The following is a 115,343-nucleotide window of genomic DNA, read 5'->3' on the forward strand; positions in this document are numbered from 1 at the left end:
TCTAGGACGTTTCGGATCCCGATGCAAGTCGAACGCGGGCCGTAGGGTTCCGATGAGATGGCACCTCGCCCGCTGGCACCCGAGCCGTCCGGCGATGTTCGTCGGTGTCGGACGTCCATGACGGCGTTCAGATCGCGACAGCCTCGATGACGAACTGCGGAAGCCGAGTCGGCCGCACGGAGGTTCGGCGCAATCCGGCCGCGGCGAAGAGGGCGTCGAACTCGTCGAGCGTGCGTTCGTGGCCAGTCAAGAACAACATCATCGACACGTCGGACATCGCCGCCACCTGGCTTGGATTGGTTGCATCCCAGACGAAGTCAATGACCACCACTCGGCCGCCCGGCAGCATCGCCTCGCGGCACCGGCGCAGTACCTCGATGCAACGCTCATCGTCCCAATCGTGCAAGATGAACTTCAGCAAATACAGATCCCCGACGGGGGCGGTGTCGAAGAAATCACCCGCGAAGAAGTCGGTGCGACTCGGAAATCCCTCGGCCGCAGTCTCGCTACGCGCCATGTCGAGCACCTGTGGCTGATCGAAGACCACCCCCTTCAGCGCGGGGTTGGCAACCTGCAATCGTCGTAGCAACGCCCCCGTGGCGCCACCCACGTCGACAGCGCATTGAACGGAGCTGGTGTCGAGGACGTCGGTGATGTTGTCACTCCACACCGCGGTGGCACTCGACATGGCCGCACTGAAGTTCGCGCCGTGCTCTGGGTGACGCCCTAGATAGGTGAAGAAATCCTCGCCGAGTGCTAGGTGAGCCTGGGTGCTGCCGGTTCGAATCGTCGGGACGAACTGCGACCAGGCCTTCCACATGGGCTCACTCGTGAACGACAGCGCCTGCGCCCGCAACGAACGGGGGTGGTCCACACGCAACGTAGCCAAAACGTCTGTGCCCGCGTAGACGGCGTCGTCGACCGCCACGGTCAACCCCAGAGCGGTGCCGGCGCGCAGCAGACGACCGACGAAAATCGGGGATGCGTCCTCGCGGCTGGCGATGTCCTGCGCCGACACCGGGCCGCCGCCGAGATGGTCGGCGATGCGGAGCTCGGCGAACGCACGGATTGTCTGACTGACCGCGTAGCCGTAGATGAATTCGACCATCTGCGTGTAGGCGCCATCGCTTGCGGCTCCTACTTCTCCCGGCAGTGGTTCGGGGTTCATTTCGGACCTTTCTGAGTACGCAAGGGCGCCGAAGCGCAGGTCTCGACAGCGAGCCCGGCGGGACCGCCACCGACCATGTAAGGCGGTGCGGGCGACAACGGCATACACGGTGACATGAACGAAACGAATGCCATGACTTGCAGGGGTAGTTTCTCGCTCACGTCGCCATGACGGCCGCCGTCAAGAACTGTGCCGCCTTCGTGGCCGACGAAGCGCACGCTGGCACACCGATGCCGTCCAGGTAAGCGCCAGCCACCTCTATCTGTGGTGGCAGCCCGCTACGCAACTCGGCGACTAGGTCGCCATGATTGGGACCGTATTGGGGTAGGGCGTCGGTCCAGCGGTGAATACGACTGTCCAGCGGTCTCGCGTCGATCCCGAAGATCGTCGCCAAATCGTGCCTGGCCCATTCGAGCAGATCGGCATCGCTGGCTCCGATCGCCGCGCTCTCGCCGAATCGACCGAAGGACACGCGAACGAGCTCGACGTTCCCGGTCTTGGCCCATTTCCGTGAGGACAACGTGATCGCCTTCGTGCGCAGAGGCTCGTCACTGCCCACCAGGACGCCGGATTGGTCGGGCAGCGCGGTGCCCTCCGGCAGCGCCAGCGCAACGACCACCGCGGAGGCGACCTCGATTCGCGTGGCGGCCGCCGCGGTAATCGGAGCGATCGACTGAATCAACGAGGACAGGCGCGGCGCGGGAACAGCCAGGACGAGGCCGTCGAAACGGGACCGCTGGCCATCGCCGTGCCGCACCTCCCATCCGCCGGTCGCGGAGTCGATACGCGTAGCGGTCGCGCGCACCCACTGCACCTTCGAGGCGCGGACCAATTCGTCCACCAGCAGTTCGAAGCCACCCCGTATCGCCCCGAACATCGGGACATCGCCTCCAGCGGGCGCGGGCACGGACGCTTTGAGCGCGGCGGTGAGGTTGGCGGCGCCGCCGTCCAAGGCGGCGGCCACCGCGGGAATCACCGACCGCACACCGATCGTCGCGGCGGACCCGGCGTAAACCCCGCCGAGCAGTGGGTCGACCGAACGCGTGAGAACCTGCTGGCCGAATCGGTCTCCGACGAGTTCGGCGACACTGGGATCCGCACCCGTTATCCAGTGCATCGGCCGGGCGGGCTCTTCGTCAATTCGCGCGACGGTCTCGTCGTCGACCAGCCCGATCATCGACGAGGATTGCGTGGGAATCCCCATCACCGTGCCGACCGGCATCCGGTGGTGTCTACCTCCGCTGTACAGCGTGGGGCGCGCTGCTGATCTGCTGCCGATCGCCAGCTCGGACATGCCGAGCTCGGCCAACAAGCGTGGCACTTCGGGCCGCCGGGCCAGGAACGCCTCTGCGCCGATATCGAACGGCTGGTCGGCAATTCGTTCGGTCCGCAAGGCGCCGCCCAGCCGATCGGCGGGCTCGAACAGGGTGATCGACGCGAGCGGCCCGGCTGCGACTCGCAGGCGATAGGCGGCGACCAGACCGGAGATTCCACCGCCGATGATGCCGAAGTCAGGACTCATCGTCGTCGCAACGTCTCGAGGGCTGACGAACAGTCGCGATTCGGGTGGCGATCAGAGGACTGATCCGAGGCGGGCGGTTGCATGGTTGCGTTCCTACCAAGATCGGCTCCAAGTGCTGTTCATGACGGGGTGCGACACTTGACTATTGACATTCCACAGAGCTTCGGCGGCACGTCGTCACGAGCTACCACGGAACGGCGCGCGGTTGCGAACACGACGCCGGCAGCTCATCTCGACGGGATTCGGTGATGCTCATCCGCGTCGATCGATCTACGAATCACCGACGAGGACGGCAGCGTGCACCATCGCCGAGATGAACAGTCGTCGCGCTCTACCTGGTTCGCCGTACCTGGTTGCAGCCGCAGGTGGTAAGCCGACTCATATGCCGGTGTGGTTCATGAGGCAGGCTGGCCGCTCGCTGCCCGAGTATCGGCAGCTCCGTTCCGGCGGGGCCCCCATGATGGAGGTCTGCTTCGACTCGGACTCCGTCGTGGAGATCACCCTCCAACCGGTGCGGCGTCACGGTGTGGACGCCGCGATTCTGTTCTCCGACATCACCGTCCCCTTGCGCGCCGCCGGTGTCGACGTCGACATCGTCAACGAGGTCGGCCCGGTCGTGCAGCGTCCGGTTCGATGCCGTTCCGACGTCGACGCCATGACGCCGCCGAATCCACTGTCACTCACCGCAATCTCCGATGCGGTGCACTCCTTGACCGGGGAGCTCGGCGATGTGCCGCTGATCGGCTTCGCGGGCGCCCCGTTCACTTTGGCGACCTACTTGATCGAGGGCGGAGCCAGCCGCCATTTCGAGCGCACCAAGGCGATGATGCTCGGCGACCCCGACGCGTGGAGCGCGCTCATGTGGTGGCTGGCAGAGGTCACCATCACGTTCCTGAGGGTGCAAGTCGACGCCGGAGTGGACGCGATCCAGGTCTTCGACTCGTGGTCAGGGGCACTGTCGCTCAACGATTATCGCCGATACGCGCTTCCGTACACCACTCATGTTTTCGCCTCCCTGTCCGATGCGGGCGTGCCCATGACCCACTTCGGCGTGGGTACAACCCAACTTCTGAGCGCGATGTCCGACGCGCTCGGCAACGCGGCGGAACCCGTGCTCGGCGTGGATTGGCGAACGTCGATGGTCGACGCGGCATCTCGCGCTCGGCCGGGGACTGTGCTGCAGGGCAATCTCGATCCGGTCGCCTTGCTGGCAGGATTGCCGGTCGCCGAGCAGGCGGTACGGGCGGTCATCTCAGAGGGACGGCGCGCGGTCCAGGCGGGGGCTGCCGGACACATCTTCAACCTCGGCCACGGAGTTCTCCCCGCTACGGATCCGGGAATCCTGACCGAGGTGGTCAACCTCGTTCATTCGCTGTGAGACCCTGAGCCGAAAAGGTTGCACCCGAATCCGATTCACACCTGCGGGCGGATGCGCTGATAGTGACGCGCTGCACGCACCCTGTTGCCGCATGTCTGCGAGCACCATTCCCGGCGGGGGTGAGTCTTGACGAAGTAGAGCACGCATCGAGGGGCGCAGCAGGGACGCAGGGTTTGAGCCGCGGGTCCGGCGAAGAACTCGACCGCCTCGTGGGCCACGTCCCCGAGGGCGGCGCTCACCGGCGAGGTGTGAAAGACGACGTCGCCGAGGACCCGGCCCGCACGCAGCACCAGATTCGTCCGCGCCCGCCACGATGCGGTCTCGTTGACCACAGACAGAGCGTTCTCGACCTCGTCGGTCGGCCACGTCGAATCGCCGCGAGGATCGCCGGTGGACACAGCGGCCACCAGTCGCAGCGAGTCGCGCAGTCGCCGGGCGGCCACCAACTCCGCGGGCCGAGGAGCGGCGAAGGCTTCGCCGGTCATGCGAACGAGCCAATCGCGCAGCGCTGCGGGCGATGTCAGTTCGTCCCGGATTGCATGTCGATCCGCGCGGAGGGTGTTCATCAGATCGATCGGCGCCGGCTGATCGGTGACCGGCGGACCGGACGTGGGGCCCGACACATCTCGACGTTATCACGCGTAAAGGGGATTACATCCATGAGAAGTTGGTGTTATGTTTCCTAACGGCTAGAGAATACTTTATCCGTTAGCAATCATCCTCCTCTGAAAGGAACCTCCATGACGCACTTCGCACCCGTCGAGCCCGACACCGCCACCGGAGAGTCGGCAGATCTGCTGACACAGGTCAAGAAATCCCTGGGCGCAGTTCCGAACATGACCAAGGGCATGGCCAACAGTCCGACCCTCCTCAAGAGCTTCCTGGCGCTGTCGGGCGCCGTCGGCAGCGGCACCCTGCCCGCTGCGGTCCGGGAACGACTCGCCATCTCCACTGCGCAGCTCAACGGATGCGAATACTGCCTGTCGGCGCACACGATGATCGGTGCGAACGTGGCCAAGATCGATGGCGAGGAACTGGACGGCGCCCGGCGCGGCGAGTCCAGCGATGCGCATATCGCCGCCGTGCTCCAACTCTCCAACACGATCGCCGAGAACGCCGGCGACGTGGACGAAGCGGATATCGAGACGGCACTGGAAGCCGGTGTCACCGAGGAGGAGATAGGCGAGGTCGTCGCCAACCTGGCGCTCAACGTGATGACGAACTACTTCAACGTACTGGCCCGCACCGAGAACGAGTTCCCCGTGGTGTCGCTCTAGGCACTCGCGTGACATCAGCCGAACCTCGCCGTCGGCATGGACATACTGGGCCAAAAAACCCATAATTGGACGGGCGGCCCCCGCACACGTCGCGGGGGCCGCCCGGCAGGTCATCGGAGACCGCCGGCCACCGAGGAAGCAGGAGAGACATGAGCCAGGCCAGCTCGCCGCACGACGAACGCCCTGCGGGGGCACCGTCGGTGCTGGTGTTCGACGTCAATGAGACGCTCATCGACATCGACTCGTTGGCACCGCAGTTCGAGCGCATCTTTGGAGACCCCGCCGTCCTGCGCACGTGGTTCGGCGAACTGGTGATGTACTCGATGACGTTGACGTTATCGGGCTTTTACGCCGACTTCTTCGACCTGGGCCAGGCCGTCCTGCGGATGTTGGCCGAGATCCGCGGAGTCGAGCCCACCGAGGAGGAACGGCGCGGTCTCACCGAGGCGATGCGCACCATGCCGGCGCATCCCGACGCCGCACCGGGTTTGGAGCGCCTGCTCGCCGACGGTTACCGCCTGGTCACCTTGACGAATTCCCCGCATCGACCGAATTCCATTTCGCCACTGGAGAATGCGGGGCTCAGCCGGTACTTCGAACAGCAGTTCACCGTCGATGGTGCCGGCGTGTACAAGCCGTCGACGCATCTGTACCGTCGCGTCGCGTCCACCATGGGAACTCCGGTTGCGGAATGCATGATGGTCGCTGCGCACACCTGGGACACCATCGGAGCGCAGGGCGCCGGCATGCGCGGTGCGCTGATCACCCGACCGGGGAACGCGACACTCCCGATCGCCGGCGTACCGGGACCACACGTGATCGCGCCGGACATCGTCGAATTCGCGTCTGCGATGCGCACGTTCGACTGGACGAGCAACGCTTTCTGAATATCCACACCGCCCTGGACCATCCATCCACCGTGCACGCGTCTCGACACGTGCATCCCATCTAGCGAACCACGACGAGCGGAAACCTCGATGACCCAATCTCCGACACCCTTAACCGACTCCACCGCCACCGCCGGCCCCGCGCTCCCCACCGCCCCGGCGGTGGTTCGCGAGCAACCCGGCGGCGAGCAGATGCGGGCCATCGTGCTCGAGAAGTTCGGCGGCCTGGACAGTCTGGTGTACACCGACATCCCTAAGCCGTTACCGAGGGCAGGCGAAGTCGTCATCGCGGTCAAGGCGTTCGGGATCAACCACGCCGAGATGCACATGCGCCGCGGCGAGTGGGCGGAAGCCGCGGAGGTCAGCGGCATCGAATGCGTCGGGATCGTGGATTCGTGCCCCGGTGGCGAGTTCCCCGTGGGAACGCGCGTCGCGGCGCTGATGGGCGGGCTCGGACGGACGATCAACGGAAGCTACGCCCAGTACACCAGGGTGAGCGCCGCCAACGTCGCACCTATCGACGTGGACCTGCCGTGGTCCCAGCTCGCTGCACTGCCGGAGACCTACGCCACGGCGTGGACGTGTCTGTTCCGAAATCTCGAGCTGGAGGCCGGTCAAACCATCCTCATCCGGGGGGCGACGTCGTCCTTCGGACAGGCCGCGGTCAAGATGTCGGTGGCTGCGGGAGCCCGCGTCATCGCCACGACGCGCAGCCGGGATCACTTCGACATGCTCACCGCCATGGGAGCGCTGCGCGGCGAGATCGAGCGGCCGAACCTGGCCGAACACCTCCCGGAGACCAAGTCCGTCGACGCCGTCTTGGATCTGGTCGGCAACAGCACGATACTGGACTCGTTGGACCTGTTGCGGCGAGGCGGCCGCGCCTGCCTGGCCGGATGGCTCGGCGGACTGGCGCCGATACCGGATTTCAATCCACTCGCGCGAATGTCCAGCGGCGTGTACTTGACGTTCTTCGGAAGTTTCGTCTTCGGCACCCCCGGATTCCCGCTGTCGGACGTTCCACTGCGGGACATCGCCCAGCAGGTGAGCGACGGGCAACTCGACGCCACACCCGCCCACGTGTGGTCCTTCGACGAGATCAAGCAAGCCCATCACCTGATGGAGACCGGCCAGGCCAACGGCAAGATGGTGGTGGTGGTGGTGGAGTGAAATGCGCTGTGCGCCCCTGAATCACCGGGCACTCAGCCGTTTTCACGACCGCGCGTTGTCACGCCGGTGAGCGGCTGAACGAGGCAACGTAGTCGACCGCGGCGTCGAGCGCGAGCCGAAGGGGTTCCGCCGAGCCGATGACGTACGTGAGCATCGCGCCACCCTGGTGGGCGACCAGCAGCGTCACCGCGAGATGGCGCAGGTCGGCGCGCTGGTCCAACTCCCCACGGCGACGCATGGCCGACAGCCCGCGCTGCAATTCACGCAGCCATTCGTCGTATCCCGACGCGAGATCGTCGAGCACCTCGTCGTCGCCCTCGAGCAGTTCACCCACCAGCGAACCGTAAACGCATCCGCCTCGCGCATATTGCGTTTCGACCTCGGCCACGTAGGCATCGACCCATCTCCGCAAGTCGGCGACACCACTCGCACCGCCGAGCCCTGGCGGTGACTGAAACTCCAGCACGTCGTGGGCGCGTAGGGCGACCACCTCGCGAGTGAGATCTCGCTTGCCCTCGAAGTAATGCGACAGCTGCGATCCACTCACCGCGAGAGCCTTGCGCACGTCCTCCAGACTGGTTCGGTTCGCGCCACGTTCGAACATGAGGTCGGCGGCGCCGCTGACGATTCGCGCGCGTGTGGCGACACCCTTCCTGGTGTAGCGCGGCGGCTCTCCGTACGCCAGGTGGCCGTGCCGCCGATCTCGGTGAGGGCTGACGGGCGGGCGGGCCCGGCGCTCATCGGGATCACTGGCGAATGCTCGCACGTGGTTGACGACGAAGCGACACGCGTCGCTCAGCGGCCATTCCTGCCGCTGAGCGAACGCGACTGTGCCACCGCCCTGGTGGCCGGCGATCGCCACCAGCGCCAACTGCTGCGGGGTCGCCGTGCCGGTGAGGAGTCCGGCGGACCGCATCTCCTGAAGCGCGCCCTCCAGCAGGGAGACCCACCGCCAGTAGCCCGCCGCGAGTGTCTGACGAGTGACGCCATCGGATTTGGCCAATTGGCCCACCAGTTTGTGGTAGGTCGGCGTGCCTCGGTAGCCGACCCGGCGTAGATGGCTCGGGTTCAGTCCCGCCCACCTTTCGAAGTCGTCGAACGTCCGCAAGCCCGCCAACGCCGGCTGCCTATGAAACTCCAGGACCGTTTCGATCTGCCTCTCCACGACCGCGCGGATCAACGCCTGTCTGTCTGAGAAGTAGTGTGTGAGTTGCGAACCGCTGAACGAGCCGGCGCGACGGACTTTGTCGAGGCTGAAGCCCGAGACGCCCTCCGTCAATAACACCCGTGCGGCGGCCTGAAGAACATGCTCGCGCGTCGCACGTCCCTTCGGTGTGTACGACGATTGTTCGAAGGCGTCGCGACAAGCCATCTATTCGCACCGGCTCTCTGCAGCATCAGATGCGACACCTCACACTCACCGTCGACTCGAGACCGGCACGCGTGATGGGTGCCCGAGAACACTGATTCGGCGACGTCGCATTCCCGAAACACGTTGTCCATCAGTACCTACCGGCCTCGTACCGGCTGAAAGCGCCGTAGGTCGGCCGACGGAGGCCGTGGCGGCAACGACTGTCGCACGGCCTCCGTCGGAATTCACGTGATGGACCTCGTAGGCGCGAAACCATTCCGCCACCTGCCGACGGAAGGAGGCGGCCGAAGGCGATTCGCAAATCCTCGGGGAGGCATCGACGAAGAATGAACTGATTGGTCCATTTAACGTTTGCTGCAGGGGTGTCGTCAAGATCGATACGCGTTGAGAAAGTATCGTCGACGGAAACATCCGTGAATATTGGTTGGTAACTCCCATTTACCATCTATGAGGCGCCGCCGAGAATCCGCAGTGCTGATCGCCGTCTGGCCGCAGCGATCGTGCTCGATCAGCCGTTCCGCCGGTTGCCTCAGCTAGCCGGCGTCAGTGGGTGTGTCACGGTAGGCCTCGAGTAGGCGCAGCCACACCTCGCTAACCGTGGGAAAGCACGGCACCGCATGCCAGAGCCGCTCGATGGGCACTCGCGCCGCAACGGCGATCGTCGCCGAATGGAGCATCTCGGCGACGCCGGGGCCGACAAATGTCGCGCCGTGCAGATATCCGTGTTCTTCGTCGACCACCATGCGGGCGCGTCCGCTGTAGCCATCGGCGAAGAAGTTGGCTCCCGGAACGGCTTGTCCCATGTCGACGTCGATCGTCCGAATTCGGTGCCCGTCACGTTCCGCCTGAGCGGCGGTGAGACCGACCGAACCCGCTTCAGGGTCGGTGAAGAACGCCTGCGGCACCGCGAGTTCGTCCGCCGTCGCGACATGGGCGCTCCAGCGACGCGTATCCGGTGTGCGCCCGTGCGCTCGCGCACCGATGACGGCACCCGCGATGCGGGCCTGGTATTTACCCTGATGCGTCAGCAGTGCGCGGTGGTTGACGTCTCCGAGCGCATAAAGCCAGTCGCCGTCGACACCGCGCGCCAGACACGTGCCGTCGACGTCGATCCACCCACCGGGCACGAGACCGACTGTGTCCAGACCGATGTCGGCGGTGTTGGGAATGCGCCCGGTGGCGAAGAGGATCTCATCGACCTCGATCTTCTCTCCGCTGTCGAGTACCACGCCCACCGGGCCGCTGGTCGTCGGACGATGCAGTTCGGTAACCGCCACTCCGCACCGTACGTCCACGCCCAGATCGGACAAACCGCGGCTGACGTATTCACCGACGAACGGTTCCATCCGGGGCAGCAGTCCGCGATCCCGTGACAGCAGGGTGACCTTGGATCCCAAACCCTGCCAGGCGGTGGCCATCTCGACACCGACCCCGCCCGCACCGACGACGGCCAGCCGTGGCGGAACGACACTGCTGTCGGTCGCCTTGCGGTTCGTCCACGGCTTCGCCTCGGCGACACCGGGGAGGTCGGGTACCGCGGCGGTGCTACCCGTGCAGACGATCACCGCGTGCCGGGCAGTCAAAGCGACAACGCGGTCATCGGAGGTGGTCACCACGACGCGGCGCGGCCCGTCGAGCCTTGCATGCCCTCTCAGGAGGTCGACTCCCATGCCGCCGACCGCTTCGGCCACTGGGCTGTCATCCCAGTTCGTCACGTATCGGTCGCGCCGGCCGAACACGCCCGCTGGGGCGATCGCACCGGTGACGGCTTCGCGTGCGCCGTCGACACGGCGCGCGTCGGCTACGGCGAGCACCGGGCGCAGCAGCGACTTGCTGGGCACACACCCCCAGTAGTTGCATTCCCCGCCCACCAGCTCGCGCTCGACGAGGGCAACGGTCAGTCCTTCGGCGTGTGTTCGGTCCGCCGCGTTGATTCCCACCGGCCCTCCACCGACCACGACGACGTCGTAGTTACGAGCCGTCTCTTCGCCCGGCCCAGCGCCCTCAATGGATTCCGACACGCTCATTGTCGCGACTTCCTCTCTTAGTCAGAGCTTCTCGTTGTTCGTTTGTACATCAGTTTGGTGACCCCGCTCCTGAAGCACCCAGCCGTTGCCGTCGGGATCGTCGAAGCGCGCGAAGCTGGCGTAGTCGGTTCGGCTGGCGTCTATCCCCGGTAGGTAGCCGCCCCGCCACCCCCCGTCGGCGTCCTTGTGGCTGATGTCGCTCACCTCAACGCCTCGGTCGAGGAGTTCCCGCCGCGTGGCGACCAGGTCGGTGACAACCAGACACAGGCCGCGCAGTGGCCCGCGGGCGACATCCAGTCCCACACCGAACTGGACGGACGTGGACGATCCCGGCGGCGTCAGCTGCACCACGCGAAAAGTCGGCGACGGCGCGTAGTCGACATCGAGGTCGAATCCTACGGCGTCACGGTAGAAGCGAAGTGACGCATCCGGATCGGCCACGTCGAGCATCACGACTTCGAGGAGTGCTCGCATTCGATTGTTCCTATGCCAAGCTGTCGTGCAGGATCTCGTCCGCATCGAGCCCGCGATCGAGTCCGTGTGCGATGACGGTCTGACCGGGCTCGAGGTGCAACTGCTGATCGTCGAGGAAGACGTCGATCTTGTCCGGCTCGAACGACACCAGATTACGCACCCTGTCCGCCTCGGTCCACGCGTTGGTATACGACCATGCCGACCGTCGACGTTCGCCGATGGTGTAGTAGCTCGCCAGGCCCTTGTATGGGCAGAAGGTCTGTCCCTCTGCGGGTTCCAGCGCGGACTGGTCTACGTCTTGTCGGTGTACGTACCAGCGCGGCGCGAACCCGGACTCGTAGAGCACGACCGGGCGATGGGTGTCGGCGATCACTCGATTTCCGTCACGCACCACCAGATGCCTCGAGGTCGAGCGGACGTCGATTCGATGGTAGGCGTCGGCGGCATGCCCGACGATGCGCTCGTCCTCTTCGTAGAAGGCGTCCATCGCCCGCCAGGCGAAGGCCACGCATCCCGCGAGAACCGAGGCATGAGCCGGCAGGGACCCGAACTCCCACGCCGCTCTCTTGACGTCTCGTGCCGCAGTCCGTGCATCGAACCACTTCACCACCCCCAGGTCGGGGTGTTCGGTGACGCGGTCCTCGTCGACGAGGACGTGCTGGGCGATGTCACGACGTGGAAAATACGCGACGGGATAGCGGCCGGGCTCGTGCAGGAGGATCACGTCCTGACTGTCGGCGACCCAAAGGTCGCCCAGCCGTACGCGCATTCGACGGCGCAGCGGCTCGACGAACAGTAAGCGCGGCATAGGTTCCGGGGTGAGGAAGTGGCCGACCGACTTCGCCGATATCGGTCCCTGCTGCCAGGCCAAGCCCATGGTCTTTCCTTCCATCCGCACCTCAGACGCCCTGGATCACGGCCGCGTCTGCGCCAGCTGCGCTTCGCGACGGAGCCGCATCAATAATATGGGTCTATACGCCCATTATTCTGGGCCATGTCCCCCAAATTGTCTACACCCGACTTAACTATGCAGTGCCTGCAGGCTTTTACTCCGGTGAGAACGACTGCGGTGCTACACCTTTTTCGATCGCGAACCGGGGCGACGCCGCCTGCCGGCCGTCGGCGCGAGGGCTGCGACGTAGTCGACGGTCGCGCCGACCGCCGTGCGGAACGGATCACCGGACCCGGCCACGTGGGTCACCATGGTGCCACCCTGGTGCGCGGCGACCAGCGCGACCGCGAGACGGCGGGGGTCGGCCTCGGACACCAGATCGCCGCGCTCACGCATGACCGACAGGCCGTCCTCGAAGACCGCCAGCCAGCGGTCGTACCCGGCGGCCAGAACATTCAGGGTCGCATCGTCGGCTTCGAGCAGCTCGCCGGTCAGCGATCCGTAGACGCACCCCCTGCTTGAATATTCCGGACCTGCTTGGGCCCGACACGAGTCCGCCCATGCACGCAGCGACCGGAGGCTGTCCAACCCGCCCAACTCGGGTTGACGGTGGAAGGCGATGACGAACTCGGTGCGCGCCGCGATGACGTGCCGGGTGAGATCCCGCCTGTCTGCGAAGTAGTGCGACATCTGCGACCCGCTCACACCGGCCACCGTGCGTACGTCATCGAGGCTGGTGCCTGCGACCCCGCGTTCGAACATCAATTCCGCGGCTCCCTCCACGATGCGGGCACGGGTGGCAAGACCCTTCTCGGTGAACCGGGGCCCGCCATCGGCGACGACGACCGTGCCGGCGCCTCGCCTCCGCCGAGTCCGGCGGAGCGGACGAGGGGTGCGTTCGGCGGCATCGGTGGCGAACAGGCGCAGATAGTCGACCACGAAGCGAGTGACGTCGGCCAGGGGCCAATCGTCACGAAAGGCGTTGGCGAGCACTCCGGCGCCCTGGTGAAGGCTGACCACCGTCCAGGCGAGTTGTCGCGGTTCTGCCGACTTGACGATCACGCCGCGGCTCTTCATCCTCGCGAACGAATCCTCCAAGAGGGTGACCCAGCGCAGGTATCCACTGGCAAAGATCTCACGGGTGGCCTCGTCGTACCTGGCCAGCTGGCCGACGAGTACGTGATAGGTAGCAGTACCCCGGTGACCGATCCTGCGCAGATGCCGAACGTTGAGATCGCTCCAGCGCTCCCACTCCTCGAAGGTGTCGAGACCGCCCAGCTGTGGCTGCCGATGAAAATCCAGCACGCGCTCGATTCGTCGTTCCACCACAGCTCGAACCAGCTCCTGCCGATCCGCGAAGTAGTGCGACATCTGCGACCCGCTCACCGAGGCCTCCGCACGCACTCTGTCCACGCTGAATCCCATCAGACCTTCCGCAAGCAGGACAGCGGCCGCCGAATGCAGAATCCGCTCTCGCGTGGCGAGCCCCTTGGCGGTGAAGACTCGAGATTCAGACGCCTCCGCCGTCACCGTTTGCGCAAAGTTTGGCATGTGTGCAAAAGATACCCCGCTGGCGTGTTCTTGGGGCGAGAATCCCATTTCGAAGTGCGAATCAGATGAGAGGAGCTCGACAAGCGCCGGGTTCATCGCATGGACCTCGAACCGAAATCCACGAAGAGGGGTTCTTCGCTCACGGAACCATCCCGTGTTCCATGCACCCTCGGGGTTCGGTGAGCGGGTCGGTTGGCAGGCGTCGGTTTGATCGTGGTATCCGGCTTCGGCCTTCGGCGACTCCCCCAGTGGACGCTTCGAGGGCACCGTGAGACTCGAGCCTGGAACGTCCGCGCGACGATCAGAACACCGTGCTCGGTGAGCACGCGGCAGATCGGGGCGACCCCGAAGCGATCACCTGTTCTCGACAAATGAACGCGCACCTTCACCGGTCAGCGCCGGTAGCGCGGGAGCTCTCCCGCATAAACAAAAGCACGTTGCTGCGAGGCTGATTTCGACGTGGCTTCCCGTCGTCGTGCCCATTAGTCGGCCGGTTCGAGCACAAACACGGGGATCTGCCGCGCCGCCTTCTCCGCGTAATCCTCATATGGTCCGAAGGCTTGCACGGCTCGACCCCACCAAAGGCTTCGCTCCTCACCAACGATCTCGCGAGCCATGAAGTTGCCGATCGTCATCCCATCCTGCAGCTGCACAGCAGGATTAGCCTTGAAGTTGTGATACCACGCCGGCGGCGTTGCATATCCGCCCTTCGATGCGACGGCCGCATAATGACCGTTGTGTTCGACTCGCATCAGCGGAATACGTCTGGGCTGGCCAGTCTTCGCGCCCCGGACGGTCACGACGATGACTTGCTTTTCCTCCCCGTCGACAGTCAAAGCCAAGCTGTCCGTCGTCCCCGAACAATTCAACTTCTCGAGCTCCTGGTTTTGAGCGTAGATCCAGCCTTCGTCGGGCAACACCGTCAGGTCTACGCCGGCTGGCGATGCTTTCGACTGCGCTCCAGTCTCTTTCACGAAGAAGAGGATATGGACGCATCATCACGTGGTCGAGGGATAGCGCCCGGGGTTTCGATGTGAGAAACGTGAAGGCTTGTCGATCTAGATGTTTTCAGGCGACCTCCATTCCGGTTGATTCAGCCGGCTCGGGTGGTTGCCCTACGGGGTGATGTCGGTGGAGTGTTTGAGAGGTTTGCCTTTGCGGAAGATTGCCCGGCGCCAGATCGCCCCAGGGACGGTGCGCCCGCTTTCACTCCGATCGACTAAGGCTCATCCGTAAGTTCCGATCATTCGCCCAGACGGCTGGAGGGTGCCGTATATTTGGGTCGTATCACCCAGTGACTGACTCAATCATCTGCGAGTCAGTCCGATCAAGTAGAGACCGCTACATCCGAGGAGCCTCCATTGGGAACTGAGAATTCACTGCATGGCAACAGAGTCCTCGTCGTGGGACGCCCGAGCGGTATCGCCCGAGCTGTCGCCTTGCTCGCGCGCTCCGAGGGAGCCGAGGTGATCGTCGCCGGCCGCAACAAGGCCGCCCTCGAGCAGGCGTACGACGACCCTGGTATCACTGCCGACGTCGTGGACGTCAGCGATGACGAGTCGATTGCCGAGCTGGCGAGGCGGGTCGGAAGCCTCGACCACGTCGTATCGACGGTGTCGGCCCGCGCCCGTGGCACTCTCGCCGCTCTGGAACGGGCGAGTCTCGCACAATCCCTGGACACCAAGGTGCTGGGTCCGCTCATGCTCGCTAAAGCACTTGCACCTCGGATGAATTTGGGCGGCTCCCTGGTTCTGTTCTCGGGTGTCAACGCCTTCAAGGTCAACGTCGGATATCTCGGCGTGGCCATCACGAACGGTGCTGTGGACTACCTCACCCGCTCACTGGCGGTGGAACTGGCCCCCCTTCGCGTCAACGCGGTCTCGCCCGGTGTGATCGACACGGGAGCGTGGGACGCCCTGGGCGAGGAGGGCAAGCAGGAGTTCTTCGCCCACACCGGCTCCACCAATCCGGCCGGCCGGATCGGAACGGTCGACGACGTCGCGCACGCCGTGCTCTTCGCCATGACCAACAGCTTCATGACGGGCATGACGTTGAAGGTCGACGGCGGCGAACCGCTGGTCTAGTTGGCAAGCCCTGCCCGGCTCCACCGGTTACGCGAGTGCGATGAGCGCGTGTCCGAGCAGCATCCGCGCGAGTGCTGTGCGCTCCGACGATCGAGCAACGCCGCTCGACTCAGGTCGAGCTGGCGGCGTTGCGGCGTCGATCGGAGACGAGCATCTGCATCAGGAGCCGGCCCACCAGTCGATCCGGCACGAATCTGGCGATAATCGCCGCGGCGATTGCGTCACGGCCGACCAAGTAGCGTGTGCGGGGTCGCCGCACGGTCAACGCCGTGCCAATGATCTTCGCGACCGCACAGGGTTCCAAGCCGGTGTGCCGGACAATCCTGGTGGTGTGTGCGATCGCAGTCCTGAGCATTGCGCCGTAGCGCAACGCAACTTCCGGCGACCCATCACGGTAGACCTGCTCGAAGTCTGGGTGGTCTTGTACATCAGCGGCGTCTTGATGCCCCCTGGCTCGACCGTCACGACGCCGATTCCCTGCTGGTGCAGCTCACGCCGCAGGACGCCGTTCATCCCCTCCAATGCGAATTTCGACGTCACGTAGAGGCCGGTCATCGGTGTGGCGAGTAACCCCGAGATCGAGCCGACGTTGACGATGCGACCACGGCCCGCTCGCAATTCGCCAATGAACGCCTGCGTCACCGCCAATTTGACCGACCACGTTCACATCGAGCTGTTGGCGGACGTCCTGCGCCGACACGTACTCCAGCGGCCTGCTACGGGTGATTCCCGCGTTGTTCACCAGCCCGACCAACGGCTGATCGCCTACCTGGACGCTGGCTGCTTCGATCTGTTCTGGATCGGTGACGTCAAGACGCATCGTGGTGAGCCCACGCCCACGCAGGCGCTCGGCATCCTCCTCGCGGCGCACGCCCGCGAAGACCGCGAAGCCCAGATCATGCAAGTGCAAGGCTGTTGCTTCCCCAATCCGGGTGGAGGCACCCGTGATTACAACTCGCCCGCGCTTGCCGTTCGTCATAACGAGGTTAAGGAGCCGCATCCCCAAAAAGGTTCACGCGCTTGGGGTTACTGTGATCGAGCACTCTCGGTGCGGGGTTGGTAGCGTGTAGGACGCGGCCGCGCATAGTGGTATCTCGAAACAAGCTTTCCCCCAACGAGTTCGGAGAATAGATATCTTGAGTGAGCATCGCTTCGCTTCGGCCGACAGTGTTGACGCGCATGGCCAGATGAGGTCGATGATGTTCGGTCACATGGTCAGCCAGACGGTTCGGGCCGCGGCTGACCTATCCCTGGCTGATCACCTCGACACGGCGAGGCTCACGGCAAGAGAGGTTGCCGATCGGGAGAACAGCGCACCGCAAACCACGTTTCGTTTGATGCGCGCGTGTGTCGCGCTGGGTCTGCTCACAGCTGACGCCGATGGCCGGTTCGCGAGCACCCCGCTGTTGGCCACATTGAAGACGGATGAGCCGGACTCGATGAGGGGCCTGGCTTTGGCGACCACGCTGCCTGCTCAATGGCTTCCCTGGAGTGAATTCATCACTTCGGTCCGCACGGGTAAGAATCAGGCTGGCGCCGCTCTGGGCATGGACTTCTTCGAATACCTGGAGCAGCACCCGGATCAGGCACGCGATTTCTCCGCCGGATTAAGTAGCACAACGGCCCTGTGGGCAGCGGATGCCGCCAGGGCTATCGATACGACTAACACGGAGTTGGCGGTCGACGTCGGCGGTGCCACTGGCTCGTTGTTGTCGCTGTTGCAGGACGCGAACCCGACGTTGCGCGGAATCGTCTTCGACCGGCCGAACATCATCACAGACGCCGCGGCAGAGATAGCCCGCAGGGGTTTGAGTGAACGCACCGAAGTGATCGGTGGCGACTTCTTCGAATCGGTACCGCCGGCTGACTTATACCTGTTGAAGTTCATCCTGCACGACTGGGATGACGACTCATGCGTCACGATTCTCAACAGGTGCCGAGAAGCAATGGCTCCCGGCGGCAGGATCGCGATCGTGGAGATGGTCGTGGGTGAGGTCACCGACCCGGGCCTGGGCGCCGTGATCGACATGAACATGCTGGCGGCAACGACAGGCCAGGAACGTTCACTCGACGAGTACGACGCACTGCTAGCCGCGGCGGGCCTCAGTCGTATCGCCCTACACGTCACGCAATCGCCGCAAAGCGTGATCGAAGCAGCCGCCGCCTCGCGTTGATGACCAGCGCGGATGGTGGGTCCCCAGTAGTGAATCCACCCGGTCATGGAGTCGGGTTGGTGTGATCCGTTCTCAGTTGATGCTGCAGGCCACCGGGGTGTGGGTGCAGCTTCATGCGGCGGCGTACTCGGCCGGCGTAACACCGGATTCAGCAGCGACTCGCGGGTGTGCTCGTCGAGGCGGTCTCGACGGCGCAGCCGTCGACGGTGGAATTGAACTGGAAGTCGGTCGCCCACAACACCTTCGACGCATCGGCCATCACCGACGGCACCCAGGACACCCCGGCCCGCTTACGCGGCGACACGACCCTCACCCGTAGACCCTCTTCACGCCACAACCGGCGTATCGCTCGGGGTCCGCCCGTCGGGCAGACGACGGTAAGTGGAGCGGGCGAGCCCAACAGCTCTGCAGGCCAACCGTTCCGGCGGCGGCGAACCGCTGGTCTAGTCGGCAGGCCCTGCCCACCGGTCACGCGAGTGCGACGCGCGGGTCCGAGCAGCATCCGCGCGAGTGCTGTGTGCTCCGACGACAGAACAACGTCGCTCGACTCAGGTCGAGCGACGTTGCTCTATCGGCCTCACCGGCAAGCGGTCTCGCTACTCGTCGCCCTTCGATTGTGCGCTCGTAGCCGAGTTGTCGTTACCGGCCTTCGCCGAATCCCGCCCGGCCGACCGGGGGTGGCTGGGCGCGCCCTCGCCCGTACCGGTGGTCGCGTGACTGCCGGATTGCGCCTTCTCGCCGCCCTCCGTCTTCCCGCCGTGGCCCGGCTTCACACCGGTCCCCGCTTTCGTGTCGGTGCCGGCGTGGTCGGCCGTACCCGCGCTGCCGGCACCCGACTTGACGCTCGAGTCCGAAGCGCTGCCACTGGCGGGCTTGGTGTCGGTACCCGTCTGATCTGTTGCACCGGACTGGTCGCTCGGCTCGGCCTTCGTGCCGGGGCGGGTCTGCTCGTCGTCACCCGGCTTGGCGTCGGTCGGGCCGCTCGTCGATTCGGAGCTCGACGGACCCGCATCGGCGGCGTTGGGTGCATCTGCGGCGGGGGTGGTGGGGAGCGCGGCAGCCTGCTCCGATCCGCCGGCTGCGGTGCCGGTCGGCCCGGACGACGTCGGGTGCGTGTCGACGCTCGGCGGTGCATCACCCACGCTGCCGTCACGGGATGAGAGCGTCACCGTAATCGGGTTGGTCGAGGGCAGCTCGTTGACCGAGGTGGACGGCAACTCCCTACCCGACAGTTGTGTCAAGGCCTCGATCTTCGCGACAGCGGGTGGCTTCAGCGCGTCGGCGATCAGTTTCTGCAGGCTCTGTAGAGCGGGCACCGCGCCGGCCAGTGTCGCGACAATCTGACCTCCGTCCACCGCCAGCGAGAATGGCGTCAGCAATCCGCCTGCGAACAACGGAATCGACTGTCCGAGACCGGTGTCGATGACACTCGACAGGTCAGGACCGTACCCTCCGTTCAGCAGGCCGTCGACCACGACGCCGGGTGCCGCCACGATGGCATTCAGGACACCCTCCGGCGAACCGGCTTGGGCGGCGTCGATGATGTGTTGCGTTGCGGCTGCGCCCGCGGCGATCGTGGTGATGACGGGTCCGATTAGTCCGCCCAAGGCGACTGCCAGATTGGATGGGGCCAACCCGGAGTAACCCTGGTTGAGCACCTTGAGGACGTTGACGACGTTCTGCAGGGGGTTCGCCGCAATGGTCGCGAGCGGCCCGAGTTGGTCGATCGCGGTGACCAGGGTCTGCAGCGGATTCGCAACCCCTTCGATGGCCGAACCCAGCAGCCCGGTCAGCGGATAGATCGCGGCGAACCCTGTAAGCAGTAGGTTGTTCACGGCGGATTCGACATCGATGTCTCCGACTCCACTGGCCGCGTTCTGGAATACGGACACCGGCGATCCCACGCCGGCGCCGAGCCGGTCGAGTGCTCCCAGAGCCGCGGTGAACGGCGAGTCCGTCGGCACGCCAGCAGATATCGACGCCGACTGGGCCGCGGCGCCGTGCGCGAGGCGCGTCGAGATCAGCTTGAGGATGTCCTGTAGCGCGGCGATCTGGTTGTTCCGCACCGCTGTGAGGATGGGAGCCGGCCCGTTCGCAGCCGCCCTCTGTAGAACCTCCTGGAGATTCGCGGCCGTGTCATGGAAAAGTCGGGTGTAGACGTCGAGCGGCGCAACCGCGCTCGACAATTGGACGGATGCCTGTTCGATCGCGCTCTCCGCTGAAGGCACTCCGACGGGAGTGATGGCGATGACGCTCGCCGCAACGAGGGCGATGCCGGCGGTCGCATGTGGGCGGATGACAGCGAGCATTGACGGATCCTTCGACGAATGATGTGCCCAAGGGCAGGAGCGGAACTTACCGCGGCGTAACATACCGCGACTTCGTGCAAACGGAAGCCGCGAGATTCTCGGTGAAGACATCCCGATCAGTGGCAAACGCCAACGATTTAAGGGCATTTCATGGGATCCCGGTCCCCCATTCGTCTGACACCCTGGTGTTATTCGCCTTGAGAATTCGACCGGTCACCGTTGCTTATGGGCTACTCGCGTCACCAGCTTCCGGCTATTGCGCGAGCCTGTGATCGGAAAGCGTCGCGGCGTCGCCGCACGTCGCCGCCGTGAATGTGTCGAAGGCGTAGTGCTGGGTCCACCCGCAACTATTCGAATGGTCGACATGAGTGGATTCGATGGCCTGCAGCGGATGCAGCTGCACGTGCTCGATCACCCGTGGCCAACCGAATGGCCGCGGACGCACGCGTCTGAAAACGATCAATCCGGATCCGCTACCCAGGCGGGAGGATCGGAACTCTGTTAAAGTGGGTTTGATAACCCAATACGCGGGTCGCGGACGTGAAGGATCGCGACGAGCCCGCCAATCGACAGAAGAAGGGAGATGCGCCCTTGAACGTCAGGCGCTTGAACCGCACAACGCTCAAAGTCGTCGGCGGGCTTGCATCGATCACCGCCGCCATCGCCATCGCGGGCTGCGGCGACACCCAACACAACGAGCCCACCACCTCGACAACGCCGACGACGTCGTCACCCGCGCCAGCACCATCCAGCGCGCCTACCTCGCCGACCGAGAAGTCCCTCGATCCCAGCGGGGGCAATCTGTTCACCCCGCAGGTGATCGCCCCGCCGGCGCCGACCGAACCTCCGGGTGTGCACCGCCACAAGGACTGACGATCAGAACCGAATCATCAAGTCACCCCGTTCCTCACGAAGGAGGATCCCGATAATGAAGACTCCTCGCTTTTCATGGCGAACCGTCGCCGTGGGTGGAGCCGCCGCCGCAACGGTGTTGTCGCTCGCGGCCTGCGGTGGCGGCGGCACTCCCTCGCCGTCGACCACACCGTCTACGACCACGACATCCCCGACGAGCACGTCACCCGCCCCCACCGAGAAGAGCCTGGATCCACACGGCGGTAACCTGTTCACCCCTCCGGTCCATGCGACGCCTGCTCCCAATATCCAGGGCGGCCAGCACCCCGGGATCAACGGCATCCCCTGAGGGATCCCGTCCACCGGTAACGATCCCAGGGACCGTCCGTCCCCGACGACTGTCGGTTCGACCGGCGCCGCGACGGGTTTGGCGCCTCGCGCGATCGAGATCGCTCATCACCGCGATTGGCGACACGGTTGCCTCCGCGGGCACCGGTCCGGCATAACGGAGTGATCGCCTTCCGCTCCACGGCGATTGGGCTTGTCCCCCGTCCTGCCGACATCGACAGCGCCACCTGCAGATACGGGCCGCGGCACAAAGGATGTCGGCGAAACCACACGGGCTCGTTAACCGCGAACAGCGAATGAAGGGCGTGCGTTCATGACACTGGAAAGCAGCCGACGCGGGTGGTTGGGATTCCCACGCCTCAAGCGAAGCAACGACATCGAGCCTCGCGATGACTTGCAGATACCGAATCGCTTTCTCGGCGTGGTGGACCTGGCGGGGCAACGGCTCCAGACCGCCCATCCGATTGCGGCGTGGAAGTACCGGTCCGGCGGATCCGTCGACGACCCCGAACGCGAACAGCAGGTGATCGCGTCGGTCACGGAGCGGGCCGTCGCGCGCGATGTAGAGCCCGGGTATGTAGCCGATGTCTTCCGGGATCAGATCGACGCGAATGTCGCACTCCAGCATGCCCTGTTCGCGCGCTGGCGACTGGACGACTGCGAGCCGGCTGATTGCGACGGCGGCCTACCCGTGTGGCGGAACATCGTCGACACTGTGAACCGAGCCATGCTCGATCAGGTCGTTCGGAACTGGGACAGACTGCAGTGCAATAGCTTTCGGCATGAGATAGACGAGGCGCTGGGCATCGTCGGCCGGGCGCGCGGACTTGATTCTATCCAAGTGGTCGCGTTGACCTACGCCACCCGGAGATACTGCCGAACCAGCGTGTGAGCTTGTGATCCGGGAGTGCGCCGGAGGGCTCCGAGCTTTGGGGCGTGACGGTGACCGTGAATCATTCGGCGAGAGAACGATTCACATTCTCGTCATCAGTCGACGTTCACCCGGCCCCAAGGCACCCTGGGCCGTGGCGAACGTTCCCGCTACCCAACGGCCGGCGCGCTCCCGCAGCTCACCGCAGCGGATTCGACAGTCCGCAACGCCGGAGTAATCGCTCACCAGACCAGAGGAGAACCTCTCATGCCGATGGCGTCCACGATCGACGACATCGCCCGCCGACTTGTTGAACCGCGGTTCTATGCCGACGAGCGCGCCTTCCACGAGGGAATGACGCAGCTGCGCGAGCACGCACCCGTCGTCCACGTGGACGCCCGCCCCGGGGTCAATCCGTTCTGGGCGGTTACTCGGCACGCCGACGTACTCGCCGTCGAGCGTGACGACGCGCTCTGGGTCAACAGAGCCCGCAGCGTCCTCACGAACGCAGACCTGGAAGCCAAGTTGCGCGATCTGCGGGGAACGCAATACGGCGTGCGCAACCTCGTGCACATGGATGGTGACTACCACCGGGCGATGAGGGCCATCGGCGCGTCGTGGTTTCGGCCGAAGGTGATGCGCGACCTCAAAGTTCGGATCGGCGAGCTGGCCAGACGTCACGTGGATTCGATGGCGAGCAACGGTCCCGACTGCGAGTTCGTCGGCGAGGTCGCACTGGCCTTCCCCGGCTACGTCATTTTGTCGCTGCTCGGCCTGCCGGAGGCCGACTACCCGGCCTTGCTGCGCTGGACGCAGGAACTGTTCGGAGTCAGCGACGACGATTCCCGCCGCGGCAACTCCGCCGTCGACATGGTCGACGTGATCGCCGACTTCAACGCTTACTTCACCGACGTGACCGCGCGGCGGCGCGAATCTCCCACCGACGATCTCGGCTCCGCAATCGCCAACGCACGCATCGACGATCGACTTCTCACCGACCACGAGGCAACGGGTTATTACCAGATCATCGCAGCTGCCGGGCACGATACGACGAAGGCGTGCCTGTCGGGCGGCCTGCTCGCGCTGATCGAACACCCCGATGAGCTCCGGCGACTTCAGGACGATCCGAGCCTGCTGCCCTCGGCGGTCGAGGAGATCATCAGGTGGACGACGCCCGTCAAGACGTTCATGCGAACTGCGACCGCCGATACGGTGTTGGGCGGCGTCCCGCTCGACGCCGGCACGGCGGTCGCGATGATCTACCCCGCAGCCAACCGCGACCCCGCCGTTTTCCCCTCCCCAATGACTTTCGATGTTGCGCGAACACCCAACCGGCATCTGGGATTCGGTGCCGGCGCTCACTTCTGTCTCGGTGCGGCGCTTGCCCGTCTGGAGATCACGGCCTTCTTCGAGGAACTCATCCCCCGACTGGAGTCGATCGAGCTCGCCGGCGAGCCGGCCTATTTACCCACGGTCTTCATCGGCGGTCTCAAGCGTCTACCCGTCCGCTGCCGCATCCGGTGACCGACGCGGTGGCGCGCCGTCGCCCACCGGGTCATGCGCGCTGCGTACGGTTGCGCCGAATCACCGCAGTGCGGATGACCGTCGGGGAGTGGCTGGCGCAGACCCTCGTGTCGAGGACGGGGTGAAGGAGGCGACGTACTCCAACACGGCATCGACGGCGGCGGTGAAGGGTTCGGCTGAGCCGGTGATGTGCGTCAGAAGCGTGCCGCCCTGATGTGCGGCGACGAGCGCTACGGCGAGATGATCGGGATCTACTTCCGACGTCAGCTCGCCACGACCGGCCATCGCCGAAAGCCCTGCGCGGAACAACGCCAGCCATTCGTCGTATCCGGCGGCCAGGTCGTCGAGCACGTCGTCGTCGGACTCGAGCAGCTCGCCCGACAGCGACCCGAACACGCAACCGTTGCGGAGGTAGTTGTCACCGGCCTGCGCCCAGCACAGATCAGCCCAGCGGCGTAACGAGCTGAGGTCGTCCAATCCATTCAACTGCGGCTGCCGGTGGAAGTCGACGACGAACGCGGCGCGCGCGGCGATCACCTGACGCACGAGGTCGCGCTTGTCGGCGAAGTAGTGCGAGATCTGCGACCCACTCACTCCGACCGACTGGCGCACGTCGTCCAAGCTGGTTCCGGTGACACCGCGCTCGAGGAACAGTTCAGCGGCCCCCTCGACGATCCGCGCTCGTGTGGCGAGGCCCTTCCGGGTGAACGGCGCCTCCGGAGAGCTCGAGGGTCGCGCGACCCGCGGGCGGGGGCGCGAGCGGCGGGCCCGTCGTGGCGCGCGCTCCTCGGGATCCCGCGCGAATAGGCGGACGTAATTGACCACGGCTCGGGTCACTTCGACCAGCGGCCAGTCCCGCCGGTAGGTGAACGCCAGCACGCCCGCACCCTGGTGCAGGGCGACCACCGTCCAGGCGAGCCGGCGCGGATCGGCGGATTTCACCAACGCGCCGGAGCTTCTCATTCTGTGGAACGAGTCCTCGAGCAGGTTGACCCAGCGCCCGTAACCGTCGGCGAAGGTTCTCCGCATGTCGTCGTCACTCTTGGCGAGTTGACCCGCCAAGACGTGGTAGGTGGTCGTACCGCGGTAACCGATACGCCGCAGATAGCGCACGTTTAGGTCGGCCCACGCCTCCCATTCTTCGAACGTGTCGAGACCGCCGAGCTTGGGCTGACGGTGGAAGTCGAGCACTCCGTCGATCTGACGGGCGACGACTGATCGGATCAAGTCCTGGCGGTCGTGAAAGTAGTGGTCGAGTTGGGAGCCACTCACAGACGCCGCCTGACGCACCTTGTCCAAGCTGAACGTCGACAGGCCGCCCTGCAGCAAGACGTCTGCCGCCGCCCGCAGGATCCGATCTCTGGTGGCGTGGCCCTTGGGTGTGAATCCTCGTGTACTGGAGGCATCCGCGGTGGTCATCTCGTCGGTTAAGATACTCCGCCGCGTCGACTTCGGTGTGGCACCCGCCGACGCTGCCGGCCACTGAGCGGCGTTCAGACTCGATCGGACGTGCCACCTGCGCCCGCTACCGGTGCGCTCGTCCGCCGCGTTCCGGTGTCCTCGCCCCAGGCAGGTCGGGGCGTGTATAGCACGCCAGGCACACGCAGATCAGAACGATCGCGACGACCGGCCACTTGAGCGCCAGAAGGGCCGACACGACGAACACGCCGATCGTGATGAACGAGCGCATGGTGAGCATGCGCTGCATCAACTCAGAGGCGCTTTCATTGGCCGGCCGATCGACAACCTCCCAGCACAACGCCAGGTAGGTGGCGTTCACGATCACGAACAGCGCAGCGTAGAGGGCGACCGGCGCCGCCGCGAGGCGACTCTCAGCGACCCACTCCGTGGTGAACGGGATGAGCGAGACTGAGAAAAGGTGCACGAAGTTCGACCACAGCAATTGCGGCGTCGCCTCGTCCGCGAAGCCGAACAGATGATGGTGGTTGATCCAGACCACGGCGATGAACAGGTAACTGATGGCGTAGCTCAGGCCAGTCGGCCACAGCGGCACCAGCGCCTCGAAGGTAACCTCCTCGGGCGGCTTCATCTCCAGGACCAGAATCGTGATGAGCACGGCGAAGACGCCATCGGAGAAGAGGCTCACCCGCTCCAGTCCAGGCGATCGCGCAACCACTCAGACCCACCCCCGTCGCGCAATCGTTTGACCGGCGCCGTCAGGAAGGTCGCCGCTCGACCTCGAAGGCACTAGGCGCCCGACACCGATCACCGCGCGCTGAGTGCAGACACGACTCGTCGCCCTCACCGGAGTGGACCCCCTTGACAGTAATCGTGCACGGCGAAATGGAGAGCGCGCGCGTACAGCTCGTCGAGCTGTTTCGCGGCGACTGCCGCCTTTTCGGCTTTCGCGAGGTCGGACGGGCACGACGCTGCGTGCAGAGCGTCGCCCGCGTCGGCCATGTCCTCCACCATCGCCTCGTTGAGCCGGTCGATGTCGTTCCGTAAGGAGGACAGATCAGGGGCGTCCCGCGGCACGGACGCGGGATCGATCTTCCACTGCGCGAATCTGCTGTGCTCGAGTGAGTCGGTGGCGTCGATCTGATCGCGGAACACCCGATGCACGAACTCGGCGTCGACCTGATGCGCTGTCGCGGCTGCGGTGACCGCATCGATCACCGCATCCTCCCGCGCGGGATCGTCGACAGCACCGCCGGTGTGAAACTTCGACGCGGCAACCGGGTCGGCTGTTTGAAGACGCTCAGCGGCGTGGGTGACCAGTCGGGCGAGCGGGCTCGGCTCGTCGGCCGCGGCGATCGAGGCGCTCGCCGTCAGGGAAACCGTCGTGGCAAGGCACGAGACGATGACACGACGGACGACTCGGGATGGCGATGACATGACTGCGCGGTACCTCCGGGGATCGAGATCGACTGCGGAAAACGATTATGTGGTCGCCACCTCATTCGGTCCCTGAGCGTGCCGAACGACTCCGATTCATCTTCGTGACCGCATCGTGGCCGCCACCGTAGTAGAGCCGCCGGCATCCGCTCGTGATGTCGAGTGAGGGGGCGCCGGCTGTGGTGCGCACGCGACGACGAGTCGACATTGTGGGCCACACGACCCATTCTGCACCATCATCGTCCAGCTTCGCTAGAAAACCCCGGAACACGTTGGCAGCAGCTGGTGCGCCATGAGGGCGCTGCATACGACTAGAGGCCTCCGAAGGAGGCCTCTAGTCGTGGCTTGTGCGGCGTAGCTCAGGCGTGGGGCGTGGTATCCACGTGGGGCACGTACACCGACGGGCTGGTGATGTCATTCACCCACAGGTGGTGACCGAGGTCGGCCTGGGCGGGGGTGGCGAACCCGAGGACTCCTGCAGTGAGAGCGGACGCGATCAGCGACGCAATTCCGAACTTCCTCATGGCGATTCTCCTTGTCTCTTCGAACCCGTCGTCCGCGATGGCCGACGTTTCGATGTGGCGATCGGGCGGAATTCCGCAACCGATCTGCTAATGGTAGCACCACCGCGTTAACATTAATTCCCCGATAACCGTGACGGTGGACACGTTCGTTGGCCCGCCGGATTGCGCGCGAGTCTCAGCCATCGCCGGGCGTTGAGCACGTCCCCCAAAATGCACGCACCCGAGTCGCTGGAGTGCCACGACTCGGCACGTCGAGTGCGCGCCCGTGCATAATGGGTGACACAGCCCAATAACTGGATGATCGATTCGCTCGGAAGGCGGGTTTGCGATGGAGCGGTTCGTACACGCACTGATCGGTGATCTCACAGCCGTTCCCCCCAGCGCGATCAAGGCGACCACCTTGTTCCTGACCGCTGCCTTGCTGTTCCGCTTCACCGAGCGCAGGACCCTGGCCGAGTTCGCTCCGTTCGACTGGATCGCGGCGGTAGCCGCCGGCGCCATCGTGGGACGCGCAGCCACGGCATCGGATACGTCATGGCTCGGCGCGACAACCGCTCTGGTGTGCCTACTGACCACTCACGCGGTCATCGCCCGCCTCAGATTCATTCCGCGAATCCGGCGCTTCATCGACCCCGCGCCGAAAGTCCTCATCCGAGACGGCGAGATCGTCCACGGCAATCTGAGACGGTGCGGTCTGACGACGACCGACTTGGAGGCGGTGCTCCGTCAGCACGGCCGTCTCACGCCCGAGGGCGTGCACCTGGCGGTGCTCGAGGCCAAGGGCGCCGTATCCGTCGTCGTCTCGACCGACGATCGACACCTCGCGCCATCGCGGGCTACCTCGGAATCGCGGGCTACCTCGGAATGATCGTGTCTGATCGAAGACCCGTCCGCACCGCGGAATGTCACCGTGCTTACAGTGGCATCGATCCAATCACGTTGCAAGAGTTGGCGGTGTGGCGTTCGACCCGGATCGAACGCCACATCGTCTCGCATACCAGGGCGCAGACGCCTGCGCCCTGGTATGCGAGCCTCAGCCCCGGCCGAGGGGACCGGAGCACCTCGTGGCGACGGATCGGCCGAGAGCCGACGTGGAGGGAGGCCACGTTCCGTCGCCGTATCGAGGCTCGTCGTGGGGGTCAGTGACTACCGAGATGCTCAGCCAGGAATCCGGTGATGAGCGAGGCGGTTTCGTCGAGAGCGGACTCGAGCAGAAAGTGTCCTCCATCGAGCAAGTGGATTTCCGCCTTCGGCAGGTCGTCGGCGAATGCCGACGCACCTTCTGGGCCGAATATCTCGTCGCCGCGCCCCCACACCGCGAGCAGGGGCACCTGAGAGCGACGGAAGAATTCGTGCACGTCGGGATACATCGGCGGGTTGGTCGCGTAATCGGCGAAGAGCGACAACTGGATCGCGTCATTGCCCGGACGAGACAGCAGCGAGTAATCGTGCAGCCAGGCCTCGGGGTCGACCAGGGTCTCATCGGTCACGCCCGTGACGTACTGCCAGCGAGTGGCCTCGAGCGTGAGGAACGCACGCACACCCGCCTCGGTTTCGGCGTTACGGTCAGCGCAGAACGCCCACACCGTCTTCCAGAAGTCCTCGACGAATCCGCTCTGGTAGGCATTGCCGTTCTGCGTGATCACCGCGATGACCTCTGCCGAATGGCGCAGCGCCAACCGCCACCCGATGGGTGCGCCGTAGTCCTGGACGTACATCGCGTACCGCTTGACTCCCAGGTAGTCGAGAAGCGACGCGGTCACATCGGCGAGCGCGTCGAAGGTGTAGTCGAACGCGTCGGGCGCAGGGGTGTCGGACAGCCCGAATCCCAGATGGTCGGGCGCTATGACGTGGTAGTCGGCGGCTAACAGCGGGATCAGGTGCCGGAACATGTGCGAGCTGGTGGGGAACCCGTGCAGCAACAGTACGGTAGGCGCCTCGGGGTCCCCGGCTTCGCGGTAGAACACTCGGTTTTTGCCGATGGTCGCGAAGCGGTGGTGAACGACGGCCATGCGCTGCTCCCTGCATCAAGTGGGCTGCTGACTGAATCGAGCCTGCCGACTCACAGCTTCCCTGTATGGGTTGGTTGACCCATTATGCATTCACAGGTCGGGTTACGCCAGACGTCACTTCGAGTTTCTTCGCGATCGCATCGTTCACCGGACCTCATACAAGACTTCTAATGAGGCCGACCACAACATCATCCGAGACCCCTGGGTGAACGTGCGGAGCACATTCGGACACACCGGCCGGACCCGCTCACAGCGGTTCCGGTCCGGCTGTCCGAGGCCATCAAGGCGCACTAGTCGAAATCGCAACCAGGATTCTCGGCGCTGTCGGAGGTCGGCAATCCTGCCGGATCAACGTAGGTGACCTCCAGCACCACGGGGGTGGATCCGAGGTTTCGCGCAGCGTGAACATGCTCCTCCCCGGTCGGGTCGGTAATGGGATCACCGACGCCATAGATGCCGTCCTGCTGGCAGTCAGACGAGTAGTGAGTGAGCGTTCCCTCCTTCACGACGCCGTAAATCACACCCCTGTGGGTGTGCCAACCGGTACCCCCACCGGGCGCAATCGTGATGTCCGAGACGATGTAATCCTTACCGGCGACCGTCTGCTTCGACAGTGTGACGGCTGACGTACCGGAGGGCGGAGTTGCACCCGCAACTGGCGCGACTCCCCCTACCGCCGTGCCAGCCGTTAATCCCAGCGCTGCCAGGGCGATCGCCGCCCTCGTCCTGCGCGTCACCATGATGTTCTCTCCTCTCGGAACTGCGCGTGAAACCGTTTCACGCGGATCATCGGGCGGGGTGCGCGTAGAAACACCCCGCCGCCACCACAAGCGAGTTCGAACATCTGCGTCGCACGGAGCGCTCGCTCAGACTCCGACAAACCGACGCGGAGCGGAGCGGATCAGCGATGCGCGCGGTTCGGCCACGAGTCAACCGCGAATCGTGAAGCGCTGCGGGTCCACGGTGGCGTCCGACCACCTGTGGACCCGCGGTTTCTGTCCTGTGAGGTTGTCACCGAATGTATTTCGCCGTCAATTGCACCTGATGATTGGCGAATGCAAGCCATGCACGACGCGAAAGACGTATCCCCTTCGCCGCCGTGCCACCGTTGACGCCAGCGACGACCACTCACATAATGGGCCGTCCGTCCCAATTATTGAGGAGACAGCCATGGCTGACAAAGTGAAACTGCTCAGATCCGACAATCCGACACTGGTATCGAGGATCGACACGATCGCGGCGGTGCTGGGCCGCTATGGCCTGGTCATCGTCATCGGGTGGATCGGCGCACTGAAGTTCATGGACTTCGAAGCCCACCAGATCGCCCCCCTCGTCGCCAACAGCCCGTTCATGGGGTGGCTCTACAACTTCATGTCCGAGAACGTGTTCTCGGATCTGCTCGGGGTAGTCGAAGTCAGCGCGGCGATCCTGCTGGCAATCAAACCGTTCGCCCCGAAGTTGTCGGTGCTGGGTAGCCTGCTGGCCATCCTGCTGTTCGTCAGTACCGTGAGCTTCTTGTTCACCACTCCAGGGGTCACCGAGCCGGCCGGCGGAGGATTTCCGGCCATCTCCCTGACAGGCGAATTCCTACTCAAGGACATCCCCCTGCTCGGACTGTCGTTCTGGACACTGAGCGACGCACTCAAGGCCATCGGGCAACGCGAGGCGACGTAAAGACTTCAACCACCTCTGAACACGAACGCCGCCGCATTCACCGTTGCGGAGGTGCGGCACCGCCTCTCGGGCCAGACGGCGGCTCCAAGCGTTGCGATGGGACGCATCCGATGCATCCGGATGTGTTGGCTCTGTTGACAATGGCGTCGGCGGTTGTGGCCGGCGCGGTGAGTGCGTCGCCCGGTTTCGTGATGGTGGCTGTGAGCCACACCGGCTTTGACTCTGCGGTCGATTGCCCCAGCACCAGGACGTGGCCGCCCGACAGGCTGGTCCCCCAGGCGCGATGGTCGTCCAACAGCGTGCTGACTCCTGCGTCCGCCAGACCTTCGGCGAAGTCGGTGGGAGGGTTATCCGCCCGGCGAGCCCGTGCGTCATGACGGCCGCGGGGCCGGACCGACCCGAACTCTCGGCGCCGTAGAACGGACCACGCAACGTGACGCCCTCGGCGTCGAACTCGACCTCCTGCGCTTCCACCACTGCCCCTAGCCTTCCGCGCGAACGACCATTACCGTCACGCTTTTTCGCGAGAAGCGTGGCGGTAACCGGCGTTCGGCGGAGGGGGCGGACCTACTTGCTGGCGCGGATGGCTTCGAAGACGCTGGGGTCGACGAGGGTCGACGTGTCGCCGAGTTCGCGGCCTTCGGCGACGTCGCGCAGTAGGCGGCGCATGATCTTGCCGCTGCGGGTCTTGGGGAGCTCGGGGACGACGTGGATTTCGCGGGGTTTGGCGATCGGGGAGATCTCCTTGGCGACCTCGGCCCGTAGTTCCTCGACCATGTTGGCGTCGTCGGCCTTGGCTGAGGCCTTGAGGATGACGAACGCGCAGATGGCCTGACCGGTCTGTTCGTCGGAGGCGCCGACGACGGCGGCCTCGGCGACCCCGGAGTGCCCGACGAGGGCGGATTCGACTTCGGCTGTGGAGATCCGGTGCCCGGAGATGTTCATGACGTCGTCGATGCGGCCGAGCACCCAGATCTCGCCGTCGGCGCCGTAGCGGGCGCCGTCACCGGCGAAGTACCAGCCCTGCTCGGCGAACCTCGACCAGTAGGTCTCCTTGAACCGCTCCGGATCGCCCCAGATGCCGCGCAGCATCGACGGCCACGGCTTGTCGAGCACCAGGTAGCCGTTGGCCTGCTCGCCGTGATCGGTACCGGGTTCGAGCTGCTTGCCGTCGTCGTCGACGATCACCGCCGAGATGCCGGGCAGCGGTGTCATCGCCGAGCCGGGCTTGGCGTCGGTGACGCCGGGCAGCGGCGAGATCATGATCGACCCGGTCTCGGTCTGCCACCAGGTGTCCACGATGGGCGTCTTGTCGGCGCCGAACACCGTGCGGTACCAGCGCCACGCCTCGGGGTTGATCGGTTCGCCGACCGACCCGAGCAGTCGCAGGCTCGACAGGTCGTGCTCGGCGGCGATCTGGCGGCCCAGTTTCATGAACGTCCGGATCAGCGTCGGCGCCGTGTAATAGATGGTGACGCCGTACTTCTCGATGACCTCGAAGTGGCGGTGCTCGGTCGGGGAGGTCGGGGTGCCCTCGTAGACGACCTGCGTCACGCCGTTGGACAGCGGTCCGTAGACGATGTAGGTGTGGCCGGTGACCCAGCCGATGTCGGCGGTGCACCAGTACACGTCGGTCTCGGGTTTGACGTCGAAGACGTTGAAGTGGGTGTAGCTCGACTGGGTGAGGTAGCCGCCGGTGGTGTGCATGATGCCCTTGGGCTTGCCGGTGGTGCCCGAGGTGTAGAGCAGGAACAGCGGGTGTTCGGCGTCGAACGCCTCGGGGGTGTGGTCGGTGGACGCCTTCGGCACGACCTCGTCCCACCAGACGTCGCGGCCCTCGGTCATCGCGGTGTCGATTCCGGTGCGGCGCACCACCAGAACGTGCTCGACACACTCCTGATCCTTGACCGCCTCGTCGACCGCCTCCTTCAATGACGCCGCCTTGCCGCGCCGGTACTGCCCGTCGGTGGTGATGACGAGCTTGGCCTCGGCGTCCTCGACGCGGGCCCGCAGTGCGCTCGCGGAGAAGCCCGCGAAGACGACGGAGTGCATGACGCCCAGCCGCGCGCACGCGAGCATCGCGACGATCGCCTCGGGGACCATCGGCATGTAGATCGCGACGCGGTCGCCGGCGACCAGGCCGAGGTCGGTCAGGGCGTTGGCCGCCTGCGACACCTCGTCTTTCAACTCCGCGTAGGTGATCGTCCGTTGATCGCCGACGGGTTCGCCCTCCCAGTGGATGGCGACGCGATCGCCGTTGCCCGCTTCCACGTGGCGATCGACACAGTTGTAGGCCACGTTGAGCTTCCCGCCGACGAACCACTTCGCGAACGGCGCCTCCGACCAGTCCAGTACCTCGCCGAACGGCGTCTCCCACGCCAACCGCCGGGCCTGCTTGTCCCAGAACGCGAGTCGATCCCGCTCGGCCTCGTCGTACAACTCGGCGGACGCGTTCGCCGACGCGGCGAACTCGTCCGACGGCGGGAAGGCCGGTGGATCGATGTCGGCGGAAGCTGCGGTTTCGACAATTGAGGGCATGGTCGGCTCGAATTCCCTTCGTACTGGTGGCCTGAGTAACGTTCGCGGCATCGACGGAGACGGTCCGCGGGAGAGATGTCCCACTTACAGGGCAATCACCGGTTCCACGCGCAGAACCTCCCCGGTTACGCTCGCCTCCAAAGTGATTGGAGTCGAGGACGACGTCCCACGCGCTCGTAACACGCACTGCGCGACCGGAGCGACGAGATGTGTCCTGATCGCTCGGCGCAGCCCGCGGGCGCCGTAGACGGGGTCGAACCCGATTTCGTGCAGGCGTTCGACGACGCCGGGACCGACGCGCAGCGCGACGGACTCCCGCGCCAGACGCGCGACCAGTAGTTCCAACTCGAGCGCGGCGACCTGCAGGGCCGTCGCAGTTTCGAACGGGTTCATCACGACCGTCTCGTCGATCCGGTTGAAGAACTCCGGATCGAAGAACTCCTCTACCGCGGCGATGACCAGATCGCGTGGACTGTCGGCCCGATGCGCGCGCCACGGTCGCCATCGACGACGAACTCGTTGCGCCGCTGCGAAATCCCCCGACCCCAGGTTCGAGGTCAAGAACACGAGACAGTTGCGGAACGAGATCCTTTCCTTGCCGTTCGCCAAACGCAGTTCACCGCAGTCCAGTACGTGTAGGAGTGCGCGGATCACCGTCGAGTCGGCCTTCTCGACCTCGTCGAACAGCACGACGCCGGGTGTGTACGGGTCTCCCTCGATCCTGTTCTTGTCGAACAGGGTGAAGGACTCCTTGCTACCCGCGTATCCGGGCGGTGCGCCCGAGAAGGACGCCGCGTAGTGCTCCTGCGCCAGGGCGGCCATGTCGATCCGGCAGAGATCGTCTGCGCCGGAACGTACTTCAGCGGCGACTCGACGGACGAGCTCCGTCTTGCCGACCCCGGTCGGCCCGACGAGCAATACACTCGCCAACGGTCGACCGGGATCGGCGACACCGGCGTGCGCAATCGACACCGCTCTGGCGACGGCGCTGACCGCCTCCGGTTGACCCACGATCCTCGCCTCGAGCCGGTCGACGAGGGCGCCGTGGTCGATAGCGGCGGGCAGCGGCGTTACGACCACGTCGCCGAGCGACGTGTTGCCGTTCTGCTCGTGGAACATGTCGGTGATGAAGGGCACGCCGGTCCTCTCTACGCCTCGACGGTCTGTTCGACGGGCAGGTTGCCGACTCGGCAGTCGGCCACGCCCACGGTCTCGCGCGTGATGGACTCGACCACCTCCTGTGCCTTCTGCGCATCGGTCACCCACAGCTTGTAGAACTCGAAGGGGCAGTCCGCGACGCCCTTGTCGCCGTCGCCGGCGGCATGGACGCCCGAGTAGCCGCGGTGCAGGAGTTTGAACAGATGATTCTGCGATTGGTCGTACTCGCGGGCGTCTCGGATCGCCGACAGCGACAGTTGGGCGAACTGGATGCCGTACTCCTCTTCACCGGTCTCACCAAGAGTGCGGCCGTCGAACCCGACGATCGCCGAGTGCCCGAAGTAGGAGTACACGCCGTCGAAGCCGGCGGCGTTCGCCACCGCGACGTACGTGTTGTTCGCCCACGCCATCGCCTTGGCCATCAGCACCTGCTGGTCCTTGGACGGGTACATGTAGCCCTGGCACCGCACGATCAGTTCGGCACCCTTCATCGCGCAATCCCGCCAGATCTCGGGGTAGTTTCCGTCGTCGCAGATGATCAGCGAGATCTTCATGCCCTTCGGTCCCTGCGAGACGTAGGTGGTGTCGCCGGGGTACCAGCCCTCGATGGGGCACCACGGCAGGATCTTGCGGTACTTCTGGACGATTTCACCGGTGTCGTCGATGAGGACCAGTGTGTTGTAGGGCGGTTTGTTCGGGTGGTCCTCGTGCCTTTCGCCGGTGATCGAGAACACGCCCCAGGTCTTCGCCTTGCGACAGGCCGCGGCGAAGATGTCGGTCTCGTCGCCGGGAATGGTGGCGGCCGTGGCGTACATCTCATCGGGGTCGTACATGATGCCCTGGGTGGAGTATTCGGGAAAGACCACCAGATCCATACCGGGGAGGCCGGCCTTCATCCCGACCACCATGTCGGCGATCTTGCGGGCGTTGTCCAGTACCTCCTCCTTTGTGTGCAGGCGGGGCATCTTGTAGTTGACGACCGCGACTCCGACGGTGTCCGGGCTGGATGAGATGTCTCCGTGTCGCATGAACTTCTCCTTCTGGTTGTTGGTGAAACGGATTGAGCAAACGTGAAATAACGAGCAGTCAGTTGTATGCGGGGGTGGTGGATCCTGCGCGAGCCCAGGTCGTGGAGCCACTGAGAACTGCCGCCGCGGTCAGCAGTGCGGTCAGACCCACGGCCCAGACCGCGGCGATCGGGCCCGAGGTCCGGTAATGGCCGGTGAGTGCGAGAAAGGCAGGTACCGCGCAGGTGGGCAGGCTCAGCAAGGTGACCGACCATCCGGTGAACGTTGTCAGCTCGTCGCGGCCGAGGCCGAACACCAGGAAGAACAGAAACCAGAGCACCGCCCACGCCATCCAGATGACACCGAAGGCGGGATCGCCGGCGACCGTAAACGACAGCGCCGCGTAGACCACGGCGGCAGCGGCGACGAACAGCGAGAACCAGCCGATCCCCTGCGGCTCGAGACCTGCCAGGTTGGTCACCCCGACGTAGAGGTAGGTGAATCCGAAGAGGTAGATGCCCGAGGCGGCCAGCGTGGTCGCGGCGTCGCCGCCCGCCTGGATAAGCATCACCGTGGGTACGGCGCACTGAAGTGCGCCGACGAGGAGATTGAAGACTGCGGCGGAGCGCACCGGGACCTTGCCCAGCAGGGTGACACCGTTGAGGAAGAGCACGGCGCCGACGTAGAGCAGTCCGACGTTGTTCATTTTCCGCCCACCTATCGGTTTCATTTGGAATATCTCCATTTGAAACTAAGTGGTCGGCGCCACACTGTCAACTACCGCGTAGGCCGGATCACAATCCGCCGCGCCGCTCCAAGGTCGTCAGCACTTCGAAGTCCAATCCGTCGGCCAGCGCCAGATGCACAGGCTGCTCCGTGGCATGGTGTCGGAATTCAACTGTGCCTCTGGGACTTTCGTACGCAACACGGTCCGGCGTAGCGATGTCGGTTAGTCGCCCGGCTTTGTGAATAAGCTGTGCAAGCAGCTGCGGCCCCTCGTAACACGACTCGGCGATCCCCGTCAGCGGCGGGGCCCCACCTCCGTGCAGTTCGAGGTAGCGCCCGAGCAGATCCATCGAGTTGGCGCCGATCATCGAACGGAAGTAGGAGGCGGCAGCGAACACGCCGCGGGTGCTTTCGTGGCCACTGGCCAGCAGCATTCCCTCGTCCATCAGCGGACTGAACCGTACGAACGACTCATCGGCGCCGAGTTCGGCGCAGGCCCGGTTAAACTCGACGGCGTCCTGCCCCACCAACAGCATCAACACCGCATCGCACCGCGAACGCAGCGCATCCCGCACAACCTCGGTCATGTCGGCGCGGCCGAGGTCCACGAACCGGCCGCCGACGATGCGCAGATCGAGGTCGCGGGCGTATTCGCGCACCGACGCCAGCGACGACCGCGGCCATACATAGTCGTCGCCGACGATGAACCACCGCCGCGCGCCCACGTTGTCGCGCATCCATCGCAAGGCCGGGGCGATCTGGGTGTCGGGCGTCTCCCCGCAGCAGAAGATGTCGCGTCGGGTCTCGCCGCCCTCGTAAAGCGCCGGATACGCGTAAGGCACGCGACCGGCGACCACCGGTGCCAACGCGTGCCGCACCGACGAGATGTGCCAGCCGGTCACCGCGTCAACCCGGCCGGCAGTCACCAAACGGTCGACCTCACGCGCCACCACAGCGGGTTCCGCTCCGCCGTCGACGATCTCGATGACGGCCTCGCGGCCCAGCACGCCCCCGGCAGCGTTCAGATCGCGGGCAGCCAGCTCGCTCACCGCCTCGCACGCGGGACCGAATACCCCACCCGGGCCCTGCAGCGGCACGACCACGGCCAGCCGCCATACCTCGGCGTCTTCGCGCCTTGGTGAGGGCCTACTCACAGCGCTGGTCCTATCCAAGCCAAGGAACATGAGGTTACTATCGTTTCCAGTTGAAAGTATTGACCGAGCCGGGCTCTCCCGGCAAGGCCTAAGGAGGCGGCGATCGTGTCGAGTGCGCCCACCGACGGCCCGGCTACCGCGTCGACGGCGGTCAGAGTGCTTCAGGCGGCCCGCCGGTTGGCCGTCGGGCTCGAGACCGAACTGCAGCGCGAACAGCTCGGGGTCGACCACTGGCTGGCCATTGAGGCGCTCGCCGAATCCGGAGGCCTCACCATGGCCGAGTTGCAGGCGGAAACCGTAACTGCGGGGCCCACCCTCACCCGGGTCGTGGACAAGCTTTCCACCCGCTCCCTGGCCTACCGGGAGGTGGACGCTTTGGACCGGCGCAAGGTACGGGTGTATCTCAGCGACCGGGGCGTGCAGACGCGCGATCGGCTCGCCGCAGCCCTCGCCGACGTCGAGGCCGAGTGGGCATCAACCGAGGGGTTTTCTGATGAGTTCGCGATGAACTCGCGAGCAAAGAGCTAGGCGACCGGTACCACTGAGCCCCTTGCCGGACAATGCGTAATCCCCTTAGCACTGAACCGGTCTTGGGGGCGCTCGTTGAAGGCGCTGCCCAGTGCGACCGACGGCGACGCAGCCTGCGCGTATTCGATTTGCTGACGTCGTTGATTGGCGCCGAACGTGGTCGCAAAACGAGTCCGTGTCATCTCGTCTGAGCGCACAACAGACCGCGCTCTTGGTTTCGAACAGCTCCTTCATGGGCTGGCTCTGCGGCTTTCTGTCGGAGCGTACGTTCTCCGCCCTACTCGGTGTAATCGAGGTGGGTGACGAGAACCCATCGGCCAATCAAACCTGTTGCGCCGAAACTGTCCATCGTCGGGAACGTGTCGGCCATCTTGCTCTTCACAGGCCACGGTGAGTTCCTTGTTCACCACACCCAGTGTCACCGAGCCCGCTGGCGGCGGATTCCGGCGTTGTCGCTGTTTGGGAGCTTGTCACGAAGTACATTCCCCTACTTGGACTGTTCTTCTGTACCTTGTTCGATTTGGTCAAGGCCGTTGCGGCCAAGGGCGTGGGATCGAAATAGAGCCTCTAATCAGTCGGATTGGTCGGCCTGTCAACACGTAGGCCTGACCCTTCTCATACCGCGGACGCTAAACGAGCCCCGGCGTGCGAGCAGGTCAACTCGGCCAAACCTCGTTCGCGTGGGTTTGGGCGGGCCGGGCTAGTGTCAGGCCGAAAGCAATTGACGCGTGGACAAGACGACCGGTAGCTTCCGCCGTGCACTCGGAGCGGGTCGTGGTGGTCCTGGTGTCCCGTCATCGTCGTCTCACCCAACGGTATCGACGTGACCGTCCAGCATCCTGGCGTGCGGCCAGGCAAGGCCGGAGTTCTATCCGAATGCTGCAGGGTCAACCAATCCGTGCCCCTCACCCGCGTTCATCGCGGACGAGTTCATCCCTCGCAGTCTTGAGCGCTCACGGGGAACGCCGTGAATCCCTCCCCCGGCGGGGATTGCACGGTGCGGGCACTTCGAAGGAGGTAGTTCATGGCGAATCAAGACATCGTGAGCCTGGTGACAATTGCCGGTGCCGTCGCGATCGGGGCCATCAGTCCTGGGCCCAGCTTTCTCCTGGTGGCGCAGACGGCGCTTTCGACGACACCGCGCAGAGGTCGTGTCGCAACGCTCGGTGTGGGCACGGGTGGGTTGGTATTTGCTGTTGCCGCCACCGCGGGAGTAGGGACGGTCCTGGCTTACGCCGTCTCGACGTTCCTGGTGATCAAGGTGCTAGCCGGGGACTATTTGATGTATCTCGGCGTTCGCCTGTGGAAGGCGGGCGATCACGACGGAACCCTGCCGCAGGCCGGGCCCCTTCCGTCGAGCCGGACCTTCGCCATCGCGATGTCGACACAGTTGAGCAACCCGAAGGCAACCGTGGTCCATGGCAGCGTCTTCGCGTCCGCGCTGCCGGCGCATCCCTCGCGCTGGTTGTTGACCGCCCTTCCTCTCGTGGTGTTGTCCATCGAGGCGTCCTGGTACCTGACGGTCGCCACCATGATGTCGCGGCCCACACCCAGGCTGGTGTACGGCAGGGCGAGGTCGGCCCTCGACCATAAGGCTGGCACCTTCATGGCTGGGCTGGGTGCGCTGATCGCCACCGAGGGACTACGAGGCGCTCTCCGGTGACGGCCTCAAACCACGGCAGATGGCACCGCCCCCACGTTGACGCGTTTTCGTTGCTTGCCTCCGGTATCGGCAGGGGTTCTGATACACGTATGCGTTAACGGGCTGGCCTCGCTCAGCGCAAGCCCTGGTAGCCATACGACTATGTGGAGCAACGGCTCAAGAACGCACGATGTCGACCAGCACGTTCGCTGGTGAGGATTCCGCCGTCTGATCGGTCGATGCTGGCGCGCCCAACCGACCGCGCCAGGTCGATTAGCGGTCAGTACTCGATGAAGCGCGTTACGTACGGTGTCATGCCCGAGGTACGGACGGCAGACACATGCACGTCCGAACCTGTGAAGGGAGCTTCGAGCATCATCCCCTGCCCGAGGTAGAGCGCCTCGTGCTGGCTAGCACCGGGCCCGTAGAAGATGACGTCTCCGCGCCGCATCTGTGCCGAAGGCACTTTGCGACCGGCGTCGTATTGGTCGCCCGAGTAGTGCGGCAGTTTGATGCCAACGCCGGCGAAAGCGAATAACACTATGCCCGAGCAATCGAAACCGCTGGTGCCCGCGCCCGAGTCGATGCCCCGAGAGGGTCCGGCCGCGCTGCCGCCACCCCACGAGTAGGGCACGCCAATCTGGGACATCGCACGTCGGATGACGTACTCCGAGGCTTGTCGCCCGTACGCCCGCGGTATGGCGCCGTTGGTGAGGCCGGCCTGCGCGTTGGGCACCTCCGCCGGAACGATGCCCAAACCGTTGAGAAATGAACGTCCCAGATCGGCTGTCACGTTCGCCGACGCCGAAGCCACGCCGAGGATCGAGTTCACCACGGCCAGCGGATCAGTCGTCACGTTCGCACTCGGAACGGATGGCAGCGTCGTGTCCCACTCCTGCACGCTCGCCGCACCCGGCCCCCGATCCGCTGCTAGATCCCAGGCTTTAGTGCTGTCCGCCGCTACGCCTGCCGCATCCTTGGCGATACGACGATCGGCCGCCAACGACTCGATACGTTGGCGTTGGTCGGCGAAGGCTGCCCGTGCTGCGGTTAGATCGGAGACTGCTTCTTCTTGGAGGCGCTGCGCCGCGGCCCGCGCGGCGTTGGCGTCGTCGCGCGTGGCGCGTGCGCTCGACTCGGCATCCACCTCGCGTGTACGCGCCCGATTCAGGTTAGCCAATGATTGGCGCTGGCTTAGTGCGATTGCTCGTCCCGCGGCCAGCGTCGACAAGGCCTCTGCGGGGTCAGTTGCCATCAGCGACGAGGCACTTGGCCCGTTGACGTACGTTGAAACGGCGAATAGGTCGAAGCGGTGCTGCGCTTCCTCGATCTGTGAGCGTGCACGAAGCACAGCGTCCTGCCGTCGTCGAACATCGGACTCGGCCACGGCCGCCGTGTCACGAGCCGCGCCCAGTCGCACGATGGCTTGATTTACCTGCTCCTGCAGGGTTTGAACTTGCGCGCCGGCTTGGTGGAGCTGCTGCTCGGCGTCGGCCGCGGCAGCAACCGACCCGACGAGGTCGTTCTCACCGGGCGTTGCCGCGGCGACCGCACCCTGCGCAGATACCGCGGCCAAGCCGACCGACGCTAGAAGACCGACCGCGAGAAGCTGGCAGCATCCCTTGCCCGCCATCGAATACGTGATCGTCGATTTCGGCTCGTGCTCACCGTGATTGATCATTGGTCTCCTTGCCGATGGTTGGTTTACGAAGACGCGAGCTCGCCCATGCTAATGGTTAGCGCCGGTCACAACATTAGTTGCACCTGCCGCCGCGGGAAGGGGGTGGGTGGATTTGGTGCTGCAACCGTGACATTGACGGGCCCAGTACCGCCCACTGGGAAACTTTTTGGGCTACGCACCCCACGGGGGTGACAGGCCGAGGGCCGCTCCACAGCAGGTCGTTCCATTGCCGACATTCGACCGGCACAGCGGAACACCGCCGCGCCAACTCGCCTCCGGATCGAAAGCACGGAAACCACTGACTCACACTGCTTGCGGGCTCGACCGCGGGCTATCGTCGAGTCATGGGCGCCACGTCACGGCTACATGCGCAAAGTCTGCACCGCTACCCGGTGAAGTCATGCTGGGAGAAGGCGCCGATGTATTGATCGTCGATCACGGCGGGGCCCAGGGCGACCGTCGGTTCGCCTTGATCGACGAATCCAACGGTCATGTGGCCAGCGCGAAGCAGGCCAGACTGTGGCGCACTTTGCTGCAGTGTCAAGCGTTCGTCAACGCGTCCGGGGTCCACATCCGATTCCCGGGCGGACGTGTCACCGCGACCGACGACGAAGACATCGACGAGCTGCTCTCGTCGTTTGTGGGTCGTCCGGTTCACTTGATGGACAAGAGACCGCCAGGGGCGACTCTCGAGCGCGCTGATCCCGAACAGGTGCTCGAGCGCGGGCTAGACGCCGAAGTAGACGCGCCGCTCCTCGAGCTGGCCCAAGCAACTCCAGGCACATCGTTCACCGACTTCGCGCCGCTTCACGCGATCACCACCGCCACCCTGTGTGCGATCGGCGTGGAGGCCGAACGCTACCGCCCGAACCTGGTCATCGAGACTCCGCTTGACCATCCCCCTACGCAGAGAACGACTGGACCGGAGGCACTCTCACGGTTGGTGGGACGCGTCTGCGCGTTCTCGGTCCGACTCCGCGGTGCGTCATCCCGACCCTGGAGCACGGCCAGTTGCCGCGAGCGCCCCACGCATTGCGCACACCAACGGTGCACAATCGCGTACAGGCTTTTGATTTCGGCGTGCTCCCCTGCGCGGGGACATACCTCGACGTCGTCGCCGAAGGTGCGATGCACGTCGGCGACAGCGTCGTGAGGGAGTAACCGGGCGCTGCTTCTAGCGGCTTCTTGGTGCCAGATAGCGGCAGCGCCGCTGCCCGCGCGGCACGAACGCGTCATGTCGGCGACCCGGTTCGGCGGCCCAGCGTGTGGCCGGGACGCACAAGCGCTGCCGCATCAGACCATCCCAGATGTGTCAGGCATTCTCCGGCAATCAATCACATCAACAGCCGCGCATTCTTAGGGCGAATCTACTGGAGCGCCGCCGATCGGCCCTCCTCACCAACGGTGTACCTGGTAGATACGGCGATCGTCCACTGTGTCAAACGCGGACGAAGACAGTCCGTCGCGGCGAGCATTGGTTGGCCATACACCACGTCGAGTCGAGTAACCCATAGAATGGGTTGTGTACCCCAGCCAATCACCAGAGGGCAGTTCAGTGAATGAAGCGCGATCCGTGAGGGAATCAACACCGGCGACGGCAATGCTGCGAGGGTTGTTCTTGTTCGAGGCGCTGCCAGGGGAGCACCTTGAGTCCCTCGCCGCCAACAGCGCTTTGGTGGACTACGACGCCGGGCTCCTCTTCGGCGAAGGCGAGCCCGCTCGCTTCTTCTACGTGCTTGTAGATGGCGAGCTTTCGCTGAGCAAGCGAGCCGGCGACCGGGACGTCGAGACGACGCGTACCAGCCACCGCGGCGCATACTGCGGCGCGACAGCGTCGTTCATCGAGAACCCGCCCGAAGCGTACGGCTTCTCCGCGCGAACCGTCGGTTCCACGCGGATGATTCGCATCGGCGCGGAATACCTTGGCCGGTTCATCCGCACCCATTATCCGATGGCGGTGCACTTGCTGCAGGGCATGCATGTCGATCACGAGGGCGTCCACCAAATCGTCGATCAACAACGCCGGATCCAGGCCGCCGGAACACTCACTGCCGGCCTCATGCACGGCCTCAACAACCCTGCAGCGGCCATCGCCCGGATCGCATCACACCTAAATACGATCCACCACAGGGACCTCCAGGTCTCGACCTACGGACGCCTCTCCCCGGCTGCCGCTGCTGTCTACGCTACGTTCAGATCTGACGCGAGCCGGGCGGTCCAAGCAGAACAGATCTCGCCAGCGTCGGCGTTGGAACGCATCCAAAGGGAAGAACGAATCGACGAATGGCTCACCGCACACGGTATCGAGCAGTCATGGGTGAAAGCACCGACTCTGGCTGCCGGCGGTATATCCGTTAGCTGGCTGCAGGTCGTGGCCGATACCCTCGATTGCACTGATTCCCTGTCCGAACTCGATGCGGTCTTATCCGCGGTAGCCGATCGGCTCGACACCCTCCTGCTCGTCAAGGAACTCGCCGCCGCGAGTGCTGAGGTCAGCGCACTCGTCGCATCAGCGAGGACGTATTCACAAGTAGACAGTTCCCCCCTACGGCAGTGCGAACTCAACGAACTCCTGGATAGCACGTTGACTGTCATGGCTTCCGTCGTCGGCGACGGCATCGACATTCGCCGCGACTATGCCGCGAACCTGCCCCCGCTCAGGTGCTATGCCGCAGAACTCAACCAGGCCTACAACAACATCATCCAGAACGCGGTCGAAGCAATTAAGGCGACTGATGAGCGCACGGGCACCATCACGGTGCGTACCAGTTTGTTCGACCCGGGCATCGTCCGCGTCGACATCATCGATACCGGGGCCGGCATCGATGCGGCAATCCACGATCGCATCTTCCTGCCCTTCTTCACGACCAAACCGGTGGGGCAAGGCATTGGAATGGGCTTGGACTTGGCTTGGCGCACCATCGTCGGAATGCACCGCGGGTCCCTGAGCGTTGCGTCCCAGCCTGGCAACACCCAAATCACTGCCTGCTTGCCGCTCGAACTCGGGAGCCCTGAACCCCATCCCGCGGCCCCGTGATCCGCGCCTGCGACTGGCCCCACCAGTGATGGGATGTTGACGACCACACCGTGAGAGTTCGATGCGACAAGGGGCGGGTAGAAGGCTCTGTCTCGTCTTGCCGCGCCGGCTCATGACGGCGGGCCACAAAACGTGACTGCACGGTCAGTCGCGCACACGACGGGGGTTGCAGGCGTCCGAGTAGTCACGCGCGACGCGCCGCCTCGGCCCGGCGGTGGGGCCTGGTGTCGCCGCCCGGGCTTTTGTAGATTCCAAAGGTGTTGGAGAAGAGAGTCATTGGGTGAGCAGCGTGTCAATCGCGTCTGAAATGTGATGCGGAAGGAGCGCACGTTCGACCGCTCCACGCATCGAGGTGCCAAGCTGCACTCGCCAGTCCGACCGTTTGATCGCCGTGGTGTTGTGGCCGGCGTGGCGTTGCCACGATGCGAGTAGACACGTCTCCACGCGTCAGAAGGTGCTGCTGGGTGCTGGTGCGGTGAAGCCTTCCTGAACCGGCGTGAGTACCGCATAGGGGTGCGGTTGCGGCTCCTGGCGTCGATCGCGGCGAGGGCTGAAGAGCGATCCTCGAGCCGCCGCCCCGCCCTCGATCTCGCGCTGAGTGGGTTCGATGTGCCCCGGGACCCTTGCCGACACCAAGAGGGTCGGGCATCAGTTCGGTGCCCGACCGCGCTCGGTGACGGTGCCTAGTGGTGAACGGTCGTGTCAACGTGCGGGACGGCGACGTGCGGCTGGGTGATGGTGTTGACCCAGATGTGGTGGCCAAGGTCGGCTTGTGCGGGCGCGGCTAGGCCGAGGACCCCGGCGGTCAGGGCAGCAGCAGCGAGCGAGACGATCCCGAAATTCTTCATGTCGATACTCCGTCGTGGTTGTGTTTGCGGTCTTGGCTCACTTGGGGAGTGGCCAAGGCCCTAGCGCGATCACTCGGGGTAACTCCCAAGTGATCTACTAATGGTAACAGTGCCTCATCACCATTAATTCCGGTGCAGGAGCGCAGAGACGTTTGTTCTGAATCGGCAGGACCGGGGGCGGTGACCTTGCCGACGCCCAGCACTAACGCTCATGAACGGGAGTACCGTTATCCTCGCGGGCTGTCCAGGGCCCAGGTTCCCAAAAGGAGGTGCGCCGATGTCGACTGGGCACTACCCAGACGAAGAACCCGTGGTGGTTAAATTGCTCAACACGCTGTCTGTGGTTCGCGGGGGCCGCCTTCACGACGTGCTGGCCGACCCCTCCGAACTGCGCCGTGGGTGCGCGATGCGTCCTCCTGGACGGACCTGACTCCGCGGCGCGGGGACGCTGGCATCAACGAGCAGGCTGCCGTCGTACGCCTAGTGTCCTTACGCGACGCAGCCCGCACGCTTGCAAGCAAGCGGACTCAAGACCCCCGGTCTCTAGGGGAGTAACCGGTCCGCGACGTCCGTGCCGCCATAGCCATTGTCAATGACAGCTCGGCGCTTAGCATGGTCTGGCCGGAGATGACGTTAGACGGACCCAAGGTGCAGCACCGTGAAAACTAATCGGGCGGAACTCGACTCGACGCGCTCACCACTGTACTGGCGCGTCGTCTGATCCAATTCGTCGAAAGCCCCGAATGGGGTCAGTTATGCCCTTGCGTCGCGCCAAGCTGCGCCTATTACTTCGTCAAGAACAACACCCGTCGCCAATGGTGTTCCCCACAATGCGGCAACCGAGCCCGAGTCGCCCGCCACTCAGAGCGGCCCCGCCAAGTGTAAGGGCCTACGATCTCCATGTCGCGAACCGCCGGGTGCGTCCGATTCGAGGGTGTGATTCGAAACCAGTTCACCCCGAGGCGGGCACCAGCCACAAAACGACGGTGCCACAGCCTAAATTCGTCGGCGCGACACTCCGCGGCCGTCACTATTGGGTAAGCGGGACAGCCGCCAGGCGCCACTCCAGCTGGACAGGACGTCGTAGTAGAGCCATCGTCAACCGTTCGCCGCAGATGGGCAGGGTCTGCCCAGCGAGTCCATCGTGGATAACCACTGTTATCCATCAGTCCCGGCATACTGGTGCAGTGCCCCAAGGCAGTCAACAGCCAGCCGTGTCGCCGTACCCCGGTTGGTTCAGCGACTTCCTCGCCGATCGCGCGATCCGCAAGCCGTCACCGCACACGGCCAAGGCCTACCGCCAAGACTTCGAAGCGATCGCGGTCCGAATCGCTGGCACGGCCGAGGCCGTGCCGCACCTTCGCACCGATGACCTCTCGAGGGATGGGTTGCGTTTGGCGTTCGCCGCCTACCCACTCAGCGGCATCGGTCCGGCGCTGCTGGTCGACGTGGAATACGTTGTGCACCTTCTTGTTCACCGCGGAGCTGCTCGAGGCCAATCCGATGCCCTTGATCGGTCGCCCAAAGGTGCCCAAGAGCCTGCCGAAGAGCTATCCCGCCCAGGCCGTCGCCGATCTAGTGGCTGCGATCGACGCTGACCACGGCTCTACCCGCAGCAGCGACTGGCCCGAGCGCGACCGCGCCATCGTCTTCACCTCATTGCTGGCCGGCCTGCGCGCCGACGAACTGCTCAACGCCAACGTGGGCGACATACGCCGCACCGACGACGGCGGCGTCCTGCACGTCCGCGGCAAGGGCAACAAAGATCGCCGCATCCCGATCGGCACGGAACTCCTGGAAGTCCTCGATGCGTATCTAGAAACACGCAGGACTCGCTTTCCCAACACGCGCAAGCGGGGCTCGAACGGCGGCACGCTGGCCGGCTTCGGCCCGACCGCTCCCCTGTTCGTGGGAAGCAACGGCGAACGCATCACCCGCGGAACGCTGCAGTATCGCATCTTGCGCGCATTCAAAAAGGCCGGCATTAACGGCGAACGAGCCTCTGGCGCACTCGTCCACGGTCTGCGCCACACCTTCGCCACAGAACTCGCCAACGCCAACGTCAGCGTCTACACGCTGATGAAGCTCCTCGGCCACGAATCAATGGTCACCTCACAACGTTACGTCGACGGCGCCGGCACCGACACCCGCACCGCCGCCGAACTCAACCCCCTGTACGACCTTCTCAACACACGCCAGCGAAGTCACTAACTGTCGCTTCGCGCGAGTCGTCAACGACGCGAACGCAAAATAATAGTTATTATGTCAGCTTCATTCAGGCAAAGCTGCGCCTCAGTCGATTTCAGGTGTTGATAATTGTTGTCCGCTCGCAATACGGATGGCGGGTCTCGCAACGAACCTGGCGGTCGGCGGGATGCGGCCACTTCCCACTCAATCTGGCGGTACGCCATAGCAGTTCCAGAAAAGTCGAACCACTGCGGTCGGCGGATTGCTGCTTGTTTGCCGCCCAACCTGGCCTGAGGGCGCGAGCACGCCGCCGTCGTCGCACGGTCACTTACTGACTTGATTGGGCCGCTAGGTGATCCATGAAGAGGTTACGTAGCTGCCAACTGGCGCACGCCACCATCTCAAGGCTGCCGACGGTGCGATTCACCGTTGCCACCCTTGCACCCTTCGCCCCAACCGTTCGCCTTTGTTTCGTCACTGTGACGCAGTGCATGTGGCGCCAATTATCGACAGACTGTCAGGTCCCAGCGTGCACGTGGCCGAGGAGCGAGGGTTTCATTCCTCGGGTCCTTCAGCGTGGCGATGCCTCGCTACTGCGGGCCGAAGAGGCGGTCTTGAAGGTCATGGTCGATGGGTCGCGCGCTCAGATGCTGGCCCAGGCTACCAGGATCCCTGAAAACTACCCGGCCCAATTCAATGAAAGCTACGTTGCTTGTGTTGCAATGGAGGGGAAGGGAACATGGGACTTGCAGACGATGTGAGCACGGGAATCGACGGAGTATTAGACCCAACCTGGGCAATCCGCAACGGCCAAGTAGTTCCAGAGACGACTGATATAGCGCTCAAAGATGGTGCCGTACGCCTCGACGCGACCTATCTCTATGCGGATATGGCGGATTCGACCGGACTAGCCCAGCAATACAGTGACACAAAGGTCGCGAAAGTAATTCGTTGTTACTTAAATGCGGCTACTCGCATCATCAGGGCGCGAGGGGGCCACATTCGCAGTTTTGACGGCGACCGAGTTATGGGGATATTCATTGGCGGGTCGAAGAACTCGAACTCGGCGAAAGCCGCACTGAATATCAACTGGGCGGTCCGTAAGGTCATCCAAGACAGGCTCGCATCGAAATGGGATAATTTCGACTGGACCGTGAACCATGGTATCGGTATTGACACCGGCCAGGCGATGCTTGTCCGAGGCGGAGTCCATGGCCAGAACGACATAATTAGCATCGGCGGCGCACCAAACATTGCCGCTAATCTAAGTGACCTTAGGCAAAATCCGTTGACAATATTTAGCGATGTTTATAGCCGCCTAAGCAAGGAGACTAAGTTCCGCGGTGACAAAGATATGTGGCAGAAAATGGGCACAGCTACATTCGGCGGCAAGTCGGTCCTTTACTACAGTTCTTCCTACACATGGAAGCCATGACATTGTCCATACCCCTCCCTTCGAACCGAGGTTGATGGCATCGATGTATCCCAGTATCGAGGCGACAGTAGGCGACATCTTCAAAGCAGAATGGAACATCGCCCCTGGATTAGTTGTGCCGAAGACCGAAGACATAGCGCTGAAAAACGGCGGTCGGCTCCTTAACGCGACTTACGCATACGCAGACCTCGGTGAATCAACCAAACTTATACAATCAAACCTTTACAAGGAAACAGTTGCCAAAATAATACGCGCTTACATCAACTCGGCAACCCGGGTTTTTCGCCATTACGACGGCGAAATCCGTAGTTTTGACGGTGATCGAGTGATGGCAATCTTCGTGGGTGAAGACAGAAACACTCGCGCAACGCGCGCTGCATTAGCTATTAACTGGGCGGTCGAGGAGATTATTCCCGAGGCAATCAAGACTTGGTGGTCCGACGGTCAAGATTTTTGCAGGATTACGCACCGCGTTGGTATAGACACGGGCGAGGCGCTAATCGTCCGAGGCGGCGTGAGGGATAACAATGATCTAATATCCATAGGAAGCGCTCCAAACGTGGCGGCAAAATTGAGTGATTTGAAGGACGGCTATGCTATTTATGTTTCGGAAGCCGTTCGAGATGATATGGACGACGAAGTCGCATCCTTTCCCAACGCGAACGGTACAGTGTCGAACATCTGGTATCGCTTTCCGCATCCGAAATTGATAGGTGATAATTCGGTCGTAGTTTACGGAACCAACGCGTATTGGGGGCCGTGAACAGTGAGCACCGAAAATCCTGAACTAGAACGGCCTGACCCGGTAGACACCGGGTGGAGAATCCACGCTGCAATTGCCGACTGGACCGGCAAGGTGGACGCTAAGGCCTCGTTCGCTCTCGCAGTCGAGTCGGCACTGCTGGCCGGCGTCGTCACGTTGTCTGGAAAAGATCGTGCGCTGGACGGAGTCAGCGGCTGGGCGCTGATATGGTACGTGGTCGGTGTAATCCTCCTCATAGCGGCTGTGTTGTGCTGCGTATGGACAGTGCGACCTCGCCTGCGGAGTTCCAAACTAGAGTTTGAAGCGCCCGTCAATTTCATCTACTTTGGGCATCTGCGACTTCGTACGCAGGACGAGGTGAGCGAACACCTCCGCGACTCGGACCTAGTCCCGGTGCTGTCAAGACAGCTTGTCGAGATGAGCAAGATCGCTTGGACCAAGCACCGTCTCGTGCAGATTTCATTGACTTTCGCGCCATTAGGTGTCGCGTGCTTAGCAGTTGCTGCTACTTATCAGCAGGCGTCGGGTTGCTCGCCGTCATAGGTATCCGCGTGTCAAGATATGTCAGTTTCGGTTCAATCCCACTGCGCTACAATCTGTTTCGTTTGGTGAATACTTATGTCCTGTCCGCATACTCACCGTGGCGAGTTGAAAGCGGCCTGTTCAGTTCCGGGACGTCGCTGACACCAGAGAAGGGATGACGTTGACCGGGTATCCGACTCTCATCAAGTACAAGCAGTATCGCGAGTATGAAGCGGCCAGAATCGCTGCAAGCGACGCCATGATGGCGTTACTGGCAGGGGCGCAATTGGCGACTCATCTCCTGCAGCTCACGGAGGGATCTGATCAGCTGCTGCCGGCGGTCTTTCCGAACGTGGCTCACATCAGGCGGTTTAACCTGAGGAGTGATGCGGCGAGGCGGCTCTTGGACAACGCAGATGGCCATCTTGGTGCGATGGGAGTGCCGTACGCCCTGGCGCTCCACGAGGACTACCTGAAGAGCTGCATCTTCCTGCTCGAGCAAGCGGGGCTGGTTGCCCCGAGGACCTCCGAACGGAGCCGCCTCGCGACGCAGCACGACATCATTGCGACAGCATCGAACGAGACGTTCTCGGCGGTGCCGCGCAGCCAGATTGACACGTTGAGGCTGATGCGGAACTGCCTCATCCACGCAGGCGGTCGAGCTGATAACGCTCTAGTGACCCAGGTGGCAGGGTGGACCACGGACGCTGCTAATCAGTGGATGAAGGTGGCGAAACGAAGCCCCCGGACCCTCCAGGTCGGGGATGTAGTCGAATTCGGTCACGGCGAGATGATCGTTGCTCTTGCGGTAACGAAAACCCTCGACCGGCAAGTGAACGTGATGCTTCAAAAAACGCTGCCTCGCGACGTCTGGTCCGACATGGTGGCGGCGGAACTCGCCGAACAGAGCCCGTCGCTAGTGCGAAGCAGTACTGCATCGCGCAAAGTCAAGGGTCTAGCGAAACAGTTCTACTCACCGCTGGCGCTCACGGAGCAAGAGCTAGCGGCCTCCATCGCGAAGCTCACGTAAGTGTAGAAAGCGGGCGCTCTACGTCCTTGAGCTACAGCCCCGATGGTGGGCCGCCGAGTTTCACACTCGGATCTCCCGCTTCTGTGGAACGTTCGGTTACGAACCGATAGGACTGAGACCCCGCTCCTGCTATCGATAGTAGTGAGCACGGGCCCTGAATGTCGCCGTCTGCATCTGCTGGAACACCAGGCCTCCGAGTGGCCCTAACCCGAGACGCCAGATCGCAGTCCTCGATGCTTACCTAGAAACACGCAGGACCCGCTTTCCCCACACGCGCAAGCGGGGCTCCAACGGCGGCACGCTGGCCGACTTCGGTCCGACCGCTCCCCTGTTCGTCGGAACCAAAGGCGAACGCATCACCCGCGGAACGCTGCAGTACCGCATCTTGCGCGCATTCAAGAAGGGCCTGGCATCAATGGCGAACGAGCCTCTGGCGCACTCGTCCACGGCCTGCGCCACAGAACTCGCCAACGCCAACGTCAGCGTCTACACACTGATGAAGCTCCTCGGCCACGAGTCGATGGTCACCTCACAGCGTTACGTCGACGGCGCCCGGCGCCGACACCCGCACCGCCGCCGAACTCAACCCCCTGTACGAGCTTCTCAAAACACGCCAGCGACGTAACTGACTGCCGCTTCGCGCGAGGCGTCAAGGACGCGAACGCAGAATAAGCATCGTTATGTAAGTTAGTCGCGATCTCAGGTGAGTGGCTTGAGGCCGAAATGGAGGACGAACCCAGCGAAACGGCGCAAGCGCCAGCACGGCCGTCAGTCGTCGTCGCAACTCGACCGCCTTCATTGTGTCAACCGTCGGCGAACCTCGCCCTGAAGCTTCGACAGGTGCGACGCGGATCGGCTGCGACGCCACTGGGGCTCAGCCAGTCGGAGCCCTGTGTCGAGTGCGATGTAGATGCTGCGGAACGCGTAGGTCAGATGAGTGCCCGGATCGGCGTCCAATATCCGCTCGATGACTGCTGCAGCCTCACGGTGTTGATTCAGGGCCAGGTGTGCTGTTGCGGCTTGGTGGTCAAGGAACGTTTGCATGGGCGCCGCTGGGGACGCCCTTCGGGCTGTGTCGATCACCTGCAAGGCTAGCCTGTGGTTCCCGGCTTTGTTGGCGCCGTTGATGTCTTGCATCATGCCCGTGAGCGATGGTGAGCGCTGCTGACGTGCTGCGATGTCATTGAAGTCGCGGCGGAAGGCTTCAGTTTTCGCGGTTGCGAACCGCTGGAGCGCATCGGCCGCCACACGTGCGCACAAGTACGTCTGCTCACCGATCTTGGGTTGATCGGTGACCTCCAGTTGCCGGAGTTCCTGCAACGCGCGCTCCGCCAGCTTCACTGCTCGCTCGACACCGAGTTCACCGATGTATGTGTCGGCTATTGCGTCCGCTGCGGCCTTGGTGATGATGGTTCGGCCGCGCGGTGGCAGAGCAAGGCTATTGACGTCGTTCAACACGCGTTCGATCGAAGCGACGCTGCGCTCGTACTGCCCACGCGATGAGTATGCGTTGGCTGCCTCGCATCTGAGCAAAGCGGCGGCGCAACGGTAGTTAAGCAGCTGCTCGCTGTCAGCGTCCGGTTCAACATTTCCGACGACGTCGTCGACGGTCTTCAACACGGTGTCAGCGTGCACCAGCAGCTGGTCCACGGGGAAGAAGAACCCCTCGTTGCGCATCTCGTCCAACCATCCATACACGGTTCCCATGAGATCGGTGAGCAGCCGCAGCAGATCAATGGGCGCAGTGATGTCGACGACGATCTTGTGAAGGATCTCGTGGACAAGAGGGTGCAGGTTGAGGGTATCGCTGGCGGGGTTCTCCACACCGGTTCGATCGACGTAACGTGTTCTGCGCGCAATTGTTTGAGTATTGAGGTTGGTCATGATGACATTGCGGCGATGTTCTCCGGCCACGTGGGGGCGTGGCGGATGCGCGAGGTCGAAAGTGTGGTCGGCGTCCACAATCTGAAGCATCATGTTGAACGGTATGAGTTCGGGAGCCAGCAGGGCGCTGCTATGTATGAGCTCTTGCGCGTGGCCACGATCCTCGTCGCTGCCCGCTTTCGCGTCACGCAGTTTGGCGACGGCTAAATGAATCGCCGCAAACGCAGTGTGATCGAAGCCTTCTGGCTTCCAGGCAGGGTCGTCGAGGGCGGCCAGCTCGTCAAAATAGCCGACCGACAGGTAGGCGATGTCGCTACCGGAGTCGCGGAAGTAGAGGCCAGCCATGGCGACGGCTAGTGGTACGCGCCCCAAGCGCGCCACGATGTCTGCAATTGCGGCCCGATGGTTGGAGGCGTCCACGTCGGCATAACTGGCAAAGCAGGCGATCGCTTGGTCTTGGGTGAATGCGTGGATGGCCATTCGGTGGGCGGCGGTCCACCACGTCGTGCTGTTGGTGGAGGTCACAACGGTCATCCCGCACCCGCTCGTGGGGACGAAGGCCTCGATCTGCTGGCGATCCTTTGCGCCGTCGAAGACCAGGACGAACGGGCCGGCGACGCTTGCGATGGCGCTGCGGAACAGCGTTGCGACATCAGCATCGTCGTCTGCGGGCTGACCCATCTTCGCCAAGACGTCTCTCGCTTTTGCGGTGATGAGACCGTCTGCGCGGCAGTCCATCCAGATAATTTGTTCGTACATGTGCCGGTTGAGTTGGCAGAAGTCCGCGGCAAGGGTGGTCTTGCCGAAGCCCGTCACGCCGGACAGAACCACCGTCGCCGGCGTGCGGCCTGCCACGCTGGCGTCGAAGAATTCAATCAGCGTGGCCAGCTCTTCAGCCCGCGGTACCGCAGACACCACCCGCGGGACTTCCAGCAATGGGACGCCCCAGTCATAGCCGCGCAACGCGTGGCCAATCTCGTTGTCACTGATGTGCAACAGATCGAGGACCTCGGCCGCGGGGATCGTTCTCGAAGACAAGCCGGCGGCGGAGTCGAAGATTCGATCGAGCAAGTGCGACCGAAGGAGGCCTGCAGACCGCACTCCCGGTCCGAGTGCGTGATCGACCCGTAACGTACGGATGCGTTCAAGCACCGACAGTTTGACGTCGTCGACAGTGCGCTTGTCGTGAACGATGCGACCCAGCAAGTGTTGACCGGCTCGGAGCTCGTATGTGTCCTGCGACGCCGTCGTCGACGCCGGCGGACCGCACCGCTCACGTAGCCGCTTCGACAACGGCTTGTTGGTCAAGACGGTCTTCGACGTTGGGTCACCCGACATCTTGGCAAAGATCGCGTTCACCGTTGAGGGCTTGATTGGGTTTCGCGCCGACGGTCGGCGCGACCCCTTGACCTGGACACTTTCCGCGGTTGCTGATCCCCCACCGCCCACACCCGCAATCGCGTAGTCCACGACCTCGTCGGGGTCCCCGTCGGAGACCTGTTCCAACCGGGTGGGCTCCACCGTCAGCACTAAGCCACTCACATCGCCGCTGTGCTCGGCGAGTTGCTGTAAGAAGTGATCAACCGTCGCAAAGTATTGATAGCGCAACCCGAAGGAGGCAAATCCGCCACCGTCTCCTGCCACGCTATCGCCACCCGTTTGATGTGAGTTCAACGCCGGCGCTGAGGCTCAAAACCGCGGCCCGGGCTGGGCGACGCTTGCTGATCGCAATGGCGTCGCGACCATTCTTGGCTATGTGTGGACGTTCGGTGAGGTCGCCAGCCGACCACGACAGGGGGCTCAAGTCACAGCTGCCGGCCCGGCCTCTTATACCGCGATCCATAGAACACACTTTCATGGTTGAACGCATTATCCATCGACTGTCCGATGAACTGGACGATTCCGAGACTCAGGAGCGTGACGTCTTCGCGAGAGAGCGCCACTATTGAAAGGGATCCAACCGCCGGCTCGATGTCGTTGACGAGGTACGCCGATTCGTCGCCCACCGACAGCGGAGTGCCGCCGCTCGCGGGGGCGGACATCACCTCCACGGCCTTTGCAGGGCCGACCTAGTCGAGATCCCGGACCCGCATAGCCCGGGTGTGTCGCCGAACGAGGTCGAGGATTGCCTGCCGTTGACGCGGGAGCACCGATGTGTACGCGGAGCGATCCTTGCGGTTACGCAGGAGCCGCCGGATGTTAACGGTCCGGTCCTGAACTGCGGTAATACTGGTGCGCGATACTGGGATTGAACCAGCCCCAAGGGGCACCACTGGAACTCTGGACTGGTGCGATAACCGTTGTTAATCACGTAGACCCGGCACAGGTGGAACTTGAGCTTACGTCCGGCTCCCCGCTTCGGTCCGGACTCCCCTACCAGGGCTGGTTCACTCAGGTCTTGGCTGATCGGGAAGCGCGATCCACTCATGTGGGCGGCCGTGGGGGCGTGGGCTCCGCTGGGTAGCTGCGCCTGTATGAACGCCGTTACCGCGCGGTGGCGCCCTCGAACGCTTCGAGCACTTCGCGGGGGACGCGGCCGCGGGGGCTGACTGTGTACCCGTTTTCGGCGGCCCAGGCGCGAATGGCCGATGGGCTAGCTCCCGCCTCCGCCTTCGTGCTCCGTGATTTTTTGGCTCGGCGGTTACGGGGCCGCTCCTGACCAGAAACCTCGCGTGCTGCATTGATGTAGGGGGTCAGCGTCTTGTCGAACTTGGACGCGTTCCGCGTGGACAGATCGATTCGGTAGCTCACGCCACGAACGGAGAACTCGATCGTCTCGCCTCCGCCGTCGGTGATATCGGTGCCGTCGATGTCGTCAACGACTTGTCGGGTTACGCGCTCAGCCATGTGTATCCCTTTCATCATCCCGTCCCCAGCGATCTGACCTTACCGGTAATGCGCGAAACCCTTCGCTGAGGAGACGGCCGAGTGCCGTCGCGACCCGAGAGGAGAGAACAATCGCGGCCAGAATTGGCCCTTCTGATCGTCGACGCGTTCGTGGGTCGCGATCGCCCCGATAGCAAGAAAGGTGAGCCCGGCCGCGGCCGCGATGTCCAGCACGGATACCGCTAAACCTGCGACAAGCTCGCCGGCGGCCGAAATTTGGAGTGCACCGACGACACAAGAAGGGCCAGCGCCGAGGCGCATCTGGTCACGCATCTGCAGCGATTCTTGGCGCCGATTACGTTGGGGACGCCCGCGCCGAGGAAGGCTGTCGCCACGAGCGCACTAGGACGATGGACTGAATGTCGCCAAGGCGAAAAGAGGTGCAATCGAGCGGGTTCCGGGCGTGGTTCCATAGGAAATGGACCAGTGGAACTGTCGTAGCGAAGGGCAATGAGCGTGATGAGCAGGGTCTCGAGGGATGCGCGAGCTGTCCTGACCCGGCGGGGCGGTGACGGTCGTTGTCGCCGCTACCGCGGCCGCGGTGGTCGCCGCGATGTGTCACGTCTTCGAGAACCTGTGGCTGACGACGTGACTCGGAGGCGGTCTGCCCTTGTACTGATCGTGGCAGTAGCCGCTGCCGTTGTGATCGGTGCGGTCGTGATCGGTGGGGTGTCCGGCATCGGTCACGATGACCGGCCCGTCGACGCCACCATGTCTGCGCCAACCGAGGTCCCGGCGATCCCACCAGAATTGGGTGACAGGCGGTTTGAGGTCACCGTCTTCGGCCGTCCTGACGCGCAGCCCCGCGTCGTGCGCGCCGGACCTGGATTCGCCGTCGTCGTCGATGACAACCTGACGGCCTATGGCGCCGACGGTGTGGAGCGCTGGCACTACCGCCCCGCCTACACCGCGATCGACGACGTGCACGTCTACGACGACGGGACGGTGCTCATCGCAGCACTGTCCGACAGCCTGATCGCGTTCGACGCTTACACCGGCCAGCAGCTGTGGACATCACTGAATGAGGATCTGCGCGGCGCGTTCGACGGCTACCAGAACTCCACCGAACGGAAGCCGTACCCGTCGTTGCCGCGGCTCCTTGCACAGTCGACGGGAACGGTGATGATGGGCTTTGATCCGCGCACCGGCGAGGAGACGTGGCGACACTCGAGGGGCTGTTCCAAGACCGCCTACACCCCCACGCAACTGTTGTGCCTCAACATGTGGGGTGACCACGCGAGAGTCACGGTGGTCGACGCGGCCACCGGGTCTGCGGGCGTTGACGTCAGGGTGCCGATCCCGGGTGCCGGCCGCCCCGAGACCTGGACGTTCATCGCCGAGGACGTCGACTCCACCGGAGCCGGTGTCGCGATGACGTTCTGGATCTCGGGTAGTGGTGAGCAGGACCCGAGCCCACTGGTCTACCTCAACACCACCTCGCGTGCCTCGGTGCCGCTCGGTGAGACATCTGCGTTCGGCGGGGATCCGCGTGGCGACTTGCTCGTCACATCGCCCGGCGGTGGCACCGTGGCACTGCACGATGCGGCAGGCGCTCGGCGGTGCGTCATCAGCCCTGACGCCACGCCGGTGGACGGTGAGTTCGAGGCCACCGCCTGGCTGACCGATCAGATCATCGCCGTGTTTAACCGCGGCAAGGGATTCGACCCCGAGCCATCACTAGTCGTCTTCGACCGCGACTGCCGGTCACTGTCGGCGCAACCCGTGCCAGCTGGCACGGACATCACCGAGGTCGTGCCAGCCCCCGGCGCCACGCTGATGGTGCGCAGCGACGGCACCGGTACACACATCGACGGCTACTCCCCTCGGTAGGTGCCAACCACCCGTGGCGGCCTTACTCGAATGACGGGTGGTCGAGGACTGATTCAGCGGACACGTAAGCCGGGCATGACGAGCTGCCGGCGTTCGCGGCCGCACCGGCCATGGCCTGCGATCTGAGTTCGGGTCCAGGTGGCGGGAACGCGCATCAGGCCCGGCTCGATCCACGAAAATTGGTGCAATGACGGCCCCCCAGAGCGGCTTACGGTGGTTTCACACGTCAACGACACCGACACAGGGGGATCACATGCTCAACTCCGCAACACGACTGACGGCGCGCGTCGCTGCCGCTGCGCTGGCCGCCGCAACGATGTGGGGAGCCGCCGCCGCACCGGCGACGGCGTGGCCCATCCCGCTGACCGACGTCGAAGTGAACTACCTCAACTCGGTCCGAGGCGCGTTCCCCGGCAACGACGATCAGCTGCTGCTGGCCGGAAAGCAGGCCTGCCGCATGCTCTACACCGGCCAGGGCACGCTGACGACGACCAACGCGACGGCGACCCAACACGGGGTCAGCTTCGAGCAGGCAGCCAATCTCGTCGGTGCCGCCCGCAGCACCATGTGCACGCAGGCCCCCGGCTAACCCGAACGACCATGGCCTTTTACTCGCGCCCACGACACGGTCACCGCTAGCTCCCCTACCCCGCAATTGATGCCCACCGGGCGCTGCCAAGCAATGACGACGGTCCATATATCTCAGTGAATTCTGGAAGGAGCGGCACGTGAACTCATCTCCGTGGGAGCCGCCACGACCGCCGTTGGGTCCCCAACCGGGATGGCACCCACCGAATCCCTACGGCCCCTCCGGTGGTCAGGGGAACCCGCCGCCGTGGCCGGCATCGCCACCGCCTCCGTACGGTATGCCGTCCCCGCATCCCTACGGTGGGGGCGGCGCGCTGCCGCCGAGGAAACGTAGCACCGCCAAGCGTTGGCTGATCGGCCTCTCGGTCACCGCAGCGCTCGTCCTGGTCTGCTACGCCTTGCTCTACGCCACTGGGGCCGGCCCGCGCGACGAAGAGTCCTATCAGGCTGGCCGGTCCGCCGGTGAGAACGGCGCGACCATGGTCAAGTTCGGCGGATCGACGCCCGAAGACTACTGCGAGCAACAGTTCACTCTCGGCACTACGATTGGCGCCAAGAGCGACTTCGAGCGTGGAGACTTCATCGACGGGTGCGTCGACGCGTTGACCGAGAGACTGAGCCGCTGAACCACATTGCGAAACGGGTGCCGGGTCTCCACCATCGGCGTCGCCCGGCCCGGCCGCGGCTGTCCAAGATGCCGGCCAGTGACGCCGCGTGCACGTGGCTCCACCAATCGGGTGTCTCAACCGAATTGGTCAGGACGTGTCGTGGGGGTTCTGCCGCCGGTTCAGCACCGCGAGTTTGGGCTCGATCACGTACCGGGCGACGTTGCCCCCCCGTGCGGCGTGAGTCGTACATGGCCGCGGTGGCAAGAGTGACGATCTCGTCGACGACCTCGCCTGGGGGCAAGGACCGCAGCGGCGCGAGTGGAGTGCAGACCACTCCGACGCTGACGGTCAGTCGCTGAGGCGCGGCGGCGACAGCGTGGTGGATCCGGCGCACCAAGGGAGAGGCGTCACGGGTGGCGAAGACGTCGACGACGACGAACTCGGCCTCGGAGGTATGGGCGATGATGGCATCGCGGCGCACGGTGTCACGCATGATGTGCGCTGTCGTCGTTCGGGCGCGGTCGGTGGCCCGTTGCCCACCCATGCTCGTGATCAAGGAGTAGCCGTCGATGCTGAGCAGCACCAGCACGAAGTAGCGGTCGTCGTCTCGGCTTCGGGCGGCGAGTAGCGTCGCCACGCGTGACTGCATTCCGCGTTTGTGTGGCAGGCCAGTCAGCGGCTCGATTTCGCCGGCGGTGGTGTGGGACTTCGCGATGCGCACCGCGACCCATGTCATGGCGGCGGCGAAGACAGTGACCGCGACGACCAGGACGACACTGACGATCGCCATGATGACATCGGCGGCGGCGAGTCGGCTGGCCAGGGCGACCAGCACCGCCGCCGCGACAGGCCAGGTGAACCACAACAGCCTGGCGCTGTGAAACGCCACGACGTAGACCGTGATCACGGCGAACGATATGGCCCCGAGCAGCCCGGTCTGTGCACTGCTGGTCACCAGCGACGCCACGCTCACGCACAGCGTGCCTACGATGACGCAGGCCAGCGATTCGGCTCGAGTCGGCCACCGGCGTCGTAGCCAGATCAGGGCCATACCCAGGCAACTGAGGGTGACGGCGGCGGCTAGCCCGCGGCCCAACGGCTGCGCGGGTCCAATCGGGCTGGCGAGGGTGAGTAGGGGTGGGGCGCCGAGAGCGACGATGACCGTGGCCATCACGCGTCGAGTGAGGGTTTGCAGTCCTCGTTCGGTGAGAAGTGAGGTCAGCCAGTAATACCGGTCGGAGCGCAGGGAGGACCGGTTCACGACCCGTTGTGACGACTCCATGGCTTCCCTTTCGCCGTCACTGCGTCAGGATGCGATCACCGTTTCGCCTACTGCCCCTCGGCGAGACCGGTATGCACATGGCCGCCGAGGACCGATGAACGCCGATCCGACGTCGGCCGCAATGCTACGCCGCGGTGCGTCACCGCTGGCTCCACACGAACGACCGTTCTGCGCTCCAAGCAGACACGGCCCGTAGCGCGGCGAACAATTACCGACCAGTCCGACATCGGGCAGTGCCACGCCTGCGCGGTCAGGCTACCTCGGCGGACGAGGCTGACCAGCTGTTGCAGTCTGCGATCTGATTGCGGATTCCGCGGACCCACCAGCCCTCTATGTTGGCGGCTGTGCCGTGTGTCGGACTGTCGTTGCCGCTGCTGTACTCGAATCGTCGAGTGTGATCGATGTCGGGTCGGGTGAACGGGCCGCCGCTGTCGACGATGGATTCGATGAACATTCCGGCAAAGCACTGCACTCGTAGCTCATTTCGGCGGGTGAGTTCCAAGCCGGCCGGAGTGTCTCCGCCTGCCTCGCGTCTACGGTCGTGCGCTTCGGTGAGGGTGCCGGTGAGTCCTTGCACGTGGTGGCCGAATTCGTGCGCGAACACCGACAGGTAGTTCAGCGGCCTACCCTCGGTCCAGGACTCTGGCAGTCCGGCGATCGGCATGTAAATCGTCTCGTTGGACGAGCAATAAAATGCTGCTGCCTCCTCGGTCGAGACTGTGCCGCACGGTGACGTGGCGCTCGTGCCGGCCGGGACCATGACCTACGGCCTGTCGTATTCCATTCTCGCGCGTTCGAACAACGGCTGCCATGCCCGTTCGACGCACGGTAGCGCGGCTGCGTAGAAGGCTTCGCCGGCGGGCCCATCGCTGGGGTAGCCGGGAGGGCCACAGACCTGTTTGGCCATGCCGCCCGTCTGGAGGATCGGGTTGCCGCTCAGCGCTTGTTCCCCGGTAGGTACGGGCTGAACGCTGGGTGTCGTTGCGGTGCTAGTGGTGGTCCTGGCGGTCGTTGTGCGGGTTGAACGTGTTGTCGTGGTTCGTGACTCGGATGTCGAGGCGGCGGTGCTCCTGGCCGTCGGCGCGGAAGTGGTTGTGCCCGAGGATCGGAAGATTTCGGGTTTGACGATCGCCACTCCGATGACGCCGAGTACGACGGCCATGACGATCGCCAGGACCATCCTGGCGTCGAAGAACCTTGGCGGTCCCGATGCGGCAGCTGGTCCGGGTGGTGCGTTCCATCCCGGCGGAGCCGGCGGTAGGTGTGACCCCCATCCGGAAGCTGGCGCTGCAGGCGGTGGCGTGACCCATCCCGGCGGGACTTGTCTTGCAGCATGCGCCGGCGGACGGGGCCCAGTGGGAAAGGCCTGCGGTGGCGGCCCGGGCCGCGGCGCAGATCCTCGTGGCGGTACTGGTGGCCGCTGATACTGCTGCTGGGATGATGGGGGCTGGGCCGGACGGTGATAGCCCTGCCCGTACGGAGCGGGGGGCGGGGGTCGGCGGAACGCGCGATGTGAGCCGGTATCTCCCCATTCCGGGGCCGCCCCAACCGCTCTGGGCGGAGGTACCGGGTACAACGGCCGTGGCGACGGCCGGGAGGCTGGATGCTCAGGGCGCCGGTTCGGGCCGCCCGCTGAAGGTTGACCCCGAAACGGGGGTTCTCCACCGGAGGGTTCGCGATACGAATCCACCGGCGTAGGCTACCGCGCGTCCGTCGCTGCTGGTGACACGAATTCGTGCTGGGGTGACGGCCTGCGTGGGTGCCTTAGGCGACCTCGGCCGACGAGGCGATCCATGTGTTGCACAACGCGATCTGATTCTGCACTCCGCGGTTGAACCACGCGTCGATGTTCGCGTTAGTGCCGTGCGTGGGGTCACCGATCCAGGCTTGCAAGACGTTGCCGATGTCGCTTTCGGTGAACGGGCCGCCGCTGTCGACGACTGCGCCGATGAACAGGCCCGAAAAGCACTCGGATTGCAGCTCCATTCGACGAGACCACTCCAACCCGGCCGGGCTGTCACTTCCGGCCGCACGCCTTTGGCGCCAGGCCTCCTGTAAAGAGCCGCTGAGTGTCTGAACATGGTGGCCAAACTCATGGCTGAACAGTGACAGGTAGACGATGGGGACACCATTCCAGTCAGGGTGTATTCGGCCCATCGGTAGGTAGATCGTCTTGTTTGACGAGCAGTAGAAGCCAGTGGTGGTGGGCCCCACCGTTCCGCACGGTGATGTCGCATTACCGTTACTCGGGACGAGAATCTTCGGTTGGCTGTACTCAAACTCGGCACGGCCGAGCAGTGGCTGCCACGCCGAGGCCAAACATGGGAGCGCAGCGTTGTAGAACGTCTCCGCGGCTGGCACCTCGCTGGGCCAGCCAGGCGGATTGCAGATCTGTTTGGTCATTCCGCCTGTTTGCAGAATCCGGTTACCAGCCAGCGCTGCCTCGCCGGTGGGTGTGGGCGGTGTGGTGGTCGTTGTGGTGGTGGTCGTTGTAGATGTCCGCGTGGTCGATCTACGGCTCGACCTTGTTGTCGTGGTCGAGGATTTGCTTGTCGGTGCTGCGGTGACCTTGCTCGACGGGGAACTGGCAGAGCTGCCCGGACGGAACAACTGAGGCTCGACGATCGCCACGCCGATGATGCCGAGCGCAATAGTCATGCCGATCGCGAGGGCCGTTCTCGCGGTGTGCTTCTGCTTCGGCGGCGACGGAGCCGGCGCCGGGGCGGGCGCCCAACCGGGCGCGGCTGATGAACGCGGTGCCCATCCACCAGGTGGTGCAGGTGGTTGCGTGGGCGGCGTTCCCGCGCCGGGGATATGAACAGGCCGGCCGGCGTGCCGAGGCGGTCGGGGTCCGGGGGGAAAGGCCTGCGGTGGCGGCCCAGGACGCGGCGGATGCCCCCGAGACGGTGCCGCTGGCCGCTGGTACTGCTGTCCCGGCGCTGGGGACGGCGGGCTTAGGTGCTGATATCCCTGCCCGTACGGAACCGGCGGTGGCGGTCGGCGGAATGTCCGGTGCGAACCGGTGCGTCCCCATTGTGGTGCTGGCTGAATCACTTTGGGCGGAGGCACCGCATGGAACGGTCGCTCTTGTGGCGGCGGGGCCGGACGCTCACGGCGCCGGTCCGGACCGCTCGACGGGGGTTGACCGCGAAACGGGGGTTGGCTACCGGAGGGATCGCGATACGAAGCCACCGGCGTAGGCTACCCTGCGTTCATGGCGGGTCGTGGGGGATTTCTGCTGGTCGTGCTGCTGCTGTGGACGGGGTTGCTGGTCACCGGGGCTCCACCGGCTCGGGCCGAGTCGCCGATCACACTCGATCTGGGTCTTGATCTGGGCGATGACGGAATTCTGCAAGTAACGATGACCGCCGATGTACCCGCTGGATCGACGGCAACGTCTCAGTTTCCGCTGGAGATCGCCGTCGAAGGCAACCGCACTCAACGCTTCTCGGTTTCTGACATCAGCACCGACAACGGTGCCACGGCCACCGTGAACGGCGATTCTCTGTCGCTCTCGCTACCCGCCGGAACGTCCACGATTCGATTCGCGGCATCAGGGACGGTCGCCGACGGACCCGATCTGCAGCAGTTCACCTGGGTCGCGGCGGCGGCGTGGTCGGAACCCATTGCGACGCTGCGCGGTACGTTCAGTTCACCGGCCGCTTCTCCTGATTCCCCGATCTGTGCCTATGGCGAGATTGGTGTTCGCCGATTGTGCTCGTTGACCCAGACCGACCACACGGGCGGTACGGTCCGCTTCCAGAACAACGACTTGGTCGCTGGCAACGTCGTCGTGTTCTCGGTGCTGCTGCCAGCCGGAACGGTGCCTGCCACTGCCGATTTCACCCCCACGGTCGCCGGTGGAGGCCAGTCCCCCGCTGCCGGAAACCGGGCTGGTCTGCTGACGCTGGTGGCGGCGGCGGTGCTGGCCGGGCTCGTGGTGGCCGCGGCCTGGTGGCGTCGACGCAGCGACCAGATTGCCTTGCTGTCGACAGCGGGCCAGTCAGACCTGTTCGCCACCAACAGTGGGCCTGGCGGGTTCGTCTCGCCCGACGGCGTGCTGCCCGGCCAGATCGGCTCTGTCGTCAATGGGCGCAGCCGTCCCGCCGACATCGGCGCGACCGTGCTGGACCTGGCGGTACGGAATTACCTGTGGATCGCCGAAGCACTCGACGGCGGGAGCAATCCCGATTTCCAGATCTCGCGTCGCGCGGACCTCGACGCCGGCGTGACCGCCTACGAGCGCGATCTCGTGGACGCGCTGCTCCCCGGTGGTCGTCAGTCGGTCCTGGTCTCCGAACTGACCAGTGCGCCCATGCCCGTCAACTTGCGGCGCACGACAACGGATCTCGAACAGAGTGTCGCCGGGCGTGGCTGGATTCGCCAATGGCGGAACGTTCAGATCGCCGGGTTCGTCCTGCTGGGCATCGGCGCCGTCGCTGCGGTGACGCTAGCCGCCCTCGGGCACAGTCCACTGTTCGGAGTGGCCGCAGCCGTCCTCGGCGGGGGTATCGCCGCGGCGGCCCTGCTGGCGCCCCGGCGCACGCGCCGCGGCTCTGCGTTGACAGCTGCACTCGGCGGCATGCGGCAGTACGTGAGCACCCTGGACCCCGCTGCGATAGACGCGTCAGCGCAGCCCATCCTCTTCGAGCGGGCACTGCCCTACGCCCATGCCGTCGGTCATCTGCGAGCGTGGCTCGACCGCTGGAACTACGCCGGGCCCGGTCCCGTCGAGTGGTACCACTCCCCTACCGACGACGGCCCCCAGTTGGCGCGCCTACCCCTCTTCGCGGCCATCCTCGATGGCATCGCCGCGCAAAGCCAAGCAGCAGAACAACGCTGATCACTGCCGGACGCTGCAGCACTCGGCCAACCTCCCGCAGGGTGCTCCATCGAACTCCATTCTCGGCGTCCAAACGAAGAGACCAACGTCGGCGGCGTGCCGACGGCGGCGTCACGACTCGACGGGTGCCGGCACGGGGCCGTAGGGGTCAGGGGAACCGGGTGTAGCAGGCGTCGGCGTCGGGATTGATGATTCCGGACCGGTAGGCCATGATGCGGGTGAAACCGGCGGCGACGGTGGTCCCGTTGACGTCGCTGGCGGCCAGACCGTTGTTGAGCAGTCCGGCGACGGCCTCGTCGAAATCTCCTGCGGTGAGCACGATGTCTCCCCCTTCGGGCACCTTGATGGGTTCCACCATCTTGCGTTGGGAGACCCCGGTCAGGCATGCCGTGCGTAGCGCGGCGCTGATGTCGTCCACTTTGACACCGCGTTGGTGTTGCAGCGCCAGGGCGTAGCGCGAAGCAAGCACCGAGATCGCGGTGTTGTCGCCTTGAATGAGGACGCGTTCCTCCCGCGAGGGTTGGCGGCCCGCCTTCTGCAGGCCGGCGAGATCGACGGTGAGCGTATTCGTGCTGGGGCAGTAGGACACCGGAGGCGTGGCCTTGGCGTCGGGGCAGGGCTGCGCCGCGGGTTGCATGCTGACCGCGGGCGGCTTCTCGGGTGTAAAGATGGTGTTCAGGGCGGCAACGGTGGTCTTGACCAGTTCCTCGTTCAAGGGGGCCTCACCGGTTTGGCCGGCGTCGGTGTCGAGCACCAATGGCAGGTCACCACGATTGTTTTCGATGCTCTCCAAGTCGATCCTGGCGCACATGTCGACGCCGTCGATGAATCCGGTTTGGAAGGCCGCCACGCGGTCGAGCGCTGTGCCGTGGCCTTCCTCGACCATCTCCTGGTCCTCGGGGGTGAGAATAGGATCGCTGATCGTGATGGCCGCGGCGAGGACCCGGTTGAGTCCGTCTCCGGTGTTCAGTTCGAATCGTGGGGATGATCCTTCGGTCACCCATCGGATGTAGCTGCCAGCGAAGCAGTCTGCCTGCTGCTCGCGCACGATGACCGGGGTGGAGCGATCCACGAGGTCGCCCATGGTTTGCACGGCGTGGCCGTATTCGTGGGCCAGCAGCGCCGCAATGGAGGCGTCGCCGAAGTACTTGATGCCGGTAGGGACGAGTTGCCCTCTGTCCCAGGCGATCAAGTCGGCCTTTGGGCAGAAGAACGCGTTGGCGAAGTCGTAGGTCTCCATCCCACACAGGATGGGTCCGAACCGCTCTGTGGAGTCGTAGGAGGCGAGGTTGCCTACCGGTTCGAATGAGCCGTCCATCGGCGGATCGGTGTAGTGCTTCTCCCAATACTCCACGACGTCGTCGACGGCGAGCAGTGCCAGCCGGTCGACCTTGCCGCCATCGCCGTATTCCGCCGACGATTCCGGGTCAGGTGCATCCGCACGCACCCCACTGGGCCCGTCCACCACGGGCATGCCGCCAACGTAGTTGGGATTGAACAGGCTCGACCTGCCTTCTCCTTCGACCGGACTGGAGCACCCGGCAAGCACGCCGACGAGCAAAGTCGCTGCGGTCGCGGCCACAACGCGCCGGCGCCGTGGAGTCGTCCGCGCGACCGCCTCGAGCGTCGCGTCGCCGGACTCTTTGGCCGTGGTCGCCGTCCGTTCAATCGTCATTGCCGATGCTCCATCCCCCGTTGAGCCACCGCGTCGCCCACCAGTCAGGCGGGGGCGCTTGGTGACGATGTGAATCTCGCCTGATGTGAAGTGCAGAACCGTCCGTCGTGTCAGCGGCGAGCATCGACGTGCCCGAGGAATTGCTGCAATGCGGCCGTGGTGTGGGTGGGCAGCGCTTGTTCGCTCTCGACGGCTTCGACGTCGCCGACGCTCACTCCGGCGGTGACCGCCGCCTCGGTCACGGTGAGGCAGTTGGCCTCTCGAGCCGCAGCGAGGCGTTGGCCCAGCGTGGCATCCGGGGCGCTGGCCGCTTTGGCGATCATGTCGGCTCGTGTGCGCCGCACCTGGCCCAGCAGTCGGGCCAGCTCCGGGCGACGGGCGCTGGTGTGCGTAGCGGTGGCCACGGTGCGTTCCAGCCGTCGCACCTCGGCAAGCAACGGTGTGATCTGCGCCGTGAACAGTGGGCTATCGACCGCCGGAAGCACTGCCGCCCGCGCGAGGAGGCCACGCAGAGCGATTTGTGAGGCATCGACCATCACCGTTGCTTGCACGGTTGGAGTGAGAATTTCGGTCGAGTCATCTTCGGGGACGGGCCCGCCAGCGCGCAGCAGCTCGATCGTGCCCAACGGCCACCGCAGATAGGACTCGATCTTGGCGATCGTGGACTGGCGTGGCCAATGCACTCCGCGTTCGAACTTGACCAGGACGCTTTGGCTGACGACGTGGTCGTCGGCCAGCTTTCGTTGGGTGAACCCGAGTTCTTCACGGCGCGCCGCCACCGCAGCACCGGCGCGTGCGGCACCCTCGGAGATGACGGCCACCATGGCGTCGCCATCGCCGAGGGCGCTGACTACTGCCACGTCGTGAGCGCCACGTTCATCGGCTAGCAGGTGGTCGGCCCTCGCCGGTGCCGGGGTCACGCGCACCTCGACACCGGCAGCACCGCCGAGGCGCAGAGTCAGCGTCTTGTCCACCGCGACGCGATGGATACGGCGGCCATCGACGTAGGTCCCGTTCCTGCTGCCGGAGTCGGTCACGACCCACTGGTCACGCTCGGGCTCGACACGAAGGTGGATACGCGAGACACCGGAGTCGGGGATGCAGATGTCAGCGGGCGGTTCACGTCCGATGACCACGGGGCCGTCGGCGGCGCGCGCAGTGAACTGCTGCCCTCCAGCAACCTCGATCACCAACGCGGGAGGTGCGGCCAGCAGCTGTGAGCCGCTGACATCTCCGTTCGGCATCCGTCCCCCCTTCCCCTGCCCAGAATTGCCCTGCGATGGTTACGGTAGCGATTCGCGTCAGCCGAAGTGCCGCGTCCGCGGTGCATGCGCTGCCATTGTGTTGTACTCCCACGGGTCGTCGCGGTCGCCAGTTCTTGGACAGATGTGCTGTTCGGGGGGCGTTGATCGCGGCGTTCTGGGAGTAATGCCATTCTCACACACCATTAGCGGGGGTTGATGCGCCAATTTTTCTGCAATGGGGGTGCGACGGTTTATGCGATGATTGGTCAGAGGCATTGCTGCGCTCTGCGTAGCACCGCATTGACCGGGGGGATTATGAATCCGCATGACAGGCCGCCGCACCGTGGCAAACAGGGCGGCCCGGGCTGGCAGCCGCCGCCCCAGCCGCCGTACCAGGGTGGCCCGCCTGCTGGCACGTCCCTCAACGACCAGGCCACCATGGCCGCGGAGGCCTTCGCCCGGCCTCCCCAACCGGGGCCTGCCCCGGTTGGGCCCTACCAGTCGCCGCCCGCCGGGCGTGGGCCGGCAGGGCCCTCGACGGGCGGCTTTACCGGCCCCCCGCCGACATACCAGCAGCCGCCCGCCCCCACCTCCTCACCGGCACCTGCCCCCGCTGCGCAGCCATCGAGCCCGAAAGGCTCGTTGGGCGCTCGGATCGCCGAGAAACGTTGGTGGGTGCTTGGCGGCGCCGTCGCGGCCGTCGCCGCGGTCACCGCGGCCGTCGTGCTCACCACCGGCCAGGACGGCACGGCTGACACCGCTGCCGAGACCACGTCGGCAGCGACTAGCGTGGCCGGCGTTCCGGGTCTGACGGAAGCCACCTCGGCCGAACAGTCCCCCAGCTCACCGGCGCCCTCTACACCGCCCGGCACCCCGGCACCTCCACCGCCGCCGCCACCGCCGTCCGGGCCGGTCATCGCCGCTGACGCGCTTGCACCCCTTCTGCTTCCGGCCTCAGAGATCGCGCAGACCTTGGGCCTGCCCGACATGACGGCGATGGCCGTGGAGAGTCAGCCACTGGGCGGCACTGTCACTCCGCCACACTGCACCGGCGCGTGGGGGCCCGCGTACGCCACCACCTACAACGGAACCGGATACACCGGTCTCTCCGTGCAAGGCGTTATGCGCGATCAACCGGTGAGGGTTGCTCAGGCAGTCGTGGCGTTCCCGGATCCCGCTGCCGCCAAGGGCGTATACGACAAGCTGGTCGCCGACTGGAACGCCTGCCAGTCGACCAGAATCGTGTTCGAAGTGCAGGGAGCCACCAACAATGTCGATGTCGGCCGCACGGTGCCGATCGGCGACATCATGACGCTGAAGATCGTTCCCACCGATTCGCCGGTCCCCGGCCAGCAGTGCGAACGCGGCATGGCGTTGCGCGGCAACGTCATCGTCGACGTGCGGACCTGCTCTCCGACAGTTGGCAGCTCCGGATATTCGATCACGCGCGCCATCGCCGACCGAGTCCGCTGAGCAGAACCTCCCGTCGGCGACCGCCCGGCATCAGGTCGGCTCGCACCTCCTTACATGCGAACGACCGTTTCTAGACACACATTTCGACGAGGTCCGCACACCAACAACGCCACCCATCGCCCACCTCCTGAGGTCGGCGTGTCGTGAAGGAGAAGCTCCACCGTGACGAACTGGCCCGGCAACCACGGCCCTACGCCTCGCGACCCCGGCGGGGTCGACCCCAACGCCGCCACCCACGCCGTCCCGCAGGTCCAGCGGCCGTGGCCCGGACCGGGCAACCCGCCGGGCCCGCAGGCACCCCCACCTACAGGTCAGCAACCCTGGCCCACACCACCTCCTCCGAGCGTCGGCCAACAGCAATCCTGGCCAGCCCCCGGCCAACAGCCCTGGCAAGCGAACAACCCGCAGCAATCCTGGCCGGGCACCAGCGAACAGGCAGGCTGGGCGGCCCCAGGTCAACAGCAGGGCTGGCCGACGACTACGCCACCGAACACCGGCGGGGCGGCCCCCGGGTCTTCTCGCCGAAACCGCAAAACACTGCTGATCGCCGTCGCGGTCATCGTGGTGCTCGTCGGGGCAGGGGTCGCCTACATGCGCGTCTCCGGCGGTGGCGCAAGCTCGTCGCTGACCGCTGCGGAGACCGTCACGGCGTATCTGGAAGCGCTCAGCAGCGGTGATGCGGAAAAGGCGTTGTCTTACAACAAGAGCGAGCCCGCCAACAGCGATCTGCTTACCAACGAGATCCTGAGCAAGCAGATCGCCGAGATGCCGATCTCAGACATACGCATTCTCGACGAGGGCGAAGAACTGGCCGGCATCGGCATGGGCGCGGTGAAGGTGGCCGTGAAGTTCGGCGATCAGCTCTCCGACTCCACCGTGCGGCTGTCCAAGGTCGAAGAGACCTGGAAGATCGACGAGGGCGTCAACAAGATCGAGTTCCTCAACCCCTCCCGCGCCGACGAGACCCTGACCATCTTCGGCAAGGAGCTGAAGATGGGTGAGGCGTTCTACGTGTTTCCCGGGTTCGTCGACGTGGGTAGTTCCAACGAGTACCTCGACGTCACATCGGAATCCCCGCTCATGGCGGCAGGCACGACCTACCTCAGGCCGACATACGTGCTCAACGATGACGGCGTCGACGCCGTTTCCACCGTGATGGCCGAAGCCTTCGCCGCCTGCGAGAGGTCCAGGCTTCTCGATCCCCCCGATTGCCCGGTCCGGCTCAGCAAATACGACGCCGTCGACGGCACCGTGACGTGGGGGAAGGCGGATCTCAGCGGACTGACTATCGGTGACCTCAGTGACTACGACATGACCGTCCGGATCACCGGGACGGTGACCATTCCGGTGTCCTATCAAACGCGCGACGGCGGCACGCAAAGCGGCACTGCCGAGAGCGTCACGTTCAACTCCGTCGACGTCAGTACCTCTCCCCCACAGATCGTCCGGTGAGCCGACCGCCGAGCACGCGCCAGCTGGTCTAGCCAGCCGAAGCCGCCGATACGCCCCGACGATCGCGTCAGGAACATCAGAAGGAGGTATTTGGCGTGACGAAATGGATTGGCCAGCAGCGCAACTCGCCTCCCGGTCCCGGCTGGGTCGACCCCGATGCCGCCACGCGCGCAGCCCCCCGGTATGAACGGCCGCCATCGACCAAAGTTGGTCCGCAGCCGTGGGCGGCCCCACCGCCCGCCAGCGTCAGTACGGGGCACCAGCACTGGCCGCCGCCTGCGCCTCCGCAGCGCTCCGGGCCGTCAGCCCCACCCAATGCCAGCGGCCAGCCCCCCCAGCTGCCCTCCGGCCGTCGCCGCCACCATCTGCTGCTCGCCGCGGCAACGGTCGTGCTGGTGGTCAGCGGCACGGTCGCCTACATGCGGGTCACCGGCGTAGACGGTGGCATCACCGCCGGCGGCGGCACCGAGTCCTCCACGGCGCAGAGCGCCCCGACGACGACAACGCAGGACGGGTCGTCAGTCGTGGGGCAGACCGTCCTTGGCTACTTGGAGGCACTTCGCGATGGCGACGCCGAAAAAGCGCTGTCTTACGGCGAAAAGAGGCCCGAAGACATGACTCTGCTCACCGACGACATCCTGGGCAAGCAGCTCGCCCAGTGGCCCATCTCCGATATCCGCATCCACCCGGTCGAGGGGAACGAGGCCATCGCGGAGAAGATGTTCGTGACGGTGTCGTTGAAGTTCGGCGACAAGAAGGTCGCCGACCAGATCAGCGTGACCAGGAACCCCCAGGGTGATTGGTGGATCGATTACGTCGCCAACGAGTACAAACCCGGGTCGAGTTCTGCGACGCACAAGACGCTCTCGGTCTTCGGCAAGCAGCTCATCCCTGAGAAGACGGTGTTCGCGTTCCCGGGGTACCTCGAGATAACAACTTCCAACAAGTACATCGATGTCGTGGCCAAGGAACATACGACTTTCTCCTCGTGGCCCGTCCTGGCGCCCCCGACCATCGACATCGAAGGAGCACCCGAACTCAACAGCGCGGGCGAAACCGCGGTCAGGGCAGCCGTGGAGCAAGCATTCGCGCGGTGCGAGGGCTCCACACTCACCCACCCCCCGGGTTGCCCGGCCCACCTCCCCGTCGGCGAGGACGGCGCCGTCACATGGGGGCGCGCCGAGATCGGCGAATTGAAGAACTTCCTCGTTTTCGACCTGATGGTCGGCGTCTCGGGCATCACCTATATCCCGATCACCTATCAGAACGCCGACGGTCACACGGTCACCGACAGAATGCCGTGGGTCAACACGGAGGACGTCGACATCAGTAGTGATCCACCCCGGGTTGTCGCGTGAAGCCCGTCGCTACTTGGCCGATTCGATCACTCGCACACCGCGATCACTCACCCGCAGAGCTGGAGAAGAGACCCGTGAAGACGACAGTCGCCGTGTTGAAGGTCGCGACAGCTGTGGGTGCGTGCGTGGGCCTGATCGCCGGGTGCTCCCCCACCACGACCCCGGGAAAGCCGACCACCGCGGCCCAAGCACCCGATTCCGGAGCGATCGTGGCGCTGATGGATACCGGCACCTACGACACCGCTGCCAGTAGACCGTTCGGGGCGGCCGGCGACGACGTTGCGGGCGCCAATCTGCTCGAAGCTCAACGCATGGCTGACTTCGTACTCGGCCCTTGGGAGGTCGATGCGGAACTCAAGAGCATGCCCGGGGCATTGGCCTTGGGGCTGATTGGTCCGATCCCGTCGATCAAACTGATGCGCGACAACGGCGCCTTCAAGGAGGATTTGATCGCGGTCGCCGATCGGCATCGATTCATCACCGGCTTTAGCACCGTGCGCCAGTCGCCGGAGAAGACGGGCCAACCACGCAGCTTGCACAATGTGGTGTTGCGGTTCCCTGACCCCGCAGCAGCCGAGGCAGCCGCAGTGGAGATGGCCGCCGCCGAATCGTCCCGACCAGGGCAACCTCCGGTTGAGCCGGTCGCGGTGAACAGCACCCCAGAGGCCCGCGCGATGTCCTCCACACTCCCTGACAAGATCCGGAAAGTCGTCAGCTTCACCGCTCATGGCCCATTCGTGCTGTACCAGGAAGCTCAGACGGCCGAGGCGTTCCTAGGCACGAGTGCGATCAACCTGGTCGATGGACTACTCATCACCCAGAAGCGCCGCATCGATGAATTCGCCCCCACTGATCCCGCCGCCATGCGGGATCTTCCGCTGGACCCCAGTGGCCAACTACTCGCACGCACCCTCAGCGCTCCCGACAACCGCGCCCCGTTCATCATCGGCGTGTGGAACTCCCGCGGCTGGCTGCACTTCGAGGACGACCCGCTGCTGGCCTCCTCGCTGTTCAATACCGCCGGCGTCGATTTCGTGGGCCAGCGTCTGGCCACCGTCTATCAGGCCGCCAACAGTGACGGCGCTTCTCGGGTCGCCGACGGTCTCGACCAGCAGATTGGTAGCTTGGCCAACGTGCAGGCAATCGAGGGGGTACCGGGGCTGCCGGCGGCCAAGTGCTTTAAACGCAAGCAGGCGGCCCTACCGGGTACCGCGCCGATCACGTGGCAGCGGGTGTATTGGCAGTTCAAATGCGTTGCCACCGCTGACCGTTACGCCTACACGACGTTCTCGGACACGGTGGGCGACGTCCGGCAGCAAGCCGCGGCCCAGTACCGCATTCTGGCCGGGCAGTAGGCGATTCGACATGACACTGCACCCAGGCGACGTCGTCGGCGGCTACACCATCGAGGGCGTGATCGGACACGGCGGCATGGGCACCGTGTACCGCGCACGCCACCCGGCTCTCCCCCGCAGCGATGCCCTCAAGGTGCTCTCCGCCGAACTGTCGCGCGACGAGCACTTCCGGGCCCGCTTCGAACGCGAAGCCGAACTAGCGGCATCGCTGGACCACCCCAACATCGTCACCATCCACAACCGCGGCGAAACCGACGGTCAGTTGTGGATCGCCATGCAGTACGTCGCGGGCAGCGACGCCGACAACGAGATCAAGAACCACCGCATGACCCCCGAGCGGGCGGTCCACATCATCGGCGAAGTCGCACGGGCCCTGGACTACGCCCACCGCCGCCACCTGCTGCACCGCGACATCAAGCCCGCCAACTTCCTGCTCGCACCCAACGACGAACGCGTCTTCCTCGCCGACTTCGGCATCGCACGCGCCCTCGACGAGGCGGTGAATCTCACCCAGACCGGGACGGTGATGGCCAGCATCGCCTTCGCCTCCCCCGAAGCACTGGCCGGCGAAGAAATCGATCACCGCTCCGACGTCTACTCCCTGGGCTGCTCGCTGTACCGAATGCTCACCGGCAACTCACCGTTCGGCGGCCGGTCTGGGGGCATGGCCGCGATCGCAGCAGCGCACATGGTCGAGCCGCCGCCACGGGCAACCGACTCGGTCCCCAACCTGCCCACCGCATTCGACGCCGTCATCGCCCAAGCCATGGCCAAATACCCCGCCCAGCGATTCCAGACCGCCGGCGAACTCGCCCAGGCGGCCGTGCGGGCCCTCGACGAGACCACCAACGCCGTACGCGTCGCTCCGGCACCAGCACGCGGCCCAGGCTGGCCCGGGGACCACACGCCACCACGATGGCCCACCCAGGCCACCGGGCCCACCGGACCGACCCGGCCCACCCAGGCCACCGGACCGACCACACCCACGCCGTACAGCCCCGGCCCGACACCGCCACCATCGGGCCACGGCCCGGGATGGTCCACCGGACCCACCTCGCCGCCACACGTCACCGGCCACAAACCGGTTCCACTCAAGCGCCGCAGGCGCCCGATGATCGCCGCCGCCCTGGCCGCAGTGGTACTCATCGTCGCCGGAACGAGTTACGCGTTGTGGCCTAAAGACTCAGCACCGGCATACGCTGCTCAAACACTCGTCCACGAACACGGCCAGGCCACACTGACCGAGCAGCCCCGCGCAGTGATCGCCGCGGGCCCCGGCGACGCCGACGCCGTGCTGTCGCTCGACGTCCAGCCGGTCGCCATCGTCGCCCCCGGCGGCGAGCTGCCAAGCTGGGAGAAGGACCTCATCACCGGCGACGTCCGCGTCCTACCCACCGCCGACGCAGCAGCGCTCGCCGGCGCCCAATCCGATCTCATCCTCGACACCGGCGAGATCGACGGCGCCACCTACCGAGCCCTGTCTGATGTCGCCACCACCATCACACGCCCCCAAGATGCCAGCGATTGGACCTGGCAGACCCAATTACAGTGGACGGCAAGGATTCTCGGCCACGAACAGCGCGCCAAAGACCTCATCGACAAAGCCGCCGCCGCCCAGGCCGACCTTCGATCCCAGCACCCCGTGTTCGACGGAAAGAGCGTCGAGGTCGTCCTGGTCACCGACGACGGCGTCAGTATCGCCTCACCCACCTCACCGGCGGCCCGCTACCTGCAGGGGCTGGGCTTCCGCTACCCAGCCAAACCGGCCATCACCTCCACCGACGGCGCCGACATGCAACCCGTCGCAGATCCCGAACAACTCAACCTCACCCCCACCGATGTCCGGATCGTTCTGCGCACCGACCGCACAGCCGGCAACGGAAGCTACAACGGCCTGCCTCAGCCGTTCTCGGCCTACCGGGGCGCCACCATCATCGTCGATGACCCCGCCGCGATCACCGCCCTGCAATCGCCGGGCTACGCCGCCGTCAACTACCTGAACACAGGACTGGTCAATGCACTTGCCCGCCAAGTCCGCTAGCGCCGTGTGCGGCGACAGATTGGTGCTAAGCCACCCATCACGGAACCGTTAGCGTAAGAGCCGAAGACATCACGAGGGAGGGACCGCACCATGGACGACGACGCCGAGAAGACCCAGAAGGTCACCGGTCACGCACCGTCGGCATCCGACGAGGACAAGACCCACGTCGTACCCCGCACCGCGCGCCCGACGACGCCGGAACCAGGGCGCGACCCAGCCGAGGACACGACGCTGCAGGTCCCCCGCACTGCTCCTGTCCCGCCGCCCCAGCAGCCTCCAGTGCCCGGCGCGCAGCCCCAGCAGCGTCCCGCACCCGGCCCGCAGCCCCAGCAGCGTCCGGCGTCCGGCCCGCAGCATCAGCTCCCGCAACCGCCCATTCAACAGCCGTATGGGACCGGTGGCGCCGCACCCGGTCATGCACCGCAGCCCGGCCCGCAGATGCCGTGGCCACCGAACCAGGCCGCTCCCTACGGACCTCGTCCGGGCACACAGCCGCCCTACCCCACCTTCCCGCCTTCGGGATACAACACCCCCTACGCATCCAACGACCAACCCCCCTTCGCCAATGCCCACCCCGGCCCTTACAACCCGGCACCGCCGAGTCCGAACCCGCAGTCTCAAACCCCCGGCGACACAGGCAATTCCATGCTCGGCAAGGGCAACTCATTCATCAGTCGGCTGATCTACCGGGGCATCAACGGAGAGTTGATTCGCCAACCCTGGTTCCAAAAGACCCGCCAGGAGTCACCGGACACGCTCGTGTACGCCGGCTTCGGCGTTGGTGTCCTTCTGGCGCTCGTCTTGGGCCAGCTCCCCGGTGCGTCCGGCACCATCGCGGCCTTCGCGGTGTTGATCGCCCTGGCCTACGTGCTGTTCGCCGTCGGAACCAAGCTGGCCGTTCAGCTCGTCGCCTACGGCGTTTGCGGGGGCGGCGCCGCGTTGTACGGACTAGGGGCGCTTCTGGGATTGATGGGCTGGCTGAGCTTGTCTTCGGCGTCACCGCTACTGCAAGGAGGCACGGGTCTCGGCACGATCATCATCCTGCAGACCGTGCTGTCCGCGGTCGCATGCGCCGTTCTGGTCTTCGCCGGTCTCGCGGTGCACCGCACCATCAAGAACCTCTCCGGGCAGTAGGACTCCCCTCGGAAAGCGATTGTCCCGTCCCGGCCCTCGGTGCGCCGCCCGGCAGAAAGCGTCTGCCCTTCCTGTCCGCTGCACCTCACCGCAGAGAACCTGTGGCGCACGGGGAGTCGGTGGACACAGTCGTGGGGTGTGGGCTCTCTTGAACTATCGCAACACTTCAACGAGCCGTTGCAGGGCGCCCAGTTGCGGCGGCGAGACGGTTTGCCCTGCTTCGGCCGCACTGAGGTCGTGTGCACTGATCCCCACGATCGCGGCCGCTTCCTCCAGGGTCAGCTCCGCGCGATGACGCGCGGCGAATACCCGTTGCCCGATCGTGGCATTCGGCGATCGCGCAGCCTGCAGCATCAGCTCGCGTCGCACTCGTCGCACCTCGCCTAGACCCAACAGGATGTCGGGTGCGCCGGCCGAGCCGCGGGAGGCGTTCGACGCGGCTGACTCGAGCCGATTGAGGTCGGCAATGAGGCCGCCGACCCTGGATTGGAAGGAGGGGTCCGCCGCGGCCGGCGGCAGCGCTGCAATCTGAGACTTGATGTTGGACAGCGCAACTGCAATCGTTTCCGCCATGAAGCGGGATTCGACCGCGGTCGTACCCCCTGTCTTGAGCAGAACGGTGCGCTCTTCATCGTTGGCATCCGTGGGCTGGACGTCGTTGCCGCCGGGGCCAGATTCGGCCTTGTACTGGCGTCGCAGATTCTCGATGTGGCCAGCTGGCCATCCGAGCGCCGCCTCCAACTTTTCGCGGGTCTTCTGCCGTGGCCAGCTGCGCCCTTTCTCGAAAGTGATGAGTGCGCCGGCGTTCATGACCTGTGCGGCAGCGAGTGTCCGCTGCGAGATCTCGAGTTCGTTGCGACGTTGCGCGACCTGGGTGCCGACATAGACGAGGCTGGGATCCAGCCCACTGAAATGAACCTGGACACCCACGTTTGGATGTCCCAAGACGACGGTCAACTCGTCCTCGGGGATCTCGAACTCGTCGTTGATCTCTTCACCGTTGATGAAGACGCCGTTGCGGCCCTTCGGCACGCCGTACCAGGAACCGTCCCGGGCGTGGACGACGAGATGTTCACGTGAGACCCGACCGTCGGAGATCGGGATGTGCGGTTTCTCCGCGGCGCCAGTACCGGGCCGCCCGATGACGACCGGGGATTGTGCCCTTTCCACCCGATAGGAGTCAGCGCCCACCCGGATGGTCAGCGTGGAAGCGACTTCCTGTGCGCCGTCTGCATGGTTGGTGGGTCCTGAACTCACTCTAGAATCGTAGCATCGCTACGTTTGCAATGACGGCCGTTGCGGAACCCGCCTGTGCGCATCCTGCCGTGGTGAAAGCCTGCGGCACTGCGGCGTAATGACAGACCCGGGCCCTCGGGGGCCGGCGACACCGCGCTCCTCCGACGAGCGGTTCGAAGCAGGAACCCGCCTGGTCCTCCGACGGGCTGGCCGCTGTACGCAAGGCCGGTGGTCAACCGGTGCGTTAGGTGAGTCCGTCACTACTGCGGGCACATTCGGCAGCACGAGTGGGGCACGTCGGCTGGGAGCGGGGTTGATCTTCTGCCCGTTATTGGGTTCCGCGTGGTCGGCCGCTGAGTTCGTGCTCGGCGACGAACCACTTGTTGTTCCAGATGGCGGCCTCGGTGGGGTCGCTGATGGACGTCATCCCGGGGCCGAAGGTGTCGTGTACCTCCAGGGCGAGTTGGATGCTGGCGACCAGTGCTGGCAGTGCTTCGGTCAGCCAGCGGTACCTGGTGGCGTCGAATTCGGCGAGCAGTTTGTTGGCCTCGGCGTTGTCGGGAGCTGCCGTTGCCCGCACTTCTGCGGCAGTCCTGGTCAGTGTTGCGATTCGCTGCTGGCCTTCGACGAGTTGACGGGCCAACTCGCGAAGCGTGGGATCGGGATCCATCGCGAAGAGGCCGTCGCCGGATCCGGTGGCTTGCGGGTCGGACATTCCCTGATGGTCGCATGCGGTCGGTGCGATCATCGGTGATCTCAGCGACTGACTGACGGCTCGGGTCTGCCCGGGTTCTCTCGTCGCGGCCAGCTCTGTCCTCTCTCCTAAGGAATTGACCGCGCCCGCGTCATGATCCATTCGGCGGCGAGGCTGCGCGCTGACTGACGCGAGTTCGCGTCGACGGGCGGCCGGGCCGCCGGGCGCGAGCCATCCCCGGGGTCGACGTCACCAGTCACATCGGCTGGCTGGGCGACCGGCGCCGTACCCTCATTCAACCGCTGCAACGCTACGCTTTCGCCCCCCCCCGGTACGGCGACTGTTATATGCAACCGTTGCGAGACTAGCACTAAACCACATTAACGCAATGGATTGGCGACGGCTTGGGCCGGCCGTACGCACTGCTACGAGGGTATCGACGCAGGTCGACGGACGATAAAATCGCGGACGCGACCAGCCGTGCGTTCTCAGTCCGTAAACGTTGCGTTGCTACGGTTTATGCTATACATTGAGTCGCATCGCGCTTCGAGAACGTGGCGCACGACCGGACAGGAGCGACCAATGAACGCAGTGGGGATGGACGGACTGCCCGTCGGACAATGCACCCGCGACCCGGAGCGGTGGGTGTCCAGGGCCGACGAGGACGCCAAGGCCATCTGCCGGCTCTGCCCGCGCCGGTGGGCCTGCGCCCGGGAGGCCGTCGAACTCCCGCGCGCCGAGGGGCTGTGGGCGGGCATCGTCATCCCGGAAGCCGGCCGCGGTAGGACCTTCGCCCTGCGTCAACTGCGCTCGCTGGCCGAGCAGAACGGAACGGCTACTCCGTCCGTGCTCGCCGACTGTTCCTCGAATCCGCCTGAAACTCTCCGACCACGCGCCTCGCTGCCGGTTTCGAGGGGACGGCAGCGGGGCCCGCAGAAATTCGTGAGCCCGGTAGGCCCCCGTCGGGCCGACCATCGCGGGTGACGGGCTCGGCGCTCCAGTACCGAGGGAATGGCTAGAGGTCCGGCGGCTCGGGCATCACGTAGGGCCGTTCCGGCTCCGGGGCGGCAGAGCTGATGCGCTTGGATGCTGGCCCCCAGATTGCCGTGCAGTGCTCACCCAGCGGTGGCCCGTACGTCGGAGCCTCCTCCGGCGGGCAGGTCCGACAAAACCAAAGCATGTGGCCGATCCCATGGCCCTTGCACGCGACGTGGCCCACCAGGACTGCGCCCGGCCCCAGTGGGTGTCCGCGAGGGCAGTGCGTCGGCGCTTCGGTGATCCACTTGCCGTACCGACGCACCAGATCTCCCGGAGCCATGCGGCCACCGTAATGGGACTAACCGACGGCCTGGCGGCTGGGAGTTCGCGTGGACCGAAGCGATCCGGTAGGCCCCACCCGAAGTCGACCTCGGCATCGTCGTCGGGGATGACATCGGGAAGCTATTCGCGGAAGACCCGAAGACCTTCGGCGCGTGGGTTGGTCATGGGGTTGAGCTTGGCACCGAGGGTTATTGCGATGCGGTCGTCCAGCGTGGACTGCGCTCGAACTCAAAGCGTCAATCCTCCACGACTATGTCGTGAAATATTCGGCCGTAGGAGCGGATCGCGTCGTTGATGGGGGGAAAAACGGACAAGTACATAGTCAGTTGCGAGTCGTAGATGCTCCAATCCAGTTCCTCGAGTGCATCGGGTGCGATCAGTCGTCCGTCCGGCCCGAAGAACTTCGGGTCGATTGTGGGGTCGCCCGGTCGAGCCGTCAGGACCGCAACATCCAAGGCGACCTGAGTTTGAGTGTGGGCCGGCGTTGGCCGTCCCGAATCGGAGTATTTGCCGGCTCTGCCTTCGCGACGACGCCGCGTAGACGAACAGCCTGGATCAACCACTGCCGCGTGTCATTGGTTCCCGCAAGTCGCGGATCTTTCGACACGGCGTTCGCGAACGCTTCTTGGTAGGCTTTCGCACGTTTCGTAGCAGCGTCGATGAAGGTCTCGTTTGCCTCTGAGTTCTTCATCATCGCCCGAAAGAGACCTACCGTGCGGGTCACGGGTGACTCGATGCTCTCGAGTGCGTCCAAGGGTTCGAAACCCTGTGAGCCGTCGTCATCACCCACCAAGGCGCCGAGGTAGGGCACCAGGCTTGACGCAAAAGACTGCCATAGAATGGGATTCGGCGGCGCTTCGGCGAGGGCCTCTCTCTTGTCAGCCAGAAACGTCGCGACAGCAAGCGCAGATTGGCCCGCTCGCTCGGCAACGAAGCGGTCGGGAGACTGGGCGTCGTCCGGAATCCATGAAAGGAGATCGCCTGCCCTGCGACCGCCATCGTCCCACGGGTACATCGTCATGTCGCTCAGGAGGGCCGCGCCGCCTGATCCCGTGATGGCGTCCCACACTGCGCTTGGGTTCGTTTCCGACGGTAATTCGGGCACGGCAGGGGAGTTCGAGCAGCCCGTGAGGACGGCGAGCGTCGCCGCGATCGACGCAACGCGCTTCGTCGTGAGTGAACGAATCTTCATGGTCAATTATCAATTCCGTTGACTCTGCCCAAGGTGTCTCGGAACTTTTCTAGCATGCTGTTCATTTGTACTCGTTCTGACATCGCGACGGTCAATTGCGCGTCGTATACGCTCCCTTCGTCTGCGCTGACATGGTTGGGTGACTTCAACGAGCCGTCTCCGTTGAAGAATTTGGGATCAATATAAGTAGCGCCGGGCGACGCGCGATACGCTCGGAGATGTGATGCGCGCAGTACCGACGACGACGACAACATGGTGAAGCGCAGGGGCATTCCGTGGGCTCCCACCTCGATTCCCGACATGCGGCGTCAGTGGTGTGACGCCCTCGACACCCTTGTCGCGCACCAATCTTCGGCGTTGGAGGCGCCTGCCGATCCGGCATTCGGCGGCTCTCGCCGCTTGCAGCGCATGCAGGCCAAGCTGGCCGAGTCCCTGGCGCAGATGAGCGCCGAGTCCCAGGCGATCCGCAATGCGGAGTTGTACTGGGTGTCACGCGACATGGTGGACGTGGCTCTCGACGCCGCCGGTTCGCTTCCGGAGTGGACGCCGGCGATCGCCGCGCCGTGTCCCACTGGGCTGCTGTGCTGGGCCAAGCCCGCCGGCGTCGTTCCGTGGAACGCGTTAAGTCCTGATGACCCTGGCGAGGTGGCCTGGGACGGGCTGTGGTGGTGGTCGCGACCGGATGGAGTGCTTCAGCTACAACCGCTGTCGCGGCTGGCGAAGAACCCCGAGCTGCTGGCGCCCTACCAGGTGATGTCGCCGCTGTGGGCGACCAATCCCACCCTGATGGTCCAGCCGTTGGTTCCAAGGACCGCCGAGGTGGCCGACGCTGCAGACGCCTCGCCTCTAGTCAGCATCGTCGGCGCGGCCTGGCTGCTGATGGGTCAGCCGACCGTCGCCGCGACCCGCGCACTGGAGGCGCCCTCGCGAGGCCGCACCGGTGCGACTACTGGGCAGGCTGACCCCGATCAGGTCAGCATCATCGAGCTGCGCCGACCGATGAGCCCACCCCGTGAGGGCGACGGCCAATCACCTGATCGCCAGTACCATCATCGCTGGTGGGTCGGGGGGCACTGGCGGCAGCAAGCGTGCGGCCCCAATCACGCCGATCGACGCCCGAAGTGGATCGCCCCGTACGTCAAGGGCCCCGACGGCGCCCCACTGAAAACGGACCGCGTCCACGTGTGGCGCCGCTAGGCTCGCCGATCTTGGCCGCGAATTGCCAGTGAGACACTGTGCACTGCAACGGCATTGACCTGATCGGCATTGACGCAGCGCGATGCACATCGACACCGCGCCAGAGGTCGAGTCGTCGGCCGGCCAAATGCGCTGCCCTTGCCTACGAGGGGCGCGCTTCTCACTGTCAGTGCCACGACCAAGGCGGTGTCGCTGTCGGATTGGTCGATCAGGACGACGCCGCCGTTGTCGTAGACGGCGTAATTAACGATCGACAGTCCCGGCGGCCCCGTGCGCGCGTAGCGCCACCGCTCCACTCCGGTGTCTTCCCATTCCTGGTGGCCCGCATGCCCGACAGGTGGACCGCCTTCGATCCCCGCACTGGCGCCTCGACGTGGTCGATCCCCAACCCGGTTCGCTGCCCCGACGGCCCCGTTGCCCCGCTGGAGAACCTTTACCTTCGCCTGCCCTACTACGTCGTCGACGGTGCAAACACTCTGATGACCATCAACGACTGCTCGACGCCTGACCGAATCGTCATACGCGAGACCGCAGCAGACCCGGCGACCGGGAAGGTCCTGCGCGAACGGATGGTGCCCGGACTAGACACCGCCGACGCACCCAGCGCGGCACGCCGCTGGTACGCCGGCCCGCAGGGCCGAGACGGTTACACAGCCACCGTCACCTGGCGGGACCGACGACCGGACCTCGACCTCTTCGTTGATGGGCCGACCGGCCGTCACTTCGACATGGGCGAGGCGTCTATCGAGGCGCGTTCGCCAGCCGACGGCGGATTCCTGGTGAACAGCGGCAGCACGTATCGCCAATACTCGGGCGCGGGTGAATTCGTTTGCGAACTGAGCCTTGCGACGCCACGCTACGTTGAGACGGTGTTGCTGACCGATCAGATCGTCGAGGTCGACCGGACTGATCCACAACGACCGATGGTGCGAGTGTTCGATCGATCCAACTGTCAGGAGCGCGCGACGATTCCAGCCCCCTTTGACCCGGGGCGGGGTCAAAGCCTGCGCGTCTACCTCGTGCCTGGCGTCCTGCTGTTCGTCGTCGAGCAAGGCGGCGGCAATGGAACCCTGCATGGGTTCACGAGTTGATCACAGGGACGGACGCCACGCCCGCCTCGATGACCGGAGGCGGCCGGTTCGGTCATGGCGCGCAGAGGTCTTGGGTGCCGGTGTTAGATTTCCTCCCGTGGCCCGTCGTGGGGCTGTCGCAATTTCGCTTTGCCCTCCTGGGGAGCGGAACCCGACTTGCGATCGCCTCGCGGCGGCCACTTTCCATCGGGATGCCCGCGGCGCCCTTCGTGCGGATCGACCGCGTGCAACGCCAGCACGGCAGACGCGCTACCGTCGCCGGCGCGCGGCCACCGCGGGGGTGACGTCCGATGATCCGACCGCGCCGGTTCTCGTCTCGCCAGCCTGCCCCTCACATCGGTTCGAGTCGCGGTTGGGCGACCGAGAGATTCTGGGGCACTGTCGCCGTAGTGGTGAGTGCCATCGTCGGCGGCATCGCAGGAGTGGTGTGGCTGTGGTGCGCGCTCGTAATGCTCAGTTCACGCATCTCGACGGACCCCGGTTCATTTCCTAACGGCTTCGGCGTCATGTTCGGCCTGGCCTTCGGTATCCCCGCGGGCCTGGTGTGCTGGTCGGTACTCCCGGCGAGCTCCCGCCCAAACGTTACGATCGCGGCCGCCGCCGCCTTGCCGCGACGTTTCTGGTCCTGCTCGGACTGCAGCTAGTGGCGTTGTTCGCGTTCTGAGCACCGCCTGTATGCCCGCTCTAATTTCGGCGCGTCACCCTTGCAGGTCTGGGTGGACGAACCCCGTGTCCCGGACAGCCCAGATTTTGTCATTGTCGATGTTCGCGAAGTTGATCTTGTCAAGAGTGGAGCGGTCGTATCCCACATTCAGGACGACACTGTTCTCCTCGTTTCCGTAGGCGTCTTTCGTCGGGAACCGGCCTTGCACTACCACTTGTGTGGCGTTGGGGTACTCGCGGAGTGCCCATTGCAGCGCCTGTTTCGTTTCAGACTGCGCCCCGAACCGGGTGAGGCCCATGAACAGTGCGTCCCCAATCTGAAATTCGGCGAAGGTCACTGTTCCCTCCTGACGGAAGGTGACCCCTTCGGGTCGCACCGGTCCTGTAGGCGTCGGTGTCGGTGTGGGCGCTGCGGCGGCGACCGTAGATCGGTAAGGGGTGTACGTGGTCGTCGAGGTGTTCGCGGTTGACTTCTCGTCGTCGTCGTTGCCACTCACACTGATGATCAGAATGAACGCGACTAGTGCGCCCACAATCAGCAGTAGTTTCCGAAGGCTGGCTGGTTCCTTCGGCGGCGGCGTCGCTACCGCGCGGTGCTCGGTCCACATAGTGCCGTCGTAGTAACGCTGTTGTCCTGGTCGCTCAGGATCTGGATACCAGCCTGGCGCGCTCATCGGTGCCCCCATGGCACGGATCGTAGCTGAGCAAACGTTTGAGAGCAGCTAAATCGGCTCGTCCAAATTGCGTCAACCATGCACTAAACGGACGGAGCACCTAGCTTCGTTCGTTGTAGACGCTGCCTATCGACAGCCCGCTGATCCGTTGCCGCAGCAACCCCTCGACGTGGCGGCGTGCCGCGGCTTCCGTGTGATGCGACTGCCCCAGCTCCACAGTCTTACCGCCGCGTACCTCAGTCCACTCAATCGCCAATACTCGGTGCCGGCGTAGGCGGTGAGGTCGTCTCGGGATGGCTCGGTGGCGCGGATCAGTGCCACCTGGTCACGCGCTTGACGATCACACCAGACACGCTAGAACCGACCGCCGACGTCGGATGCCCTGGCTAGACTGCCGCGGCTATGGGGGATCTCTATGCACCGCACCTGCCCGAACCAGCCCGAAACAAAACGCCCGCCACCCGGACGTTCGTCGTGCTCACGTCTATTGCCAGCGGGGCAATTGTCATAGCGTCCGTGATCGGCTTCCAGCTATGGCAGAAGCAACAGCCTGACGCAGCCGGCCTCGCCAGCGAGGTCCTCGACTCCATGAATGCATCACTCGACGCCGACGATAAGTTCCGCGACGAGGGCGTACACGCCGAATCCATCACCGTTATGCACATCACCGGCAACATGTTCGAGGGCCAGGCCGAGTTGGTGAATGACAGCGGCAAGCGGGACTCGGCATCGGTGCACATCAGCTACGACGGCGAAAACCTCTATTGGCGAACCGACCCCGGTTCATTCTTCGAGGTTCTAACGGACTAGAGCCAACGCTCCCCACCCACAGTTCTCCGATTGTTGGAGAACTGTCTTCACTTGTGGAGGAACCGCCCAATCGCATCGAGGACTTCTGACTCCGCTGTATCAACCATCTTGGCCCATTGGGCCACCGTTACCCGAGCGATTAGGGTCATCCCGCTCAACAGGCTTGTGAGCTGCTCCACGTTGGCCACGAGTTTCTGAACGTCCCGCTCGAGCTTCTGGAGACTGGGGCTGAGGGTGTCATCCGATGCCGGATACCACTCCGATTCGCTCTTGTCGGCCAGAACCCCCTGGATCACCTCGCCCATCAGTCCGTCATAGCTTGCAGTCAAGAGAGCCAGCGCGTCGAGATCGCCCTGTGCTCCCCGTCTAGATTCCGTCATGCTTCGAGCCTGTCATGGAAGCGTGTCCTCCAGCGGGACGTTCTGGCAACAGAGCTGAACCTGCGCAATGATCGAATACATGCCCCTCGTCAAATGCTCGCACTGCACCCATCCCATGCGGAGCAACGAATCCCACGGCCGCTACAAGGCGAACGACCCCTCGCTGCCTAAGCGGTGCCGTGACTGCAACACCTGCACCGCTAAGTACGGTCCGCTGCCGCTGATCGATGAGTGAGGCCGATATCGTCAAGCCGTGTTGAAGGCTCTGGGGGGACTGCTCCTATTCGCTGCTGGCACGGTGGTCGGATGGGCCGTCACCGGCAAATTCGACGCCACTTGGGTGAGCGCGGTTGGCACGTGGGCCGGCGCGGTGGGCACCATCGCCGCCATCTTGTGGGCTGTTCACACGTTTCAGACGGAGACGCGGCAGCGGACCGAGGATCTAGTTCGCGAGAGGGAGGATGAGCGCCACGCCCAGCAGCTCGAGGCGCAAAAGGTAACGGTGAGCGTTTTTGGCGGTGGCGGGTACGGGGCGGAAGGCGAAAAGACGATGACAAGTGTCAACGTCGAATTTTTGAACGGAACCAACAAGTCGATCTCGATCACGGAGTTCCGTCTGCCGGGTGTGATGTTGGTGGAAGGCCGCGAACAACGACAGTTCGTGAGCGCGATAGCGCCGCATGCTCAGCCGAGGTACCTAGTCAACATTGAGCCGAGGCGAGCCTCCGACGACCAGTTCAGCGGAAGACCTTTCAAGTTGTCGACGCCGGTCATTCGCTACCAGATTGATGACATCACTTGGGAGCGGACGGGCCAAGACCCGCCAATCCGTGTGCTTGAGTAGGTCGGCCCGCCCCAAGGGGAGGTAGGGTCGAGCCGGGACGGTAAGCAAGTTGCCCCCATTGGCTATGTGCTGTGGGCAGACCCGTTGAGTCGACCGTTATGCTCGCGCAACGGTTGCTGGCAGAGGGGGGAGCAAAGTTGATGGCGAATCGAACGCCCGGGTGGTACCCGGACCCAAACGACAACTCGACAGAGCATTATTGGGATGGCGCGGGGTGGCACGGGAAGCGCAAGGTAAGACCACTTAGCAGCCCCGAAGGGTTTGACCAGAAAAACGAGAACGCTCTATCGAGGTACTGGAATAGCCTGGACAGCCGCAGCAAGGTTGGCGCCGTCATAGGCGCAGTCGCCACTTCATTCGTCCTCTTGGGGCTGGTGATGACTGTGGTGGAGGAAAGCTCAAACAGTGAGCTAAGGGATTCGTGCGAGGCGGAGGCCAGTCGCAACGGGTACTCCGGCGCTGAATTCGATCAAGTAGTCGAGTTTTGCATCGACTACGACGAGCAGTTCGGCGGCCAGCCTTAACAGTGGCCTTGGCCCGCCCCAGGGAGAGGTAGGGGCGTCCACCGTGACCGACACCCTTTAGTTGGACGTCATTGGTCGATGTTCGGTTCCATCCGACTTTGTCGCCCTCTGTGCGTGAGGCCGAGCGGACCTCCGGACACGGGGCAGATGCATGGTTCGTGGTCCTCGGCCTCGCAGACGGGACAACCCGTCATACGTTCCTCGGCGCGATCCCGGTACTCAGCCCCGACGTCATCACGGAGGGTGGCGTGTCGAGTCAGCTGACCGCAGTTCGAGCACTTCAACGTCTGAGTCATGCGCCATCCTGCGGGATGGACCCCGTCGTCGAAGCTCTTGTTGTCGTCATTCCTGCGGCCGGCGCGGGTGCTGATGTCGCGCAGTTGACCGCAGTCGCAGCAAAGCGCCCGTACGAACGTCGTACTCATCGCGCAGCCTCGTCGACGATCTCGCAGGTGTCGGCGAAATTCTGCAGCATCGCCGCCAGCCGGCGGCCTTCTCCGGCGTCATGTCCTCGCCGCAAGCCTGGAACTCCTTGTGCAGCTCGAGAAGGATGCTGCGGTCTGTATGCCCGTCGGGGAGTTGCATCCCGCGGATGGTGAGGATGGCGGCGCCCACGTCGAATGGGGCTTGATCGAAGCGTCGCATTCGGTCGCCGGAGGCGCCTTCCCATTCGTCGACCCACAGTGGTCGGTGGTCTCGCAGGTGGACACACGGGGCGTCTGATCCCGATCGCTTCGGTTCTCTTCGGATCTGAGTCGCGGTGGAGAAACTGGTGCACGGAACCCCAGACCCGTCGTGTGAGGATCAGTGGGTGTGTGATGCAACGGCTTTCGCGCCCGACATGCTCTCCAGGGTGCGGTATGCCTTCGTCGGCTTTAGCGTGACGGTGTTGGCGGTGGCGGTGGTGCTCGGGCTCTGCGGGTCGCTGATCGCCACCGGACCGAACTGTCTGGGTGAGTGCGACTTTCGTGTCGTACCGATCTTTCTGTGGGTCTTCACCGCCACCGCGGCGACGTTGCTGGGGTGGGTGTTGATTGCTCTGCGCCGCTCCGGCGGTAGCGCCTTGGGTGTGGTCGGCACGTCGGTGGCCATCATCGGCCTGCTTGCCGTGGGGTTGGAGCAGCCGGTGTCGTTCCGGCTCGGGTATGGCAACGAGCCGCTGAGTCCGCAGCAGCCGCTGTTCGCGGTGGTGTATTGGTTGACCATCGCCGGCGCAGTGGCGGTGGCTGCCGGTTCCGCCGCTGCGGGCCGGCGCGGTGGCCGCCGACCGACCGCGTTGCGCGTCGGCAGTGCGGTCGGGTTGGTCGTCGCGGTCGTCATGGCCGGGGGCACGTGGTGGTCTGCGCTCGGATCGCACGGCCTCGATGCCACGACCGCAGCCGAGGTCGACGTGCCCGCGGTGCCCCAGGCGCTGGGCGAACGGGCGTTCCGCGTCCCCGTCGGCGTTCTCGGGCCGAGGGAACCGCCTGAGTCGCTACACCTCTACGGTGCTGGTGCCGGGTTCATGCTGTGGCAAGAGAACCTCGACGACATCACCGCCTACGGCTCAACGGGTGTGGAGCGCTGGCATTACCGCCGCACCGGCCCGTCGGCGGTGCGGATCGTGGCCGTTCAAACCTACGACGAGGCGAGCGCGGTGATCGTGGCGCTCAAGACGCGCAACCCCGGCGCTGATTCCGAGGAACTGTCGGTGTTCGTCGGTCTCGACGCCGTCACCGGTCAACAGCTGTGGTCGGCAACGGGACCGGTGCTCAGCGACGCCTACTACGCAGGCAGACGCGGCGCGCCGTCGCCGTTCCTTGTGGCGCGGGGCCGCCAGGTGTGGACCGCCTTCGATCCGCGCACCGGCAATCAGCTGTGGCAAGTGCCCAGCCCGTCCTCGTGCGGGTACGTGCGGGTGGCCGACACCGCCACCACGGTCGTGGGGATCGAGCAGTGCCGCGCCGAGGACGAACGGACCTCGACCATCCGCGTGGTGGCACTCGACCCCGCAAGTGGCGAGACGCGGTTCGCGAAGGATCTCTTGACCCGCCAGGATGTCTCATCAGACTCGACCGCTCAGTCTGCCGGTCGCGACGGCTCGGCGGTCGACGTGTCCTGGGGTACCCCGGACTACTCGAGCGGGCCCTACCAGTCGCCGCACGCGCAGCTCTACATCGAAGGCGGCACCGGCGCGGTCACCGACTTCGGTGACGCGCGCATCGAAGCGTCCCGCTGGCCGGTCGGCGACTTCGTCGTCGTCACCCGTACAGGTCCGCGCGAGTATCAGCAAGCCCTGCACGGTATCGACGGCGCCCAAACCTGCACCCTGCCCACCGGTTTCGCAACCGGCGGCCGGTGGGACAAGGACCGCGCCGAGACGGTGTGGCTGGGCCGCGAGCTCATCACCAAGACCCGTGATCGCGACGCCGGCCTACAGGCCGTCGACCGAGCCACCTGCCAGATCGCCGCGACCCGACCCCTCGCCGGTGGGTCCATTATGGCGCTGGCCGCCGCGCCCGGTGTGTTGACTGCCCTGGTCTACGACGACGGTCGGCTGTTCGTCGAGGGCTACGCGCCTTGAATTGACTCCGATACCCCACCAGAATCGAGAACTGCAAGGCGCCAGACACACTCCGGCTGCTCCGCGCTCCCCCGAGCCCCGAAAGCGTGGGATTGCTTGGCTTGTCGGCGCCGCGCCATCGATACGAGGTATCGACTCATCGCTCACACGACGGCGTAGCCCAATCGCTTTGCTGCGCCCGCGATGCGGGTCGCTAGGTCCGGGTGGGTCAGTGGCAGCGAGAGATTCGGGCGGTCCGGCATCGCCCGGGCCGCGGGTGCGAACAGTGCCAGGCATGGTGCGCCGGCGAACCGGCTGTTGTATCGCATGCCGTCGATTGTGGGGTGGGCATCGACGATGTGGCGTGCCCAGGCCTGGGTGATGGTGTGGGGACCGGTGGAGATGGCGTAGGTGCCTCCGGCTCGCGTCGCCCAAGCGCCGTGACTGTCGGCGGCGACGTCGAGGACGGTGAGCGCTCGGGTGAACGACAGGCCGGTCAGGTAGGGGGCGTGTCGTTGGCGGTCGATCGTGCGGTCGACTTGAAACGCCTCTGCCAGTGCAGCATCGGGTGTGGACGCGCCGTACCAGACACCGCGTTCGGGATCCTCGGCCCGAGGGAGGCGGTGGGGGTCGAAGCGCAGCAGTGGACCGAACGTGCGCAGGGCATTCCAGGCCAGGACGTGCTCACCTTCGGTCTTGTGCATCCGCCACCACACCTCATCGGGTGTGATGACGCGCGTCTCGCCGGTGTGCAACCCAAGTGCGCGCAGCTCGTGCGCAGATGGAGGATCAGGCAGCATCGGGCCCGGTGTCACGTGGCCGCCCAGTCGGCGACGTCGATGAGGTTGAGCACCGGTTCCACGGGCTGGCCATGGAGCAGCCACTCCCTGACCGACTTCGGCTGTCCGTCGATGAGCAATTCGGACTGGGGTGTCAGGAGGAACCCGGCGACCGAGGTGGGGTGCAGACCACGGGGCAACAGGTGGGGCAACACTCGGTCGAGCCCGCGGACGTACTTGAGCGTCAGCGAGTCCCGACCGTTGTGCACCGTGTCGAACTGCAGCGACGGATACACCCACGTGCCGCCGTCGTCGATCGCCCACACCGTGTGGTTGAGGCGGCGCTGCCTCACTCGGGAATCGTTGACGCCCAGGCCCATGGCGACCTCGGCGGCGGTGTAGGCCGTGCTGTAGATGCGGCCCATGTGGGCGGTGACGTCGGCGGCGGTCTCTGCGTAGGCCCCGGGGTCCTCGGTGAAGCCTGCGTCATCGAGCAGTTGAGCCTCGGCGGCGGTGAGCTGGGTGGCCCACGGTCGGTGGGCGGGCAAGGCCTTGAGGGCGGCGATGAGATCATCGCGCCCCAGGTCGAAGCGATCCCGCAACAGCTGATCGAGTTCGTCTACGGTCATGTCATCAACCCTTCATTGCAACTAACGGCGATTAACACCATCGTACACCCGTTACCAATCCGCGGGACTTAGCGGCGGCCACCGCGAATCATCTCTTCGGGACCAAGGTCATCGCGCGGCCGTAAATCCGCTGCGCGACGTGTTGAGTTAAGAACCGGAGGTCGAAGAAGTGCACGACCGTCTCCGGGTCGAGATCACCCCGAAGAGGAGGAGGCGAGCATGCGCCACCTCGATGACCGCCGGGGAGGTTTCTGGCCGCCCGGGTGCAAACCGGTGTCCCCTGACGGTGCCATTTTGGCGGCGATGTGGGCGTTGCTGGTGGCGGCGGCGCCGAGAGTGCAACTAATCTCATGGGCGTGGGCTTCTGGGATCAACAGGTCAACGACCTGGTGACGGGCATTGGTGGTCTGGGCGGCGGCAACGTGCTGTTGGACACGCCGACGCCGGACCCGACGCTGCCGCCAAGTTACTACCCGCAGATTCCGACGTGGGATGACCTCACACCGGACGTTCCGCAGTACCCGCCCTACGTTCCCGAGCAAGACATGCACACTTCCTCGGGGATGCCGCGCTCGACGCTGGACGGCATCCATGGCGACGGAGATGTCATCCTCAAGAAGCCGGGCGAACTGGGTCCCCCGCACTATCCGATGGGGCCGAGATACACGGAGTCGCCGGAGGGATCAGGTGTTTGGGTTCCAGACCATCGCCCCTATCCCCCGGGCTCCGTGCTGCCGGCCGGATGGTCGGGCAAGGGCGCCGAGGAAGCCGACGCGGCCGATGCGGCTCTGCGGAAGACACGTGACGCGCTGAACCACGCCGATCAGGGGCTGGCCCACAACATCACCAACGCTCACGCCGCTGACGCCCAGTCCAAGATGCAGCTGCAGCGGATTCAGCAGGAGATCAAGCTGGGCGTTGCCGCGTTGCAGCCGAGCCTGGGCACCGCGGCCGGTCGCGAGCAGCTCGCGCAGTTCCTGGACCAGAAGGCGTCCGAGGCCAAGCGGGTGGCCAGAAACGCCCAGGAGATGTCGACGCGTCTGGCGTCGAACTTCCAGACGGTGGGCCACCAGTTCGCCGCCGCCTCGGACCCGTGGGATGACTGGGACGGCGAAACCGACGAAAGCTGGATGGAGCCCATCGATCCTGGTGGCGCGGGTGCCGGCCCCAATGCCGGACCCGCCATCCCCCCGAGCCTGATCTAAGCCCCTTCCTCCCGCGGCCAGCCAGCGCTGTGCTCTCACGGCGGGGGTGCGGTCGCACGTCACCTTGGTGCGGGGCATGCAGACGCGACCGGTCTGTGCCCCGTGACCGCCGGTACTCGGGCGACTCCCGTCACAGTGACGCAATACCCTGGTGGTGAGGCGAAGGGTCAGCAGAGCCCTCGGCGCGGCTGGTTCCCCCGAGTGGCGGTGTGGGGCTCAGTGGCTGAGTTCTGGTCCGTCCTCGTCGCGTGAGCGGTCGTGGTCGCGGACGCTGGTGTCGCGTTGGTGGCGTTCGAGGGCGATGCGTTCGCGGATTCGCACGGCTCGGCGCACCGCGTCGGCGTTGGGGTAGCCCAGTTCTTCCACCAGCGCCGGTGTGGGATTGAGGGTCAGACTCCAACCGGGTTCGCGGCCGCGCATCTTCATCCGCTGGGCGGCGGCCTCGGCTCTGGCCTTGGCTTCGGGGCTCTCGGCGGCCATCCGCAACTCCAAGGTGAGGGCGGACAGTTCTGCCTGTTTCGCTTCCAGCTGGTTGCGCTGCTCGAAGGGTGCCGGCGGATTGGCCAGCAGGTCGTCGAGTTCGTCGCGTTGACGCTCCTGTTCTCGCTGCAGGCGCGCGTGGTGTTCGGGCAGACCGGTGTAGAGGTTCTGGGCGCGCCGTAGCAGGCCGAGCTGCTTGGGCCCGGAGACGTCGAGCCCGAGTTGTGATCCGGCGGCCAGTAGCTCGGTGGCGTCGATCTCGGTGGTACGCGAGGGCACGTCCAGGCGCAGCAGCAGCATGTCGTGGGTGAGGTCGCGGGCGCCTAGGACCTCGATCCCGTTGATGGAGGCGCCGATCGGTTCGTAACGGGAGGCACCGCGGTCTTTGCCGGCCATGTAGGCGCGCCGGCACGCCACGGTGAGCGCCGCCGCGGCCTCGGTTCGATCGGTGAAGGTTTGGGCGCCGATCACGATGCGGTGCGGCGCGTCGCCGCGCGCTTGGGCGGCTGCGGCCGCCGGTGCGATCTGCTCGATGTCGGCTTGCTTGGCGGGGATGGCGCGTTCCAGTACCCGCACCTGCCAGTTGCGGTTGCGCACGGACTGCTGGTGGGCGCGCTCCAACGCGGTCAACCGCCGCACGGTGTCGTCGAGTTCGACTTGGCGCAGGTAGCGGGGGTCGCCGGTGGCGATGGCCTTGGTCTCGGCGGCTGCGGCCCCGATGTCGCCTCCGCTGAGGTCTTCGATTTCGGAGTCGAGGACTTCACTGCGCCGCATCTGCTCGATGAACATTGCCTTGGCTTGGACGCGCTGCCACATCACCGTGTCGTAGCTCGACTCGGTGACGTAGTTGAATATGTCGATCTCCTCGTTCTGGTTGCCTTGGCGCAGGATTCGTCCCTCGCGCTGCTCCAGGTCGGCTGGCCGCCACGGGACGTCGACGTGATGCAGCGCGGAGAGGCGCGACTGCACGTTGGTGCCGGTGCCCATCTTCTCGGTACTGCCGATCAGCACGGAGACCTCGCCGCGATTGCATTGCGCGAACAAGGCTTTGAGCTGCGCTGGCTTGCGGGCTTCGTGGACGAACCGCACCGCCTCGGGCGGCATTCCTTGAGCGACGAGTTCGTCTTTGATGGCTTGGTAGATGGTGAATTGGCGCGGGTCCTTCGACGGGGTGCCGCGGTCGCAGAACATCAGCTGCAGCGGTCCACGCGCAGGGAGCAGTTCGCCGGTGTCGCGATCCCGGTACTGGCGATCGGCCAGGCGTCGATGCACCTCCATCGCCCGTTGGGCGACCTCTGCTGCCCGGCTGTGACTGGGCATGCCCAGATGCGCCATCCGGGGGTCTAGGGAGGCGTTGCGTCCGTCGTTGCTGATCTTGAGGATGTTGTCGCGCTGCGGTTTTCGCGCATCGAGATGGTCTGCGCGCCATCCGAGGTCGCTGATGAAGTCGATCAGTTCGATGTCGGGTTGGAGGCTGACGATCTGGCGGGCACCGGTGCGCAGCTCGGGTAGCGCGACGGGCACCTGGTCGCGGGTGACGACGTCGGTGTAGGCACCCGACAGTGCGAGCAGCTCGGGCAGGTTGGTGTATTTCGCGACGCGGGTGACGGGCCGCAGTTTGGTGCCGGTCGAGTTGACCTCGATGCTGGTGTGGGTGGCGGTGAACGCCGCTCCCCAGTCCCCCAGGTCGGCGACCCCGGCGGCGTGTAACAGGTCGGGTCGCAGATAGGTCTGCATCACCCACAGCTCGCCGAGGGAGTTGGCGATCGGCGTTCCGGTGGCGAAGGTGGCGACGCGCTCGACGACGGCGTGTTCGGGGATGCCGCGGGCCCGCGCCTCGTCGCGGCGCCGTTCCCGTAGGACGTCGAGTTTGAGGCTGAGGTCCTCTGCCCGCTGCGCGGCCTTCGCGCACGACAGTTCCTCGATGTTGCACACGCGCTGCTTGTTCTTGTACATGTGCGCTTCGTCGATCAACAGGTAGTCGCAGCCCGACTCCTCGAAACGTAAACCCGCGTCTTTGGTTTCGGCCGCCATCAGCTTCTCTAGCCGGGCCTGGGCAGCCTTGATGGCCCGCATGATGGCCTTCTGACTGCGCTCGACGGTGGCGTTCTCCAATTGTGCCCGCAGCTCGTCGAGTTGCTTTTCGGCGTAGGCGGTGCGGACGTCGTTGGACACGTTGATCGCGGTAAACGCCGATTGCGGCACGATCACCATGTCCCATTCGCTGGCTGCGCTCTGGGCGATGAACCGCCGGCGGCCCTCGTCGTTGGTGGCCGCGGACCCGAGCAGGACGTTGGCCGCTGGGTACCACTGCTTGGCTTCGCGTCCGACCTGCTCGATGATGTGGTTGGGCACCACGATCCAGGGCTGGCGGACCAGGCCGAGTCGCCGCAGTTCCATGGCGGCCATGAGCATGGTGCCGGTCTTGCCGGCACCGACCACGTGGTCGAGCAAAGTGGAGGGCTCGTTGGTGATGCGGGCGACGGCGTTGCGCTGGTAGCTGTGCGGGGTGAAGTGGTCGGAGAGTCCGGGTAGGCGTAGTTGGCTGCCGTCGTAGACGGGGGCGCGCAGGGAGTTGAAGCGGCGGTTGTACTCGGCGACGAGGGTGTCGCGGCGCTGGTCGTCAGACCACAGCCATCGGGTGAATTCTTCGGTGATCTTCGCGCATTTGGCTTGGGCGGCGAAGGTGGCTTGGGCGTCGACGTCGCCCTCTTCGGTGGTGATTACCACGGCCTTGGAGTTGCAGACAGCTTCGAGCAGACTCACCGCGTCGAAGTTGCGTTTCTGCAGGCCCCAGTCGTCGGTCATGAGGCGGCCGTTGCGCTTGTACTTGGCGACGTCAACCGTCCAACGGCCCCCGATGTGTTCGGCCTTGACGCCGTTGACGCCGAAGGTCTTCTCGGCGAAGGCCGCGACGACCGCGGCGGGGATCCAGGGTGCGCCGGGGCGGACCTTGATGTCTTCGGCCTCGCGTTGTTCGGGTTGCACCTCGCGCAGCGCTGCGACGTAGGGCTCGTAGGCGGGGTTGGTGTCGGCGGCCTCGATCGCGGCGGTGAGTTTGGAGCGCACGTTGCCCGAGAGCGCCGTGGTGGCCGGGATCAGCTCGTCGGGGTCATCGAGACTGGGGTAGACCAGACCGTCGAGCAGGGCGCGGGTGTCGTCGTCGCCGACGCCGAGCAGCTTGGAGATCAAGGCGACGTCGACGCGCCTGGTCCGGTCCAGGCTCATCGCCAGTGCTTCTTCGGGGGTATCGGCGGTGGCGCGTTCGGTGGCCGCGGTGAGTACATCGCGGGTGAAGATTGGTGCCTTAGTAGCGGTCCCGGTCTCGTCGTCGAAGTCCTCCAGTGCCGACACGACCGCCCAGCCGGGGTCATACCGCATGCCGCCCCGAAGATGCTGAGACTTCTTGAACGGCTCCGGTGGCTGCCAGGCTTCGGTCTCCCATTGCTCGAACACTTCGTCGGGAACGGGCCCGTCATAGGGACGTCCGGTGGTGCCTTCTTTTTCGCGCCACTCCTTCTCGAGCTTGGTGATGCGTTTGTCGTGGCGGTCCTGTGTTGCGGGCGGGTACACCCATTCGAAGCGGTTGAGGGGGCCGCGCTTGCTGAGGTAGTTGTCGTAGAGCGTGTTGAGGTGTGCGCGGAGCTGCTCGCGGTCGTGTTCTGGCTCGCCGTCGCGCTGCGCGGCAATGAGTGCGGTGGCGACCTCGCGCAGGGCGATGAGTTCCCGGGTCTCCTCGATGAGCGTCTTGGGTGTTTTGTTGGGCTCCCACCCGTGGCCGGCCCAGTAGTCGATGCCGTGTCTGGCGGCGTTGTAGCGCAGTGTGTACAGCGGGGGATCGTCGGTTTGGGTGGCCTGGGTACGTAGGCCGGGCTCGAAAAGCGTTGCCGCGCGGTCGGGAAGGTCGTCGCTGCGGGCGGTGAGGCCTTGGCCGCGGGCCACGGCGGCCGCGATCATCGGCTGAAGTTGGTCGCGGATCTGGTCTGCCAGGAGGTGGCCGGTGGGGCCGGTGACCGCGAGCTGCGCCGACCCGTGCAGACCGTGGCCGAGTTCGGTGGTGCCCAGCACTCGGTGCGGGTTGTTCAGGAAGTAGGCGTTGATGGGCACCTGGTCCTCGTCGCCCGTGCGGGGGTCGACGAGATCGGCGGTTTCGGTGTTGATCCAGTCCAGAGTGTCGATGCTGAGACGCGGCCACGGACGAGCCTCGGTGCGGCGGCGGAAGATCAACAGGTCGGTGACAACGTCGGTGCCGGCTACCCGGCTAAAGGCCTGCGAGGGAAGTCGCAGCGCTCCAATCAGGTCCGCACGCTGGGCAATATGCTCGCGCGCAGCCGTTTTCACCGAATCCATGGTGTATCGACTCGTCAGGACGGCGACATAACCACCTGGTGTGACCAGGGACAGCGATTTGATGATGAAGTGGTTGTGAATGCTATGGCGGCGCGCATTGTGCTGGGGGTCGGTCAATGCGTAGCGGCCGAACGGCACGTTGCCGATCGCGGCGGTGAAGCTGGCCTCGGGGACGCGAGTGGTTTCGAAGCCTTCGTGGCGCACCTGGGCCGAGGGGTAGAGCAGCGCGGCGATGGCCGCGGTGATGTCGTCTGCTTCGACGCCGACCATGGTCGTTCCCGCGGGAGCGTGGCCGATGAAGGTGCCGCTGCCACAGCCTGGTTCGAGCACCGGGCCGCCGGAGAATCCCGCCGCGCCTAGTGCATCCCAGATCGCGGACACCACGGCGGGGTCGGTGTAGTGGGCGTTGAGGATGGAGGCTTGGGCGCGACGATACTGCTCGGGGGTGAGGAGGCCGGTGAGTTGAGCTCGCTCGGCGGCGAAGTCCTCGGCGCGAGGGTCGAAGACCTGCGGGATGGTGCCCCACCCGGACCAGGCGGCCAGGACACGCTGCTCGGGCGATGTCGCCGGCCGCTGCGCGTCGCGCAGCATGTGGACCATCTCGATGGCGGCCAGGTTGGCGCGGGCGCGCGCTTTGGCACCCGACGGGACCAGGACCTCCGTGCTGGCCGGGAAATCGGCGGCGCTGCGAAACTCCTCGGGGGCGAGGGCCGGTGGTGGGGTTAGTGGCTGTTCGGGGGGTACTGGTGTGGCCGCGGGGTCGTCGACTTCGACGGGTTCGAGCGCGTCGACCGTCTCAGCGGTAAGCGTTGCGATGTCGCCGTCGAGGTCGAGGTCGAGGTCGACTGGATCGTCGAACAGCGAGGCTTGGGGGCCTACCGCTCGGGGAGGCCGTCCGCTCGCAGGTCGCGGTAGATCATCTGCGCCAACTCGGCGGTCAAGGGGTCCTCGGGGCGGGCGGGGAGCGGCTGGCCGTCCTCGGCCCGGGCCGACGTCAGGTACCCCGCCTTGATCCGGAACGGTCCCGAGAAGTCCGGGGCCGGCCACAGGCGATCGATCAGCGCTTCGAGGTCCTCGCTGGGCTCGGTCTGCAGAGCCGGGTGCGTCCAGCGCTGCTCCCAGCTGACTGTGGCTGGGTCCGGGATCGGGTCCGGGGTCTCCCACTCGGGGGTGGTCTCGTCGGTCGGGATCAGGTCGTACAGCTCGTTGTTGAGCACCGTCTGCGCTGCCTGTGCCCGGGCCGCCTCCAGCAGGGCCACCTTGGTTGCGTGGTTCGGCGTCTTGCCGTTGCGTTGGCGGCTCCACGCCGCGATGGCTTTCTCCCACAGCTCCTCGGCCATGCTGGCCGCCATCGAGCTGATGTCGTCCGCTTCGGTCGTCAAGAACTGCTCCCGCTGTTCCGGCGTCCATTCCTCGGGCAGGCTCAGATCGGTCGAGTAGAAGGTTTGCACCGCCTTCAGGATCTCCGGATCGATCACCGTCACCGCCTGCCTCGTCGAGGATGCTGAACAGATCCGGTTGGTTCGGGTCCGGTGTTCTGTTGCGGCCCATATTGTCCTCTCCTGGCTGACGGTGGCGGGGTCCGGGTAACCCCGGACGGCGAAGAACGCCCGTATCCGCCGGTCGGTGATGCCCATCGGCGGCCCCGGCGTCATGGCCGCCGGCCGATGTCGACGTCGACGAGCGGGACCCCCGGGTGGCATCCAGCCCTTGCCGCGTGATCGAGTGCGTCGAGGACACTGAGGGAACGCAACACTCGCCGGCGGCCGCGCCACCCACAGGTGCACTCCGACTGCCGGCGACGCCGCGGGGCCACGAGCACCCGCACGATTTCGGCGGTTGGGGAGTCATAGGGTGCGGCGACGTCGCCACCCATCCCCCGCTGCGGCGTCGGCTGCGTCGTCAGCATCTCGACTCCTCGGGTGAGGTCGTCGTGTTGGGCACACGGCTGCGTCGGCGCTCAGACTCGGGGCGCCACACCCATCCGGGCAGTGCGTCGAGCCGGTGGGCTCGGTCCTCGGCCAGCGCGCCCTTGTCGTACGCCGTCCGCTGTCGGACGACCCATGCCCCGAGCAGGAGGCCATCGGCTGTTTGGTGCGCGCGTGAGGGCCGGGCATGACCATGAATCGCCGCGAACTCTCGAAGAGCGATGAAATTCGCTTCCCAGAATCGGCTGGGCACCGTGTCGGTGGTGGGCCGAGCCGGGGTGATCTGATCTGCGGCGATCGTGCTCATCGGGGTCGGTTCCTCGTCGTCGATGTGGGAGGGGTGGAGTATTCGCCGCAACCACCGGACCCGAACTGTTCCCAGGGCACGAATGCGGGCGGTTGTGCTGGCCGTGGGCACCAGAAGCCCCACCGGCGGCAGCGGGGTCCGGTGATGATCACCGTCGTGACCGGGTGTCCGAGCAGCTCGACGCGGTGGCGGGAGCTTGCGCGGCGGAATGCCACCGATCCTGGCCGGCGCACGATGGTGCGACGCTCGCTGATCTCTCGGTAGCTGCCTTTCAGGACGACGGACGCGAAATGCCACGGATGATCGTGCGGGACACTGGGATCGGATCGGCAGAAGCGGTGCCGGTAGACGTTGACGATCGGGTTTCGCGGGATGATGAACCACCGCAGGAGGTAGGGCTCGGCGGGGTCGTCGCCGATGACCTGGTGCGGGCGCCCGGACAGCAGGGTGGGCAGCCAATCGCTCAAGCGCAGGGATTCCTCGCCGGTACTCGTGTCGGCGGTCATGATGCGCCCCGTTGTGCCGCTCCGCAGCTACAGGAACCTGGTTCGGCGGCGGCCTCCCAGTATCGGACCCGCTTGTTGCTCGGGTTGCTCAGGCGACGAACGGCTCCGCGGGCGCGCAGCGCATTCGCGGCTCGGTACACCTGGTCGACGACGAGCGGGGTTGCTCGGCCGTCGTTGAGCAGCCGCATCAAGTCCGTGGTGGTAACCGGGCAGCCGACGCGCTCCAGCGCAGCCAGCACTTCCGCGGTCAGCGGCGTCGCCGGCACGGGGCAGACTTCGAGGGTTGATGCTCGGTCGATGCACTGGGAGCATTGAAAAGCGCATCGAGGGAGGCTATTTCGTCGTCAGCAGCCGGATCTGCGGTGGCCATCCACGCACGTCGGCAGGCGTTGGTGTCGGCCGCGGTGACTATGCCTTCGCCTTGAAGGCTGCGCAGCAACCGGTAGATGGTCTCCCGGGTTGGGGGGAGGGGTCGGACGCTTCCCGGAACGGCGACCGGCGGTGCCCCTTGGCGCAGCTCGGTGGTGGTCAGCGGGTGCGGGGAACAGCGCAGCGCCGCGACGAGGTAGTCCCGCAATATTCGGTTGGTGCAGGTCCGCGGACCTGGACTAGGCACTGGCCGTTTCCTCGACCAGGGCGCCGTTGCCGGGGAACGCCGCGTAGTGCATCGCCTCCCGAATCGCCAGGCAGCGTTGCCGGTGCGACTCGGGCTGTTGGTCCATGGCGGCGACCACCATGGACAGCTGCCGGCGGGCTACGGCGTGCTGCTCGACCGTGGCGTGTTCGCCGGGCAGATCGACCCCGGCCCAGACGCCATCGGTGGCTCCGATTGCCAAGGCGGTGCGGGCACACCTCTGGCGTAGGGGGCAATTGCCGCAGATCCGCTTGCACTCCCGGGCCTTGCGGTAGTCGAACCACTCCTCGGGGTCGGCTGAGTAGTTGCATAGCCCGTTGTTTTCGATGTTGATCGGGTTGGCCACTAGATGCGTCATCACACCACCTCCGTAGTTGGGCGCTAAGTGAGCTTGAATTGGGCCCTTGTTGTGCATGCGGCGATCATAACCCCAACGTGGCGTAGTTGTGCAGCACTAATCTCGGGTTGTCCCCATTCCGCCTCGACATCTGGGCGATATTCCGGGCTTGTCGGGCGGCGACAGCGACGCTGGGACCGGCCTTGAACTGGGCATACCAGGCTCTCTCTGCAGGCGGGCGTCGCCCGGCGGTGGCTGCGGCGAACGTAGGAAATTCGTTCTGCAGGCATCGACCGACAGGTCGTTATTGTGCTTTAGTTGTGTACCAAAAGCACCACCAAGGCGGCGGACACGGGCCCATAGCAGCTGCAAGCGGCACCTAGTCAGATACGTGTCTGTTCGGCTTGCATGTGGTTCACTTTGAGTTGTGACAGGCGACATCGACGACGAGGCTGGCGACACGACGCCTGCCAGCGACGATGCACTTGATCCGTCCCTGGTGCGGCTCCGAGATTCCATTGCGCGTCGCCGCGCCGAGCTGGGCTTGAGTCAGCGCAGACTCGCCGAGCTAGCGGGGGTGTCCTTGGGTACGGCCACCCGGCTCGAACGTGGTGCAGGGCCTCCTCGAGTGAGCACCGTGCCCAAGCTCGAGGACGCGCTGGAGTGGCCTCGGGGCACGTTTCAGGCCATCCGCGATGGTGAGGACCCCCCACGGGTCCCGCCACGCGGGCGTACTCAGCAGGCTGTCCCAGCGTCGCCGAGCGCGGCGTCCACGACCGCGATGCGCAGCGCCACCCAGTACGGTCAAGCTCTATCGATCGCCTCAGCCGTCGTGGCGATCAGCGACGTCTGTCTTGAGGTACTCACCAGCGAGCTGAATGATCCTGGTGCGCGTGTTGGAGCGTTGAACGCGCTGGATGCCAACATGCGTCAGATGGAGAGCCTCATCGCGGCCAGCTTGCCCGATGCCGAGTCCTTTGACGACGCGATAGCGGTCATGCGCGAGGTGCATGAGAGTCGTGAATCCATCCAAAAGGCCGCCGAGGCACTGACATAGCTGCTCGGGTCGTGCCGAGGATCAGTAACCGCTGTACCCGCCGCCGATGCTGGCGATGTGGACGTGGTTGAAGTGATTCTGGTTCGCGTCGCCGCGATCCGGCATCCCCGAGGAGCTTCCGTCGGAGTTGTGTTGAGCCTGGCGCCAGATTGCATGATCGAGGCCTAGATCCTGGGCGTGGGCCTGAACGAACTGCACCACCCGATCGCCGAGTGCCTTGCCGCCCGGGGTATCCCACTGCGGGATCATGACGTCGATCGCCAATCCGGACGGATGCCACTTCCTCGAATCCGGCCGATACCCGCCGATCTCGCTGATCTCGGGGAAGGCGGCGCTGATCGCTCGGCTGAGCCGGCGGGTGTACTTCTGCAGCCGGGCCTCGTTGGCCAGGCCTGGCCGGTCGAGCCCCGGCATACCCGGAACGCCCTTCGCGCGGCCGGACGGCGCCGACGAGGACTTGCCGGCCAGCCCGGCCTTCGTGATCGGGTTGAAGAGGCCGCCCAAGCCGCCCAGCCCCCCGCCGAGGGCACTCATCGGTGATCCCCCACCCATGCCACCTCCCGTCGCCGGCATGCCCATGCCGCCGCCCATGGGCATCCCGCCACCCATGCCGCGACCGCCGCCGTAGCCACCGCCCGCAGCGCGAACCATGTTCGCCAACGCGATGTTCCGCTGCTCGGACTTGGTGAGAAGTGCTTTGGCGCGGTCGAGCTGGCCTTCGAGGTGGCTGACCAGGACCTGCTTACCAGCAGGGGTGTCGGTGCTGGGAGCGATCGCATTGACCCCAGACCGAGTGTCGCTAACCACGTTGTTCATCCCGGCACGACCATCGCGGGACTCATTCGACGCCGTGACCACCTGAGGGCCGACCCGATTGTCGGCGCCGACCACGTCGTCCAGCGCGGCCGCCCCGTTGCCGCCGGCCAGCTTGTAGCGCTCTCCCCCACTACCCCGCCAACTCGCCGGCACCGAATCCACCGACGCACTCAAATCGGCTTTGAGGCTCTGCAACCCACCCGTCGACGGCAACCCCGACGCCGCGGGAGCCTGACCGTACAGCTCGCGGGCACCACCAAGCGCGTGCGCCGTCGCATCAACCAGACCCTGCAAGGACATGACCGGCAGTATCACCCACCACCCACACCAACGACCACCACCAACGGCGCATTCGCCGTGCGATCAGTACCCCCGAGGGCTGGCTCCCGGGTTTGACTGAGGCACACGGGAAGCCAGATTGGACCCGTCTGGACTGACGCCGTAACGATCCATCACGTAGTTCATGGATGCTGCGACGTTGGCCACCGGTTCGTAGATGCTCGTCGAGGTTCCCGGCTGGTGGTACCCGGCGAATGTGGTGGGGATGCATTGAGCGGGGCCGCGGGAGCTGTTGGCGGGGGCACCGTCGGACATCTGGGCGCCGCGGGCGTTTGAGTCGGACAGGTTGACGACGCTGGCATTGTGGCCGCTTTCGCGGCCGGTCAGGGTCATGTAGCCGTCGTGCCAACGCTTGCGGGCGACGGGGTCGGTGACGCCTCGGGCGTCCAGGGCGGCGTTGATGGCCTCGGACATCGCTGCCGGGCCTTTGGGGAACGTGCCCCGCCCGGCGAAACTGACTTCACCGACCGGAATCTTCGCCGCCGACGACGCTGGCGCCGCACCTCGAGCGGAGGCTCCTCGCCCCGGCAAGGACCCGGAGGGACCGGGGAGCTTGCCGGCCAACCCACTCCGAGCCGATAGCGAGCTGAGCGGGGACGTCCCACCCATTGCGCCACCCATACCGCCCCCCATCGCCGGCATGCCCATGACGCCGCCCATGGGCATGCCGCCACTCATAGGGGCTCCGCCGTAGCCGCTGCCAGCGGATTTGATCATCGTCGCCAGCATTTGACCGCGTTGTTGGGACTTGGTGAGGAGCGCTTTGGCGCGGTCGAGCTGGCCTTCGAGGTGGCTGACCAGGACCTGCTTACCAGCCGGGGTGTCGGTACTGGGAGCGATCGCATTGACCCCAGACCGAGTGTCGCTAAACACGTTGTTCATCCCGGCACGACCATCGCCGGACTCATTCGACGCCGTGACCACCAGCGGCCCGACCCGATTGTCGGCACCGACCACGTCGCTCAGAGCGGCCACCCCATTGCCACCAGCCAGCTTGTACCCCTCTCCCCCACCGCCCCGCCAACTCGCCAGCACCGAATCCACCGACGCACTCAAATCGGTCTTCAAACTCTGCAACCCACCCGTCGACGGCAACCCCGACGCCGCGGGAGCCTGACCGTACAGCTCGCGGGCACCACCAAGCGCGTGCGCCGTCGCATCAACCAGACCCTGCAAGGACATGACCGGCAGTATCACCCACCACCAGGCCTAACGACCACCACCAGTGGCGAAGTGGGTGGAGTTCGCGACACCATACGACTTCACCGTCGAAGCGGCACGCCGGTGCGGTTTGGGGCTAAGGCGGCACGCTCATAGCGACCGTACGTCCATTGAGAGACGAGGCTGACCCTTTGTGGCCACAGCGCCGATGAAACCAGCTGCGGGGCGGGGCGATGCCGGACGGCTGCGTCATGACCTGCGTGGCGCAATACCCGGAACGACACGCCCACCAAGGTCACTTCGTCCATCTGGTCGGCGTCAGGGCTCCGATCTGCGCCGTTCGTGGACTGACGCGGGAACGCTTTCCACGCGCGGTCGACGTGATCGCGACTCGCAGAACGCGGTTAAGCACGACCAGAGGACGGGTGCGAAATTCGCGCTGAGCGCCCGTGCAAGTTGCAGTGCGCGGCGCTCCGGCAGCGACTCAGCCATGAGCCGATTAACCGCGGTTAATCGGGTACGCAGCGCCTAGCTCATTGGGAGTATCAGATTGAACTCGTAGCGCAATGCCTGCTCGACGAGTGCGCTGCGGGTCCCCGCGCTCCACGCCGTCACGAGACCATCGAGACGCTCGGCATTGGCAGGTGTCACTCCTGACAACACTATGGTGCGCGGCGCAGTGACATGACGGCGTCGGCGGGGCACCGCATTCGATGAAGGTCGTTCGAAGAGCTGGCCCTCCCCCACTGCCGCTGGCTTCTGATGCGTCCACGTAGTCGCGAGTTGCACTGCGTGAGCTTCGATCGCGTCGAGAACGATGGCGCCCATGGTGCGTGCGAGGCCGCGGCGCACCTTCTTCTCAGCTATCTGCGCCCGGTAGAGCTCGTCGTAGACCTCTGAGGACAACAGGACTTCTGGAGGCCGGATGCGCTTTGCGTTCGTAGCATCTGTCACTGTGACGGAAGTCGGTCGACTCGGGGCTTTCGCTCCACCTGCGCCCGAGTGGCGGCGTTCGGATGCCAGCGCCGCCGCTAGGGGGGCCGCTCGGACCGCCTGCGGGGGTTCCGGACGCATCTGCACGTTCGCAGGTTCTAGCTCGTTGAGGGTTGTAGGTGGCGTGGCGGGTGCGGACCGGGCCGTCTTCGCATCGGGGCGCTGCTGCAGCTGCGCCGTCGGCCAGAGATCGTCGAGGTCGTCGTCGATGGCCGTCGGATCAAAGACGGCTTTTGCTTTCTGTCTCGAGGAGTCCTTCATCCGACGCGCTCCTCCATCGTCGTCTCGAACCGTCTGAGGCGGGCCACGATCTCGCGCACCAACTCTTGATAGTCCGCGGCCAGCCCGCTCGGGTCACTGGACCACATCGCCCGGCTGGGGGTCTGCTTGTCCCGCAACCTGGCCAACCGGCTGCGGCGTTCATCGTTGGCCAGTGCCACCAACTCCCCCGCGGTCCTGTGCAGGGTGCGCATGTCGACCGCTGCTGCCGGCGCCGAGCGGATCGTGATGTCGAACGGCGTAGTGCCGCTACCTTCGAGCATCTCGCTGACCTGTGCGAAGACTTCCTCGTTGCGTTTGGTGGCGCGCGGGTTGACGTCGAAGAGCAAGACACCCAGCAGCTGGATCGACGCCCCACGCTTCCTTGCCCGCCAGAACCGTTTGGCCAAGCGTTCAACCCCACCAAGGCTGGCTTGATCGTCCCGGGTAGGGATGAGCAGATAGTTGGCGACCGACAGGTAGGTATCCAGCAGCGGAACGTCCCCCGGCCCGGAGTCGATGACCACTAAGTCGTATGCCTCGGATTCACATAGCGCCGTCAGCTGTGTCTGGAAGTTGGTCCCCATGTCTATGCCGTTCTCCACCATCAGATGCGCGGCCGCGCCGACGACAGCCAACTGAGGTCCACCCGGGACCACGTCGAGGTTGGGTCGAACATCACGCACCGGTGCCAATGGGGCGCCGAATTGCAGCGTCTGAGCCAATGACTGGCCACGGTCGCCCGCTACCCCCAGATCCTCGACCGTGACGTTGGCTTGCGGATCGCCGTCCACCACAAGAACACGACGCCCGCGCTTGCCCGCGGCCGCGATCATTTCGGCAATGGCCGCCACCGTCGTCGACTTACCGACTCCGCCCTTTTGGTTGGCGACCAGGACCACGCGTGTTTGTCCACTCATCGTCATACGCGTCACCGTAGGTCTGCGCGATGGCACGACCGGATTGACACACCCCCGCGATACCGAACTGTGACACACGTGACTGATGTGGCGTGTATGCACCTGTGCTCACCGTCGGACTTCCGTAGGTGGTCCGTTTCGTACGAACGCTCGGCCAAACAGGCTGAACACTGTGCGAGCAGTCCACCGGTGCCTAGGACGTCGATCTCGCGGGTGCCTGACCGACGTCCGTACGTTCCGCTGGCCCAACAATCATCCGAACACTCGTACGTGGTTGCGGCTCATGAGTCCGTCCGGATGTCGTTCGTACGACCGGACGTTGGTGACCCGGTAGGCAAATCGACAGAGTCCCGGGTCTATATGCGGTCATTCGGCCGTGATCCACGCTGGCACAGGGCCGCCACACACCCGGTCACGGCCTGTCGTTAGTTCGTATGCCTGACGTTGGTCGCCCGGCATAGGACCGTGAAACAGTCGTGTCGTCGTCCGCCAGTTACCCGGACATCGCAGGTCAGCGCGTATTGGGTGCAAGGTCGGTGGGGGAGCGACGCCTGTTGGCCAGGAATCGGCACACCAGGTAAGGCGTGGGGCGCGCGCAGCCGCCCCTCCGGTGGCCTCCACCTTCGCCGTGGTACATCGCGTGGCGCTCAATGCAGCAGATGGGAGAGGTGGCGAACGACGCGGGCGCAGCTAGATGTTCGGGAGTAGTGACGGATGCCAGTCGACAACGGACACCGTCCCCTTAGCGCCAGACAGCTCTGAGGCAGTGCTGCGGCGGGTGGAAGCACGGCCACACCGGGCGGGTAGGCAGGGGAGTAGCCGGGCTATCCGCATTCCCGGGCGTGTCCGCGACCGCTTCCGACAGCGGCGAACTTGCAGCGCAAATCGTCAGCTCGCGCCAGGATCGTGTGTACTTTCTGCGGACGCGTGCTGTCGAGGGCGAGCACTTCGCGAGACGTCCGTAGCTCCCCCGCGGCAAGCCCGAGCACCACCATGGTTGCTGGGGTCATGACCTCATCGCGGACGTCGATGGCGAGTTCGTCGATCCATTCTCGGTCCTCGTCGGCCAGCTCGAAACTTCCGGCCTGGATGACCAGCGCCGCGGCTAGCGCTCGTACCTCGTCGCGATGTTGTTCGAGCCAGTGGACTTCGGTGGAGCGACGATGCTCTGCGGAATGTGCAGCTTGGCGCGCGGCGCGGGTGATCTTCTCATCCGGCCGGTCGTAGCGCAGAAGCGCCTCGAGGCGGTCGATGCGGTCGAGCACCCCCTGCTTGCCGACGCCGACCTGCGCGCCGAGCTGGGTGAGGAACAGTCCCCGCGCGCGGCCGGCTTTGAGGAAGTGCAGTTCGCGACGCCGGTCCTCCCACCACAACCAATTATTGAGGGTCAGCGCGTCACAGACATCGGCTTGCAGCACCCAACGTGGAATGTCCGATCCGCTGTATCGCTGCAGGTAATCGAGCACTTCACGGGGGTCGGAGTCCTCCGAGTCAGGCAGAAACTCGCGGTGTCGATCATCGACCTTCGCCCGCCGCCGAGCGATGACCGTCACGGCCCTCGCGGCCTCGGTTCGATGAACCTTGGGGCGAGTTGCCATGCTGTCAGTATTTCACTGACGCATACAATTTCGTCGCGCGCCGGTGTGCGTGTCATACGAGCGGGCCTGCCGCGCCAGCGTTGCTCGACTATAGCGCGGTCCTGCAGTGTCAGGAATGGTCAGGCGGTCGCCGGTGGCCGCCCATGAGGCTGGGTCCTCTCACGGGCGCAGGTCGCCGCGTCGCCAAAGGTCTGATGTCGTACACGCGCGGAGTGGTCGATATGAGCGTCACTGTGACGAAACGTCCGCGGGGGCACCGTCAGAAGGTGTACGCGGCATATGAGCATGGGTCGGTTGCATTGTGCGCCTTGGCGCCGAGTCAAAGGGGTGCTAGGCCCACCTAGTCGCTACGTCGTTTCTGCGGCCTGGCCGATCTTGACCTACGGTCACATGCGGTCACTTGACCCGAGGCCGCTGCGGCCCGGGGTGGCCGATTAACCGCGGTTAATCGGTCGCGGCGCTGCGGCCCGCCGTATGTGCCGACGCACCTTGGGAAGGGTATACCGTGCTGAATCGTCTGACGGGGTTTGCGAGAGCTGACCGGGCTTGCAGCGGTGCGCCAGGGCTGCTGCGACGTCGATGCGCAAGGGTCGCGGAGTTGCGTGGGCTCGACCATCCGTCCGCAGTGCCATTGGCTCACGTGATGCCACGATCAGCGTGTCGAGCGGCCCGGTTCGCCCCCCGACCGTAAGGTAAAAGCGTCACCGAAGTACTCCGCACTTGCCGGGGGAAGCATACGGAAAGGCCATCGATGGCTATTCATGTCCTGCTCAATCAGAAGGGCGGCGTGGGCAAGAGCACCCTCTCGGTCAATCTCGCCGCCGTGACTGCTGACGTTCTCAATCGCGGCGACGATCCAGATGCTAGTTCGCCGGTCCTGGCGCTTTCGGTCGATCCTCAGGGTTCGGCGATCTGGTGGGCTTCCCGGATGAACGATCTTCCGTTTCACATCGCCCAGGCGCACGATGATCTGGCTGGCCTGGCCGCCCTCAAAGACCTGCCCGGGATTCAGCACGTCTACGTCGACACCCCGGGCTGGATCGACCTCAACAGCAACGGTGACGGCTCTGACCCCTTGGGGCGGGGGCCCGCAGCCGATGTCTTACGCGCCGTCCTTGACATGGCCGACCAAGTGATCGTGCCAATCGAGCCCGAACCGCTGAGCTTCGACCCAACCGCGCGCACCATCACCAAGGTGCTGCAACCTCGCGGCCTGCGCTACCTCGTGGTCATCAACAACTGGGATCCCCGCGATGGCCGCTACGACCTCGACCAGACCAAGGACTTCGTAAAGGCTAATGGCTGGCCTCTGGCCAACACCGTGATCCGGCATTACAAGCTCCACGTCCGCGCCAGCGCCGAAGGTCAAGTCGTCACCGAATACCCAGCCAATCGGGTCGCGTTACAGGCACGCGAAGATTTCTACAAACTCGCCCTCGAACTCAACGTCGGAGCGTCACGCTAATGGCTCGCGGACAACGCACCAACCTCGCCGACCTCGTAGCGTCGGTCGGCGACAAATCACCCGTCGACAAGGGACAGCCACCACGCGACGACGTACCCGGACACACCGTGCCCCTGAGCGACCTAACGGCCAATCCTCGCAACCCCCGGGATGACGTTGGCGATCTGGCAGACCTTGCGTCTATAGCCGACATTCAACTTCAACCCGCCCTCGTCGTCAGCCGCGCCGCCTATCTCCACCTTTACCCCGACGACGACATCACCAGCCGCTACGTGGTCGTCAACGGATGCCGACGGTTGGCAGCCGCCCACAAATACGGACGCAACGACTTGGCAATCGTCGTCAACGACGCCGTCGCCCGCGATCGCGTCACGATGATTTCAGCCAGCATCGCGGAGAACGTCGACCGCCAAAATTTCGATGTCATCGAAGAAGCGCGCGCGGTCGAAGCACTGGTCCTTGAGTGCGGGCGTGCCGACGCCGCCGCTGCACGGCTGCACAAGACGGGCGCTTGGGTGTCTCAGCGGCGCGCACTGCTCCACCTCGCACCTGAGTTGCAGACCGCGCTGCGCCGCGGCGAACTCGCCATTCGCGACGCACGGCAACTTGCCCGCGTACCGTTGGCCGAGCAGGTGGCACGGTGGCAGGCGAGTCAAGATCGTCCCAACGGAATGGGGGATGAGAGTACGTACAACAAACGTCCGCCCAGCCGATCACGGGTCATCTCCGCGGCGATTGCCGATTTCGACAGCAAGCCGGAGCAGCTCGCCAACGCGCTGCGCACTTACCTCGGGCCCGACGGCGTACATCGGCTTCGCGACCTCCTCGGGCAAGCTTCCACCTGACAGTCGACTTCTCTGAATCGGTGACCAGCGCCGTGAATATGCCACGCGCAGGCCGAAATCGCCGTTCCGCCATGCGTTTCCCACGGCCAAAGCAAGGTCGCCGAGCGGAACAAGGTTGCGCGGAGGAATTAACACTGGATCGGCCTCCTGCGACGAACACCGCGCGATCGATGATGACGCTACGCCGTGGCTGTTCCGCTGATCAGTAGCGCTCCAAGAACTGGCTAGGGCACACGGGAAGCAATAGTCACACTGTCGGCGAGTGCATCAAGTCGACATCGGGTTCCAGATTAGTGAGATGCACCGGTCACGGAAAACACGCGCACGGCCGTGGATCAGCGGAGCCACTGTGTCATTCTTGCCCGCCGGTGTTGTCGAACGCTAGAGCACGTTGCCGTTCAGGCCGAGTGACACGGCGAGCGGGGTGCTTCGGCGACGCGGTCGCCGACGAGGCTTCGCCTGGCGCCAGCGGCAACCTGGTGCCGACCCCCCTGGCGCTGGCAGGCGTAGCCGACGTCAGCGCAGTCGGACGTCAAACGCGGGCAATGTGAGCACGGAGACTGCATCGGGCCGGTCAAGCGTTGGCCGGCGGCCCGTTAGGCCGCCCGTGCAACGGGACCGTGCGATGCCTCCGGCGGGTCCGTCGGCCGCTTCCTCTTCCGCCACGCTGACCAGTCTCAGAAGACGGCAACTAGCTGCTCGCTACCGTCCAGTCGCGGGGGACACCCCAAGCACGACGCGACCGAAGGGTTGATCCGCTTCGTCTCGGGCTGCGACTCCTCACAACCGCTTTATAGGTTGCTGCTACCGGTCTTGTGAATCACTCGTCGGCTCGGCCGTCTGACGTGAGCGAACTAATGTCGTCGGGAGTAAGCATGTGGCCGAGGATGCTCTGAAAGTTGTCCGCGGCCTGGGCAAAGCTGCTGGCGGAGCTTCGGTACTGGTTCGCGATTGACCAGTGCCGATCGGTGAGGGCTCGGTAATCGTCTACGAGGCCAGCGGTGCTATCGCTCGCCTGTTGGAAGTCTTTGACTGCGCCTAGCAAGATCGCCTGGTTGGCTTGGAGGAGGCGGTTCGTTTCCTGCGCCGAGGCTGCAACTGCCCGTGCTTGAGCTTCGGCCTCATGAGCGCGCGCCTCGGCGGCGCGCGAGAGTTCGAGTTCACGCTGAAGATCAGCGATGGTGTCGGCAAGGCCACGATCATGACCGCTTCGCACACCGGTTCGAGGCTGGGCGAGCTGATCGGCGTAAACGTAGTAAGTGCGTCGCTTGGCGACAAGATGCGACCCACCTTCGATTGCTCCTGCTTCGACCAGCTTCTTCACCGTGCGCCAGTCTTTGCCCAAAATCTTCGCCGCTTGGGACAAGGGCACGGTGGGCCGGCCGGGCTGGGCGCCGGAGGACGACGAATTCAACTGGCCTCCCGCTCCTGCTGGCTTGACTCTGAGGCATTGAGTATAGCCCCACCGATCGACTGACGAGACGGCGTGAAGTGCAGTTATGCTGTTAATACCATCATTCGTCGGAATCGCCGACACGCGGGTTCCGTTCCAACGTGGCGAGCAGCCGTCGCGCTAAGGTGATCGTGTCGGTATTTACGACATAGGAACAGTAGAGCCTGCTATTGCAGTGGGCGTTCAGAGGCGAAACGGAGCAGCGATCATGGCGAAGACGACTGCACAGGCCACGCCTGCCCGCCGAATCCGGCCCGACTGGCGGAGCAGGGAAGTACGACCGTCGAACAAGGTCGTCGCACGTCGCGTAAGCGAGGACGATCACCAAGCCCTCAAACGGTTCGCCGAAGCGCACGGCACCAAGATCGCCGAGATGATCGCACCGGCCGTGGAGGAACTCATTGAACAGGCGCGCGCGTTTTGCCGCGAGATCGACGTGCAGGATCAGGAGATGACGGCGAAAGCCTCATAGCGGACGAGCAGTCGCAGGCTTCGTTGCACGGTACCTCGTTTGTCACGCAACGATGCGGCCGCCCAATAGGTCGGCGACGAGTTCTATCGCGTGGAGTTCGTCGCCTGAAGGCTCGGCGTCAGGTGGCCCCGTAGCTAGAACCGCACTCAACCATGCCGCGTAATCCGGGTCGGCTGGCTCGGTGTGTTGGGCGCTGGCACCGAACACACAAGGCCTTGTTTCAGTAATAGGTAGTGACTGTGCCCGTTGCTCCTCACGCTCGCAGAGCCAGGACCGCCAAGCCGCTCGTTCCTCCCGGTGCTTGGCAAGTCGGGCACGCCGTGTTTCGTCCAAGTGGTGTCGATCGGCGATATCGTCCAAGGTATGTGTTCCTGGGCCGATGGTGCCCCTGCCGGTGGACGTGATCAAGCCGGCGGTCTGTAGGTCGGCAATCATCGCGTCACCGGTCGCCCGAACGAGCGTCGCCGCGGCGTAGACGTCCGCTCTGTCCGTCAAACCGTGGTGTGCCACGAGTTCGTAGACCCGGCGCAGATGATGCCCAAGTACGACCCACGCATCGTGCACCGGTTCGATCCGGACTCGCTCGGAACGTCTCATGTCGGAATGAACGACATTCTGGCTCGTCAACGCGTAGACGTCGGGTTCGGTGCCTATGTGCTGGCGAACCAGGATCAATGGCGAGCCGGGCCGATCTCGCAGGTCGGCTAGCACTCGCCAAATCGTGTCGTCGCTCAGCAGGCCGGCGCTCAACGACAAGCTTCGGCCGCCGACACCCACCACCCAAGTACCGGATCGTTGCTCTCCCGCCACCAGGGCATGGAAGGCAACTGCCTGCAGCACCGCGTGAACCGTCCACCGGTAGCGCTTGCCGGCGTACTCCCCGTCTGCCCACGACAGTGCGTTCGCCAACCACACCCGGAGCTGCAGCGGTCCTCTGTACCCCCGCTGCCCCCCCTGTGTGTAGTTTCTCTTGTGCCGCGGGGGAGAGGATGAAACTACGTTGGTGATGAGCCAGTCAGTGGCTCTTGTGACGTCGCGGGCCAGAGCTACGTCTGCGCGTTGGCCATAGCGGCGGTAGGCGGCTCCGAGGCCATGTTCCCAGGGCCCGCCGGAGGCGATCATGTCGCGCAAGCTGGACAGGCTGTGTCCGCGAGCGATGGCTTGGGTCACCACTGACATGCGGGCTTCGTGGTTGGACTGCCATGTCGGTCGGGTAGGGGAGATGATCGCGCGAGTGGCGTAGCCGAGGACGTCTGGAGGTAGGGGGTCGTTGCGCACGTAAGCGGTTGCAAGCCTGCGGTTGTCGCCCTCGCCGTCGGTGTAGACGCGGTGGTCAGCGGGCGTCTCTGCGGGGGCGGGTTCGCCGCGTCGGGGTGATGTCCGGTCCTTGAGTGCGCCAAGCAGCATGCTGAGCCGCGGCAAGAGGTCGGCTTCCGATCTGGTCGTGAGCGCTTCCATGGCGTAGCCCAGGTCGCCGTCGAGTTGGCGATGCCCGCCTTCACGACAAGGGCTGCCCGGCGGGGTCATACAGCCGGTGTCGGCGTTCGTATTGGGAGTGATGTCCAGTGTGGGGAGGCGTGCGGCCAGGAGGCGGACGATCGGGACCATTTCGTCAAGTGACGCTGACGTGCCAATCGCCAACGGGCAGAGCAAATGGCCGCCACCGCTCGTCGAGCGGTCGGCGATGACGACGCCGCCGCACTGGGTGAGCCACGAAGTCGCTGCGGCCATGTCTGCCTCGACAGCGTTGCGTCCATAGCGCTTTGAATCGAAATCGAGCCACAGCAAGTGAGTGCGTCCGCGGTTGTATAAGTACACCGCCGACGGTCGGGTGGGCAGCCTGTCGGTGCGTTTGGCAGTGTCACTGAACTTCTTGGTCTCAGCGCTCCATACGCGCATACGCGAGCGACCCGGGGCGGCGACGAGCGGCGCAAGGCGCTTCCACACCAATTCAGGGGTAAGCCGTGCGGAGTGGAAGGACGTCGCGCCGGAATTGGCGAACGTGGTCACGGTCGGTCTGCCGAGTGGGGTTGCGCGGCGAAGGGTCCCGTATGCCGGCAACCTCTTGTGCGCGCAGTGGTTGCTGCGCTATTGCGGCTCACAAGGGTGTCCTTTATCCTGGAGCCGGACACGCCGCTCGTAGAGCGACGTGACTGACCCCAAAATCGGTTGGAGAATTCGGTTGTGGTGGTTGTGGTGAACTGAAGTTGGCCCTTCGGTTCACCTTTCGAGATCCCCGCCTCGGCGGGGATCTCGTCATTTAGACGCTGGCGACTCCTGTCTAGCCAGGCCATGCAGGGCCCCCATGGCACTGCGATGGATGTGTCTGGTGGTTCTCATGGTGCAGTCGAGTTTGTCACAAGTGGTCGGATTAACCGACCAGACACGCCTGGCGCGCTGCACAATTCTGCGGCGAGTGTGTTCATTCAGATGCGGCGTTCCTGAGATGCGTGCGCCAGGTGACAGCTCGGCGGCGTCGGAGACTGCACCGCGGGTTGAGCGAAGATTCGATGTCGAGCGGGTGAGTGCCAGACGACGTGATCATCGCATACGCACGCCGGAAGCTCGGCGGAGAAGGGCTAGCAGTCCGGGCCGCCGCGTTTCATCGACAAGCGCTGCTGGCCGTGTCGCGGCGGCACGATGCTCGCATTTTTTCATGCTCGGTCGACCGCGGGGAGTTTTGCGATAAGCGGTGCTGCTCAACTGGTGTCGACAGTGCTGCAGCCTCGTCTCACACGCTGTTTCGAGAAGCGCCGCATCGCGCTGGTCCGTGAGGACACGTGATTGGA

At 64.9% G+C, this 115,343-nt stretch carries 99 protein-coding genes and 3 pseudogenes; 45 read left to right on the forward strand and 57 right to left on the reverse strand.

The annotated features are described in order from the left end of the window. Positions 1-127: 127 nt before the first annotated feature. On the reverse strand, positions 128-1,168 hold the full coding sequence (locus G6N61_RS00980) for a methyltransferase (RefSeq protein ID WP_163916378.1): 1,041 nt from the start codon (positions 1,166-1,168) through the stop codon (positions 128-130). Between the two features lie 157 nt (positions 1,169-1,325). Then, positions 1,326-2,690, reverse strand: a complete 1,365-nt coding sequence (locus tag G6N61_RS00985; protein WP_163916380.1) for a protoporphyrinogen oxidase — start codon at positions 2,688-2,690, stop codon at positions 1,326-1,328. Positions 2,691-3,003: 313 nt separating this feature from the next. On the opposite strand from G6N61_RS00985, the gene hemE reads away from it, so the two are divergent. Next, complete coding sequence (gene hemE / locus G6N61_RS00990) at positions 3,004-4,068, forward strand: uroporphyrinogen decarboxylase (RefSeq protein ID WP_163916382.1); 1,065 nt, start codon at positions 3,004-3,006, stop codon at positions 4,066-4,068. A 35-nt stretch (positions 4,069-4,103) separates the two neighbouring features. Here the strand turns inward: hemE and G6N61_RS00995 are convergent, their stop codons facing one another. Continuing rightward, a complete protein-coding gene (locus tag G6N61_RS00995; protein ID WP_235887133.1) occupies positions 4,104-4,634 on the reverse strand; it encodes a CGNR zinc finger domain-containing protein in 531 nt (176 codons plus the stop codon). Between the two features lie 174 nt (positions 4,635-4,808). On the opposite strand from G6N61_RS00995, the gene G6N61_RS01000 reads away from it, so the two are divergent. The 3 genes from G6N61_RS01000 to G6N61_RS01010 all read left to right on the forward strand — a co-directional run bounded on the left by G6N61_RS01000 (position 4,809) and on the right by G6N61_RS01010 (position 7,402). Then, positions 4,809-5,345, forward strand: a complete 537-nt coding sequence (locus tag G6N61_RS01000) for a carboxymuconolactone decarboxylase family protein (RefSeq protein WP_163916386.1) — start codon at positions 4,809-4,811, stop codon at positions 5,343-5,345. Between the two features lie 149 nt (positions 5,346-5,494). Continuing rightward, on the forward strand, positions 5,495-6,232 hold the full coding sequence (locus G6N61_RS01005) for a haloacid dehalogenase type II (RefSeq protein WP_163916388.1): 738 nt from the start codon (positions 5,495-5,497) through the stop codon (positions 6,230-6,232). 192 nt (positions 6,233-6,424) lie between these two features. Next, positions 6,425-7,402: a zinc-binding alcohol dehydrogenase family protein gene (locus tag G6N61_RS01010; RefSeq protein WP_163916612.1), complete on the forward strand. Its 978-nt coding sequence runs from the start codon at positions 6,425-6,427 to the stop codon at positions 7,400-7,402. A 58-nt stretch (positions 7,403-7,460) separates the two neighbouring features. Here G6N61_RS01010 and G6N61_RS01015 read toward each other — a convergent pair whose 3' ends face one another. The 6 genes from G6N61_RS01015 to G6N61_RS01040 form a co-directional block, all read right to left on the reverse strand. Beyond that, positions 7,461-8,567 carry a TetR/AcrR family transcriptional regulator gene (locus tag G6N61_RS01015; protein ID WP_235887086.1) on the reverse strand — a complete coding sequence of 369 codons (1,107 nt, stop codon included), beginning with the start codon at positions 8,565-8,567 and terminating at the stop codon, positions 7,461-7,463. Between the two features lie 740 nt (positions 8,568-9,307). After that, positions 9,308-10,801 carry a dihydrolipoyl dehydrogenase family protein gene (locus G6N61_RS01020; protein WP_163916394.1) on the reverse strand — a complete coding sequence of 498 codons (1,494 nt, stop codon included), beginning with the start codon at positions 10,799-10,801 and terminating at the stop codon, positions 9,308-9,310. Between the two features lie 21 nt (positions 10,802-10,822). Continuing rightward, positions 10,823-11,275 carry a VOC family protein gene (locus tag G6N61_RS01025; RefSeq protein ID WP_163916396.1) on the reverse strand — a complete coding sequence of 151 codons (453 nt, stop codon included), beginning with the start codon at positions 11,273-11,275 and terminating at the stop codon, positions 10,823-10,825. Between the two features lie 10 nt (positions 11,276-11,285). Beyond that, positions 11,286-12,152 carry a DUF427 domain-containing protein gene (locus G6N61_RS01030; protein WP_163916614.1) on the reverse strand — a complete coding sequence of 289 codons (867 nt, stop codon included), beginning with the start codon at positions 12,150-12,152 and terminating at the stop codon, positions 11,286-11,288. A gap of 195 nt (positions 12,153-12,347) precedes the next feature. Then, complete coding sequence (locus G6N61_RS01035) at positions 12,348-13,814, reverse strand: TetR/AcrR family transcriptional regulator (protein WP_235887087.1); 1,467 nt, start codon at positions 13,812-13,814, stop codon at positions 12,348-12,350. A 386-nt stretch (positions 13,815-14,200) separates the two neighbouring features. Beyond that, positions 14,201-14,635, reverse strand: a complete 435-nt coding sequence (locus G6N61_RS01040; RefSeq protein ID WP_407666235.1) for a nitroreductase family deazaflavin-dependent oxidoreductase — start codon at positions 14,633-14,635, stop codon at positions 14,201-14,203. 486 nt (positions 14,636-15,121) lie between these two features. On the opposite strand from G6N61_RS01040, the gene G6N61_RS01045 reads away from it, so the two are divergent. After that, positions 15,122-15,802: an SDR family oxidoreductase gene (locus tag G6N61_RS01045; RefSeq protein WP_235887088.1), complete on the forward strand. Its 681-nt coding sequence runs from the start codon at positions 15,122-15,124 to the stop codon at positions 15,800-15,802. 261 nt (positions 15,803-16,063) lie between these two features. Here the strand turns inward: G6N61_RS01045 and G6N61_RS31295 are convergent, their stop codons facing one another. Together G6N61_RS31295 and G6N61_RS01050 are read right to left on the reverse strand one after the other, a co-directional pair. After that, positions 16,064-16,399 (reverse strand): SDR family NAD(P)-dependent oxidoreductase, encoded by a 336-nt coding sequence (locus G6N61_RS31295; RefSeq protein ID WP_407666236.1) that lies wholly within the window; start codon positions 16,397-16,399, stop codon positions 16,064-16,066. Next, positions 16,293-16,781: an SDR family NAD(P)-dependent oxidoreductase gene (locus G6N61_RS01050; protein WP_163916398.1), complete on the reverse strand. Its 489-nt coding sequence runs from the start codon at positions 16,779-16,781 to the stop codon at positions 16,293-16,295. The genes G6N61_RS31295 and G6N61_RS01050 overlap by 107 nt, the downstream gene beginning before the upstream one ends. A 157-nt stretch (positions 16,782-16,938) precedes the next feature. Between G6N61_RS01050 and G6N61_RS01055 the strand changes: the two genes are divergently transcribed. Then, complete coding sequence (locus G6N61_RS01055) at positions 16,939-17,976, forward strand: methyltransferase (protein WP_235887089.1); 1,038 nt, start codon at positions 16,939-16,941, stop codon at positions 17,974-17,976. Between the two features lie 148 nt (positions 17,977-18,124). On the opposite strand, the gene G6N61_RS01060 is transcribed toward G6N61_RS01055, so the two are convergent. Both G6N61_RS01060 and G6N61_RS01065 read right to left on the reverse strand, forming a co-directional pair. Beyond that, entirely contained in the window at positions 18,125-18,280 is a 156-nt protein-coding gene (locus tag G6N61_RS01060) for a hypothetical protein (protein ID WP_163916400.1), read from the reverse strand. A 292-nt stretch (positions 18,281-18,572) separates the two neighbouring features. Continuing rightward, entirely contained in the window at positions 18,573-20,042 is a 1,470-nt protein-coding gene (locus G6N61_RS01065) for a hypothetical protein (RefSeq protein WP_163916403.1), read from the reverse strand. A gap of 849 nt (positions 20,043-20,891) precedes the next feature. Between G6N61_RS01065 and G6N61_RS01070 the strand changes: the two genes are divergently transcribed. After that, positions 20,892-21,158: a hypothetical protein gene (locus tag G6N61_RS01070; RefSeq protein ID WP_235887090.1), complete on the forward strand. Its 267-nt coding sequence runs from the start codon at positions 20,892-20,894 to the stop codon at positions 21,156-21,158. A 640-nt stretch (positions 21,159-21,798) separates the two neighbouring features. Beyond that, positions 21,799-22,377, forward strand: a complete 579-nt coding sequence (gene aroQ, locus G6N61_RS01075; protein WP_163916406.1) for a gamma subclass chorismate mutase AroQ — start codon at positions 21,799-21,801, stop codon at positions 22,375-22,377. An 81-nt stretch (positions 22,378-22,458) separates the two neighbouring features. Here the strand turns inward: aroQ and G6N61_RS31210 are convergent, their stop codons facing one another. Further along, positions 22,459-22,947, reverse strand: coding sequence for a hypothetical protein (locus G6N61_RS31210; protein ID WP_308215003.1), 489 nt, complete (start codon positions 22,945-22,947; stop codon positions 22,459-22,461). Between the two features lie 45 nt (positions 22,948-22,992). On the opposite strand from G6N61_RS31210, the gene G6N61_RS01080 reads away from it, so the two are divergent. Continuing rightward, the gene (locus G6N61_RS01080; protein ID WP_308215007.1) at positions 22,993-23,880 is read left to right on the forward strand and encodes a cytochrome P450; all 888 of its coding nucleotides are present in this window, start codon (positions 22,993-22,995) and stop codon (positions 23,878-23,880) included. A gap of 60 nt (positions 23,881-23,940) precedes the next feature. Here G6N61_RS01080 and G6N61_RS01085 read toward each other — a convergent pair whose 3' ends face one another. The 4 genes from G6N61_RS01085 to G6N61_RS01100 all read right to left on the reverse strand — a co-directional run bounded on the left by G6N61_RS01085 (position 23,941) and on the right by G6N61_RS01100 (position 27,260). Next, entirely contained in the window at positions 23,941-25,299 is a 1,359-nt protein-coding gene (locus G6N61_RS01085; RefSeq protein WP_163916409.1) for a TetR/AcrR family transcriptional regulator, read from the reverse strand. 106 nt (positions 25,300-25,405) lie between these two features. Further along, complete coding sequence (locus tag G6N61_RS01090) at positions 25,406-25,987, reverse strand: TMEM175 family protein (RefSeq protein WP_163916411.1); 582 nt, start codon at positions 25,985-25,987, stop codon at positions 25,406-25,408. A gap of 155 nt (positions 25,988-26,142) precedes the next feature. After that, a complete protein-coding gene (locus G6N61_RS01095; protein ID WP_163916413.1) occupies positions 26,143-26,736 on the reverse strand; it encodes a chorismate mutase in 594 nt (197 codons plus the stop codon). Between the two features lie 359 nt (positions 26,737-27,095). After that, the gene (locus tag G6N61_RS01100) at positions 27,096-27,260 is read right to left on the reverse strand and encodes a hypothetical protein (protein WP_170314444.1); all 165 of its coding nucleotides are present in this window, start codon (positions 27,258-27,260) and stop codon (positions 27,096-27,098) included. 328 nt (positions 27,261-27,588) lie between these two features. On the opposite strand from G6N61_RS01100, the gene G6N61_RS01105 reads away from it, so the two are divergent. Beyond that, positions 27,589-28,128, forward strand: coding sequence for a DUF421 domain-containing protein (locus G6N61_RS01105; protein ID WP_163916415.1), 540 nt, complete (start codon positions 27,589-27,591; stop codon positions 28,126-28,128). A 271-nt stretch (positions 28,129-28,399) separates the two neighbouring features. Here G6N61_RS01105 and G6N61_RS01110 read toward each other — a convergent pair whose 3' ends face one another. Then, positions 28,400-29,272 carry an alpha/beta fold hydrolase gene (locus tag G6N61_RS01110; RefSeq protein ID WP_163916417.1) on the reverse strand — a complete coding sequence of 291 codons (873 nt, stop codon included), beginning with the start codon at positions 29,270-29,272 and terminating at the stop codon, positions 28,400-28,402. 290 nt (positions 29,273-29,562) lie between these two features. Next, positions 29,563-30,012, reverse strand: coding sequence for a cupin domain-containing protein (locus G6N61_RS01115; protein WP_163916419.1), 450 nt, complete (start codon positions 30,010-30,012; stop codon positions 29,563-29,565). Between the two features lie 430 nt (positions 30,013-30,442). On the opposite strand from G6N61_RS01115, the gene G6N61_RS01120 reads away from it, so the two are divergent. Beyond that, positions 30,443-30,946, forward strand: coding sequence for a YkgB family protein (locus tag G6N61_RS01120; protein ID WP_163916421.1), 504 nt, complete (start codon positions 30,443-30,445; stop codon positions 30,944-30,946). A 567-nt stretch (positions 30,947-31,513) separates the two neighbouring features. On the opposite strand, the gene acs is transcribed toward G6N61_RS01120, so the two are convergent. The 5 genes from acs to G6N61_RS01145 all read right to left on the reverse strand — a co-directional run bounded on the left by acs (position 31,514) and on the right by G6N61_RS01145 (position 37,559). Continuing rightward, entirely contained in the window at positions 31,514-33,484 is a 1,971-nt protein-coding gene (gene acs / locus G6N61_RS01125) for an acetate--CoA ligase (RefSeq protein ID WP_163916423.1), read from the reverse strand. An 84-nt stretch (positions 33,485-33,568) separates the two neighbouring features. Beyond that, the gene (locus G6N61_RS01130; RefSeq protein ID WP_163916425.1) at positions 33,569-34,621 is read right to left on the reverse strand and encodes an AAA family ATPase; all 1,053 of its coding nucleotides are present in this window, start codon (positions 34,619-34,621) and stop codon (positions 33,569-33,571) included. Between the two features lie 11 nt (positions 34,622-34,632). Next, the gene (locus tag G6N61_RS01135; RefSeq protein WP_163916428.1) at positions 34,633-35,670 is read right to left on the reverse strand and encodes an aliphatic amidase; all 1,038 of its coding nucleotides are present in this window, start codon (positions 35,668-35,670) and stop codon (positions 34,633-34,635) included. A gap of 58 nt (positions 35,671-35,728) precedes the next feature. Beyond that, the gene (locus G6N61_RS01140; RefSeq protein ID WP_163916430.1) at positions 35,729-36,355 is read right to left on the reverse strand and encodes an AmiS/UreI family transporter; all 627 of its coding nucleotides are present in this window, start codon (positions 36,353-36,355) and stop codon (positions 35,729-35,731) included. Between the two features lie 88 nt (positions 36,356-36,443). After that, positions 36,444-37,559, reverse strand: a complete 1,116-nt coding sequence (locus G6N61_RS01145; protein WP_163916432.1) for a substrate-binding domain-containing protein — start codon at positions 37,557-37,559, stop codon at positions 36,444-36,446. 75 nt (positions 37,560-37,634) lie between these two features. Between G6N61_RS01145 and G6N61_RS01150 the strand changes: the two genes are divergently transcribed. Both G6N61_RS01150 and G6N61_RS01155 read left to right on the forward strand, forming a co-directional pair. Beyond that, complete coding sequence (locus G6N61_RS01150) at positions 37,635-38,057, forward strand: MarR family winged helix-turn-helix transcriptional regulator (protein ID WP_163916434.1); 423 nt, start codon at positions 37,635-37,637, stop codon at positions 38,055-38,057. 1,024 nt (positions 38,058-39,081) lie between these two features. Beyond that, the gene (locus tag G6N61_RS01155) at positions 39,082-39,720 is read left to right on the forward strand and encodes a LysE family translocator (protein WP_163916436.1); all 639 of its coding nucleotides are present in this window, start codon (positions 39,082-39,084) and stop codon (positions 39,718-39,720) included. Positions 39,721-39,979: 259 nt separating this feature from the next. Here the strand turns inward: G6N61_RS01155 and G6N61_RS01160 are convergent, their stop codons facing one another. After that, positions 39,980-41,380, reverse strand: coding sequence for an NlpC/P60 family protein (locus tag G6N61_RS01160; RefSeq protein WP_235887093.1), 1,401 nt, complete (start codon positions 41,378-41,380; stop codon positions 39,980-39,982). Positions 41,381-41,724: 344 nt separating this feature from the next. Between G6N61_RS01160 and G6N61_RS01165 the strand changes: the two are divergent. Both G6N61_RS01165 and G6N61_RS01170 read left to right on the forward strand, forming a co-directional pair. Beyond that, positions 41,725-42,541 (forward strand): annotated as a pseudogene (locus G6N61_RS01165) (MOSC domain-containing protein). Between the two features lie 457 nt (positions 42,542-42,998). Continuing rightward, a complete protein-coding gene (locus G6N61_RS01170; RefSeq protein WP_163916438.1) occupies positions 42,999-44,417 on the forward strand; it encodes an ATP-binding protein in 1,419 nt (472 codons plus the stop codon). A 683-nt stretch (positions 44,418-45,100) separates the two neighbouring features. Here G6N61_RS01170 and G6N61_RS01175 read toward each other — a convergent pair. Beyond that, on the reverse strand, positions 45,101-45,265 hold the full coding sequence (locus G6N61_RS01175) for a hypothetical protein (RefSeq protein WP_170314445.1): 165 nt from the start codon (positions 45,263-45,265) through the stop codon (positions 45,101-45,103). Between the two features lie 720 nt (positions 45,266-45,985). Between G6N61_RS01175 and G6N61_RS31300 the strand changes: the two genes are divergently transcribed. From G6N61_RS31300 to G6N61_RS31305, 7 genes and pseudogenes are all read left to right on the forward strand, one after another. Then, positions 45,986-46,150 (forward strand): CGNR zinc finger domain-containing protein, encoded by a 165-nt coding sequence (locus G6N61_RS31300; protein WP_264076788.1) that lies wholly within the window; start codon positions 45,986-45,988, stop codon positions 46,148-46,150. A gap of 302 nt (positions 46,151-46,452) precedes the next feature. Beyond that, positions 46,453-47,476: pseudogene (locus G6N61_RS01185) on the forward strand (tyrosine-type recombinase/integrase). Between the two features lie 715 nt (positions 47,477-48,191). Next, positions 48,192-48,887, forward strand: a complete 696-nt coding sequence (locus G6N61_RS01190) for an adenylate/guanylate cyclase domain-containing protein (protein WP_163916440.1) — start codon at positions 48,192-48,194, stop codon at positions 48,885-48,887. Between the two features lie 34 nt (positions 48,888-48,921). After that, positions 48,922-49,650 (forward strand): adenylate/guanylate cyclase domain-containing protein, encoded by a 729-nt coding sequence (locus G6N61_RS01195; protein WP_235887094.1) that lies wholly within the window; start codon positions 48,922-48,924, stop codon positions 49,648-49,650. A 93-nt stretch (positions 49,651-49,743) separates the two neighbouring features. Next, the gene (locus tag G6N61_RS30630; protein ID WP_264076787.1) at positions 49,744-50,193 is read left to right on the forward strand and encodes a Pycsar system effector family protein; all 450 of its coding nucleotides are present in this window, start codon (positions 49,744-49,746) and stop codon (positions 50,191-50,193) included. A 154-nt stretch (positions 50,194-50,347) separates the two neighbouring features. After that, the gene (locus G6N61_RS01200) at positions 50,348-51,202 is read left to right on the forward strand and encodes a hypothetical protein (RefSeq protein ID WP_163916442.1); all 855 of its coding nucleotides are present in this window, start codon (positions 50,348-50,350) and stop codon (positions 51,200-51,202) included. A 385-nt stretch (positions 51,203-51,587) separates the two neighbouring features. Continuing rightward, on the forward strand, positions 51,588-51,827 hold the full coding sequence (locus tag G6N61_RS31305) for a hypothetical protein (RefSeq protein ID WP_407666224.1): 240 nt from the start codon (positions 51,588-51,590) through the stop codon (positions 51,825-51,827). A gap of 170 nt (positions 51,828-51,997) precedes the next feature. On the opposite strand, the gene G6N61_RS01210 is transcribed toward G6N61_RS31305, so the two are convergent. From G6N61_RS01210 to G6N61_RS01225, 4 genes are all read right to left on the reverse strand, one after another. Next, positions 51,998-54,730, reverse strand: a complete 2,733-nt coding sequence (locus G6N61_RS01210; RefSeq protein ID WP_163916444.1) for a tetratricopeptide repeat-containing protein — start codon at positions 54,728-54,730, stop codon at positions 51,998-52,000. Between the two features lie 161 nt (positions 54,731-54,891). Beyond that, complete coding sequence (locus G6N61_RS01215) at positions 54,892-55,137, reverse strand: hypothetical protein (protein ID WP_163916446.1); 246 nt, start codon at positions 55,135-55,137, stop codon at positions 54,892-54,894. 433 nt (positions 55,138-55,570) lie between these two features. Beyond that, positions 55,571-55,933, reverse strand: coding sequence for a histone-like nucleoid-structuring protein Lsr2 (locus tag G6N61_RS01220; RefSeq protein WP_163916448.1), 363 nt, complete (start codon positions 55,931-55,933; stop codon positions 55,571-55,573). Between the two features lie 39 nt (positions 55,934-55,972). Beyond that, positions 55,973-56,245, reverse strand: coding sequence for a DoxX family protein (locus G6N61_RS01225; protein ID WP_163916450.1), 273 nt, complete (start codon positions 56,243-56,245; stop codon positions 55,973-55,975). A 348-nt stretch (positions 56,246-56,593) separates the two neighbouring features. Between G6N61_RS01225 and G6N61_RS01230 the strand changes: the two genes are divergently transcribed. The 3 genes from G6N61_RS01230 to G6N61_RS01240 all read left to right on the forward strand — a co-directional run bounded on the left by G6N61_RS01230 (position 56,594) and on the right by G6N61_RS01240 (position 59,016). Continuing rightward, complete coding sequence (locus tag G6N61_RS01230) at positions 56,594-57,802, forward strand: BamB-related PQQ repeat family beta-propellar protein (RefSeq protein WP_163916452.1); 1,209 nt, start codon at positions 56,594-56,596, stop codon at positions 57,800-57,802. Positions 57,803-58,055: 253 nt separating this feature from the next. Further along, positions 58,056-58,391, forward strand: coding sequence for a DUF732 domain-containing protein (locus tag G6N61_RS01235; protein WP_163916455.1), 336 nt, complete (start codon positions 58,056-58,058; stop codon positions 58,389-58,391). A 139-nt stretch (positions 58,392-58,530) separates the two neighbouring features. Then, entirely contained in the window at positions 58,531-59,016 is a 486-nt protein-coding gene (locus G6N61_RS01240; RefSeq protein ID WP_163916457.1) for a hypothetical protein, read from the forward strand. On the opposite strand, the gene G6N61_RS01245 is transcribed toward G6N61_RS01240, so the two are convergent. From G6N61_RS01245 to G6N61_RS01255, 3 genes are all read right to left on the reverse strand, one after another. After that, complete coding sequence (locus G6N61_RS01245) at positions 58,970-60,259, reverse strand: GGDEF domain-containing protein (RefSeq protein ID WP_163916459.1); 1,290 nt, start codon at positions 60,257-60,259, stop codon at positions 58,970-58,972. The genes G6N61_RS01240 and G6N61_RS01245 overlap by 47 nt on opposite strands. Before the next feature lie 271 nt (positions 60,260-60,530). Further along, positions 60,531-61,040: a neutral zinc metallopeptidase gene (locus G6N61_RS01250; RefSeq protein WP_163916462.1), complete on the reverse strand. Its 510-nt coding sequence runs from the start codon at positions 61,038-61,040 to the stop codon at positions 60,531-60,533. Between the two features lie 1,004 nt (positions 61,041-62,044). Next, a complete protein-coding gene (locus G6N61_RS01255) occupies positions 62,045-62,683 on the reverse strand; it encodes a neutral zinc metallopeptidase (protein WP_163916464.1) in 639 nt (212 codons plus the stop codon). Positions 62,684-62,744: 61 nt separating this feature from the next. Between G6N61_RS01255 and G6N61_RS01260 the strand changes: the two genes are divergently transcribed. Both G6N61_RS01260 and G6N61_RS01265 read left to right on the forward strand, forming a co-directional pair. Continuing rightward, on the forward strand, positions 62,745-62,894 hold the full coding sequence (locus tag G6N61_RS01260; protein WP_163916466.1) for a hypothetical protein: 150 nt from the start codon (positions 62,745-62,747) through the stop codon (positions 62,892-62,894). 600 nt (positions 62,895-63,494) lie between these two features. Continuing rightward, positions 63,495-65,123 carry a DUF2207 family protein gene (locus G6N61_RS01265; protein ID WP_163916469.1) on the forward strand — a complete coding sequence of 543 codons (1,629 nt, stop codon included), beginning with the start codon at positions 63,495-63,497 and terminating at the stop codon, positions 65,121-65,123. A 148-nt stretch (positions 65,124-65,271) separates the two neighbouring features. On the opposite strand, the gene G6N61_RS01270 is transcribed toward G6N61_RS01265, so the two are convergent. Both G6N61_RS01270 and G6N61_RS01275 read right to left on the reverse strand, forming a co-directional pair. Then, positions 65,272-66,798 carry a neutral zinc metallopeptidase gene (locus G6N61_RS01270; protein ID WP_163916471.1) on the reverse strand — a complete coding sequence of 509 codons (1,527 nt, stop codon included), beginning with the start codon at positions 66,796-66,798 and terminating at the stop codon, positions 65,272-65,274. Positions 66,799-66,908: 110 nt separating this feature from the next. Next, on the reverse strand, positions 66,909-68,042 hold the full coding sequence (locus G6N61_RS01275) for an FHA domain-containing protein (protein ID WP_163916473.1): 1,134 nt from the start codon (positions 68,040-68,042) through the stop codon (positions 66,909-66,911). 675 nt (positions 68,043-68,717) lie between these two features. Here G6N61_RS01275 and G6N61_RS01280 point away from each other — a divergent pair. The 6 genes from G6N61_RS01280 to G6N61_RS01305 all read left to right on the forward strand — a co-directional run bounded on the left by G6N61_RS01280 (position 68,718) and on the right by G6N61_RS01305 (position 76,855). Then, the gene (locus G6N61_RS01280) at positions 68,718-69,515 is read left to right on the forward strand and encodes a sensor domain-containing protein (protein ID WP_163916475.1); all 798 of its coding nucleotides are present in this window, start codon (positions 68,718-68,720) and stop codon (positions 69,513-69,515) included. 162 nt (positions 69,516-69,677) lie between these two features. Further along, entirely contained in the window at positions 69,678-70,967 is a 1,290-nt protein-coding gene (locus G6N61_RS01285) for a nuclear transport factor 2 family protein (RefSeq protein ID WP_163916478.1), read from the forward strand. A 419-nt stretch (positions 70,968-71,386) separates the two neighbouring features. Further along, the gene (locus tag G6N61_RS01290) at positions 71,387-72,325 is read left to right on the forward strand and encodes a hypothetical protein (protein ID WP_163916480.1); all 939 of its coding nucleotides are present in this window, start codon (positions 71,387-71,389) and stop codon (positions 72,323-72,325) included. A 74-nt stretch (positions 72,326-72,399) separates the two neighbouring features. Continuing rightward, positions 72,400-73,680, forward strand: coding sequence for a DUF7373 family lipoprotein (locus G6N61_RS01295; protein ID WP_163916482.1), 1,281 nt, complete (start codon positions 72,400-72,402; stop codon positions 73,678-73,680). A 10-nt stretch (positions 73,681-73,690) separates the two neighbouring features. Next, a complete protein-coding gene (locus G6N61_RS01300; protein WP_163916484.1) occupies positions 73,691-75,721 on the forward strand; it encodes a serine/threonine-protein kinase in 2,031 nt (676 codons plus the stop codon). 90 nt (positions 75,722-75,811) lie between these two features. Next, a complete protein-coding gene (locus G6N61_RS01305; protein ID WP_163916487.1) occupies positions 75,812-76,855 on the forward strand; it encodes a hypothetical protein in 1,044 nt (347 codons plus the stop codon). Positions 76,856-77,008: 153 nt separating this feature from the next. On the opposite strand, the gene G6N61_RS01310 is transcribed toward G6N61_RS01305, so the two are convergent. Together G6N61_RS01310 and G6N61_RS01315 are read right to left on the reverse strand one after the other, a co-directional pair. Then, complete coding sequence (locus G6N61_RS01310) at positions 77,009-78,112, reverse strand: FHA domain-containing protein (RefSeq protein ID WP_163916488.1); 1,104 nt, start codon at positions 78,110-78,112, stop codon at positions 77,009-77,011. Between the two features lie 307 nt (positions 78,113-78,419). Next, positions 78,420-78,806, reverse strand: coding sequence for a hypothetical protein (locus G6N61_RS01315; RefSeq protein ID WP_163916490.1), 387 nt, complete (start codon positions 78,804-78,806; stop codon positions 78,420-78,422). A 561-nt stretch (positions 78,807-79,367) separates the two neighbouring features. Between G6N61_RS01315 and G6N61_RS01320 the strand changes: the two are divergent. Continuing rightward, positions 79,368-79,616, forward strand: a pseudogene (locus G6N61_RS01320) (WhiB family transcriptional regulator); the annotation flags it as partial. 184 nt (positions 79,617-79,800) lie between these two features. Here the strand turns inward: G6N61_RS01320 and G6N61_RS01325 are convergent. Both G6N61_RS01325 and G6N61_RS01330 read right to left on the reverse strand, forming a co-directional pair. Beyond that, a complete protein-coding gene (locus tag G6N61_RS01325) occupies positions 79,801-80,103 on the reverse strand; it encodes a hypothetical protein (protein ID WP_163916492.1) in 303 nt (100 codons plus the stop codon). Between the two features lie 438 nt (positions 80,104-80,541). Beyond that, complete coding sequence (locus G6N61_RS01330; RefSeq protein ID WP_163916494.1) at positions 80,542-81,303, reverse strand: hypothetical protein; 762 nt, start codon at positions 81,301-81,303, stop codon at positions 80,542-80,544. Positions 81,304-81,549: 246 nt separating this feature from the next. Between G6N61_RS01330 and G6N61_RS01335 the strand changes: the two genes are divergently transcribed. Together G6N61_RS01335 and G6N61_RS01340 are read left to right on the forward strand one after the other, a co-directional pair. Next, positions 81,550-82,494: a hypothetical protein gene (locus tag G6N61_RS01335; protein WP_163916496.1), complete on the forward strand. Its 945-nt coding sequence runs from the start codon at positions 81,550-81,552 to the stop codon at positions 82,492-82,494. 479 nt (positions 82,495-82,973) lie between these two features. Beyond that, the gene (locus G6N61_RS01340; protein WP_163916498.1) at positions 82,974-83,585 is read left to right on the forward strand and encodes a hypothetical protein; all 612 of its coding nucleotides are present in this window, start codon (positions 82,974-82,976) and stop codon (positions 83,583-83,585) included. 698 nt (positions 83,586-84,283) lie between these two features. On the opposite strand, the gene G6N61_RS01345 is transcribed toward G6N61_RS01340, so the two are convergent. Then, on the reverse strand, positions 84,284-84,934 hold the full coding sequence (locus tag G6N61_RS01345) for a DUF2510 domain-containing protein (RefSeq protein WP_163916500.1): 651 nt from the start codon (positions 84,932-84,934) through the stop codon (positions 84,284-84,286). 390 nt (positions 84,935-85,324) lie between these two features. Between G6N61_RS01345 and G6N61_RS01350 the strand changes: the two genes are divergently transcribed. Beyond that, entirely contained in the window at positions 85,325-85,732 is a 408-nt protein-coding gene (locus tag G6N61_RS01350) for a YfgM family protein (protein ID WP_163916502.1), read from the forward strand. 47 nt (positions 85,733-85,779) lie between these two features. Here the strand turns inward: G6N61_RS01350 and G6N61_RS01355 are convergent, their stop codons facing one another. Next, positions 85,780-86,112: a hypothetical protein gene (locus G6N61_RS01355; protein ID WP_163916504.1), complete on the reverse strand. Its 333-nt coding sequence runs from the start codon at positions 86,110-86,112 to the stop codon at positions 85,780-85,782. Between the two features lie 253 nt (positions 86,113-86,365). On the opposite strand from G6N61_RS01355, the gene G6N61_RS01360 reads away from it, so the two are divergent. The 3 genes from G6N61_RS01360 to G6N61_RS01370 all read left to right on the forward strand — a co-directional run bounded on the left by G6N61_RS01360 (position 86,366) and on the right by G6N61_RS01370 (position 90,043). After that, entirely contained in the window at positions 86,366-86,956 is a 591-nt protein-coding gene (locus G6N61_RS01360) for a hypothetical protein (RefSeq protein ID WP_163916506.1), read from the forward strand. A gap of 140 nt (positions 86,957-87,096) precedes the next feature. After that, positions 87,097-87,480 carry a DUF2510 domain-containing protein gene (locus G6N61_RS31310; protein ID WP_163916508.1) on the forward strand — a complete coding sequence of 128 codons (384 nt, stop codon included), beginning with the start codon at positions 87,097-87,099 and terminating at the stop codon, positions 87,478-87,480. Positions 87,481-88,291: 811 nt separating this feature from the next. Further along, positions 88,292-90,043, forward strand: coding sequence for a BamB-related PQQ repeat family beta-propellar protein (locus G6N61_RS01370; protein ID WP_163916510.1), 1,752 nt, complete (start codon positions 88,292-88,294; stop codon positions 90,041-90,043). A 143-nt stretch (positions 90,044-90,186) separates the two neighbouring features. Here G6N61_RS01370 and G6N61_RS01375 read toward each other — a convergent pair whose 3' ends face one another. Both G6N61_RS01375 and G6N61_RS01380 read right to left on the reverse strand, forming a co-directional pair. After that, on the reverse strand, positions 90,187-90,822 hold the full coding sequence (locus G6N61_RS01375; protein ID WP_407666237.1) for an RES family NAD+ phosphorylase: 636 nt from the start codon (positions 90,820-90,822) through the stop codon (positions 90,187-90,189). An 11-nt stretch (positions 90,823-90,833) separates the two neighbouring features. Next, complete coding sequence (locus tag G6N61_RS01380; RefSeq protein ID WP_163916512.1) at positions 90,834-91,430, reverse strand: DNA-binding protein; 597 nt, start codon at positions 91,428-91,430, stop codon at positions 90,834-90,836. Between the two features lie 356 nt (positions 91,431-91,786). On the opposite strand from G6N61_RS01380, the gene G6N61_RS01385 reads away from it, so the two are divergent. Beyond that, positions 91,787-92,635, forward strand: coding sequence for a DUF4226 domain-containing protein (locus tag G6N61_RS01385; protein WP_163916514.1), 849 nt, complete (start codon positions 91,787-91,789; stop codon positions 92,633-92,635). Between the two features lie 216 nt (positions 92,636-92,851). Here the strand turns inward: G6N61_RS01385 and G6N61_RS01390 are convergent, their stop codons facing one another. From G6N61_RS01390 to G6N61_RS01415, 6 genes are all read right to left on the reverse strand, one after another. Beyond that, positions 92,852-98,056: a helicase-like domain-containing protein gene (locus tag G6N61_RS01390; RefSeq protein ID WP_235887095.1), complete on the reverse strand. Its 5,205-nt coding sequence runs from the start codon at positions 98,054-98,056 to the stop codon at positions 92,852-92,854. A 284-nt stretch (positions 98,057-98,340) separates the two neighbouring features. Continuing rightward, positions 98,341-98,949, reverse strand: a complete 609-nt coding sequence (locus G6N61_RS01395) for a hypothetical protein (protein ID WP_235887096.1) — start codon at positions 98,947-98,949, stop codon at positions 98,341-98,343. Positions 98,950-99,367: 418 nt separating this feature from the next. After that, positions 99,368-99,700, reverse strand: coding sequence for a helicase associated domain-containing protein (locus tag G6N61_RS31315; protein ID WP_163916518.1), 333 nt, complete (start codon positions 99,698-99,700; stop codon positions 99,368-99,370). After that, positions 99,697-100,206: a hypothetical protein gene (locus G6N61_RS01405; RefSeq protein ID WP_163916520.1), complete on the reverse strand. Its 510-nt coding sequence runs from the start codon at positions 100,204-100,206 to the stop codon at positions 99,697-99,699. The genes G6N61_RS31315 and G6N61_RS01405 overlap by 4 nt, the downstream gene beginning before the upstream one ends. Beyond that, the gene (locus tag G6N61_RS01410) at positions 100,203-100,472 is read right to left on the reverse strand and encodes a hypothetical protein (RefSeq protein ID WP_163916523.1); all 270 of its coding nucleotides are present in this window, start codon (positions 100,470-100,472) and stop codon (positions 100,203-100,205) included. Before G6N61_RS01410 ends, G6N61_RS01405 begins: the two co-directional genes overlap by 4 nt. A gap of 342 nt (positions 100,473-100,814) precedes the next feature. Next, complete coding sequence (locus tag G6N61_RS01415) at positions 100,815-101,198, reverse strand: WhiB family transcriptional regulator (protein WP_163916525.1); 384 nt, start codon at positions 101,196-101,198, stop codon at positions 100,815-100,817. A gap of 406 nt (positions 101,199-101,604) precedes the next feature. On the opposite strand from G6N61_RS01415, the gene G6N61_RS01420 reads away from it, so the two are divergent. Next, the gene (locus G6N61_RS01420; RefSeq protein WP_163916527.1) at positions 101,605-102,234 is read left to right on the forward strand and encodes a helix-turn-helix domain-containing protein; all 630 of its coding nucleotides are present in this window, start codon (positions 101,605-101,607) and stop codon (positions 102,232-102,234) included. A gap of 21 nt (positions 102,235-102,255) precedes the next feature. On the opposite strand, the gene G6N61_RS01425 is transcribed toward G6N61_RS01420, so the two are convergent. The 5 genes from G6N61_RS01425 to G6N61_RS01445 all read right to left on the reverse strand — a co-directional run bounded on the left by G6N61_RS01425 (position 102,256) and on the right by G6N61_RS01445 (position 108,319). After that, positions 102,256-103,350, reverse strand: a complete 1,095-nt coding sequence (locus tag G6N61_RS01425) for a VldE C-terminal domain-containing protein (RefSeq protein ID WP_163916530.1) — start codon at positions 103,348-103,350, stop codon at positions 102,256-102,258. A gap of 63 nt (positions 103,351-103,413) precedes the next feature. Next, positions 103,414-104,571 (reverse strand): lysozyme family protein, encoded by a 1,158-nt coding sequence (locus G6N61_RS01430; RefSeq protein ID WP_163916532.1) that lies wholly within the window; start codon positions 104,569-104,571, stop codon positions 103,414-103,416. A gap of 507 nt (positions 104,572-105,078) precedes the next feature. Then, positions 105,079-105,804 (reverse strand): hypothetical protein, encoded by a 726-nt coding sequence (locus tag G6N61_RS01435; protein WP_163916534.1) that lies wholly within the window; start codon positions 105,802-105,804, stop codon positions 105,079-105,081. Continuing rightward, positions 105,801-106,727, reverse strand: a complete 927-nt coding sequence (locus G6N61_RS01440; protein ID WP_163916536.1) for a ParA family protein — start codon at positions 106,725-106,727, stop codon at positions 105,801-105,803. Before G6N61_RS01440 ends, G6N61_RS01435 begins: the two co-directional genes overlap by 4 nt. 818 nt (positions 106,728-107,545) lie before the next feature. Then, positions 107,546-108,319, reverse strand: coding sequence for a hypothetical protein (locus G6N61_RS01445; protein ID WP_163916538.1), 774 nt, complete (start codon positions 108,317-108,319; stop codon positions 107,546-107,548). Between the two features lie 751 nt (positions 108,320-109,070). Between G6N61_RS01445 and G6N61_RS01450 the strand changes: the two genes are divergently transcribed. Then, the gene (locus tag G6N61_RS01450) at positions 109,071-109,784 is read left to right on the forward strand and encodes a nucleotide-binding protein (RefSeq protein WP_163916540.1); all 714 of its coding nucleotides are present in this window, start codon (positions 109,071-109,073) and stop codon (positions 109,782-109,784) included. Then, a complete protein-coding gene (locus G6N61_RS01455; RefSeq protein ID WP_163916542.1) occupies positions 109,784-110,629 on the forward strand; it encodes a ParB/RepB/Spo0J family partition protein in 846 nt (281 codons plus the stop codon). Before G6N61_RS01450 ends, G6N61_RS01455 begins: the two co-directional genes overlap by 1 nt. A gap of 820 nt (positions 110,630-111,449) precedes the next feature. On the opposite strand, the gene G6N61_RS01460 is transcribed toward G6N61_RS01455, so the two are convergent. Next, a complete protein-coding gene (locus tag G6N61_RS01460; protein WP_163916544.1) occupies positions 111,450-112,043 on the reverse strand; it encodes a hypothetical protein in 594 nt (197 codons plus the stop codon). A gap of 247 nt (positions 112,044-112,290) precedes the next feature. On the opposite strand from G6N61_RS01460, the gene G6N61_RS01465 reads away from it, so the two are divergent. Next, positions 112,291-112,554 (forward strand): YlcI/YnfO family protein, encoded by a 264-nt coding sequence (locus tag G6N61_RS01465; RefSeq protein WP_163916546.1) that lies wholly within the window; start codon positions 112,291-112,293, stop codon positions 112,552-112,554. 42 nt (positions 112,555-112,596) lie between these two features. Here the strand turns inward: G6N61_RS01465 and G6N61_RS01470 are convergent, their stop codons facing one another. Beyond that, positions 112,597-114,453, reverse strand: coding sequence for a hypothetical protein (locus G6N61_RS01470; RefSeq protein WP_407666238.1), 1,857 nt, complete (start codon positions 114,451-114,453; stop codon positions 112,597-112,599). Between the last annotated feature and the right edge of the window lie 890 nt (positions 114,454-115,343).

This window comes from Mycolicibacterium arabiense, assembly GCF_010731815.2.
Classification (GTDB): domain Bacteria; phylum Actinomycetota; class Actinomycetes; order Mycobacteriales; family Mycobacteriaceae; genus Mycobacterium; species Mycobacterium arabiense.

What these genes read in the sequence shown, in the direction of transcription:
- G6N61_RS01105 (WP_163916415.1), top strand. Translation starts at nt 27,589, where the DNA reads ATGGAGCGGTTCGTACACGCACTGATCGGTGATCTCACAGCCGTTCCC.
- G6N61_RS01315 (WP_163916490.1), bottom strand. Translation starts at nt 78,806, where the DNA reads ATGTCCGACCCGCAAGCCACCGGATCCGGCGACGGCCTCTTCGCGATG.
- G6N61_RS01375 (WP_407666237.1), bottom strand. Translation starts at nt 90,822, where the DNA reads ATGCTGCCTGATCCTCCATCTGCGCACGAGCTGCGCGCACTTGGGTTG.
- G6N61_RS01340 (WP_163916498.1), top strand. Translation starts at nt 82,974, where the DNA reads ATGACCATCAACGACTGCTCGACGCCTGACCGAATCGTCATACGCGAG.
- G6N61_RS01415 (WP_163916525.1), bottom strand. Translation starts at nt 101,198, where the DNA reads ATGACGCATCTAGTGGCCAACCCGATCAACATCGAAAACAACGGGCTA.
- G6N61_RS01025 (WP_163916396.1), bottom strand. Translation starts at nt 11,275, where the DNA reads ATGCGAGCACTCCTCGAAGTCGTGATGCTCGACGTGGCCGATCCGGAT.
- G6N61_RS01005 (WP_163916388.1), top strand. Translation starts at nt 5,495, where the DNA reads ATGAGCCAGGCCAGCTCGCCGCACGACGAACGCCCTGCGGGGGCACCG.
- G6N61_RS01115 (WP_163916419.1), bottom strand. Translation starts at nt 30,012, where the DNA reads ATGGTGACGCGCAGGACGAGGGCGGCGATCGCCCTGGCAGCGCTGGGA.
- G6N61_RS31315 (WP_163916518.1), bottom strand. Translation starts at nt 99,700, where the DNA reads ATGAGCACGATCGCCGCAGATCAGATCACCCCGGCTCGGCCCACCACC.
- hemE (WP_163916382.1), top strand. Translation starts at nt 3,004, where the DNA reads ATGAACAGTCGTCGCGCTCTACCTGGTTCGCCGTACCTGGTTGCAGCC.
- G6N61_RS01225 (WP_163916450.1), bottom strand. Translation starts at nt 56,245, where the DNA reads ATGCGTGACCAGATGCGCCTCGGCGCTGGCCCTTCTTGTGTCGTCGGT.
- G6N61_RS01030 (WP_163916614.1), bottom strand. Translation starts at nt 12,152, where the DNA reads ATGGGCTTGGCCTGGCAGCAGGGACCGATATCGGCGAAGTCGGTCGGC.
- G6N61_RS01465 (WP_163916546.1), top strand. Translation starts at nt 112,291, where the DNA reads ATGGCGAAGACGACTGCACAGGCCACGCCTGCCCGCCGAATCCGGCCC.
- G6N61_RS01265 (WP_163916469.1), top strand. Translation starts at nt 63,495, where the DNA reads ATGGCGGGTCGTGGGGGATTTCTGCTGGTCGTGCTGCTGCTGTGGACG.
- G6N61_RS01155 (WP_163916436.1), top strand. Translation starts at nt 39,082, where the DNA reads ATGGCGAATCAAGACATCGTGAGCCTGGTGACAATTGCCGGTGCCGTC.
- aroQ (WP_163916406.1), top strand. Translation starts at nt 21,799, where the DNA reads ATGACACTGGAAAGCAGCCGACGCGGGTGGTTGGGATTCCCACGCCTC.
- G6N61_RS01220 (WP_163916448.1), bottom strand. Translation starts at nt 55,933, where the DNA reads ATGGCTGAGCGCGTAACCCGACAAGTCGTTGACGACATCGACGGCACC.
- acs (WP_163916423.1), bottom strand. Translation starts at nt 33,484, where the DNA reads ATGCCCTCAATTGTCGAAACCGCAGCTTCCGCCGACATCGATCCACCG.
- G6N61_RS01275 (WP_163916473.1), bottom strand. Translation starts at nt 68,042, where the DNA reads ATGCCGAACGGAGATGTCAGCGGCTCACAGCTGCTGGCCGCACCTCCC.
- G6N61_RS01035 (WP_235887087.1), bottom strand. Translation starts at nt 13,814, where the DNA reads ATGAACCCGGCGCTTGTCGAGCTCCTCTCATCTGATTCGCACTTCGAA.
- G6N61_RS01435 (WP_163916534.1), bottom strand. Translation starts at nt 105,804, where the DNA reads ATGAAGGACTCCTCGAGACAGAAAGCAAAAGCCGTCTTTGATCCGACG.
- G6N61_RS01085 (WP_163916409.1), bottom strand. Translation starts at nt 25,299, where the DNA reads ATGACCACCGCGGATGCCTCCAGTACACGAGGATTCACACCCAAGGGC.
- G6N61_RS31310 (WP_163916508.1), top strand. Translation starts at nt 87,097, where the DNA reads ATGGCGAATCGAACGCCCGGGTGGTACCCGGACCCAAACGACAACTCG.
- G6N61_RS01145 (WP_163916432.1), bottom strand. Translation starts at nt 37,559, where the DNA reads ATGTTCCTTGGCTTGGATAGGACCAGCGCTGTGAGTAGGCCCTCACCA.
- G6N61_RS01355 (WP_163916504.1), bottom strand. Translation starts at nt 86,112, where the DNA reads ATGACGGAATCTAGACGGGGAGCACAGGGCGATCTCGACGCGCTGGCT.
- G6N61_RS01175 (WP_170314445.1), bottom strand. Translation starts at nt 45,265, where the DNA reads ATGAAGAATTTCGGGATCGTCTCGCTCGCTGCTGCTGCCCTGACCGCC.
- G6N61_RS01250 (WP_163916462.1), bottom strand. Translation starts at nt 61,040, where the DNA reads ATGGTCCCGGCCGGCACGAGCGCCACGTCACCGTGCGGCACAGTCTCG.
- G6N61_RS01200 (WP_163916442.1), top strand. Translation starts at nt 50,348, where the DNA reads ATGACGTTGACCGGGTATCCGACTCTCATCAAGTACAAGCAGTATCGC.
- G6N61_RS01425 (WP_163916530.1), bottom strand. Translation starts at nt 103,350, where the DNA reads ATGTCCTTGCAGGGTCTGGTTGATGCGACGGCGCACGCGCTTGGTGGT.
- G6N61_RS01255 (WP_163916464.1), bottom strand. Translation starts at nt 62,683, where the DNA reads ATGACCAAACAGATCTGCAATCCGCCTGGCTGGCCCAGCGAGGTGCCA.
- G6N61_RS01345 (WP_163916500.1), bottom strand. Translation starts at nt 84,934, where the DNA reads ATGGGGGCACCGATGAGCGCGCCAGGCTGGTATCCAGATCCTGAGCGA.
- G6N61_RS01120 (WP_163916421.1), top strand. Translation starts at nt 30,443, where the DNA reads ATGGCTGACAAAGTGAAACTGCTCAGATCCGACAATCCGACACTGGTA.
- G6N61_RS01140 (WP_163916430.1), bottom strand. Translation starts at nt 36,355, where the DNA reads ATGAACAACGTCGGACTGCTCTACGTCGGCGCCGTGCTCTTCCTCAAC.
- G6N61_RS01405 (WP_163916520.1), bottom strand. Translation starts at nt 100,206, where the DNA reads ATGACCGCCGACACGAGTACCGGCGAGGAATCCCTGCGCTTGAGCGAT.
- G6N61_RS00985 (WP_163916380.1), bottom strand. Translation starts at nt 2,690, where the DNA reads ATGAGTCCTGACTTCGGCATCATCGGCGGTGGAATCTCCGGTCTGGTC.
- G6N61_RS01100 (WP_170314444.1), bottom strand. Translation starts at nt 27,260, where the DNA reads ATGAGGAAGTTCGGAATTGCGTCGCTGATCGCGTCCGCTCTCACTGCA.
- G6N61_RS01335 (WP_163916496.1), top strand. Translation starts at nt 81,550, where the DNA reads ATGGTGAAGCGCAGGGGCATTCCGTGGGCTCCCACCTCGATTCCCGAC.
- G6N61_RS01390 (WP_235887095.1), bottom strand. Translation starts at nt 98,056, where the DNA reads ATGCTGCGCGACGCGCAGCGGCCGGCGACATCGCCCGAGCAGCGTGTC.
- G6N61_RS01050 (WP_163916398.1), bottom strand. Translation starts at nt 16,781, where the DNA reads ATGACGAACGGCAAGCGCGGGCGAGTTGTAATCACGGGTGCCTCCACC.
- G6N61_RS01020 (WP_163916394.1), bottom strand. Translation starts at nt 10,801, where the DNA reads ATGAGCGTGTCGGAATCCATTGAGGGCGCTGGGCCGGGCGAAGAGACG.
- G6N61_RS01190 (WP_163916440.1), top strand. Translation starts at nt 48,192, where the DNA reads ATGGGACTTGCAGACGATGTGAGCACGGGAATCGACGGAGTATTAGAC.
- G6N61_RS01470 (WP_407666238.1), bottom strand. Translation starts at nt 114,453, where the DNA reads ATGCGCGTATGGAGCGCTGAGACCAAGAAGTTCAGTGACACTGCCAAA.
- G6N61_RS01000 (WP_163916386.1), top strand. Translation starts at nt 4,809, where the DNA reads ATGACGCACTTCGCACCCGTCGAGCCCGACACCGCCACCGGAGAGTCG.
- G6N61_RS00980 (WP_163916378.1), bottom strand. Translation starts at nt 1,168, where the DNA reads ATGAACCCCGAACCACTGCCGGGAGAAGTAGGAGCCGCAAGCGATGGC.
- G6N61_RS01095 (WP_163916413.1), bottom strand. Translation starts at nt 26,736, where the DNA reads ATGTCATCGCCATCCCGAGTCGTCCGTCGTGTCATCGTCTCGTGCCTT.
- G6N61_RS01380 (WP_163916512.1), bottom strand. Translation starts at nt 91,430, where the DNA reads ATGACCGTAGACGAACTCGATCAGCTGTTGCGGGATCGCTTCGACCTG.
- G6N61_RS01110 (WP_163916417.1), bottom strand. Translation starts at nt 29,272, where the DNA reads ATGGCCGTCGTTCACCACCGCTTCGCGACCATCGGCAAAAACCGAGTG.
- G6N61_RS01350 (WP_163916502.1), top strand. Translation starts at nt 85,325, where the DNA reads ATGGGGGATCTCTATGCACCGCACCTGCCCGAACCAGCCCGAAACAAA.
- G6N61_RS01235 (WP_163916455.1), top strand. Translation starts at nt 58,056, where the DNA reads ATGCTCAACTCCGCAACACGACTGACGGCGCGCGTCGCTGCCGCTGCG.
- G6N61_RS01440 (WP_163916536.1), bottom strand. Translation starts at nt 106,727, where the DNA reads ATGACGATGAGTGGACAAACACGCGTGGTCCTGGTCGCCAACCAAAAG.
- G6N61_RS01300 (WP_163916484.1), top strand. Translation starts at nt 73,691, where the DNA reads ATGACACTGCACCCAGGCGACGTCGTCGGCGGCTACACCATCGAGGGC.
- G6N61_RS01270 (WP_163916471.1), bottom strand. Translation starts at nt 66,798, where the DNA reads ATGACGATTGAACGGACGGCGACCACGGCCAAAGAGTCCGGCGACGCG.
- G6N61_RS01430 (WP_163916532.1), bottom strand. Translation starts at nt 104,571, where the DNA reads ATGTCCTTGCAGGGTCTGGTTGATGCGACGGCGCACGCGCTTGGTGGT.
- G6N61_RS01305 (WP_163916487.1), top strand. Translation starts at nt 75,812, where the DNA reads ATGGACGACGACGCCGAGAAGACCCAGAAGGTCACCGGTCACGCACCG.
- G6N61_RS01450 (WP_163916540.1), top strand. Translation starts at nt 109,071, where the DNA reads ATGGCTATTCATGTCCTGCTCAATCAGAAGGGCGGCGTGGGCAAGAGC.
- G6N61_RS01160 (WP_235887093.1), bottom strand. Translation starts at nt 41,380, where the DNA reads ATGATCAATCACGGTGAGCACGAGCCGAAATCGACGATCACGTATTCG.
- G6N61_RS01135 (WP_163916428.1), bottom strand. Translation starts at nt 35,670, where the DNA reads ATGCGACACGGAGACATCTCATCCAGCCCGGACACCGTCGGAGTCGCG.
- G6N61_RS01455 (WP_163916542.1), top strand. Translation starts at nt 109,784, where the DNA reads ATGGCTCGCGGACAACGCACCAACCTCGCCGACCTCGTAGCGTCGGTC.
- G6N61_RS01195 (WP_235887094.1), top strand. Translation starts at nt 48,922, where the DNA reads ATGGCATCGATGTATCCCAGTATCGAGGCGACAGTAGGCGACATCTTC.
- G6N61_RS01080 (WP_308215007.1), top strand. Translation starts at nt 22,993, where the DNA reads ATGCGCGACCTCAAAGTTCGGATCGGCGAGCTGGCCAGACGTCACGTG.
- G6N61_RS01010 (WP_163916612.1), top strand. Translation starts at nt 6,425, where the DNA reads ATGCGGGCCATCGTGCTCGAGAAGTTCGGCGGCCTGGACAGTCTGGTG.
- G6N61_RS00995 (WP_235887133.1), bottom strand. Translation starts at nt 4,634, where the DNA reads ATGAACACCCTCCGCGCGGATCGACATGCAATCCGGGACGAACTGACA.
- G6N61_RS01445 (WP_163916538.1), bottom strand. Translation starts at nt 108,319, where the DNA reads ATGGCAACTCGCCCCAAGGTTCATCGAACCGAGGCCGCGAGGGCCGTG.
- G6N61_RS01290 (WP_163916480.1), top strand. Translation starts at nt 71,387, where the DNA reads ATGCGGGTCACCGGCGTAGACGGTGGCATCACCGCCGGCGGCGGCACC.
- G6N61_RS01325 (WP_163916492.1), bottom strand. Translation starts at nt 80,103, where the DNA reads ATGGCTCCGGGAGATCTGGTGCGTCGGTACGGCAAGTGGATCACCGAA.